This window comes from Streptomyces flavalbus (assembly GCF_042674625.1).
Classification (GTDB): domain Bacteria; phylum Actinomycetota; class Actinomycetes; order Streptomycetales; family Streptomycetaceae; genus Streptomyces; species Streptomyces flavalbus.
In genome coordinates this window covers 2,724,823-2,840,165 of the sequence record NZ_JBHTEB010000001.1, presented here as the reverse complement: position 1 = coordinate 2,840,165, position 115,343 = coordinate 2,724,823, and the positions used below count along the sequence as shown (strand labels likewise).

The 115,343-nt window shown below is 71.5% G+C and carries 88 protein-coding genes, 3 tRNA genes and 1 pseudogene (1 of these 92 running past the window's edge); 63 read left to right on the top strand and 29 right to left on the bottom strand.

Features of this window, described 5'->3' with window-relative positions:
- The first annotated feature begins 418 nt into the window (after positions 1-418).
- Positions 419-619 carry a helix-turn-helix transcriptional regulator gene (locus tag ACFQZ6_RS12615; protein ID WP_124442202.1) on the top strand — a complete coding sequence of 67 codons (201 nt, stop codon included), beginning with the start codon at positions 419-421 and terminating at the stop codon, positions 617-619.
- Positions 616-2,052: a tyrosine-type recombinase/integrase gene (locus tag ACFQZ6_RS12610; protein WP_381607724.1), complete on the top strand. Its 1,437-nt coding sequence runs from the start codon at positions 616-618 to the stop codon at positions 2,050-2,052. The genes ACFQZ6_RS12615 and ACFQZ6_RS12610 overlap by 4 nt, the downstream gene beginning before the upstream one ends.
- A gap of 45 nt (positions 2,053-2,097) precedes the next feature.
- Here ACFQZ6_RS12610 and ACFQZ6_RS12605 read toward each other — a convergent pair.
- Positions 2,098-4,009, bottom strand: a pseudogene (locus ACFQZ6_RS12605) (DEDDh family exonuclease).
- Positions 4,010-4,311: 302 nt separating this feature from the next.
- Positions 4,312-4,384, bottom strand: a tRNA-Arg gene (locus ACFQZ6_RS12600).
- A 321-nt stretch (positions 4,385-4,705) separates the two neighbouring features.
- On the opposite strand from ACFQZ6_RS12600, the gene ACFQZ6_RS12595 reads away from it, so the two are divergent.
- The 7 genes from ACFQZ6_RS12595 to ACFQZ6_RS12565 all read left to right on the top strand — a co-directional run bounded on the left by ACFQZ6_RS12595 (position 4,706) and on the right by ACFQZ6_RS12565 (position 14,348).
- Complete coding sequence (locus ACFQZ6_RS12595) at positions 4,706-6,313, top strand: dynamin family protein (RefSeq protein WP_381607721.1); 1,608 nt, start codon at positions 4,706-4,708, stop codon at positions 6,311-6,313.
- 3 nt (positions 6,314-6,316) lie between these two features.
- Positions 6,317-8,557 (top strand): GTPase, encoded by a 2,241-nt coding sequence (locus tag ACFQZ6_RS12590; RefSeq protein ID WP_381607719.1) that lies wholly within the window; start codon positions 6,317-6,319, stop codon positions 8,555-8,557.
- A gap of 251 nt (positions 8,558-8,808) precedes the next feature.
- Positions 8,809-9,318 carry a single-stranded DNA-binding protein gene (locus tag ACFQZ6_RS12585; RefSeq protein ID WP_381607717.1) on the top strand — a complete coding sequence of 170 codons (510 nt, stop codon included), beginning with the start codon at positions 8,809-8,811 and terminating at the stop codon, positions 9,316-9,318.
- A 347-nt stretch (positions 9,319-9,665) separates the two neighbouring features.
- Complete coding sequence (locus tag ACFQZ6_RS12580) at positions 9,666-11,054, top strand: Cys-Gln thioester bond-forming surface protein (RefSeq protein WP_381618247.1); 1,389 nt, start codon at positions 9,666-9,668, stop codon at positions 11,052-11,054.
- A 536-nt stretch (positions 11,055-11,590) separates the two neighbouring features.
- The gene (ettA, locus tag ACFQZ6_RS12575; protein WP_381607715.1) at positions 11,591-13,255 is read left to right on the top strand and encodes an energy-dependent translational throttle protein EttA; all 1,665 of its coding nucleotides are present in this window, start codon (positions 11,591-11,593) and stop codon (positions 13,253-13,255) included.
- Positions 13,256-13,257: 2 nt separating this feature from the next.
- The gene (locus ACFQZ6_RS12570; protein WP_381607713.1) at positions 13,258-13,668 is read left to right on the top strand and encodes an acyl-CoA thioesterase; all 411 of its coding nucleotides are present in this window, start codon (positions 13,258-13,260) and stop codon (positions 13,666-13,668) included.
- A complete protein-coding gene (locus tag ACFQZ6_RS12565; protein ID WP_381607711.1) occupies positions 13,665-14,348 on the top strand; it encodes a hypothetical protein in 684 nt (227 codons plus the stop codon). The genes ACFQZ6_RS12570 and ACFQZ6_RS12565 overlap by 4 nt, the downstream gene beginning before the upstream one ends.
- A 29-nt stretch (positions 14,349-14,377) precedes the next feature.
- On the opposite strand, the gene ACFQZ6_RS12560 is transcribed toward ACFQZ6_RS12565, so the two are convergent.
- Complete coding sequence (locus ACFQZ6_RS12560) at positions 14,378-14,791, bottom strand: globin (protein WP_381607709.1); 414 nt, start codon at positions 14,789-14,791, stop codon at positions 14,378-14,380.
- A 111-nt stretch (positions 14,792-14,902) separates the two neighbouring features.
- On the opposite strand from ACFQZ6_RS12560, the gene ACFQZ6_RS12555 reads away from it, so the two are divergent.
- Positions 14,903-15,928, top strand: a complete 1,026-nt coding sequence (locus ACFQZ6_RS12555) for a methyltransferase domain-containing protein (protein WP_381607707.1) — start codon at positions 14,903-14,905, stop codon at positions 15,926-15,928.
- Here the strand turns inward: ACFQZ6_RS12555 and ACFQZ6_RS12550 are convergent.
- The 8 genes from ACFQZ6_RS12550 to ACFQZ6_RS12515 all read right to left on the bottom strand — a co-directional run bounded on the left by ACFQZ6_RS12550 (position 15,909) and on the right by ACFQZ6_RS12515 (position 28,315).
- The gene (locus ACFQZ6_RS12550) at positions 15,909-17,318 is read right to left on the bottom strand and encodes an FHA domain-containing protein (RefSeq protein ID WP_381607706.1); all 1,410 of its coding nucleotides are present in this window, start codon (positions 17,316-17,318) and stop codon (positions 15,909-15,911) included. The genes ACFQZ6_RS12555 and ACFQZ6_RS12550 overlap by 20 nt on opposite strands.
- Positions 17,319-17,388: 70 nt before the next feature.
- Entirely contained in the window at positions 17,389-18,735 is a 1,347-nt protein-coding gene (locus tag ACFQZ6_RS12545; protein WP_381607703.1) for a vWA domain-containing protein, read from the bottom strand.
- Between the two features lie 155 nt (positions 18,736-18,890).
- Positions 18,891-20,198 (bottom strand): PP2C family serine/threonine-protein phosphatase, encoded by a 1,308-nt coding sequence (locus tag ACFQZ6_RS12540; RefSeq protein WP_381607701.1) that lies wholly within the window; start codon positions 20,196-20,198, stop codon positions 18,891-18,893.
- A 3-nt stretch (positions 20,199-20,201) separates the two neighbouring features.
- Positions 20,202-22,832: a serine/threonine-protein kinase gene (locus ACFQZ6_RS12535; protein ID WP_381607699.1), complete on the bottom strand. Its 2,631-nt coding sequence runs from the start codon at positions 22,830-22,832 to the stop codon at positions 20,202-20,204.
- A 22-nt stretch (positions 22,833-22,854) separates the two neighbouring features.
- Positions 22,855-24,162, bottom strand: coding sequence for a hypothetical protein (locus ACFQZ6_RS12530; RefSeq protein WP_381607697.1), 1,308 nt, complete (start codon positions 24,160-24,162; stop codon positions 22,855-22,857).
- Between the two features lie 57 nt (positions 24,163-24,219).
- Positions 24,220-25,245 (bottom strand): glutamate ABC transporter substrate-binding protein, encoded by a 1,026-nt coding sequence (locus ACFQZ6_RS12525; RefSeq protein ID WP_381607696.1) that lies wholly within the window; start codon positions 25,243-25,245, stop codon positions 24,220-24,222.
- 14 nt (positions 25,246-25,259) lie between these two features.
- Positions 25,260-26,654, bottom strand: a complete 1,395-nt coding sequence (locus tag ACFQZ6_RS12520; protein WP_381607695.1) for a hypothetical protein — start codon at positions 26,652-26,654, stop codon at positions 25,260-25,262.
- Between the two features lie 569 nt (positions 26,655-27,223).
- Positions 27,224-28,315 (bottom strand): mechanosensitive ion channel family protein, encoded by a 1,092-nt coding sequence (locus ACFQZ6_RS12515; protein WP_381607693.1) that lies wholly within the window; start codon positions 28,313-28,315, stop codon positions 27,224-27,226.
- A 316-nt stretch (positions 28,316-28,631) separates the two neighbouring features.
- On the opposite strand from ACFQZ6_RS12515, the gene ACFQZ6_RS12510 reads away from it, so the two are divergent.
- From ACFQZ6_RS12510 to ACFQZ6_RS12495, 4 genes are all read left to right on the top strand, one after another.
- Positions 28,632-29,168 (top strand): HNH endonuclease, encoded by a 537-nt coding sequence (locus ACFQZ6_RS12510; protein ID WP_360213324.1) that lies wholly within the window; start codon positions 28,632-28,634, stop codon positions 29,166-29,168.
- Positions 29,169-29,335: 167 nt separating this feature from the next.
- Positions 29,336-29,569: a hypothetical protein gene (locus tag ACFQZ6_RS12505; RefSeq protein WP_381607690.1), complete on the top strand. Its 234-nt coding sequence runs from the start codon at positions 29,336-29,338 to the stop codon at positions 29,567-29,569.
- Positions 29,570-31,681, top strand: a complete 2,112-nt coding sequence (gene malQ, locus ACFQZ6_RS12500) for a 4-alpha-glucanotransferase (protein WP_381607689.1) — start codon at positions 29,570-29,572, stop codon at positions 31,679-31,681.
- 77 nt (positions 31,682-31,758) lie between these two features.
- Positions 31,759-32,034: a hypothetical protein gene (locus ACFQZ6_RS12495; RefSeq protein ID WP_381607687.1), complete on the top strand. Its 276-nt coding sequence runs from the start codon at positions 31,759-31,761 to the stop codon at positions 32,032-32,034.
- 154 nt (positions 32,035-32,188) lie between these two features.
- Here the strand turns inward: ACFQZ6_RS12495 and ACFQZ6_RS12490 are convergent, their stop codons facing one another.
- On the bottom strand, positions 32,189-32,770 hold the full coding sequence (locus ACFQZ6_RS12490; protein WP_381607685.1) for a TetR/AcrR family transcriptional regulator: 582 nt from the start codon (positions 32,768-32,770) through the stop codon (positions 32,189-32,191).
- Between the two features lie 236 nt (positions 32,771-33,006).
- Here ACFQZ6_RS12490 and ACFQZ6_RS12485 point away from each other — a divergent pair, with 236 nt between their 5' ends.
- Positions 33,007-34,443 (top strand): FAD-dependent monooxygenase, encoded by a 1,437-nt coding sequence (locus tag ACFQZ6_RS12485; RefSeq protein ID WP_381607683.1) that lies wholly within the window; start codon positions 33,007-33,009, stop codon positions 34,441-34,443.
- A gap of 22 nt (positions 34,444-34,465) precedes the next feature.
- Here the strand turns inward: ACFQZ6_RS12485 and ACFQZ6_RS12480 are convergent, their stop codons facing one another.
- Positions 34,466-34,969, bottom strand: coding sequence for a MarR family winged helix-turn-helix transcriptional regulator (locus tag ACFQZ6_RS12480; protein ID WP_381607680.1), 504 nt, complete (start codon positions 34,967-34,969; stop codon positions 34,466-34,468).
- Positions 34,970-35,107: 138 nt separating this feature from the next.
- On the opposite strand from ACFQZ6_RS12480, the gene ACFQZ6_RS12475 reads away from it, so the two are divergent.
- Positions 35,108-36,085, top strand: a complete 978-nt coding sequence (locus ACFQZ6_RS12475) for an EamA family transporter (protein ID WP_381607678.1) — start codon at positions 35,108-35,110, stop codon at positions 36,083-36,085.
- A 39-nt stretch (positions 36,086-36,124) separates the two neighbouring features.
- Here the strand turns inward: ACFQZ6_RS12475 and pepN (ACFQZ6_RS12470) are convergent, their stop codons facing one another.
- Positions 36,125-38,707 carry an aminopeptidase N gene (gene pepN / locus ACFQZ6_RS12470; RefSeq protein ID WP_381607676.1) on the bottom strand — a complete coding sequence of 861 codons (2,583 nt, stop codon included), beginning with the start codon at positions 38,705-38,707 and terminating at the stop codon, positions 36,125-36,127.
- Between the two features lie 112 nt (positions 38,708-38,819).
- On the opposite strand from pepN (ACFQZ6_RS12470), the gene ACFQZ6_RS12465 reads away from it, so the two are divergent.
- A complete protein-coding gene (locus tag ACFQZ6_RS12465) occupies positions 38,820-39,290 on the top strand; it encodes a DUF1203 domain-containing protein (RefSeq protein ID WP_381607674.1) in 471 nt (156 codons plus the stop codon).
- 78 nt (positions 39,291-39,368) lie between these two features.
- On the opposite strand, the gene ACFQZ6_RS12460 is transcribed toward ACFQZ6_RS12465, so the two are convergent.
- Together ACFQZ6_RS12460 and ACFQZ6_RS12455 are read right to left on the bottom strand one after the other, a co-directional pair.
- The gene (locus ACFQZ6_RS12460) at positions 39,369-40,415 is read right to left on the bottom strand and encodes an aspartate-semialdehyde dehydrogenase (protein WP_381607673.1); all 1,047 of its coding nucleotides are present in this window, start codon (positions 40,413-40,415) and stop codon (positions 39,369-39,371) included.
- 130 nt (positions 40,416-40,545) lie between these two features.
- A complete protein-coding gene (locus ACFQZ6_RS12455; RefSeq protein WP_381607670.1) occupies positions 40,546-42,669 on the bottom strand; it encodes a TerD family protein in 2,124 nt (707 codons plus the stop codon).
- Between the two features lie 172 nt (positions 42,670-42,841).
- On the opposite strand from ACFQZ6_RS12455, the gene ACFQZ6_RS12450 reads away from it, so the two are divergent.
- Together ACFQZ6_RS12450 and ACFQZ6_RS12445 are read left to right on the top strand one after the other, a co-directional pair.
- A complete protein-coding gene (locus tag ACFQZ6_RS12450; RefSeq protein ID WP_381607668.1) occupies positions 42,842-43,378 on the top strand; it encodes a sigma-70 family RNA polymerase sigma factor in 537 nt (178 codons plus the stop codon).
- Positions 43,379-43,394: 16 nt separating this feature from the next.
- The gene (locus tag ACFQZ6_RS12445) at positions 43,395-44,177 is read left to right on the top strand and encodes a hypothetical protein (protein ID WP_381607666.1); all 783 of its coding nucleotides are present in this window, start codon (positions 43,395-43,397) and stop codon (positions 44,175-44,177) included.
- Between the two features lie 74 nt (positions 44,178-44,251).
- On the opposite strand, the gene ACFQZ6_RS12440 is transcribed toward ACFQZ6_RS12445, so the two are convergent.
- The gene (locus ACFQZ6_RS12440; protein WP_381607664.1) at positions 44,252-47,569 is read right to left on the bottom strand and encodes a S8 family serine peptidase; all 3,318 of its coding nucleotides are present in this window, start codon (positions 47,567-47,569) and stop codon (positions 44,252-44,254) included.
- Positions 47,570-47,814: 245 nt separating this feature from the next.
- Between ACFQZ6_RS12440 and ACFQZ6_RS12435 the strand changes: the two genes are divergently transcribed.
- The 3 genes from ACFQZ6_RS12435 to ACFQZ6_RS12425 all read left to right on the top strand — a co-directional run bounded on the left by ACFQZ6_RS12435 (position 47,815) and on the right by ACFQZ6_RS12425 (position 51,480).
- Positions 47,815-48,264, top strand: a complete 450-nt coding sequence (locus ACFQZ6_RS12435; protein WP_381607662.1) for an NUDIX hydrolase — start codon at positions 47,815-47,817, stop codon at positions 48,262-48,264.
- Between the two features lie 209 nt (positions 48,265-48,473).
- Positions 48,474-50,231 carry a TIGR03767 family metallophosphoesterase gene (locus ACFQZ6_RS12430; RefSeq protein WP_381607660.1) on the top strand — a complete coding sequence of 586 codons (1,758 nt, stop codon included), beginning with the start codon at positions 48,474-48,476 and terminating at the stop codon, positions 50,229-50,231.
- 61 nt (positions 50,232-50,292) lie between these two features.
- The gene (locus ACFQZ6_RS12425; RefSeq protein ID WP_381607658.1) at positions 50,293-51,480 is read left to right on the top strand and encodes a serine hydrolase domain-containing protein; all 1,188 of its coding nucleotides are present in this window, start codon (positions 50,293-50,295) and stop codon (positions 51,478-51,480) included.
- A gap of 95 nt (positions 51,481-51,575) precedes the next feature.
- Here the strand turns inward: ACFQZ6_RS12425 and ACFQZ6_RS12420 are convergent, their stop codons facing one another.
- Positions 51,576-52,631 carry a hypothetical protein gene (locus ACFQZ6_RS12420; protein ID WP_381607656.1) on the bottom strand — a complete coding sequence of 352 codons (1,056 nt, stop codon included), beginning with the start codon at positions 52,629-52,631 and terminating at the stop codon, positions 51,576-51,578.
- Between the two features lie 246 nt (positions 52,632-52,877).
- Positions 52,878-55,457, bottom strand: coding sequence for an aminopeptidase N (gene pepN, locus ACFQZ6_RS12415; protein ID WP_381607653.1), 2,580 nt, complete (start codon positions 55,455-55,457; stop codon positions 52,878-52,880).
- A gap of 159 nt (positions 55,458-55,616) precedes the next feature.
- On the opposite strand from pepN (ACFQZ6_RS12415), the gene ACFQZ6_RS12410 reads away from it, so the two are divergent.
- Entirely contained in the window at positions 55,617-56,255 is a 639-nt protein-coding gene (locus tag ACFQZ6_RS12410; RefSeq protein ID WP_381607651.1) for a mycothiol-dependent nitroreductase Rv2466c family protein, read from the top strand.
- A gap of 57 nt (positions 56,256-56,312) precedes the next feature.
- On the top strand, positions 56,313-56,921 hold the full coding sequence (locus tag ACFQZ6_RS12405) for a histidine phosphatase family protein (RefSeq protein ID WP_381607649.1): 609 nt from the start codon (positions 56,313-56,315) through the stop codon (positions 56,919-56,921).
- Between the two features lie 13 nt (positions 56,922-56,934).
- Here the strand turns inward: ACFQZ6_RS12405 and ACFQZ6_RS12400 are convergent, their stop codons facing one another.
- Positions 56,935-58,332 (bottom strand): amino acid permease, encoded by a 1,398-nt coding sequence (locus ACFQZ6_RS12400; protein ID WP_381607648.1) that lies wholly within the window; start codon positions 58,330-58,332, stop codon positions 56,935-56,937.
- A gap of 283 nt (positions 58,333-58,615) precedes the next feature.
- On the opposite strand from ACFQZ6_RS12400, the gene ACFQZ6_RS12395 reads away from it, so the two are divergent.
- The 3 genes from ACFQZ6_RS12395 to ACFQZ6_RS12385 all read left to right on the top strand — a co-directional run bounded on the left by ACFQZ6_RS12395 (position 58,616) and on the right by ACFQZ6_RS12385 (position 60,694).
- Entirely contained in the window at positions 58,616-59,197 is a 582-nt protein-coding gene (locus ACFQZ6_RS12395) for a biotin transporter BioY (protein ID WP_381607646.1), read from the top strand.
- Between the two features lie 140 nt (positions 59,198-59,337).
- Positions 59,338-59,823, top strand: a complete 486-nt coding sequence (locus tag ACFQZ6_RS12390) for a ribose-5-phosphate isomerase (RefSeq protein ID WP_381607644.1) — start codon at positions 59,338-59,340, stop codon at positions 59,821-59,823.
- A 43-nt stretch (positions 59,824-59,866) separates the two neighbouring features.
- Entirely contained in the window at positions 59,867-60,694 is an 828-nt protein-coding gene (locus ACFQZ6_RS12385) for an Fpg/Nei family DNA glycosylase (protein ID WP_381607642.1), read from the top strand.
- 7 nt (positions 60,695-60,701) lie between these two features.
- On the opposite strand, the gene ACFQZ6_RS12380 is transcribed toward ACFQZ6_RS12385, so the two are convergent.
- Positions 60,702-61,973 carry a GNAT family N-acetyltransferase gene (locus ACFQZ6_RS12380; RefSeq protein ID WP_381607640.1) on the bottom strand — a complete coding sequence of 424 codons (1,272 nt, stop codon included), beginning with the start codon at positions 61,971-61,973 and terminating at the stop codon, positions 60,702-60,704.
- 163 nt (positions 61,974-62,136) lie between these two features.
- On the opposite strand from ACFQZ6_RS12380, the gene ACFQZ6_RS12375 reads away from it, so the two are divergent.
- Together ACFQZ6_RS12375 and ACFQZ6_RS12370 are read left to right on the top strand one after the other, a co-directional pair.
- A complete protein-coding gene (locus ACFQZ6_RS12375) occupies positions 62,137-63,357 on the top strand; it encodes a PP2C family protein-serine/threonine phosphatase (protein ID WP_381607638.1) in 1,221 nt (406 codons plus the stop codon).
- Between the two features lie 93 nt (positions 63,358-63,450).
- Complete coding sequence (locus tag ACFQZ6_RS12370; RefSeq protein ID WP_381607636.1) at positions 63,451-63,924, top strand: HD domain-containing protein; 474 nt, start codon at positions 63,451-63,453, stop codon at positions 63,922-63,924.
- Positions 63,925-63,928: 4 nt separating this feature from the next.
- On the opposite strand, the gene ACFQZ6_RS12365 is transcribed toward ACFQZ6_RS12370, so the two are convergent.
- Complete coding sequence (locus ACFQZ6_RS12365; protein ID WP_381607634.1) at positions 63,929-65,050, bottom strand: acyltransferase family protein; 1,122 nt, start codon at positions 65,048-65,050, stop codon at positions 63,929-63,931.
- Positions 65,051-65,282: 232 nt separating this feature from the next.
- On the opposite strand from ACFQZ6_RS12365, the gene ACFQZ6_RS12360 reads away from it, so the two are divergent.
- Complete coding sequence (locus ACFQZ6_RS12360) at positions 65,283-65,477, top strand: hypothetical protein (protein ID WP_360216846.1); 195 nt, start codon at positions 65,283-65,285, stop codon at positions 65,475-65,477.
- Positions 65,478-65,576: 99 nt separating this feature from the next.
- Here the strand turns inward: ACFQZ6_RS12360 and ACFQZ6_RS12355 are convergent.
- A tRNA-Gly gene (locus ACFQZ6_RS12355) sits at positions 65,577-65,647 on the bottom strand.
- A 131-nt stretch (positions 65,648-65,778) separates the two neighbouring features.
- Between ACFQZ6_RS12355 and ACFQZ6_RS12350 the strand changes: the two genes are divergently transcribed.
- The 5 genes from ACFQZ6_RS12350 (at position 65,779) to clpX (ending at position 70,631) form a co-directional block, all read left to right on the top strand.
- Positions 65,779-65,855 (top strand) — tRNA-Pro (locus ACFQZ6_RS12350).
- Positions 65,856-66,056: 201 nt separating this feature from the next.
- The gene (tig, locus tag ACFQZ6_RS12345) at positions 66,057-67,466 is read left to right on the top strand and encodes a trigger factor (protein ID WP_381607632.1); all 1,410 of its coding nucleotides are present in this window, start codon (positions 66,057-66,059) and stop codon (positions 67,464-67,466) included.
- A 270-nt stretch (positions 67,467-67,736) separates the two neighbouring features.
- The gene (locus tag ACFQZ6_RS12340) at positions 67,737-68,348 is read left to right on the top strand and encodes an ATP-dependent Clp protease proteolytic subunit (protein WP_360216913.1); all 612 of its coding nucleotides are present in this window, start codon (positions 67,737-67,739) and stop codon (positions 68,346-68,348) included.
- Between the two features lie 109 nt (positions 68,349-68,457).
- The gene (locus ACFQZ6_RS12335; protein ID WP_381607630.1) at positions 68,458-69,165 is read left to right on the top strand and encodes an ATP-dependent Clp protease proteolytic subunit; all 708 of its coding nucleotides are present in this window, start codon (positions 68,458-68,460) and stop codon (positions 69,163-69,165) included.
- A 179-nt stretch (positions 69,166-69,344) separates the two neighbouring features.
- Positions 69,345-70,631, top strand: coding sequence for an ATP-dependent Clp protease ATP-binding subunit ClpX (gene clpX / locus ACFQZ6_RS12330; protein WP_381607628.1), 1,287 nt, complete (start codon positions 69,345-69,347; stop codon positions 70,629-70,631).
- A 63-nt stretch (positions 70,632-70,694) separates the two neighbouring features.
- Here the strand turns inward: clpX and ACFQZ6_RS12325 are convergent, their stop codons facing one another.
- Entirely contained in the window at positions 70,695-71,651 is a 957-nt protein-coding gene (locus tag ACFQZ6_RS12325) for a hypothetical protein (protein ID WP_381607626.1), read from the bottom strand.
- A gap of 136 nt (positions 71,652-71,787) precedes the next feature.
- Here ACFQZ6_RS12325 and ACFQZ6_RS12320 point away from each other — a divergent pair, with 136 nt between their 5' ends.
- The 16 genes from ACFQZ6_RS12320 (at position 71,788) to ACFQZ6_RS12245 (ending at position 89,829) form a co-directional block, all read left to right on the top strand.
- The gene (locus ACFQZ6_RS12320) at positions 71,788-74,412 is read left to right on the top strand and encodes a valine--tRNA ligase (RefSeq protein WP_381607624.1); all 2,625 of its coding nucleotides are present in this window, start codon (positions 71,788-71,790) and stop codon (positions 74,410-74,412) included.
- A gap of 187 nt (positions 74,413-74,599) precedes the next feature.
- Positions 74,600-76,102 carry a bifunctional tetrahydrofolate synthase/dihydrofolate synthase gene (gene folC / locus ACFQZ6_RS12315; protein ID WP_381607622.1) on the top strand — a complete coding sequence of 501 codons (1,503 nt, stop codon included), beginning with the start codon at positions 74,600-74,602 and terminating at the stop codon, positions 76,100-76,102.
- Positions 76,103-76,109: 7 nt separating this feature from the next.
- Entirely contained in the window at positions 76,110-76,466 is a 357-nt protein-coding gene (locus tag ACFQZ6_RS12310) for a DUF4233 domain-containing protein (RefSeq protein WP_381607619.1), read from the top strand.
- Positions 76,467-76,593: 127 nt separating this feature from the next.
- Positions 76,594-77,007 carry a nucleoside-diphosphate kinase gene (gene ndk, locus ACFQZ6_RS12305; protein WP_381607618.1) on the top strand — a complete coding sequence of 138 codons (414 nt, stop codon included), beginning with the start codon at positions 76,594-76,596 and terminating at the stop codon, positions 77,005-77,007.
- A 269-nt stretch (positions 77,008-77,276) separates the two neighbouring features.
- Entirely contained in the window at positions 77,277-78,296 is a 1,020-nt protein-coding gene (locus tag ACFQZ6_RS12300) for a rod shape-determining protein (protein WP_004001297.1), read from the top strand.
- A 187-nt stretch (positions 78,297-78,483) separates the two neighbouring features.
- Positions 78,484-79,464 (top strand): rod shape-determining protein MreC, encoded by a 981-nt coding sequence (gene mreC, locus ACFQZ6_RS12295; RefSeq protein WP_381607615.1) that lies wholly within the window; start codon positions 78,484-78,486, stop codon positions 79,462-79,464.
- Between the two features lie 15 nt (positions 79,465-79,479).
- Positions 79,480-80,157, top strand: a complete 678-nt coding sequence (gene mreD, locus ACFQZ6_RS12290) for a rod shape-determining protein MreD (protein WP_381607613.1) — start codon at positions 79,480-79,482, stop codon at positions 80,155-80,157.
- A 175-nt stretch (positions 80,158-80,332) separates the two neighbouring features.
- Positions 80,333-82,576 carry a penicillin-binding protein 2 gene (gene mrdA, locus ACFQZ6_RS12285; protein WP_381607611.1) on the top strand — a complete coding sequence of 748 codons (2,244 nt, stop codon included), beginning with the start codon at positions 80,333-80,335 and terminating at the stop codon, positions 82,574-82,576.
- Positions 82,573-83,772, top strand: coding sequence for a rod shape-determining protein RodA (gene rodA, locus ACFQZ6_RS12280; protein ID WP_381607609.1), 1,200 nt, complete (start codon positions 82,573-82,575; stop codon positions 83,770-83,772). The genes mrdA and rodA overlap by 4 nt, the downstream gene beginning before the upstream one ends.
- A 114-nt stretch (positions 83,773-83,886) precedes the next feature.
- Positions 83,887-85,407, top strand: coding sequence for a CYTH and CHAD domain-containing protein (locus tag ACFQZ6_RS12275; protein ID WP_381607607.1), 1,521 nt, complete (start codon positions 83,887-83,889; stop codon positions 85,405-85,407).
- A gap of 70 nt (positions 85,408-85,477) precedes the next feature.
- Positions 85,478-87,412, top strand: a complete 1,935-nt coding sequence (locus ACFQZ6_RS12270; RefSeq protein WP_381607606.1) for a TIGR03960 family B12-binding radical SAM protein — start codon at positions 85,478-85,480, stop codon at positions 87,410-87,412.
- Positions 87,413-87,771: 359 nt separating this feature from the next.
- Positions 87,772-87,978, top strand: coding sequence for a hypothetical protein (locus ACFQZ6_RS12265; RefSeq protein WP_381607604.1), 207 nt, complete (start codon positions 87,772-87,774; stop codon positions 87,976-87,978).
- Complete coding sequence (locus ACFQZ6_RS12260) at positions 87,962-88,486, top strand: DUF6879 family protein (RefSeq protein WP_381607602.1); 525 nt, start codon at positions 87,962-87,964, stop codon at positions 88,484-88,486. Before ACFQZ6_RS12265 ends, ACFQZ6_RS12260 begins: the two co-directional genes overlap by 17 nt.
- Entirely contained in the window at positions 88,483-89,316 is an 834-nt protein-coding gene (locus ACFQZ6_RS12255) for a helix-turn-helix domain-containing protein (protein ID WP_381607599.1), read from the top strand. Before ACFQZ6_RS12260 ends, ACFQZ6_RS12255 begins: the two co-directional genes overlap by 4 nt.
- An 88-nt stretch (positions 89,317-89,404) precedes the next feature.
- A complete protein-coding gene (locus ACFQZ6_RS12250; RefSeq protein ID WP_381607597.1) occupies positions 89,405-89,608 on the top strand; it encodes a hypothetical protein in 204 nt (67 codons plus the stop codon).
- Complete coding sequence (locus ACFQZ6_RS12245) at positions 89,608-89,829, top strand: DUF7848 domain-containing protein (protein WP_381607596.1); 222 nt, start codon at positions 89,608-89,610, stop codon at positions 89,827-89,829. Before ACFQZ6_RS12250 ends, ACFQZ6_RS12245 begins: the two co-directional genes overlap by 1 nt.
- A 77-nt stretch (positions 89,830-89,906) precedes the next feature.
- Here ACFQZ6_RS12245 and ACFQZ6_RS12240 read toward each other — a convergent pair whose 3' ends face one another.
- Complete coding sequence (locus ACFQZ6_RS12240; RefSeq protein WP_381607593.1) at positions 89,907-90,491, bottom strand: recombinase family protein; 585 nt, start codon at positions 90,489-90,491, stop codon at positions 89,907-89,909.
- Between the two features lie 236 nt (positions 90,492-90,727).
- Here ACFQZ6_RS12240 and ACFQZ6_RS12235 point away from each other — a divergent pair, with 236 nt between their 5' ends.
- Positions 90,728-91,189, top strand: a complete 462-nt coding sequence (locus tag ACFQZ6_RS12235; RefSeq protein ID WP_381618243.1) for a DUF2199 domain-containing protein — start codon at positions 90,728-90,730, stop codon at positions 91,187-91,189.
- Positions 91,190-91,738: 549 nt separating this feature from the next.
- Here the strand turns inward: ACFQZ6_RS12235 and ACFQZ6_RS12230 are convergent.
- Both ACFQZ6_RS12230 and ACFQZ6_RS12225 read right to left on the bottom strand, forming a co-directional pair.
- Complete coding sequence (locus ACFQZ6_RS12230; RefSeq protein WP_381607591.1) at positions 91,739-92,089, bottom strand: hypothetical protein; 351 nt, start codon at positions 92,087-92,089, stop codon at positions 91,739-91,741.
- Positions 92,090-92,498: 409 nt separating this feature from the next.
- Positions 92,499-94,073, bottom strand: a complete 1,575-nt coding sequence (locus ACFQZ6_RS12225) for a recombinase family protein (RefSeq protein ID WP_381607589.1) — start codon at positions 94,071-94,073, stop codon at positions 92,499-92,501.
- 179 nt (positions 94,074-94,252) lie between these two features.
- Here ACFQZ6_RS12225 and ACFQZ6_RS12220 point away from each other — a divergent pair.
- Positions 94,253-95,115 (top strand): IS5 family transposase gene (locus ACFQZ6_RS12220; protein ID WP_381607587.1). Its coding sequence is split into 2 segments (ribosomal slippage): positions 94,253-94,622 and positions 94,622-95,115, totalling 864 coding nucleotides; the frame shifts between segments, so codons are not numbered across the junction.
- Positions 95,116-95,124: 9 nt separating this feature from the next.
- Here ACFQZ6_RS12220 and ACFQZ6_RS12215 read toward each other — a convergent pair.
- Together ACFQZ6_RS12215 and ACFQZ6_RS12210 are read right to left on the bottom strand one after the other, a co-directional pair.
- A complete protein-coding gene (locus ACFQZ6_RS12215; RefSeq protein WP_381607585.1) occupies positions 95,125-98,127 on the bottom strand; it encodes a caspase, EACC1-associated type in 3,003 nt (1,000 codons plus the stop codon).
- A gap of 2 nt (positions 98,128-98,129) precedes the next feature.
- A complete protein-coding gene (locus tag ACFQZ6_RS12210) occupies positions 98,130-98,462 on the bottom strand; it encodes an effector-associated constant component EACC1 (RefSeq protein WP_381607583.1) in 333 nt (110 codons plus the stop codon).
- A 246-nt stretch (positions 98,463-98,708) separates the two neighbouring features.
- Here ACFQZ6_RS12210 and ACFQZ6_RS12205 point away from each other — a divergent pair, with 246 nt between their 5' ends.
- The 10 genes from ACFQZ6_RS12205 to ACFQZ6_RS12160 form a co-directional block, all read left to right on the top strand.
- Positions 98,709-99,515 (top strand): TIGR03936 family radical SAM-associated protein, encoded by an 807-nt coding sequence (locus ACFQZ6_RS12205; RefSeq protein WP_381607581.1) that lies wholly within the window; start codon positions 98,709-98,711, stop codon positions 99,513-99,515.
- A gap of 263 nt (positions 99,516-99,778) precedes the next feature.
- Positions 99,779-104,053, top strand: a complete 4,275-nt coding sequence (locus tag ACFQZ6_RS12200; RefSeq protein ID WP_381607579.1) for an Rne/Rng family ribonuclease — start codon at positions 99,779-99,781, stop codon at positions 104,051-104,053.
- 252 nt (positions 104,054-104,305) lie between these two features.
- Positions 104,306-104,626, top strand: a complete 321-nt coding sequence (gene rplU / locus ACFQZ6_RS12195) for a 50S ribosomal protein L21 (protein WP_004931419.1) — start codon at positions 104,306-104,308, stop codon at positions 104,624-104,626.
- Between the two features lie 14 nt (positions 104,627-104,640).
- On the top strand, positions 104,641-104,895 hold the full coding sequence (gene rpmA / locus ACFQZ6_RS12190) for a 50S ribosomal protein L27 (RefSeq protein ID WP_351064556.1): 255 nt from the start codon (positions 104,641-104,643) through the stop codon (positions 104,893-104,895).
- Between the two features lie 126 nt (positions 104,896-105,021).
- Positions 105,022-106,458: a GTPase ObgE gene (gene obgE, locus ACFQZ6_RS12185; protein ID WP_381607576.1), complete on the top strand. Its 1,437-nt coding sequence runs from the start codon at positions 105,022-105,024 to the stop codon at positions 106,456-106,458.
- 98 nt (positions 106,459-106,556) lie between these two features.
- Complete coding sequence (locus tag ACFQZ6_RS12180) at positions 106,557-107,834, top strand: hypothetical protein (RefSeq protein ID WP_381607574.1); 1,278 nt, start codon at positions 106,557-106,559, stop codon at positions 107,832-107,834.
- A 213-nt stretch (positions 107,835-108,047) separates the two neighbouring features.
- Positions 108,048-109,544, top strand: coding sequence for a D-ribitol-5-phosphate cytidylyltransferase (locus ACFQZ6_RS12175; RefSeq protein ID WP_381607572.1), 1,497 nt, complete (start codon positions 108,048-108,050; stop codon positions 109,542-109,544).
- A 173-nt stretch (positions 109,545-109,717) separates the two neighbouring features.
- Entirely contained in the window at positions 109,718-111,805 is a 2,088-nt protein-coding gene (locus ACFQZ6_RS12170; protein ID WP_381607570.1) for a hypothetical protein, read from the top strand.
- Between the two features lie 187 nt (positions 111,806-111,992).
- Positions 111,993-113,156 (top strand): glycosyltransferase family 2 protein, encoded by a 1,164-nt coding sequence (locus ACFQZ6_RS12165; protein WP_381607568.1) that lies wholly within the window; start codon positions 111,993-111,995, stop codon positions 113,154-113,156.
- Positions 113,157-113,351: 195 nt separating this feature from the next.
- A protein-coding gene (locus ACFQZ6_RS12160) for a CDP-glycerol glycerophosphotransferase family protein (protein ID WP_381607566.1) crosses the window boundary here: on the top strand, positions 113,352-115,343 show its 5' portion. Its footprint extends 132 nt past the window's final position; 1,992 of the gene's 2,124 nt are visible here — the first part of the coding sequence; the start codon lies at positions 113,352-113,354; its stop codon lies beyond the right edge, outside the window.

Genomic DNA, 115,343 nt, shown 5'->3' with positions numbered 1-115,343 from the left:
GCCGCTCGCGCTTTCCGGAGGTGCCGTCAACACATAGCCACACTCGGGCCGCGCAAGTCCAGCCCTATCTCGCGACATCTCTCACGGCAGAAAGGGTGCCCAAAAAAAGGCGGTAGAAGGCGTCCCAAGACTTTAGGGCACGATCGCCGGTTGACGAAATAGTCGATTGATGTGCCGGTTTTCGGTACTTCCCGCTCCCGGGAAGCCGCTTCGCGGCGAACCGCGCGAGCGCAACATAGACGACGATCGCCGGTTATCCAAACCGGCGATTCTACGGATAGTTGTCGTGCCGATCGAGGTGCTGACCCAGCCCACGGATCTACGCCGCTATCGACTGGCAACTCCGCAGTCTGCCTGCCTTTCGCGCCGACCCGGTGCAAAAGCAGGACAGCCCCGCCCCCTGCCCAAGGAGCACCGCTTGACGTCTCCGCCCCGCCGCCCCACCGACAAACTCACGGTCGACGAGTTCTGCGACGACCTCCGCATCTCGCGCTCCACCTTCTACGACTGGCGCAAGAAGGGCACAGCCCCGCGCTGCATACGCATACCCAACGGCGCTTTGCGTATCCGCCGCAGTGACTACGAGAACTGGCTGACCGACTGCGAGGACCACGCTTGAGCAACCGGTCCTTCAAGGTCCGCTTCTATGACACGGAGATATATAGGGGGAAGCGCAAGACCAGCTACACCGTGCGGTGGTCCGTCAACGGAAGGCGTCACGGGCAGAGTTATGCCACGAGTGCGCTCGCCGAATCCTTCCGTGCAACGCTGCGCGTAGCCGCGAACAACGGCGAACCGTTCGACATGGACACCGGCCTGCCGGTCTCACACGCCACCTCTGCCGCCGAGGTCACCACCTACGAATTCGCCCTCCAGTACGTCGACATGAAGTGGCCGCGCATCTCGGCCAACAACCGTAAGAACACCGCCAAGGCCCTCACCAAGGTCACTCTCGCGTTGCTGCGTACCGAACTCCCGGACCGGTTCGACCCGATCGACGTACGCCGAGCACTGCGCGAGTACGCCTTCAACAAGACCCGACGCGACGAGGCGCCACCCGAGGTCCGCACCGTCCTGTCGTGGATAGCCCGCAACTCCCTGCCCATGACGGCCTGGGAGGACACCAAACGCGTCGACGCCGTCCTGCACGCGCTCGACACGCTTCTGGACGGCAGCCCGGCCGCCGCCAGCTCCGTCAAGCGTGAGCAGCGAATCCTCAACGTGGCGATGAAGTACGCCGTCCGGCAGAAGATCCTCACCGCCAACCCGCTCCCCAAGGGCAAGGAGGAAGGCGCTGCCCCCAAGGTGGCCGAGGCCGTCGATAAGCGGTCGCTGCTCAACCCGGTTCAGGTCGCCCGCCTCCTGGCCTGGATCGCCGACCGCCCCCGCACCGGACACCGCCTCCACGCCTTCTTCGCCACCCTGTACTACGCCGGTCTGCGGCCGGAGGAGGCCGTAGCCCTCCGCGTCAGCGCCACCACACTGCCCGCCGAGGGCTGGGGCGAGCTGCTCGTCCACACCGCCGAGCCCGAGGTCGGCAGCCAGTGGACCGACGACGGCCGCGTCCACGAGACCCGAGACCTCAAGGGTCGCGCCGAGGGCGACACCCGCCCCGTCCCCGCCCACCCGGCACTCGTCGCTGTCCTCCGCGACCTGATCAAGAGGGACGGCCTCCAGCCGGGCGACCTCTTCTTCCCCGGCGAGAAGGGTGGGCTGCTGGCCGGATCGGTCTTTCGCCGAGCCTGGAACAAGGCCCGCGAGGCCGTCCTGCCGGAGCACGAATACGAGTCACCCGTGGGCAAGCGCGTCTACGACCTGCGCCACACCTGCCTGACCACCTGGCTCAACAACGGCATCCCACCCGCCCAGGTCGCCGAGTGGGCCGGCAACAGCGTCCCCGTCCTGCTCGCCACCTACGCCCGGTGCATCACGGGTCAGCTCGCCGAACTCCAGCAGCGCATCGAAGGCCCCCAGCGACTGCCGGTGGGGCCGTCCCCGAGCATGCCGGTTCCCCCACCTGGATCCACGTCCGCACCGCGTCGCCGGGCCTGACCCGGACCCAGGAGACGCACGGACCTCCGCTTCCGGCACCGGCGTTCACTCGGCGATGTTGACGCCGTATCCGCGTGCGAGGGTGTCGAGGCCGTGGTCGTAGCCCTGGCCGACGGCTCGAAGGCGCCACACCGGGCCACGGCGGTAGACCTCCGCGAGCAGCATGGTGCGTTCGGTGGTGGCGGCGTCCAGGGTTGCCCGGGCGAGCGGTGCGCCGCTGCTGCCGGGGGCGGCACCGATCTGGATCGCACCGACCGTCCCGAAGGTGGCGGTCCCGTCGATGGCGGCGGCGACGACGACCTTGCGCGTCGCGGGCGGCAGGGAGGCCAGGTTGAGGGCGATGGTCTGTTCGGCCGGGCCGCCGGTCAGCAGCCGCGCGGTTCCAGCCGGGTTCTCCGGGGCCCCGTAGAAGATGAAGTCCTCGTCGAAGGTGACCTGCTCGTCCTCGTCGAGGAGGAAGGCGACGACGTCGATCCCGTGGTCGGACTGCGGGGCCCAGCTGGCGGTGACGTACCACTCCGGCGCGGGTTTGCCCTGCGGCATGGGCAGGTCGATGACGCCGCCTCTCGGCATCACGTGCGGCTCCTGAGTCCGGAGCGTCGCCGAGGTCGAAGCGGTGGCGGTCGGAGCAGTGAGCCAGTGGAGGTCGTGTACGGGGAGTTCGAGGGCGGTGATGCGGCTCATGCGCCGGTCGCCCTCCCCTCCCTTCAGGAGTACGACGTCGGTGACGCTGGCGGACAGGTTGATGGCCGCGGACCCTCCCAGCTCGACGATGCGGGTACGGGCCGCCGCGGCATCGGCATGGACACCGCCGAGCACCAGTACGCGACGCCCGGCCAGAGGCTTGTCCGACGTGCCGACGGAGGGCACCGGTCGGCGCGGAGAGGGTACCCCCGTACCGGGTGCGGCCCTGGGGAGGGCTGCGGCTTGCGGGACGGCTACGGCACCGGTTGTGGTGCGCGCCGACTCCACGGGTCCGACGACTGGTTCTGGTTCCGGCTCGGCCACTGGGGGTGACAGCGGCGGCCGTCGCCTCATGTGCTGTTCCCGGCCGTACGTCGGCCAGCAGCCGCAGGAAGGTGTGCTCGTCGATGACCGGCACGCCTTCGGCGACTGCGCGTCGGGCCTTCGCCGAACCGGACGCCGGTTCATTGGTGACCAGCACGCTGGTGTGCCGGCTGACGGAGGTCATCATGTTCAGCCCGGCGGCGACCGCCCGCCCCACCAGCTCCGCACGGGCATGGGCGGTCTCACCGGTGATCGCGACCTTCATCCCCTGCTGGAGAGGCCCGCCGGGAGTCATGCGTCCCGGGTTGCGGTAGGCGCAGGGAGTCTTTGGCGGCTTCGGTGTGAACTGCGACTCCGCCCGGGGCGGGCAGGCCACCAGTGGCAAGGGCAGATCGAGCCGCGCCGCCTCACGCAGAGACGCCCGCAGGATCCCGGCCAGCACACGGGTGTCGTCCAGCGCATCGTGCGCACGCTGCTGGGGGACGCCGTAATGGGCGGCGAGGGTGCCGAGCTTCATGTCGTCCGTCGGCGGGTCCACCTGGCGGTTCAGCGCCAGGGTGCACAGCCGCTGCGACACCGGCAGCCACATCCGCGCGCGGGCGAACTCGTGAGCCAGGAAGTCGTAGTCGAACTGGGCGTTGTGGGCGACCAGGACCCGGTCCTGAAGCATCGCTCCGATCCGCCCGGCGACCTGGTCGAAGCTCGGCGCACCCTGCAACCGCTCGACGGTCAGCCCGTGCACCTCCACCGGTCCCGGGTCGCAGCCCGGATTGAGCAGGGTCGAGAACTCCCCGGTCTGCTCGCCGTCCGGGCCGATCGTGATCACCGCGACGGACAGCACGCGGTCTCGCCGGGCTATGAGGCCCGACGTCTCCACATCAACCAGGGCCCAGTCGTGTGCGTAGTCGCCCGTGTCGGGCACATCGAAGGAGGTGGAGACGAGACTCATGGCGGCAAGGATGATCTGACATTCAGCGCTCCTTCAACCTGTATGGCGATTTGCCCTCATCTGAGGAGTGTGGCCGGGTGGTCGTCGCACCTCGGCCGCCGACGGGTTGCAGAGAGATCGCTTCGGAACTTCGGGAAGTTTTCGGGAAGGGCGCCCGTCGAGGGCCGGACGAAATCGTCTCCAGCCGGACACCTGCCGACTCCGCCCGGGGGCCACCCGCATCCCTGAAGCTATTCTGTCGAGCCTGATTAAGCGCGCCTGACCAGCGAAAACGCCCTCCCGAGGGAGGGGTGGAGACTGGGCGCCCCCGGCAGGACTCGAACCTGCGGCCAAGCGCTTAGAAGGCGCCTGCTCTATCCACTGAGCTACGGGGGCCTGGTGTGGTGGCCTCTGTCGTGGTGCCCGGGTGTGGGCTGATCCTTGACGTTGCCGGGGACAAGGATAGGGCTCCCGGATCCGTGTCCCTGTCGCCTCGCCTCCGTGGCTCGATGTGGAGGTTCGGTGAAGCGGTCCCGATAATCGCAGGCAGGTACGAATCGTGCATCGCTTTTGGCGCCCCGCGTCCCGGGTGTTGTGTACTCGTTATGCCTCGGCTGTGTCCATGTCCCGCTCGTCCCTTCCGTCCCTTGTGTTCCATCGGCGCGCAGACATGTCTATATGCTTCAGAATTCCCCTAAAATTGGGCATTCTTCACATGTGGTGACCTTGGACGTACGGCCTCAGCTGCTCGACGCACTCTCCGCCCTGCGCGACCGTGTCGCCGCCGCACGCTTCCCGCTGCCCCTCGCGGGGGCCGCACGCGCGCGTGCCAACCGCGACGAACTCCTCGCGCAGCTCGACGACTACTTGGTGCCCCGGTTGAGAGAACCCGAAGCACCCCTGCTGGCCGTCGTGGGCGGCTCCACCGGCGCGGGCAAGTCGACCCTCGTCAACTCCCTCGTGGGCAGACGGGTCAGCGAGGCGGGCGTGCTGCGGCCCACGACCCGGACGCCGGTGCTCGTCTGCCATCCGGAGGACCATCACTGGTTCAGCGGGATGCGCGTACTGCCCGACCTCACGCGCGTGTGGGTGCCCCAGCGCGAGACAGGGGACGATCTCCTCCTCCCTGGGGAGGACCCCGCCCGCGTCCTGAGGATCGAGACCGCCGACACCCTCCCGCCCGGCCTCGCCCTCCTCGACGCCCCCGACGTCGACTCCCTGGTGGCCGACAACCGCGTCCTCGCCGCCGAGCTGATCTGCGCCGCCGACATCTGGATCATGGTCACGACGGCCGCCCGCTACGCCGACGCCGTCCCCTGGCACCTGCTGCGCACCGCCAAGGAGTACCAGGCCACCCTCGTGACCGTCCTGGACCGGGTGCCCCACCAGGTCGTCTCCGAGGTCTCCCGGCAGTACGGCGCGCTGCTCACCAAGGCCGGACTCGGCGACGTACCCCGCTTCACCGTGCCCGAGCTGCCCGAGTCCGCCTGGGGCGGCGGACTGCTGCCCGCCACCGCCGTGGCACCGCTGCGGACCTGGCTCGTCCACCAGGCCCAGGACCCCAGCGCCCGCCAGCACACCATGGCCCGCACGGCGTACGGCCTCCTCGACTCCCTCAAGGCCCGGCTGCCCGAACTCGCCGGTGCCGCCGCCGCGCAGTACGCCGCCGCCCTGCGGCTCACCAGCGCCGTCGACACCGCCTACGACAGCGAACACTCACGCGTGCGTGGCCGGTTGCAGATGGGCGCCGTACTCGCCGGGGACGCGCTGAAACGCTGGCGCGCCTTCCCCCTCGACTGCACCGCCGCCGAACTCCTCGACGCCCTCGTGGAGAGCCTCTGCGAGCTGCTGCTGTGCGCCGTCACCGCCGCCGACGAGCGCGTCGACGACGCCTGGCGGCGCGAACCCGCGTCGGGCGCGCCGGAACTCACCGCCCAGGAGCCGTCCACCGAGACCGTCGAGCACCGCATCGGGCTGGCCGTACGGCGGTGGCGGCGCGAGGTGGAGGAGTACGCCGAGGAGGAGGTGCGCGAACTGGACCGGAGCGTCGCGCCCGACCCCGAGGTGATCGCCGCGCTCGTCGCCACGGCGCTGCTGGGCGGCCGACGGGCGCGCAACGCGGGCGAGGGCCTCGCCGAGCGGATCGGCGCGCACGGCGCGCTGCGGCTGCGCGACCGCGGCGGGCGGCTGCTCATCGACTGTCTGGACCGGGTGATGAACACCGAGCGCGAACGCCGTCTCGCTCCGCTGGACGCGATGGAGGTCCACCCGGAGCCGCAGGCCGAACTCATCGCCGCGCTGTCCGTACTGCAGAAGGAGAGGTGACCGGTGACCGCCGTCACTGACCAGGACCACACGGAACAGGCCGAGCACATCGAGCACATCGAGCACATCGAGCGCACTGAGGATGCCCAGCACATCGATCGTGCTGATCAGGTGGGCCGTCGTGAGGACGCCGCGGAGGCCGACGACGCCGCGGCGGAGGGCGGTTCCGAAGGACGTGAGGAGGCCGACACGGACGAAGACGGTGACGAGCGGGAGGACCCTCGGGAGGAGCCTTCCGAGGCCGACCAGGTGGCGGAGCAGGCGGCGGAGCAGGTGGCCGAGCGGAAGCCCGACGGCGCCTCGGAGCAGCGCCCGTCCCCCCGGCCCTCCGACGCCGCTCCCAGCGAGCGGCCCGCTGACCGCCGTACGGACCCCCGTACGGACCCCCGTACGGACCGGCCTGCGGACCGGCCTGCGGACCGGCCTGCGGACCGTCGTACGGACCGGCCTGCGGACCGTCGTACGGAGGGTGTCGGCCGTCGTACGGGGGACGGCGACGCGGACTCGGCGGGCGGCTGGGACGACGGGCTGATCGCGCGGCGGGTGAGCGAGGAGGCCGCGGCCCAGCAGGCGGCCGCCGCCGCTCCCGCCGTCGTGGAGACGCGCACGCCCGGACCGCGGAGCGTGCCGCAACTGGCGTACGACGGGCCGCTGCGGTCGCGGCTGGACGCCATGCGGGAGCTGGTCGGGCTCTCGCGCGCGCGGCTCGACGGCCGGACGCTCAGCGAGGCGGGCCGGGTGCTGGACGAGGCCGCCGCGCGGCGCAGGCTCTCCGGGCAGCACACCGTCGTCGCCATCGCGGGCGCGACCGGCAGCGGCAAGTCCCAGCTCTTCAACGCGCTCGCCGGGGTGACCATCTCCGAGACGGGGGTACGGCGTCCCACCACCGCCTCGCCCATCGCGTGCAGTTGGAGCGACGGCGCCGCGAGCCTCATCGACCGGCTCGGCATCCCGGGACGGCTGCGCCGCCGCCCGGTGCAGAGCCCGGAGGCGGAGGAGCAACTGCGCGGACTGGTCCTGGTGGACCTGCCCGACCTCGACTCGGCGGCCGTGGAGCACCGGGAGCAGGCGGACCGCGTGCTGGCGCTCGTCGACGCGGTGATCTGGGTCGTCGACCCGGAGAAGTACGCGGACGCCGTCCTCCATGAGCGCTATCTGCGGCCCATGGCCGGTCACGCGGAGGTCATGTTCGTCGTCCTGAACCAGATCGACCGGCTGCCCGGGGAGGCCGCCGAGCAGGTCCTCGACGATCTGCGGCGCCTCCTGGACGAGGACGGCATCGCCCTGGGGGAGTACGGCGAACCGGGCGCGTCCGTGCTCGCCGTGTCGGCGCTCACCGGGGACGGCCTCGGGGAACTGCGCGAGGCGCTCGGGCAGTTCGTCGCGGAGCGCGGGGCGGCGGCACGGCGGATCTCCGCCGACCTGGACGCCGCCGCCGTACGGCTGTGGCCGGTGTACGCCACGGGGCGGCGCAGCGGGCTCAGTGAACGCGCGCGGGACGAGTTCTCCGCGCGGCTCGCCGACGCCGTCGGCGCCACCGCCGCCGGTGAGGCCGCCGAGCGGGCCTGGCTGCGCAACGCCAACCGCGCGTGCGGGACGCCGTGGCTGCGGCTGTGGCGGTGGTTCGAGGCGCGGCGCGAGCCGTCCACGGGACGGTTCCCGCTCCGCCCGCAGCCGGAGGAGGAGGCCACCGCGCGGCAGCGCGTCGAGCAGGCGGTGCGTACGGTGGCCGACCGGGCGTCGGCCGGGCTGCCCGCGCCCTGGGCACAGGCCGTGCGGGAGGCCGCCGTACGCGGGTCGCAGGGGTTGCCGGAGGCGCTGGACGAGCTGGCCGCGCGGGCGGGGCTGCCGCCGGGGCGTCCGCCGCGGCCGGGCTGGTGGCCCGCGGCCGTCCTCGTGCAGGCGTCGATGACGCTGCTCCAGGTGGTCGGCGGGCTGTGGCTGGTAGGGCAGATCGTGGGCGTGATGTCGCCGAACCTGGGGGTGCCGGTACTGCTGATGGTGGCCGGGATCGTCGGCGGGCCGCTCGTCGAGTGGAGCTGCAAGATGGCCGCCCGGGGACCGGCCCGGCGCTACGGCCTGGAGGCGGAACGCCGGTTGCGGGACGCGGCGGCGGGGTGCGGGCGGGCCCGGGTGCTCGATCCGGTGGCGGCGGAGCTGCTGCGGTACCGGGAGGTACGGGAGCAGTACGCGCGGGTGATGGGGGCGGGGGAGGCGGTGGGGGTGGTGGCTGGGGGGAGGTGACCGGTGGGTGACCGGCCGGGGGTGGGGCCACTCTGCCGAGGTGCTGGTCACTCACACGGGTGGCGGAGTTGTCCACAGGCGGGGGATGGTCCACAGCGCTCAGCGGGTCCGGCCCGGCGGAGGCAGTCTGGCGGTGCGGCGATCGCGACGGAGGCGGTCGCCCCGGCAGACACAGCCGTACGGGACGGACCCGTCGGCGTATCCGCCCGCCCCCGCCAGGACCGGCCGGGGCGGGCAGGGAGGGGACAGCGATGAACGAGACGGTGGTCTGTGTGGTGGGCAACGTGGCGACCCAGCCGGTGTACCGGGAGCTGGCGTCGGGTCCGTCGACGCGGTTCCGGCTGGCGGTGACCGCGCGGTACTGGGACCGGGAGAAGAGCGCGTGGACGGACGGGCACACCAACTTCTTCACGGTGTGGTCCAACCGGCAGCTCGCCAGCAACGCGATGGCCTGCCTGTCGGTGGGCGAACCGGTGATCGTGCAGGGCAGGTTGAAGGTGCGCACGGATGTGCGCGAGGGGCAGAACTGGACGTCGGCCGACATCGACGCGGTGGCGATCGGCCACGACCTGGCCCGCGGTACGACCGCCTTCCGCCGCCCGCCCGGCAAGGGCGAGCCCACGGGAGCGGCCACCGCGCCGCCCACCACGCAGACGACGGCGCGGCAGCCGGAGCCCAACTGGGAGACACCGGCGCGGAGTTCGGAGGGAGAGGAATCGGAGCAGGCCCAACAGGCCCAGCAGCCAGCATTGGTGTCATGAGCGACATAGCGGGCCGTACCGCGGCTTATCGGCGATCATGTGCCGCCCGGGCGGGTTGATTTGTCGATAAGCCCTGCTCATGACCGGTCTAGGCGATAACGATTCCGATTCGGATCGGTTGGCTGACGGGCTCTCCGGGAAACGCGGTGCGGGCGCGTACCTAGGATGCCGGAAACGGCTCTTGGGGTTACTTGGGGCTGCTGATTTCTGCTGGTGGGACTGTCCCCCACGCCAACGGGTCCCGCCTGAAGGGAAATTACGTGCGATCTTCGCTCTCCGTTCCGTCGGTGACGTCCGTGCTGACGGCGCTGTCGAGGCTGTCAACGCTTTCCGCGCCGCTCACCCCGCTGCGGCGGTCGGCGCCCAGACGGCGGGTGGCCCGTCGTGCCGCGGGCGCGGCGCTGGCCGCCGGGCTGGTCGCGACCAGCGTCGCGGTCGGAGCGGGGACGGCCGTCGCGGACAGCGGGACGGCGCCCAACCGGGGCGGGGCGACGGCGACCATCGGCGGCCTGAAGACGTACGGCGGCGCGGTGGTCCACGCCGAGACCGGGGACCTGGAGGTCTCGGCGGGCCTGTTCGAGATGTCCGTCGAGGGCGGCGGCACCCTCCAGACCTACTGCGTCGACCTGCACAACCCCACGCAGACGGACGCCAGGTACTACGAGACGCCGTGGAGCGGCACGTCCCTGGGCGCCAACGAGGACGCGGGCCGGATCCGCTGGATACTCCAGCACTCCTACCCGCAGGTGAACGACCTCGCGGCGCTCGCCCGCAAGGCGGGCATCCGCGGCGGCCTGACCGAGCAGGACGCGGCGGCCGGTACGCAGGTGGCCATCTGGCGCTACTCCGACGGCGCGGACGTCGACGCCGTGGACGCCGAGGCCGAGCAGCTCGCGGACTACCTGGAGGAGAACGCGCGGGGCGTGGCGGAGCCCAAGGCGTCCCTCACGCTCGACCCGCCCGCGGTCTCCGGCCGCCCCGGCGAGAGGCTCGGCCCGGTGACGGTACGCACCGACGCCGACACGGTGACGGTGATCCCGCCGACGAACGCCGTCACCAGCGGCGTGCGCATCGTCGACGCGGACGGCGAGCCGGTCACGTCGGCGGCCAACGGCGACCGCCTCTTCTTCGACGTCCCCGAGGACGCGGCGGACGGCACGGCGGAGCTGACGCTGAACGCCACGACCACCGTCCCGGTCGGCCGCGCCTTCGCCTCCGAGAGCCGCAGCCAGACCCAGATCCTGGCGGGCTCCAGCGAGTCCACGGTCTCGGTGACGGCGACGGCGACCTGGGCCTCGACGGGCGCCATACCCGCGGTGTCCGCCCGCAAGAACTGCGCCGAGGGCGGCCTGGACGTCACCGCCTCCAACGTCGGCGACGAGGACTTCACCTTCGAGCTGATGGGCATCGAGCACAGCATCGCCGCGGGCGACACCCGCACGGTGACGGTGCCCCTGCGCGAGGACCAGCCCTACGACCTCACCATCACCAGCCCCACCGGCTTCGAGAAGCGCTTCACCGGGGTCCTGGACTGCAAGACCCAGGGCATCGACACCGGCATCACCACCCAGACGGTCACCGAACCCACCCCCACGGTCAGCACCCCCTCGGACGACCTGAACCTGGCCGCGACGGGCTCCTCCAACGTGACCCCCCTGATCGCGGGCACGGCCATCGGCCTCGTGGTCATCGGCGGCGCGGCCCTCCTCCTCGTACGCCGCAGAAACACCCCGTAACCCCGGTCCACGCCCGCGGCTCCCTCAGAGACAGCCGCAGGCCAACCAGACGTAGGCGAGGGACACGGCGGCCCCAGCACACACCAGGGCCGCCACCCCCGCCAGCCGCCCACGCCGCCCCGCCCTGGCAGGACGCACCAGCTCCCACCCGCCGTAGACCAGAAGAGCCAGCACGGCACCCCCGACACCCCCGGCGACGACCGGGCTGCGCTCCCACCCCCAGACAAACGCCAGCGCCAGCCCCACCCCTAGCCCCAGCACCACACAACAGGCGACCACGGACAGCACCGCCTCACCGACGACGTCCTCCAGAACCCACCTAAAGAAGCCCCTCACCCCACGCCCCACCCGCCGCACACGCCCCCCGCGCCCCACGTCCGCCCTCATGCCGCTCCCCCCGCCCGCGACCGCCCCCACCTGATGAAGAGTGCCAGGTCAGAGGGGTCGGTGGAGACGAGTTTCCGCCCAGGGGTGGCGGTACGGCAAGATGGGGTGTATCTGCCCACTGCCAGATTCAAGTTGCCGGACGGTTTCTCTTGGCTGAGTTCATTTACACCATGCGCAAGGCGCGCAAAGCGCACGGCGACAAGGTGATCCTCGACGATGTCACCCTGAACTTCCTGCCGGGGGCGAAGATCGGCGTCGTCGGTCCGAACGGTGCCGGTAAGTCGACCGTGCTGAAGATCATGGCGGGGCTTGAGCAGCCGTCGAACGGGGACGCCTTCCTGTCGCCCGGGTACAGCGTCGGCATCCTGCTCCAGGAGCCCCCGCTGAACGAGGAGAAGACGGTCCTCGAGAACGTCCAGGAGGGCGTCGCCGAGATCAAGGGCAAGCTCGACCGGTTCAACGAGATCGCCGAGCTGATGGCGACCGACTACTCCGACGCGCTGCTCGACGAGATGGGCAAGCTGCAAGAAGAGCTGGACCACGCCAACGCCTGGGATCTCGACGCCCAGCTTGAGCAGGCCATGGACGCGCTCGGGTGCCCGCCCGGGGACTGGCCCGTCACCAACCTCTCCGGTGGTGAGAAGCGCCGCGTCGCGCTCTGCAAGCTGCTGCTTGAGGCCCCCGACCTGCTGCTCCTCGACGAGCCCACCAACCACCTCGACGCCGAGTCGGTGAACTGGCTGGAGCAGCACCTCGCCAAGTACGCGGGCACCGTCGTCGCCATCACCCACGACCGGTACTTCCTCGACAACGTCGCCGAGTGGATCCTCGAACTGGACCGCGGGCGCGCCTACCCGTACGAGGGCAACTACTCCACGTACCTGGAGACGAAGCAGACCCGTCTCAAGGTCGAGGGGCAGAAGGACGCCAAGCGGGCCAAGCGGCTGAAGGAAGAGCTGGAATGGGTCCGCTCCAACGCCAAGGGGCGGCAGGCCAAGTCCAAGGCCCGCCTCGCGCGGTACGAGGAGATGGCCGCCGAGGCCGAGAAGATGCGGAAGCTGGACTTCGAGGAGATCCAGATCCCGCCAGGGCCGCGGCTCGGCAACGTCGTCGTCGAGGTCAACAACCTCGGCAAGGCGTTCGGCGACAAGGTCCTGATCGATGACCTCTCCTTCACGCTGCCGCGGAACGGGATCGTGGGCGTCATCGGGCCCAACGGTGCCGGTAAGACCACGCTCTTCAAGATGATCCAGGGGCTGGAGACGCCCGACTCCGGCTCGATCAAGGTCGGCGAGACCGTCAAGATCTCGTACGTCGACCAGAGCCGCGAGAACATCGACCCGAAGAAGACGCTCTGGGCCGTGGTCTCCGACGAGCTGGACTACATCAACGTGGGGCAGGTGGAGATGCCCTCCCGGGCGTACGTCTCCGCCTTCGGCTTCAAGGGGCCCGACCAGCAGAAGCCCGCCGGGGTGCTCTCCGGCGGTGAGCGCAACCGGCTGAACCTCGCGCTCACCCTCAAGCAGGGCGGCAACCTGCTCCTCCTCGACGAGCCGACCAACGACCTGGACGTCGAGACGCTCAGCAGCCTGGAGAACGCGCTGCTGGACTTCCCCGGGTGCGCCGTGGTCGTGTCCCACGACCGGTGGTTCCTGGACCGCGTGGCCACCCACATCCTCGCCTACGAGGGTGACTCCAAGTGGTTCTGGTTCGAGGGCAACTTCGAGTCGTACGAGAAGAACAAGGTGGAGCGGCTGGGACCGGACGCCGCCCGTCCGCACCGCGCCACCTACAAGAAGCTGACCCGGGGCTGATCTTGCGGCACATCTATCGCTGCCCCCTGCGCTGGGCGGACATGGACGCGTACGGCCACGTGAACAACGTGGTCTTCCTCCGCTACCTGGAGGAGGCCCGTATCGACTTCCTGTTCCGCCCGGACAAGGACTTCCAGCAGGGGTCGGTGGTGGCGCGCCACGAGATCGACTACAAGCGGCAGCTCGTCCACCGGCACCACCCGGTCGACATCGAGCTGTGGGTCACGGAGATACGCGCCGCGTCCTTCACCCTCTCCTACGAGGTGAAGGACGGGGACGTCGTCTACGTCCGCGCCTCGACCGTCATCGTGCCGTTCGACTTCGCGGCGCAGCGACCGCGTCGGATCACCGACGAGGAACGCGAGTTCCTGCGCGAGTACATGGACGACGCGGAGGAGGCCGTCGCCGCATGACGGTGCTGCACCTCGTCGACGAGGGGGAGGCGGCGGACCTCGCCGCCTTCCTCTCCCGGCTGCTCCACTACGACCGTGGGGCCGCCGTCCGTCTCCAGGCGGCGGGCAAGGCGCTCGCCGTCTTCGGACGGCCGCCGTCCTTCGAGGTGCTGGCCATCCGCACCGCGCGGCTGGCGAAGCCCTACGAGGACGGGATCGATCTCGTCCTCGACGTCACCGTCTCCGCCGGACAGTTCCTGGAGGCCGTCGACGAGAAGGCCGCCACCGTCGTCGTGCCCGCCGCGGTGACCGGGCCGCCGTGGGCGGGCGTGCTGCCGCCGCGCGGCGGCTGGCGGGCGGAGCCGGGGCTGCCCGGCCCCGACGACCTGCGGGCGATGGTCGCGGCCGGGGTCGCGGAGTTCCGCGCCCGGACGGGTGAACTCCCCGAGGAGCGGCGCACCCGGGCCGAGCTGGACCGCGTCGGGCGGGAGATCTGGTCCCGGACGGTCGGGGAGACGGGGCTGCCCGTGCGGGCCGTGCACGCCGCGCAGTCGCTGGGCTTCCTGCGCGGGCCGGGCGGTGGCGCGGGCGCGGGGCTGTTCTCGTCCGGGGCGTGGCTGCGGCTGCGCACCCCGTACGGGTCCATAGCCGTACGGGGGCGGGCGGGCGCCGGGGCGCTGCCGCTCAGCGTCCGCCGCTGAGCGGTCCCCCGGGCCGGTGTGCCGCGGCGTCAGTCCGGCGCGTTCACCATCGACGCCGCCGCGTACGTCATGTACCGCCAGAGCTGTTCCTCGTGCTCCTCGGACAGGCCCAGCTCGTCGACCGCGACCCGCATGTGCTTCAGCCACGCGTCGTGCGCGGCCCGGTCCACGGTGAACGGGGCGTGCCGCATCCGCAGCCGCGGGTGGCCACGGTTGTCGCTGTACGTCGTCGGGCCGCCCCAGTACTGGATCAGGAACAGGGTCAGCCGCTCCTCGGCCGGACCCAGGTCCTCCTCGGGGTACATCGGCCGCAGGACCGGGTCCTCGGCGACTCCCTCGTAGAAACGGTGGACGAGCCGACGGAAGGTCTCCTCCCCGCCGACCTGCTCGTAGAAGGTCTGCTCCTGAAGCGTGCCACGCCGAATCTCTCTCACGCTCCCCATGGTCTCAGACCGGGTGGAGGAGGACTCAAGCCCTAGGACCACGGGAGACCGGCGGCGCGGTGTTCGGTCCGGGCACTCGCCTCCCGGGCCCGGGCGCCGCACAGTGGACACATGGGCGCGCACGCTCTCGGCAACGACCTGGACGATCTCGCCGCGTCGGCGCGGGCCGCGCTGGTGCGGGAGATCGCCGCCGACGGCACCTTCGACGCGGACCCCGTCTGGCGGTCGGCGTTCGAGGCCGTCCCGCGCCACCTGTTCGTGCCGTACTACTACGTCGGTGTCGTCGGCGGCTTCGAGCGGCGCTGGTGCGACAGCCCGGAGGCGGGCGCGCGGGAACGCTGGCTGCGCGGGGCGTACGCCGACACTCCGCTCGCCACCCGGCTGCGCGACGGCGAACTGCTCTCCTCCAGCAGCCAGCCGTCCCTGATGGCGACCATGCTCGTCGAGCTGGGGGTGGTGGACGGCGACCACGTCCTGGAGATCGGCACCGGCACCGGGTACAACGCCGCGCTGCTCGCCCACCGGCTCGGTGACGACGACCTCGTCACCACCGTCGACCTGGAACCGGAGATCACCGACTGCGCCCGACGGCACCTCGCCGCCGCCGGGTACCACCCGGCCGTCATCACCGGGGACGGGGCGCGCGGGGTCGCGGAACGCGCCCCCTACGACCGGATCATCGCCACCTGCGCTCTGCCGTCCGTGCCCGGCGCCTGGATCGCCCAGTGCCGACCCGGTGGGCGCGTGCTGACCCCGCTCGCCACCGGTCTGGTCGCGCTGACCGTGCACGACGCCGGGCACGCCGAGGGGCGCTTCCTGGACACCGCCGCCTACTTCGTGCCGCTGCGGGGCGGCGGTACGCACGGGCCGGGGCCGGACGCCGTGCCGCTGGGCGGGGTGCCGCGCCGGGGCCGGGACCACGAGCTGTTCCGCTTCCTGCTCGCCCTCACCCGGGGCCGCCTCGACCCGCAGGAGGCGTACGCCCTGTGGGAGCGGGAGGGCCAGCCGGGGCGCGGGCGGTACGGCATCACCGTGGTCGGCGACCGCGAGTGGGCGTGGCTGGACGACCCGGAGGGGCCGTACTCCTGGCCCCTCCCGGGTGGTCCGGCACCCGGCCTCAGCCCCGGCGGATCGTGATCGTCGTCCAGGCGCCCACGTGCACGCGGTCGCCGTCCTGGAGCGGTACCGGCACGAACGGCTGGATCGGCTCCTCCGAGCCGTTGACCGTCGTACCGTTCGTCGAGTTCTGGTCGACGATCGCCCAGGTGCCGTCCGGCTGCTGCACCAGCACCGCGTGCTGGTGCGAGACGCCCGGGTCCTCCGGCGGCACCGACAGGTCGATGTCGGGGGTCTCACCGGTGGAGTGGCGGCGGCGGCCGATGGTGACCTGGTTGCCGGAGAGCGTGCGCTGCTGCTCCGGGGAGTAGGCGGGCAGGTTCAGGCCCGCCGCCTCGGGGCCGGAGCGCTGCATCATCGACATGAAGTAGTCGCGGTCTGGGCCGATGGTCGCCAGCCAGGTCGCCGGGCGCTGCGGGGCGGCCGGGGCGGGGGGCCCGGGCGGGGCCTGGGTGGCGCCGGGCTGGGGGTAGCCGTAGCCGCCGCCCGGTCCGGCCGGTCCGCCCGGTCCGCTGGGGGCGCCGGGTCCGCCGGGGCCGGTCGAGGCGGGCGGGGAGAGGACCCAGTCGTCGTCGCCGCCGAAGGGGGAGGCGCTGGGTGCGCCGCCCGGCTGGGGGCGGTTCGGGTCCTGCGGGAAGCCGGGGGGCGGGGGCGGGCCCTGCGGGCCGGGCCCGGGGCCGCCCTGGCCGGGGGGCTGCTGGAACGCCTGCGGGGCGCCGCCGCCCGGACCGGGCGCGCCGGGGGCACCTGGGCCACCGGGGCCGTTGGGACCGCCGGGCCCACCGGGGCCGCCGAAGCCGCCCGGTCCCCCGTGCGGGGTCGGGCCGGGCGGGGGCGGAACCGGTCGGGAGGGGTCGCCGCCGAAGGCGGACGGGCCGGGCCCACCGGGTGCGCCGGGGTGGCCGGGAGGTCCCGACGGTCCCGGCCCGGGAGGCCCGGGGGGTCCGGGCGGACCCGACGGGCCCGGGTCGCCGCCGAACGGCGATCCGTGTGGGCCGCCCGGGGGGATCGGCTCGGCCGGGCGGTTCATCTGGGACGGGCGTGAGCCCTGGTACTCGTACGAGTCACCGCCCCCGAACGACGGCGGCGGACCGGTCGGCCGCTGGAAGTTCGGGCCACCGGCACCCGTCGACGAGGGGCGCGGCGCGGCCGGGGTGTACGAGGTCGCGGTGTTGGTGAGGAAGTTCCACCGGCACTCCTCGCAGAACGGCGCGCCGCCCTCGCGGGGCGTACGGCACTGCGGGCAGAGTTCCGGTTCGGGGTTCCCCCGGCCACCGCCGGGCGGCGGGAAGCCGTACCCACCGGGCGGCGGTGGCGGCGGGGGCGGAGGCACGGCACCGGCCATGCGGTGACCGCAGACCTCGCACCAGTCGTCGGAACCCGACTGGTGTCCGTTCGGGCAGGTCGGCATGTCGGCGCTTCCCCCTCTCCTTTCCGGCCGCTTTGACCGGATTTCTCCAACCCCGAGGGGTCAGGCTCAGTCACTTCTTTACACGAACAGTCTTTGTCGACCGAGTTTCGAGCGTCATCTCGTCGGCGTCCTCGACCTTCGCCTTCAGTCGCACAGTACCTGTCGGGGCATCGACCACGTCCACCACCTTCGCAAGCAGTTTCGCGGTATCGGCGTTGCCGGAGACGCTGGCGAGCTGAACCGCGCGGCCCAGTTTGGCCGTTGCTCCGTCGAAGTCTCCCGCTTTGCGTAGATCGAGCCCTTGTTGGATGGCCTGTGCCAGTTCGGCCTGCCCGGTGTAGTGGGCGACCTGGGGGTTGATCGAGGTGGAGGCGGCCATGTCGTCGGTCCACACGGCCCGTACGAGACCCTGGGCGCCCAGGTTCTGCACGGTGCCGTCGGGGTGCGGGATGACCAGCGAGACCCGCGCCGCCAGCATCTCCTGGCCGATCCCGGCGGCCGGGACCTCCACGCAGACGTGGTAGTCACGGGACTCGTCGCCCCAGGAACCGGTGGGGTAGTCCCCGGCCCGCGGGCCCGCCTCCGTGCGCCGGTCGGTCAGTTCCTCGACCGTGGGCGCCACTTGCTTGACGAACCTGATCGTCGTACCGACAGGGGTCCACAGCCGCAGGGCGACGTCCGCGACCTCCTTGCCCATCGCCGTCTCCATCATCTGCGTGAAGTCGGCGGCGAGTCCGGAGGGGTCGGCGACGATGTCGGCGGTGCCGAGCAGGGCGGAGGCGATCCCTGTGACTTCTTTCACTTCCCAGTCGGTGCCCACGCCCCGCGCGTCACAGGTGAACCGTCCGGCGCAGGCGTCCAGCGACGCCTTCAGGTCCTCCGCCGACTCGTGCTCGTTGCGGCCGTCGGTGAGCAGGATGCCGTGCCGGATCGCGACGTCCGCCGACGACAGCAGCCGGTCCGCCAGCCGCAGCCAGGTCCCGATCGCCGTGCCGCCGCCCGCGCTCAGCTTGCGCAGCGCCTGCTTGGCCTGCTCCCGGGTGGTGGCGTCCGCGACCGCGAGCCTGCCGTTGCCCGGGTACACCTCGCGGGCCACGTGGGTGCCGCCGATCACCGCGAAGTGCACCCCGTCGCGCAGGGTGTCGACGGCGGCGGCGGTCGCGTCCCGGGCGTTGCGCATCTTGGTCGGCGGGTAGTCCATCGAACCGGAGCAGTCGACCATGATCGCCACGGCCGCGGACGGGCCCTGGCCCGGCGAGTAGAGGTGGGGCGCCGCCGCGGCGCTCCCGATCGTGCCCCCGCCGGTGGCGGTCACCGTGACGATCGCGTTGACCTCGCGGCCACCCTCCGGGAGGTACTCGTTCTGGTACACATCCACCGAGAACTGCGGCACGTTCGACTTCGAGAAAATGGCCATGCCTACTCAAATCCCCCTTGTGGCCCTGGTCGACGCCACCGGGCGCGCACCAAGGCGACGACTGTGTGCGGACCGGTCCCCTCCGGTCCGTTGTGGTCCCTAGCGGTCCGTCGTGGTTGCTCGCGGTCCGTGTTGCCCACGTATGACCCGTGGCCTCAGGCCGATCCTGCCCCCTGCGGTGGGGTCGGGAACGGCACGAGGGCCACTGTTACGTTGTCGTGGCCCCCGCCGTCCAGGGCGTGGCCGACGAGGACCCGGGCGGCGTGCAGCGGCCGGGCGGCGGCGTCGGCGGGCAACACGCCCGCCATCTCCTCGGCCGCCTCGGCGTAGTTCCACAGCCCGTCCGTGCACACCACCACGACACCCGGCCGGTCCGGTTTGAAGGAAGCGGTGTGCGGTTCCAGTTCGTAGGCGTCGGCGCCGAGCCAGCCGGTGATCGCGTGGGCGCGCTCGTCGGCGTACGCCTCCGCCTCGTTCATCAGGCCCGCGGCGACCATCTGCGCGGCCCACGAGTCGTCCTCGGTGAGCCGGGCGGGCGGCGCGGCGCGGTCCACCGGCACCCAGTAGGCGCGGCTGTCACCGACCCAGCCGACCACCAGCAGCCCGGACGTCACCACCGCGCCGACCAGCGTGCAGGCCGGGGCGTTCTGGTGCGGGGCGTGCTCGCGGGCCGTCTGGGGCTCCTGTGCCAGCGAGTTGACCGCGCGGGACGCCGCGACGATCGCCTCGTGCATCGCCTGCTGGGGATGCGTGCCTAGCGGCAGCGCGGCGAGCAGCGACTCGCTCGCCGCCTTCGACGCGGCCAGCGAGGCGTCGTCCGGGCGGGTCGCCGAGGAGACGCCGTCGCAGACGATGGCCAGCGTCGCCGGTGAGCCGTCGGGCAGCGCGGTGCGGCCGATCGCGAACGCGTCCTCGTTGCGGTGGTGCCGCAGGCCGCGGTCGCTCACCGCGGCGACCGGGCCCGACTCCTGCTCCATGTGGTCGCGTTCGCGTGGCTGGGCGTGCCCGCAGGTCTCGCAGTAGCCGTCGTCGTCGACCCGGCCCGCGCGGCAGGCGACGCACACCTTGGCGGCGTCGGCCGCCAGGGGCGGGGCGCCGGGGTCCGCCTGTGCGGCCAGGTCCGCGGCGATCCGGGGGTCCGGGGCCTGGAGGGGGTAGTCCTCCGGCACCGGCTCCGGTGCGGGCTGAGGCGTGGGCTGGGGGTGCGGCTGGTGGCGGTGGTCGAAGCGGACCTCGGTGCCCGCCACCGGCGGGGGTACGGCGGTGACCGCGGCCGTGGGCAGTTGCCCGGGGGGCGGTGGCGCCGAGCCGTTGGTCATGGTGAGCGTCGGGTTGTCGTCCGGCGGCGGCGGTACGGCGGACAGGTCGTACCCGCACGCACCGCAGAAACGGTCACCCGACTCAAGCGGCTCGGCGCAGCTCGGACACCTCGACAGGGCGGCCTGCTGGGGCAACTGCGACATCAACTACACCCATGTCCGGGGGCGGTAACGATTGGCACGTTCCACCAGGTCGATCCTCTCCTCGCCGCCCCGGGCCAGCCGGGCCAGTGTGCGGTACGAACGCTCCAGGCCGAACCTGAGGCCCCGTTCGTCCAGGCCGCTGCCGAGCAGCGTCCGTCCCCCGGCGGCCTGGGGCGGGACGGAACCCTGGCTACCGGAGAGTATCCAGTCCAGCGCGCAACCGAGCACCTCCGTCGCCAACTGCTCGCGCCGCGTCGGGTCCAGACCGTACCCCTCCAGCGCCTCGACCTGCCGCGCGGCCGCGGTCAGATCGTCCAGGAAAGGTACGGCACTGGTGACTTCCGTGCGCTGCCGCAGTCGCGCCCGCACTGCCGCGACTCTAGCCGGGATGTAGTGGATGGAGCTCTCCGGCACCGACTCCAGCGTGGTGACGGCACCGCGCCGGTCACCGCTCGCCAACTGCACCCGCGCCAGCCCGAACGCGGCGCTCACCTGGCTCGGGTCCGTCGTCCACACCAGGCGGTAGTACTCGGCGGCGTTGTCCAACTGGCCCAGCACCTCCGCGCACACGCCGAGCGCCAGCTTGGGCGCGATCTCGCCGGGGAAGGCGTCGTAGATCGCGTCGAAGGCGAGCGCGGCGCTCTCCCGGTCGCCGGTCACCAGCGCGGTCACGCCCCGGTACCAGACCACCCGCCAGTCGTCCGGGCGTTCCGCCTCCAATTGGCCCAGGGCGGACAGCGCGGGGGCCGGGTCGCCGTTCTCCAGCCAGGCGCGGATCTGCCTGAGCCGGGTCTCCACCGACGCCGCCGGGGCCGCGGCGAGCGCGCTCAGCAGCTCCGCTGGTGCCGTCGCCAGCAGGCCCGCGAGGAAGCCCGCGTTGGGGTCGGCGGGGTCGACCCGGGGGACGGGGAGGGCCAGGGCGGCGGTGGGGGTGTGGATGGGCTTGACCAGGGGGGTGGGGGTGGCGGTGGGTGGGGGCGGGGGTGCTGCGATGGGTGATGGGGTGGGTGGTGTGGTGGGTGGTGTGGTCGGGTCCGTGCCCTGGGGGAGGGCTGCCCGGCGGGTGCGGGGGGCGCGGGCGCCCAGGCGGGAGACCTCGCCCTCCAGGCGCGGGAACAACTCCGTGTCCGGCACCTTCAGTTCCGGGCCGAACAGCGTCGACAGCGCCGGGCGCGCCCGGCCCGTCTGGAGGGACACCACCTCGCGCAGTACGCCGGTGAGCTGCTCGGCCATCTCCTGCGCCGAGGCGAACCTGCGCGCCGGGTCCGGGTCGGTCGCGCGGACCAGGAGGCGGTAGAACGACTCGTACCGGCGGAAGACCTCGATGCTGTCCGGGTCCGGGAGGGAGTCCGCGAAGACCGTGGTGTAGCCCTGGAAGTCGAAGGTGAGGACCGCCAGCGTGCGCGCCACCGTGTACAGGTCCGACGCCACCGACGGGCCGACCTCGGCGACCTCCGGCGCCTGGTAGCCGACCGTGCCGTAGATCGCCGACTCGTCGTCGTCCATGCGGCGCACCGCGCCCATGTCGATCAGCTTGAGCTGGTCCTCCGTCTGGATGGCGTTGTCGACCTTGAAGTCGCAGTACAGCAGGTTACGGCTGTGCAGGTGGTCCAGCGCCTCCAGCGCCTCGATGCCGTACGCGCACGCCTGTTCCACCGGCAGCGGGTCGCGGCGGCCCTGGGGACCGCGGCGGGCGTTGGCGATCTCCTTGAGCGACTTGCCGCCCACGTACTCCATGACGATGTAGCCGTCCAGGGAGCCGGTGCGCTGGTCGAGGTGCTCGACGAAGTTGTAGATCCGTACGATGTTCGCGTGCTCGATCTCCGCGAGGAACCGCCGCTCGGAGATCGCCGCGGCCATCGCGTCCTGGTCGCCGGTGTCCAGCAGGCCCTTGAGCACCACCCAGCGGTCGGACACCGCGCGGTCCACCGCGAGGTAGATCCAGCCGAGGCCGCCGTGCGCCAGACAGCCCGCGACCTCGTACTGGCCGCGGACGATGTCGCCCGCCTTCAGCTTCGGGATGAACGAGTACGGGTGGCCGCACTTCGTGCAGAAGCCCTCCGTACGGCCCGGCCGGTCACCCCGCGCGCGGCCCACCGGCGCCCCGCAGTCCGAGCGCGAGCAGAACCGCTTGCGCTCCGGGACCTCCGGGTTCTCCAGCACCATCGCCCTGGGGTCCGGCCGCGGCACCTGCGGGACCTGCACCAGGCCCGCGCCCAGGCGGCCCCGCGAGGACGAGGCCGCCGTCGAGCCCGAGCTGCGGACCGACACCGAGCGGCCCGTCGACCTGCCCGACAGGGAGCGGGAGAGCCTGCCCGACACCGAGCGGCGTGACTTCGACGACTGCGACGACGTACGCGAAGAGGTGCGGGAACTCGTGGAGCCCCGCGCGCTGGAGCTTCCGCTGCCCGACGAACCGCGCGAGCCCTTGCCGCCCGCCGTGATGCCCGTGGGCGGGGAGCCGACCTCGCCCGTCGGTGAGACCACCGGGGCCAGGCCGCAGGTGTCGCAGTACAGCTCGCCGCCGCCCATGTCCTCGTACGCGCCGTCGCAGCCGGGGCGCTGGCAGGGCTGCCGGGACTGGTCCGGGTGGGGCTGGCCCGTGTGGGGGCCGCCCGTGGGTGCCTGACTCATGACGCTGTGTCCCCCTTCTCGCTCATGCGCCCGGTCCCTGGCGGTCCTGCGGGCCGCTCAGGAGGTCCGCCGCCGCCTGTTGGAAGCGCAGCACCGCCTGCTCGGCCACCCGCAGGTCGCAGGGCGCGCTCCACAACATGCGGCGCGCCTTCTCGTACCGCTCCATCAGCAGCGGGTCCTCCGCCAGGCCGTGCCGGGCCACCTTCGCCTTGTACGCGTCCAGCCGCCCGCGCAGCTCGGCGCGGACCGCCAGCGGGGCGGTGACCGCGGTCAACGACTCCCGCGCGCGCAGCAGTTCGTCCTCCGCCTTCTGCTCCAGCGACTCCAGGAGCGGCGACAGGCGGTGCCACTGGCCCTGGCGGCGGTACTCCGCCGCCGTCGCCAACTGCTCCTGGAGCGCCGTGGGCGGGCCGCTGACCGGCGGGACCTCCGTCGCCGCGATCTTCGCCAGCACCTCGCCGCGCGCGGTACGGGCCTCCGCGAGCGTGCGGTCCGCCCGGGAGAGGATGTCCCGCAGTTTGATCAGCCGCTGTTCCGCGTCCTTGCGGACCTCCAGTACGGCGTCGATCTCCCGGCGGACCTCCTCCAGCGCCCGCGCCTCCCTGTCGTACACCGTCGTGTCCGGTCGGCCGCCGCCCGGCGCCGAACTGCCCTGCGCGGGCACCCAGTACGCCAGCGGGTCCGACACGACCTGCTCGCGCAGCGTCGTCAGCGTGCGCGTGATGCGCTCCAGGTCGTCGCCCGCCGGGTGCTCGCCCGGGCGGACGCCCACCGAGTGCGCCAGTTGCCGGGTGCGCTGGAGTTCCGCGGCGAGTAAATCGATCCTGGCGGGCAGGGCCGACCAGACCGCGTCGGCCGCGACGACCATGTCCAGCGACGTCGCGTACAGCTCGTTCATGCGGTCGACGAGGGTGGTGAGGGAGTAGCTGTGGCTGAGCTTGCCCGTGCCGTGCAGGGTGGGCGCGTTCGCCGTCGCCGCCGCCGTGGCGCTGCCCGCCACCGTGACCGACTCGCCGCGCAGCAGCTCCGTCAGCTCCGACAGGTCCTCGCGGCTCGACCAGCGGCGGCGGGAGCGGATGTCCCGGGCCGTGCGCAGGGCGTCCGTGTACGCGTCGAAGTACGTCCACAGCAGCGTGATCGCCGCCTCCGTGGCGGCCCAGCGCTCCTTGGTGATGCCGGTCAGGTCGGCGCCCTCCAGGAGTCTGCGGCCCGCGTGGTCCTGGAGGGCGAGGAGCGAGGTCTCGATCGCCTCGTGCTCCGCGCCGAGCCGCGCCAGCGCACGGTCCACCTCGTCCCGGTCCAGTACCGGCCCGGTGGGTCCCGCGCCCATCGATCACCTCTCGTTGCTGTTGTGGTGGCGGTGTGTGCCGGTTGGGGGTTGGGCTGGTCAGGTGTACTTCGGTATCGGTGGTGTTGCCGAGTCCGAGTTCGAACCCAGCGTCGCCGAGAGCCAGTTGTCGTACGACCTCTTCCAGCCGCCGTCCTTGCGGTAGTCCTCCAGTATTCGGTTGACCCGGCGTACCAGATCATCCGCGCCCTTCTTCATCGCCACGCCGTAGTACTCCGTGGTGAACGTGTCCCCCTTCAGCGTCACCGTCGGGTCCTGCGCCGCCTGGCTCGCAGCCAGCGCGCCGTCCGTCACCACCGCGTCCACCTCGCCCAGTTGGAGCCGGACCAGGCAGTCGAGCTGGTTCGGGACGGTCAGGGAGATGTCCGCGGAGGCGGGCAGCTCACCGGACTTCTTGTCCGCGTCCAGCTTCTCGTACGCCGTCGAACCGTCCGCCGAGCAGATCCGCTGGTCGGCGAGCGACTCGTCGTAGCCCTTGATCGGGGAGGACTTGGGGGCGAGGACCTGTTGGCCCGTCACGAAGTACGGGGCGGAGAAGTCCACCTGCTCCAGGCGGGAGCAGGTGATCGTCATCGTGCGGACCACCATGTCGACCTGGCCGCTCTGGATCGCCGGGACGCGCTGGTTGGTCGGGATCGCCTTGAACCTGATCTTGTCCGGGTCGCCCAGCAGCTCCTGCGCGATACGGCGGGCCAGGTCGATGTCGAAGCCCTCCAACTGGACGTCCGTGTCCGTGTTGTTCGGGTCGCGGTAGCCCCAGCGGTAGCTGTTCTGGTCCACGCCGACCGAGAGGTGGCCGCGCTTCTTGATGGCCTCGATCGCCGGGCCCTCGGCCAGCGAGGGGGAGAGGCTGAGGTCCTGCGGGTTGTCCTCGCACGCCTCGGCCCTGGCCTGGGTGCCCTCGGCCACGCCCTGGCCGCCGATGCCCGTGCTGCCGTCCCGCTGTGCGGGGGTCTGGGTGAGTGGCAGCAGCAGGACCAGGAGGGTCGCCAGGGCGCAGACGACCGCCATCGCGCCCACTCCGCCCCAGCCCCGGAGGCTGGTCCGCCAGCGTTGTGCGTGCATCCTCACGCCCCCTTTCACCGGTACTCCGAAAGCCTGCGGCCGATGCCGAGCACCGCGCCCGCCGCGCCCAGCACCGCGAGGACGGCCGCGCCGACGGACAGGCCCGTCATCGCGTCCAGGCCGTCGCCCGCGGACTCCTTGAACTCGTTCTCCTCGTGGGCGAGGGCCGTGCGCAGGTTGCTGTCGATGTTGTCGAAGCACTCGCGCGTGGGCTTGTCGTCCTTCGAGCCGATGATCTTGTCCAGGGCGGCCTGGTAGTCGCCCGCGTCGTCGGCGCCGCGGGCCTCCGCGTGGCGGGACCGCCACTCCTTCATGTTGCCCGTGGCCGCCTGGACCGGCTCCGCGCCGGTGGCGTCGTCCGCGAGGTCGCGCGCGTCGTCGAGGCGGTCCGCGAGGTCGTCCATCGAGGCTCTGAAGGCGACGTCGAACTTGTCCTCGAACTCGCCCGTCTTGACCTCGACCGTCTCCGCGCCTCGGCTGACCAGGGTCAGGTTCTCGTTGCCGCGGGCCTTCAGGGAGGCGATGCGGGCGTCGTGCAGGACGTTGAGGGAGCGGACGCCGTGGTCGTAGGAGTCGTTCAGGGCCTGGCGGGCGACCGTGTGGCCGATCACCAGCCAGAGCAGGACGACCGTGGTGGTGGCCGTCGCGGCGACCAGGCCGTGGTTCAGGACGCGGTTCGTGCGCTGGTAGTTGCGGTGCTGGGCCCAGGCGAGGGCGGCGAGGGCGAGGACGCCGAGGGCGATCGCGGCCCAGGGGTAGGGGGTGGCGTCGTCGTAGTCCCCGCGCAGGCGGTCGTTCTCGGAGGTGTAGAGGTCCTCCGCGGCCGGGAGCATGTCGTTCTGCATCTTGTCGTTCGCGTAGCGCAGGTAGGCGCCGCCGAGGGGGTAGCCCTGGCGGTTGTTGGCGCGGGCGCGCTCGATGAGACCCTTGTACTCCGGGAGGAGGCGGTTGAGCTTCGCGATCGTCCTGGCGGCGGGGGAGGCGGGGTCGCTGTTGTTGGCGGCCGTGATGAGTTTGGCGGCGGCCGTGCGGATGTCTTCCTCGTAGCGGTCCCTGGACGCCTTGGTCTCCTGGCCGCCCGCCAGGAAGCCGCTGGAGGCGGCGGTGTTGGCGTCGGCGAGGGAGCGGTAGATGTCGGCGGCGGCGGAGCTGAGGGGCTGGCTCTTGTGCAGGACGTCGTCGGCGGCGGCGCTGCGTTCGGTGGTCTGCCAGGCGGTGACGGTGCCGAAGGCGACGACGAGGAAGGCGAGGACGGCGCCGATGATGCGGAGGCGGCCGGGTTCGGTGGTGGCGGCTGCGCGGAGGCGGTCGGCGCCCTCGGCGAAGGCGGTGCGGCGGGTGGGGGCGGGGGTGGGTGTTGGCTGGGTCTGGCTTGGTGGTGCCGCGCTGCCTGTTGGCGTGTGTGTCACTGCTGACCTCCCCCGTGGTCATCCCCGTTGCCGCAAGTATCTCTGCCGGTACTGACAATCGCACCGGGCTTGACTGGATCTTGATCGGATCGCAGCGGAGTGCTTGCGTCGCACCACCCCTGCCCATGAATACGCCGGTGGAATCGGTTCGGTTCCCGGGGGGTGGGGGGATGCCTGCGGCGGCCCGTTGCGGTGGTTGCGTGGCGGGCGTAGCGCTGTCTGCCGGGGGGTGGGTCGGGGCCGCGCCGGGGGGTGTCCGTCCTCGGAACCGCGCGGGCTGTGGGTCGTGGGGTGGACGGGGTCTTGCGCGCGAACCACTGCGGGCGGACACCCCCCGACACGGCCCCTTCCGTCGTACGGCGACCATCCCTAGTCGCGGGCAGTCGTGCCGCTGTAGCCGCCGTCGTAGCTGCGGGCAGTCGTGCCGCTGGGGCGGCACGGGTGGGCGCAGCGGCACCCCGTTAGCGCCGGGCCGCGCGACCCACGCAGCGGTACGGGCATCCGCGGCACTCCGTTAACGCCGGGCCGCGCACACCCGCCCCCGCACCCGCGCTGGCTGCCGTGGGCGGTTACTTCGTTGTTGGTGGGGTCAAGGGGGACGCCGCGAGGGACTGGGGGGACGACGTGCTCGCGTAGGCGGAGGGGGCGGCCATGGTTGTCGTGGGGTCGGTGGGGGGCTCTTCCGTGGGCTGGGCGGGGAGGCCGCCCACGATGCGGATGCCCTCCGCGTCCAGGGACCGCTTGATGCGCCAGCGGAGTTCGCGTTCGACGGTGAGGGACTTGCCCGGCATCGTCTTGGCCGAGACGCGGACGACCATCGAGTCGAGCAGCACGCTGTCCAGGCCCAGGATCTCCACTGGGCCCCACAGCATCTCGTTCCAGGGCTCTTCCTTGCTGAACGTGGCGCCGACCTCGGCGAGGACGTCCTTCACCCGGTCGAGGTCCTCCGAGGGGCGGACGGTCACGTCGACGCCCGCCGTGGCCCAGCCCTGGGAGAGGTTGCCGACCCGCTTGACCTCGCCGTTGCGGACGTACCAGATGGCGCCGTTGTCGCCGCGCAGCTTGGTCACGCGCAGGCCGACCTCGATGACCTCGCCGGAGGCCACGCCCACGTCGATGGAGTCCCCGACGCCGTACTGGTCCTCAAGGATCATGAACACGCCGGACAGGAAGTCGGTGACGAGGTTGCGCGCGCCGAAGCCGATGGCGACGCCCGCGACACCGGCCGACGCGAGCAACGGGGCCAGGTTGATCTGGAAGGTGCCGAGGATCATCAGGGCGGCGGTGCCCATGATCAGGAAGCTGGCCACCGAGCGGAGGACCGAGCCGATCGCCTGGGAGCGCTGGCGGCGGCGCTCCACGTTGACCAGCAGGCCGCCTATCGCCGTGCCGTCGACCGCGTCCGCCGTTCGGCTCATGCGGTCGATGAGCTTGGTGATCGCGCGCCGGACCACCACGCGCAGGACCGCGGCTATGACGAGGATCAGCAGCACCCGCAGGCCGATCGCCAGCCACGTCGACCAGTTCTCCTCGACCCAGCTCGCCGCCTGGGTGGCGTGCTCCTGGGCGTCCTGGATCGAGGGGACCGCCGGAGTCGTCGTCTGCGAGGGGGACGGCGACGGGGTGGCGTCGGCCGTTGGGCCGGACAGGGGCGACGACACGGGGGTACCTCCAGGTGCGGGTCCGCGCCACCGGTAGGGCGGTCAAGGTCACGAAAAGGTCACCGGAGGGCGGGTCCACCACATTAGCGGGGTGTCGTGTGTGGATCGGTTCAGTGTTCGAGGGAGAAGGCGTGCGGATCCGGGGATGTTCAGGGGGGATGAACCGTTGTCCGTCCTGGGGATGAATTCCGGTGTGGTCGAAAACACTCCCAGCCCGTTACCGGGACATGGTGGCGCTTCGACCAGGCATGAGGGGAGACTGACGTCAGATCGTCCCGGCGCGAGCCACGCGCCGCCGGCGTACAAGGAGGCATCCGTGCCGCATGTCCTGGTCCTCAACGCGTCGTACGAGCCACTCGGCGTCGTACCGCTCCGCCGCGCGCTCGTCCTCGTCCTTGAGAACAAGGCCGTGTGCCTTGAGGAGTCCGGCGCCTTTCTGCACAGCGCGACCGTCACAGTCCCCGCACCCAGCGTGGTCCGGCTCAAGCGATTCGTCCGGGTTCCCTACCGGGGGCCCGTTCCCCTCACCCGCCGGGCGCTGTTCGCCCGCGACGGGGGCCGGTGCATGTACTGCGGTGGCGTCGCAACCAGCGTCGACCACGTCATCCCGCGCTCGCGCGGGGGCAAGCACGTCTGGGACAACGTGGTGGCGTCCTGCCGCCGCTGCAACCACGTCAAGGCCGACCGGCATCTCGGTGAGATCGGCTGGCGGCTCCGTCACAAACCCGCTCCGCCCACCGGCCTGGCCTGGCGCATCATCGGCACCGGGCACCGGGACCCGCGCTGGCTGCCCTACCTCCAGCCGTACGGCGCGGACGACGCCTTGGCCCGGATCGACGGCATCTCCGCCTGAGGGTCCGGGCCTTCGCACGCCCCGCCCGGGGCCGGGACGGCCCGGCTCCGCGGTGGGGGGCGCGGGCCGGAATGTGACGAGAAGTGCGTTCTCCGGTGTCAGGGCGTCTGGGGACGCGTCCGCTGGGTAGGGCTGCGAATACCCCATTCGCTCAACGAGGAGAACCCGTGGCCGCATCCGCACACCTGCTCCTGGACGCCCTCTCCAAACGCCCGGCGGATCCGTCCGCCGCGCTGCCCGCCCTGCCCAGCCAGCCCGAAGCACCCCACGTGTGCGTCTTCAGCGCCGAGGGCCCCTGTTCCCAGGCCCCGCTGACCAGCGAGCCCCCGCTGCCCGACGCCGAGCCCCTCACCAGCGAGCCGCCGCTCGCCGCCCCGGACGCCGACTCCACGAGGCCGTAGATGACTGCGCCCCGCTCGGTCGAACCCCTCGACGAGGCCCTCGACGGCGACCTGGTCCGGCTCGCCGAGTCGTACGGCGTGGCCACCTCCTACCGGCCCGCCCCCGACCGCACCGTCGCCGCCTCCGTCACCGCCGTCACCCGCGCCCTGCGCGCCCTCGGCGTCGACGCGAGCACCCCCGACGCCGTGCGCGCCGCCCTCGCCGCCCGGCACCGGGAGGACGCGGCGCGGCTGCTGCCGCCGACGGTCGTGTGCTGGGAGGGCGAGGACGAGTGCGCCGCCCTCGCCGGGCTGCCGGACGGGACCCGGCTGCTGATCGAGACCGAGCAGGGCGAGACCCGCGCCGACGCCGGGCACCTGCCGCCCGGCGTCCACCGGCTGACCGCCCAGGCGCCCGACGGACGCACCGCCCACGCCCACCTCATCGCCGCCCCGGCCCGGCTGCCCACGCCGACGGGACGCGCGTACGGACTGCTCGTCCAGGTGTACTCCCTGCTCTCCCAGCGCTCCTGGGGCATGGGCGACCTCGGCGACCTCGGGGAGCTGACCGGCTGGGCCGGGCGGGCGCTCGGCGCCGGGTTCGTGCAGGTCAACCCCCTGCACGCGGCGGTTCCCGGACCGCCCACCGACCCCTCGCCCTACCGGCCCTCCTCCCGCCGCTTCCCCGACCCGGTGCACCTGCGGATCGAGGACGTGCCCGAGTTCGCCTACCTGGCCGATGCCGAGCGGGAACAGGTGCGGGGACTTGTCGAGCGGGCCGGGCGACTGCGGGCCGCCGTGCTGGACAAGGGCGCGCTGATCGACCGGGACGCCGTGTGGGAGCTGAAGCGGGAGGCGCTGGAGCTGCTGCGCGCCGTCCCCCTCGGGCCCGGCCGCCGCGCCGCCTACTGCGACTTCCTCGCCCGCGAGGGCCAGGCCCTGGAGGACCACGCCACCTGGTACGCCCTCGCGGAGGTGTACGGCCCCCGGTGGCGGACCTGGCCGGTCGGGCTGCGCGACCCGCGCTCACCGGAGACGGCACGCGCGCGTGCCGACCTGATGGACCGCGTCGACTTCCACTGCCGACTCGCCTGGCTCACCGACAGCCAACTCGGCGCGGTCCAGCGCACCGCCCGTGAGGCGGACATGCCGGTCGGGATCGTGCACGACCTCGCCGTGGGCGTCCACCCCGAGGGCGCCGACGCGTGGGCGCAGCAGGACCACTTCGCCGCCGGGATGTCCGTGGGCGCCCCGCCGGACGCCTTCAACGCCCACGGCCAGGACTGGGGCCTGCCGCCCTGGCGCCCCGACCGGCTCGCCGCCAGCGGATACGCCCCCTTCCGCGCCCTGCTGCGCGCCCTCTTCCGGTACGCGGGCGCCCTGCGCATCGACCACGTCATGGGCCTGTTCCGGCTCTGGTGGGTCCCCGAGGGGCTGCCGCCCACCGAGGGCACCTACGTCCGTTACGACGCCGAGGCCATGCTCGCCGTACTCGTGCTGGAAGCCTCCCGCGCGGGCGCCATGGTCATCGGCGAGGACCTCGGCACCGTGGAGTCCGGTGTGCGGGAGGCGCTGCGGGAGCGCGGGGTGTTCGGCACGTCGGTGCTGTGGTTCGAGCGGGACTGGGAGGGGGACGGCCGACCCCTGGCCCCTGAGCGGTGGCGTGCCGACTGCCTGGCCACCGCGACCACCCATGACCTGCCGCCCACCGCCGCCCGCCTCACCGGCGAGCACGTCGAACTCCGGGACCGGCTCGGGCTCCTCGGCCGTCCGGTGGACGTCGAGCGTGCCGAGGCCGCCGCCGACACGGGGGAGTGGCTGGGCCTCCTCGCCCGGCTCGGGCTGCTGCGGGGCACCGGCGGGGGCACGGACGCCTCGTCGGAGGAGGCCGAGGTGCGCGCCGTCCACCGGTATCTGCTGCGCACCCCCGCCCGGCTCGTCGGCGTCTGGCTGCCCGACGGGGTGGGCGACCGGCGTCCGCAGAACCTGCCGGGGACCTGGGACGAGTACCCGAACTGGCGGCTGCCGATCGCCGACGCGGCGGGGCGGCCGGTGACGCTGGAGGAACTGGTGGGGTCGGCTCGGCTGCGGGGGCTGATGGAGGAGTTGCGGGGCGACGGGCGGGGGCGCTAGCGCTGCTGGGGCCGGGGCGGGGCCCCGTACGGCACCCCGGGCGCGCGGGCCGTTCCGGCGTTCGCTACTTTTGCACCGTGGACAAGAAGAACGCCCTGCGCGCCGGTGCCCTGGCTGCCGGTACGACGCTGATGATGCTGCTCATGTCGTCTCCCGCGCTCGCGCTCACCCGCGACGACGGTGACGACCCCGGCACGGGCCTGAGCGTCATCGAGACGCTGGGCCTCTACGTCGCCCTGCCGATCGCGATCTTCGCGGTCATCGCGGGTCTGGTGATGGTCCTGGACAAGTCCCAGGAGAAGCACCGGGTGACGTCCAAGAACATCAAGACGAAGAGCGCGGCCAAGGCCTGATCCACGGTCTGACCCGGTCGGATCTGGGCTGATCCGGGCTGATCCGGGCGCGCCGGGACTCGTTCTGCGCTGAGGGCGCCGTTTTCGCCGTCGTACGACGGTGAGGGCGGCGCCCTTGGTGTGTTTGGGGGTGGTGGTGGCGGGGCTGGTTTCGTCAGGGGTTCGGGGCCGTCAGGTAGCGCTGGATGGTGGGGGCCAGCCAGGCCACGATCTCCTCTCGGGTCAGTTGTTCGGCCGAGGGGATGCGCAGGACGTAGCGGGTGAGGGCCAGGCCCAGGAGTTGGGTCGAGACCAGTGCCGCCCGTGCGGGCACCTGCTCCGGGTCCGGGCACGTCACGCGCGCGACCGGCAGGACCTGCTCGCGGAAGATGGCCTGCATCCGCTCGGCCCCGGACGTGTTGGTGATGCCGACCCTGAGCAGGGCGGTGAGCACCTCGTTCTCCTCCCACTGGGTGAGGAAGTGGGTCACCAGGCCCCGTCCGGCCTCCTCGCGGGGGAGGGCGGAGAGGTCGGGCATGTGCAGGTCGACGGCGACGGCCGCCGCGAAGAGGCCCTCCTTGTTGCCGTAGTAGCGCATGACCATCGAGGGGTCGATCTTGGCGTCCTTGGCGATGGCGCGGATGGTGGCGCGCTCGTAGCCGTCGGCGGCGAAGCGTTCGCGGGCCGCGTCGAGGATCGCGGTGCGGGTGGCGTCCGAGCGGCGGGGGGCTGGGGGAGTCGTGCGGTTCGGTGTCATGTCAACGAGCGTAGGCCGACGAGTGTGGGCCTACAAGCGTGGGCCCACAAGTGTGGGCCTACAGATGTGGGCCGACAAGTGCTGGTCCGCGCTTCGGGCGGCTGCGGCGGAGTCGCTGCCAACGCTTGTTTGCCAACAGTTGTTGACGTACCCTCGCCCACCTCGCTACCTTCGTAGTCAACAGGCGTTGGCCAACAGGGGTTGACCAACGGTCGTTGTCCTCCAGGGAGGTCCTCATGAACGCCGTCATCGTCATCGGCTCCGGCCCCACCGGCCTCCTCCTCGCCGGAGACCTCGCCACCGCCGGAGTCCCCGTCACCCTCGTCGAGAAGCGGCCCCACAAGGCCAGCAACCTCTCCCGCGCCTTCGCCGTGCACGCCCGCACCCTGGAGCAGCTCGACGCCCGCGGACTCGCCGACGAGCTGGAGGGCACCGGGCAGGTCCTCCAGCGCCTGCGCCTGTTCGGCCGCCTCACCCTCGACCTCGACTCCCTCCCCTCCCGCTTCAACCACCTCCTCATCACCCCGCAGTACGAGGTGGAGGAGCTGCTGGAGCGGCGGGCCGTCGAGGCCGGGGTCGACTTCCGCTACGAGACGACGATGACCCGGCTCACCCAGGACGCCGACGGCGTCACCGTCGAGGTCCGCGGCCCCGGCGGCGCGGAGGAGACCCTGCGTGCCGCGTACGTCGTCGGCGCGGACGGGATGCGCAGTGCCGTGCGGGACGCGATCGGGCTGCCGTTCCCCGGGCAGTCGGTCATCCGGTCCGTCGTCCTCGCGGACGTGCGGCTCGCCGAGGAGCCGGAGACGCTGCTCACCGTCAACGCCGTGGGCGACGCCTTCGCGTTCCTCGCGCCCTTCGGGGACGGCTACTACCGCGTCGTCGGCTGGCACCGTGGCCGCAACGTCCCGGACAGCGAGCCCCTCGGCCTGGAGGAGGTCAAGGAGATCACCCGGCTCGCCCTCGGCACCGACTACGGGATGCACGACGCCCGCTGGCTGTCCCGCTTCCACAGCGACGAGCGGCAGGCGCCCGCCTACCGCGTCGGCCGGGTCTTCCTCGCCGGTGACGCCGCGCACGTGCACACCCCGGCCGGTGGGCAGGGCATGAACACCGGCCTCCAGGACGCCGCGAACCTCGGCTGGAAGCTCGCCCAGGTGGTCCACGGGCACGCCGCCCCCGGACTCCTCGACACCTACCAGTCGGAGCGCCACCCCGTCGGCAAGGCGGTGCTGCGCAGCAGTGGCGGCATCGTGCGGCTGGCCATGGCCAAGAGTCCGTGGACCCTCGCCCTGCGCGCCGCGGTCACCACGCTCCTCAACACCGTCGCCCCGGCCCGCCGCAGGATGCTCGGCCAGCTCACCGGCATCGGCTACCGCTACCCCGCCCCGCGCGGCTCCCACCGCCTGACCGGCGCCCGGGTCCCGGACGTCGCCCTCGCCGACGGCACCCGTCTCTACGAGGCGCTGCGCGGCGGCCGGTTCGTGCTGATCACGCCGGAGCCGTACGAGGACGGCGCCCCCACCGGCCGCGGGGACCGGCTCGCCGTGGCGCACTGGGCGAGCGACCGCCGTACGACCGTCCTGGTCCGCCCCGACGGGTACGCCGCCTGGGCCGCCGACTCCGCCGCCGCGACGGACATCGACACGGCGCTCGCGACCCACGTCGGCTGACCGCCGGGCCGAGGGGGGAGTCTCAGTCAGCGGCCGTGGAAGCCAGCAACTCCCGGAGCAGGTCGGCCAGTTGGTCGGCCTGCTCGGGTGTGAGGGCGGACAGTGCGGCCGTCTGGAGGGCGAGGCCCGCGCCCACTGCCTCGTCGACGACGGCGAGGCCCCGTTCGGTAAGCGTCACCTTCAGGCCGCGGCGGTCGTGCGGGTCGGGGGAGCGGCGCAGCAGGCCCGCGCGTTCGAGCTTGTCAAGGCGGCCGGTCATCCCGCCGGTGGTGAGCATCAGGGTGGCGGAGAGCTGGCGCGGGGAGAGGGCGTACGGCTCCCCGGAGCGGCGCAGGGTCGCCAGGACGTCGAACTCGCCGCGGGAGATCCCGAACCGGGCGTACGCCTTCTCCATCCGGTCGCCCATCGTGCGCGCCAGCCGGTAGACGCGGCCGAAGACCTCCATCGCGCGGGTGTCGAGGTCGGGGCGTACGACGGCCCACTGGTCGATGATCGCGTCGACGGGGTCCCGGTCCTGTTCGCTCATGGGCGGAGTATCCCGAGCGCGGGCGGTTCCTTGCAAGTAAGTAGCTTGGCGAGAAGTAGCTGTGTTGTAAGTGACTTGACTCTAATTAACTTAGAGCTAAGCTAATTACCGCTGACCTACCGCGAAGGGTGCCCGCCCATGACCGCCAACCGCCTCGCCACCACCCTCCTCACCGCCCTCGCCCCCATCTCCTGGGGCACCACCTACGCCGTGACCACCGAGTTCCTCCCGCCCGACCGGCCCCTGTTCACCGGGCTGCTGCGTGCCCTGCCCGCCGGGCTGCTGCTGCTCGCGCTCGCCCGGGTGCTGCCGCGCGGGGCGTGGTGGTGGCGGTCGGCGGTGCTCGGGGCGCTGAACATCGGCGCGTTCTTCCCGCTGCTGTTCCTGGCGGCGTACCGGCTGCCCGGCGGCATGGCGGCGGTCGTCGGCTCGGTCGGCCCGCTGCTGGTGGTCGGGCTGTCCGCCGTACTGCTCGGGCAACGGCCCACCGCCCGTGCCCTGCTCACCGGGGTCATCGCCGCGCTCGGCGTCAGTCTCGTCGTCCTGCGGGCGGCCGGGGCCCTGGACGCGCTCGGGGCGCTCGCGGCGCTGGCGTCCACCGCGTCGATGTCGGCCGGTACGGTCCTGACCAAGCGGTGGGGCCGCCCCGACGGCGTCGGCCCGCTCGCCCTCACCTCCTGGCAGCTCACGGCGGGCGGCCTGCTCATCGCGCCGGTCGCCTTCCTCGCCGAGGGCGCGCCGCCCGCGCTGGACGGGCGCGCGGTCGGCGGCTACCTCTACCTCGCGCTGGCCAACACCGCCGTCGCCTACTGGCTCTGGTTCCGCGGCATCGGCCGCCTCACCGCCACCCAGGTCACCTTCCTCGGCCCCCTCTCACCCCTGACCGCGACCGTCGTCGGCTGGGCGGCCCTCGGGCAGGCGCTCACGCCGGTGCAGGTGGCGGGGATGGTGGTGGCGTTCGGGGCCACGGTGGTGGGGCAGCTCCCGACGAGGGCGGCGACCACGGTGGCGACAGCGGCGGCGGCGACGACCGGACCCGCCGCCCCCCTCCCCGCCCCGCCCACCCACGTGCCCGCGGCGGCACAGGCACACGAAAGGCGCCCGGTGTCCCTCTGACGGGACACCGGGCGCCCGAAGGACAGCGGTCCGCGGACGCTACTCCGCGGTCTCCGGTGCCGCGTCCGCCGCCTGGGCCCGCAGCGCCCGCTCCACGCCCGCCCGGGACTCCGAGATCAGGCGGCGCAGGGCCGGGGTCGGCTCGGCGGAGGCCAGCCAGGCGTCCGTCTTCTCCAGGGTCTCCGGGGAGACCTGCACCGACGGGTACAGGCCCACGGCGATCTGCTGGGCCATCTCGTGGGAGCGCGAGTCCCAGACGTCCTTCACCACGTCGAAGAACTTCTCCGTGTACGGCGCCAGCAGCTCCCGCTGGTCGGTCTGCACGAAGCCGGAGATCACCGCCTCCTGCACGGCGTTCGGCAGCTTGTCGGACTCCACGACCGACGCCCACGCCTCCGCCTTCGCGCCCGGCGTCGGACGCGCGGCGCGGGCGGTGGCGGCGTGCCGCTCGCCCGCGGCGGTCTTGTCCCGCTCGTACTCGCCCGCGATCTCCGCCTCGTCGAACCGGCCGACCGCCGCGAGCCGCTGCACGAAGGCCCACCGCAGCTCGGTGTCGACCGCCAGGCCCTCCACCGTCTGGGAGCCGTCGAGCAGCGCCTCCAGGAGGTCGAGCTGTTCCGGCGTACGGGCCGTCGCCGCGAACGCGCGCGCCCACGCGAGCTGGTGGTCCCCGCCCGGCTCGGCCGCGCGCAGGTGGGCCAGCGTGGCGTCGGTCCAGCGGGTGAGGAGCGCCTCGCGGCCCACGGGGGCGGCGTACAGGTCGATCGCCAGCTTCACCTGCCGCTGGAGCGACTGCACGACACCGATGTCGGACTCCTTGCCGATGCCGGACAGCACCAGGGACAGGTAGTCGCGGGTGGGCAGTTCCGCGTCCCGCGTCATGTCCCACGCCGACGCCCAGCACAGGGCGCGGGGGAGCGAGGACTCGAAGTCGCCGAGGTGTTCCGTGACGTACGCCAGCGAGCCCTCGTCCAGGCGGACCTTCGCGTAGGACAGGTCGTCGTCGTTCAGCAGGACGACCGCGGGGCGGCGCTTGCCCGTCAGGGCCGGTACGGCGGTCAGCTCGCCGTCGACGTCCAGCTCGGCGCGCTCCACGCGGACCAGCTTGCCGGTCGCCTCGTCACGGTCGTAGAAGCCGACCGCGATGCGGTGCGGGCGCAGCGTCGGCTCGCCCTTGGCGCCGACCGGGAGCGCCGGGGCCTCCTGGCGGACGGCGAAGGAGGTGATGGTGCCCTCCGCGTCCGTCTCGATCTCGGGGCGCAGGACGTTGATCCCCGCCGTCTCCAGCCACTTCCGCGACCAGGTCTTCAGGTCGCGGCCCGAGGTCTCCTCCAGCGCCGAGAGCAGGTCGCTCAGGCGCGTGTTGGCGTACGCGTGGCGCTTGAAGTACGCCTGCACGCCCCGGAAGAACTCGTCCTCACCGACGTACGCCACGAGCTGCTTCAGGACGGAGGCGCCCTTGGCGTACGTGATGCCGTCGAAGTTGACGAGGACGTCGTCCAGGTCGCGGATCTCGGCCATGATCGGGTGCGTGGAGGGGAGCTGGTCCTGGCGGTAGGCCCAGGTCTTCATCGAGTTGGCGAACGTCGTCCACGCGTGCGGCCAGCGGGAGCCGGGTGCCGCGGCCTGGCAGGCGATGGAGGTGTACGTGGCGAACGACTCGTTCAGCCACAGGTCGTTCCACCACTCCATGGTGACCAGGTCGCCGAACCACATGTGGGCCAGCTCGTGCAGGATCGTCTCGGCGCGCATCTCGTACGCCGCGTCGGTCACCTTGGACCGGAAGACGTACTGGTCGCGGATGGTCACCGCGCCCGCGTTCTCCATCGCGCCCGCGTTGAACTCCGGCACGAAGAGCTGGTCGTACTTCTTGAACGGGTACGCGTAGTCGAACTTCGCCTCGAACCAGTCGAAGCCCTGCCGGGTGACCTCGAAGATGGCGTCCGAGTCGAGGTACTCCGCGAGGGAGGGGCGGCAGTAGATGCCCAGCGGGACCGTCCGGCCGTCCTTCTCGTAGACGCTGTGCACGCTGTGGTACGGGCCCACGATCAGCGCCGTGATGTACGACGAGATCCGCGGCGTCGGCTCGAACTCCCAGACGCTGTCCTGCGGCTCCGGAGTCGGCGAGTTGGAGATGACCGTCCAGCCCTCCGGCGCCCGCACGGTGAACTGGAACGTCGCCTTCAGGTCCGGCTGCTCGAAGGAGGCGAAGACCCGGCGCGCGTCCGGCACCTCGAACTGCGTGTAGAGGTACGCCTGCTGGTCGACCGGGTCGACGAACTTGTGCAGGCCCTCACCGGTGTTCGTGTACGCGCAGTCGGCCACCACGCGCAGGACGTTGCGGCCCTCCAGCAGACCCGGCAGCGCGATCCGCGAGTCCTGGAACAGCTCGGCGGGGTCGAGCGTGTCGCCGTTGAGGGTCACCTCGTGGACCGTCGGCGCCACCAGGTCGATGAAGGACTCCCCGCCGTTCTCGGCCACGTCGAAGCGGACCGTGGTCACGGAACGGAAGGTGTCGCCCTCCTGCGCGCCGGAGAGGTCGAGATCGATCTCGTACGAGTCAACGGTGAGCAGCTTCGCCCGCTGCTGCGCCTCTTCGCGAGTCAGGTTTGTGCCAGGCACGCGGTCATCTCCTCGTGATGTGTCGGTGGCGCCATCCTTCCACGGGACCCGGACCGAACGCGATGTCCTATTCCCGCCGGTGAACGCGGCGCTCGCGCGCCACGCTGGGCCCATGAGCACCCACACCGCACGACCCGTCGAGCCCACGGTCCTCAAGGAACTCCGCGTCACCGACGACGCCGGGCGGCGGACGGTCCCCGTCACCGACGACGAGGGCGGCGCCCCCCTGCGCTGCTGTCTGCGCCGGAGCGCGCCGGGGGAGCGGATCGCCCTCGTCTCCTACGCCCCGCTGCGCCGCTGGGCCGCCGCGACGGGCGCCACCCCCGGCGCCTACGACGAACAGGGCCCCGTCTTCATCCACGCCGACGACTGTCCCGGCCCGGACGGCGGCGCGCTGCCCTTCACCCACGCGCACCGCGTCCTGCGCCGCTACTCCGCCGACGGGCGCATCCTGGGCGGCACGCTCGTCGCGGACCGGTTCACCGACGCCCTCGACGAGGCGTTCACCGACCCGGAGGTGGCGCTGGTGCACGTCAGGGCCGTGGAGTACGGGTGCTTCCTGTACGAGGTGCGGCGGCCGTAGGGCCGTACCCGCGCAGGGCCATGGAGCGGGGGCGGCCACCGACCTCCGGTGACCGCCCCCAGTGACCGCTGGCCCGGACTACTCGGCGGCGGCGGTCGTCCCGGCCGCCTTCGTCGACAGCTCCGCCGCGACCAGCTCCGCGATCTGCACCGCGTTCAGGGCCGCGCCCTTGCGCAGGTTGTCGCTGGAGACGAACAGCGCGAGGCCGTTCTCCACCGTCTCGTCGACGCGGATGCGGCCCACGTAGGACGGGTCCTGACCGGCCGCCTGGAGCGGGGTCGGCACATCGGTCAGGGCCACACCGGGCGCACCGGCGAGCAGCTCCTTGGCCCGCTCCACGCTCAGCGGACGCGCGAAACGGGCGTTGACCTGGAGGGAGTGGCCGGTGAAGACCGGCACCCGGACGCAGGTGCCGGAGACCTTCAGACCGTCGATCTCCAGGATCTTGCGGGACTCGTGGCGGAGCTTCTGCTCCTCGTCGGTCTCGTGCAGCCCGTCGTCGACGATCGAGCCCGCCATCGGCAGCACGTTGTACGCGATCGGCGCGACGTACTTGTGCGGCTCGGGGAACTCCGCCGCCGAACCGTCGTGGGTCAGCTTCGGCGCGTCCTCACCGACCTTCCTGACCTGCTCGAACAGCTCGTCCACGCCCGCGAGACCCGACCCGGAGACCGCCTGGTAGGTGGCGACGACCAGCGCCTGGAGACCGGCCTCCGCGTGCAGCGGCTTCAGCACCGGCATCGCGGCCATCGTGGTGCAGTTCGGGTTGGCGATGATGCCCTTGGGGCGGCTCGCGATCGCGTGCGGGTTGACCTCGGCCACCACCAGCGGCACCTCGGGGTCCCGGCGCCACGCCGAGGAGTTGTCGATCACGACCGGGCCCTGCGCGGCGACCTTCTCGGCCAGCGCCCTGGAGGTGGCGCCGCCCGCCGAGAACAGCACGATGTCCAGGCCGGAGTAGTCGGCCGTCGACGCGTCCTCCACCGTCACGCCGTCCAGGACCGTGCCCGCCGAGCGGGCCGAGGCGAACAGCCGCAGCTCGTCGACCGGGAAGTCCCGCTCGGCCAGGATCCTGCGCATGACCGTGCCGACCTGCCCGGTGGCTCCGACGATTCCGACCCTCACGGCGACTCCTTCGACTTCTGTGCTTGACGTGCGTGTGCCCGTTCCATCATGCGGGGGACCCCGGCCGATGTGTCCAATCCTTAAGGCACCTCACAGCCGGACCTGCCCAGGATGCGAGACGCTACGCGCCTCACCCGCGCGGTGTGATCGACCACCGGCCCGCCGTCCTGATCTGGAGATATCCGCTCGGAACGCGCTGGAGACCGGAAGCCGTGCTGATCCGCCGTACCGGTTCCAGGCGTTCGTCCAGTTCCCAGAGCACCGGCAGGTCGATCGTGCCGCGCGGTTCGTGGGTGAGCATCACCTCGGTTTCGGGCCCGGTGTGACGTACGACTCCATAGCCCTGCCCCTCGGCCCGCGCCCCCAGCACCGGCACCCCGGACAGGTGCGCCGGTTCGATCCGCCAGCCCGTGTGGTCGGAGGTGGCGACCTGGACGTAGCAGTACCCGGCGTGCGACACCCACAGCGGGCCGGTCACCGGGCGCCGCCGTCCCGAGGTGTCGGCGGAGATCCGGCCCCGGCCGTCGGCCTGGACGGTGTGCGTGGTCAGCTCGTCGTCGTCGGTGCTGGTCCGGGCCAGTCCGAGCAGCGCGGGCGGGCCGTCGTAGCGGAACACCGCGCTGCCCCGGCCCTCCGCCGGGCCGGTGAGCGCGGGCGCCTGCTCGATGGGCAGCAGCCGCAGGCTCCAGTCGCCGACGTCCTCAAGGCGCAGCCTGACCTGCGCCTCGCCCTTGCGGAAGACGACGGTGCGGCCGTGGTCGCCGTGCCGGGTGCCCTTGAGGAACTCCTCCTCGTCGTCGTACTCGTCCAGCACGCTCACCCGGTGGCCGAAGAGCGCGCCGTCGTCCTGGATGGCGTACTCCAGGAGCGCGGGGCGGCCCGGCGCCGGGTTGACCAGGGTGACGGTCCTCGCGCCCCGGCCGGTGTACGCGCCGGACGCCTGCGCGGCGGCCTGGTCGAGGACCGGGAGCGGGCGGGCCACGAGCTGCCAGTGGCCGTCGGCCTCGATGTCGAGGAGCAGCGGGCCGTCCGGCAGCGGCACGGTCTGGCGGAACCGGTCGGTGTCGTTGACCAGCAGGTCGTACTCGTCCATGTCGCGCACGTGCGCCGCCTCCCGACAGCGGATGGCGAAGTAGCCGCCGCCGTCCTCGTCGCCCGCGACGTCCACGTCCAGGTCGGCGGCGGTGCCGTGGTAGGCGACGATCTCGGGGCCGTACCCCTGGAGCGGCGGTCCCGCCTCCAGCCCGCGCGCCACCGACAGCGGCTGCACCAGCACCGTCCAGTCGTTGTCGGCCTCGACGCGCAGCCGCAGCGGGCGGTCCGGCGCTGGCCAGGCGAGGGCCCGGCCGCGGAAGTCGCGCAGGGTGCTGTTGAAGAGCAGCTCGTCGTCCTTGTTGCGGCGGTTGAGGGTGTGCGCCGCGAAGTAGCCGGAGCCCTGGTGCCAGGCCTCCACGATCACCGGCCCGGGCGGCAGCGGTACGGCGACGGAGACCACGCCGTTGCCCCGGCCGCGCTGGGTGTAGGGCTGGAAGTCGGGGCCGAAGGGGGCGGTCACGGGGGCGGCCGGTGCCGGGGGCGGCGGCGGAGGCGCGGTGAACGCGGGGGCGGCGGGCGCGCCGGCGGGAGGGGCGGTGAACGCCGGTGCCGCGACGGGGGGCGGCGGCGCCGAGTCCACCTTCGCCACCCGCGGCAGGGGCGCGGGCACCGGGACCGGCGTGTCCACCGGCTCCTCCACCGCGATCCCGTAGTCCGTCGCCAGCCCCGCGAGCCCGGAGGCGTACCCCTGTCCCACCGCGCGGAACTTCCACAGCCCGTCGCGCCGGTAGAACTCCCCGAGCACGAACGCCGTCTCCGTCGTCGCGTCGGTCACGTCGTAGTGCGCCACCACCGCGCCGTCGGCGGCGCCCAGCGCCCGCACGTACAGCCCCGGCACCTGCCCGAACACGCCGCCGTCGCAGGAACCGGCGATCAGCACCCGCTGCACGGCCGGTTCGACGCCGGACAGGTCGACCTCCAGCCAGTCCAGGAGCTGACCGCCGTCCTCGCCGGTACCGGAGTGCCGTACGGCGCCGGACGGATGCGCGGGCTGGTTGTAGAAGACCAGGTCGGCGTCGCCGCGCACCTTGCCGGTGGCGTCGAGCAGCAGCGCCGAGGCATCCACGACCGGACCCCCCGGCACACTGCGCCGACCGACCACGACCCGCAGCTCAGCGGCGGGGACAGGGGTGTTGGCGCCTTTGGTGATGTGCGTCATGGGGCACATGGTGTCAGTGAAGCTGACGTGAAGTCGATGGTCGGAAAAAGTGGAGATCACCATTCAGCGGAGGTCACCCTTCGGCGCGGGCCCGGAAATTCCCCCCGCTCCGGCCGAACGTTCCCGGCCGCCCCGGCGTCATAGGGGAAACGCGGCGAGGAGAGGGGTGGCTGTGCTGCGCGGAAAGGCGCGACGCGGCCAGGGGGCGCAGCGCGGGCACGGGGCCGACCGTGCCGCGGACGACCCGCTGGACGCGGCTCAGGAGCGCCGGGTGCGGGCGGTGCTCGCACTGGGCGGGGTGCCGCAGGCGGACCTGCTGGACGGGGTACAGCAGGTCCGCCTACGGCTGCTGGAGCGGGCCGCGAGCGGCCGGGAGGCGCCGCGCGACGTCTCCGCGTGGGCGGCGGTGGTCGCCTCCAACCTCGCCGTCGACTGGCACCGCGCCAAGCGCCGCCAGGAACGGATCGGCGAACGCCTCGCCTCCCTGCGCCAACTCGCGCACCCCTCCGGCGAGGACACCAGCGTGCTCTCCGTCGCCGTGGCGCAGGGCCTGGACGAACTGCCCGACGCCCAGCGGCAGGTCGTCGTGCTGCGCTTCTACGCCGACCTGCCGGTGCGCTCCATCGCCGAGGAACTCGGCGTCCCGGAGGGCACGGTCAAGAGCAGGCTGCACACGGCGGTCCGGGCCCTGCGCGCCCGGCTGCACTAGGACGAGGTGGTGTGACGTGTCCGTCGAACACGACGGCTACGACGGCTACGACGGCGGCGACCGCGGTCAGGACGGCCGCGCGGACCACGCGGCCCCGGACCCCCTGCTCGCCGTCATCACCGACGAGCCCCTGCCCGCCGACGCCGACGCCACCGCACGCGCCGAGTACCGGGCGGCGACGGCCGACGTGACGGCGCTGCGGGAGCAACTGCGGCTCATCGGCACGGCGCTCAGCGAGCCGGAGCCGGAACCCGTGGCACCGCCGCGACCGGTGGTCGTACGCTCCCGTCCCCGCCGCCGCCCCCTCACCCTCGCCCTGCGCGCCGCCGCCGTCCTCTGCGCCGCTACCGCCGTGTCGGGCCTGGCGTGGCTGGTGACCCAGACGTCGCCGGGAGGCTCCGACGACAGCGAGGCCGGTGCCGCCGTCTCGGACTCGCGGTCCGGCGCGAAGTCCGGGGCCGGGGACGAGTCCCTGTCCGCCGCCGGTTACCTGGCCTGCGCCCGGCTGGTCGTCGAGGGCACGGTCACCGAGGTGGAACCGGTCCCCGGCACCGGCAAGGACCGCGTCACCCTGCGCGTGACCGACTACCTCAAACCGGACGACGGCCCCGCGGAGACCGTCTTCACCATGGACGAGGCCGTGGACCCCCGTCTCCGCGAGGGCCAGCACGCGCTCGTCGGCATCCCCAGGGACGCCGCCGAGCCCGACGTCTGGGCCGTGACGGAGGAGGACATCGCCCGCCACCGCGCCTGGATCGCGGACGCGCTCCCCGAGTCCCGCACGATCGAGTGCGGCTGAAGGACGCGCGGAAGAGCGGAAGAAGGGCGGGCGCCCGAACCGGACGCCCGCCCCTGGGCCGAAACCCGCACGCGTTACGGCGTGACCTTCTCGATCCTCACGTTGCCCACGCCCGCGACCGTGCCGCGCGCGGTGAGCAGCCGGACCTGCCCGAAGAACTCCCGCCCGGCGGGGGCCTCCGCGGCGGCCGTGACCGTGCCGGTGACCGTCGCCGTGGCGCCCGTGGCCAGCTTCACCGGCGTCGACTCGTCGACGGAGACGGTGCCGAGGGCGGCGGAGTAGAAGACGTCCCGGTAGTCGTAGGCGGTGGAGCCGGACGGTACGCCGTAGCCGTACACCTCGACGGTGTAGGTACCGGCGGCCGGGTTGGCGATGGACACCGACTCCTCGGAGTCACCGTCGGCGCTCTGGCCGACCTCGTCGCCGTTGCCGTCGTAGACCGTCAGGTCCAGGTCGGCGGCGGCGTCGGAGACGTTGCCGATGGCGACGTCCAGGGAGGTGGCGCCCTCGGGCACCTCGACCGTGGTGGTCACGGTCTCGCGCTGCCCGATGGTCGGGCGCTCGTTCTTCGCGGAGCCCAGCGGGCCGCCCGCCAGCTTGCCGTCGATCGGGGCGGCCTGGTTGGTCACCGTCCAGGAGGCGGTGGCCGGGGTGCCGACCTTGACCTCGGGCACCGTCACCGTCGCCGGGTCGAAGACCGCGCCGAGGATGGTGACGTCGAGGGTGTACGGGTTGTCGAGCAGCGGCGACGTACGGCGCGACTCGACCTCGATCTCCCAGACGCCGGGCTGCGGGTCGGCGTACGAACGCACGTCGGGCTTGCAGCCGTTGCCGTCGAGGTAGTTGTTGTAGCAGTACGGCGTGGACGTGGTGTCGGCCGGGACGCCGTACGGGTGGATGGCGATGAACCGGGTCTGGCTCTTGCCCTTCAGCCCGCCGATCGCGACCTCAAGGGTCTTGGCGCCCTCGGGGACGGTCACGAAGTACGACGTGGTGCTGTTGCGCTGCACCGAGCCGGACGTGGAGTAGCTGAAGTCCAGCGGCTTGGACACCACGACGGTGTTGAGCACCTGCTTGTCGACGCCCTCGGTGCGCGGGTCGTCGACCTCCAGGATCGCGCTCTTCAGCCCGGCCGACCTCGGCGCGGCCTGCACCTTCACGGTCACCGGCTTGTTCAGCGGCAGCGCGACCACGTCGGAGCCGACGATCCGGAACGTGCCGCCCGCGTTGTTCGCCAGGCTCAGCTCGTGCCAGACCGGGCGGTCGGCGCCGGAGGTGCGGGTGATCGTGACGTCGTACGTCTTCTTCTGCCCGGCCTTCAGGCCGCCCTCGCGGTCGTAGATCCCGGTGCCGTAGCCCGGGGTCTTCAGGAACCCGTCGATGGCGGTGTCCACCGGCGCCTTCACCGTGTAGGCGTGCGCGGTGGCGCCGTCGAGGATGGCGTCCCAGGCGTCCTCGATGTCGATGAGGCCCGCCCCCTCCTCGTACGCCTGCACACCGGGGATGTGGTCGGCGGTGGAGGTCAGCGCGGTGCGCAGGTCGGCCGGGGTCAGCTCGATGCCCTTGCGCTTGGCCGCGGACAGCAGCAGCGCGGAGGCGCCGGTGGCCTGCGGGGAGGCCATCGAGGTGCCCTGGAGCATGGAGTAGCCGGGCGGCAGGCTGTAGCCCGCCTCGGCGACCGGGCCGCCGGGCAGCCAGGTCTGGGTGGTGTTGATCGCGGCGCCGGGCGCGGAGAGCGTCGGCGTGAAGCCGCCGTCCTCACGCGGACCGCGCGAGGAGAACGGCATCATGGCGTACTTCTTCTCCACCGCGGAGCCGTAGTTGGCGGCCCAGGTCTCCTTGGAGACGGTCGCGCCGACGGAGATCACCTTGTCCGCGAGGCCGGGGTCACCGATGGTGTTGGCACCGGGCCCGGAGTTGCCCGCGGAGATGACGAGCTGGACGCCGTACTCGTCGATGAGCCGGGTGTACAGCTCGGCGCGCGCGTTGTTGCCGTCGTTCAGCGCGGGCAGGCCGCCGATCGACATGTTGACGATGTCGACGCCGCGGTTGACGACGAGGTCGATCATGCCCTCGGTGAGCGCGACGTTGGTGCAGCCGCCGCTCCAGGTGCAGGCGCGCGAGGAGACCAGCTTGGCGCCGGGCGCGGCACCGTTCATCTCGCCGCCGAACAGGCCGTTCGCGGCGGTGATACCGGCGACGTGGGTGCCGTGCTCGGACTCGATGACACCGATGCTGACGTAGTCGGCCTTGGCGCCCGCGGCGTTGTAGACGACGTCCTTGCGGATCTCGACGACGAACGGGATCCGCTCGGCGATCGCGGTCGAGGGGTCGTCGGTCCCGAAGTAGCCGACCTGGAAGCCGTCCTTGTACGGCTTCATCGCGTCCTCGTCCGTGAAGTCGAGGTCGTCGTCGAGGTCGACGCGGACGGTGCCCGCGGCGGCGTCGTAGAGCACGCCCCAGACGTCGCTGGTGTCCCCGTCGCGGTTGAGGTCGCCCGCCATGTCGCCGCCGGTGGTGGCGGACTCGGCGAAGTACTGGAACTTGTAGGCGCCCTCGGGCGCCTTGAAGGTCTCCGTGCCGAACGCGGTGGTGGTGATGGAGAACGTCGGCCCGGCGACCGAGGTGGTCATCCGGCGCCAGGTGCCGTCGCTGTCCGCGACCGGGTCGGTGGCGGTCACCCAGTCGACGATCTTCCGCTCACCGGTCGTCGTCTTCTGGAGCGCGGGGTGGCCCAGGTCGACGCCGGAGTCGAGGATGCCGATGGTGATGCCGCGGCCGTCCGCCTTCGGGTGGTCCTCGACGAAGTCGACGGCGCCGGTCTCGAAGGAGGGGTTGTACGGGTTCTTCGCCGGGGTCTTCGCGCCCGGCGCGGGGTAGCTGCCCGCGGTCGGCGCCTTGGGGGCGCCCTTGCCCCGGTCACCGGCCGGGGTCGGGTCGTCGAGCGGGATCTCCTGCCGCAGGTCGATGCCGTGCACCGAGCGCAGCTTGGCCGCCGCCGCGATGGCCGCGTTCGCCGCGCCGGTGGGGACGGTGGCCCGGACGTAGCCGAGCTTGTCGTAGGTGCGGCCCACGAGGCCGCCCTTGACCGCGTCGAGCTGCTCGGCGACCTGCTCGGTCTCGCCGGGCGCGGTCGCGATCATCATCGTGACCGTCTTGTCTCCGTCGGCCTTGGCCTCGGCGAGCAGGTCGGCGTCGTCGGAACCGAGCTTGACGTGGGCCGACTTGAGCGCCGGGTCGGCGGCGGCGGGCGGTGCGTCGTCGGCTCCGGCGGCCAGGGCCATCGGTATCGGACCGGCCGCGCTGAGCGCGGCGACCAGACCCGCGGCGACGGCGACGCGGGCCACGCGTCTGGCGCCCGGTATGGGTTCCCGCTGGGGGGTGAGGGTCATCGGCATCCCTTGGAGGTAAAGGAGCGAGCGTGGTCGTCCGGAATGCGACCCCGGACGACCGCTCACCCTTACGCAAGGGATCGGGTTATGGGAGGAGTTGACCGAACCGAAACAGATCTATGGGGAAAACCCCCGGTGCGCTTTGGGCGGAGAGACGGTGAATAGCGGGAATCGCCCGCTTGCCTCGCGGTCACCGCCCACCCGGCGCGGTGCCGGGCCGCCGGCCAGACGCTAACGTCCGGGGCGTGCGCAAGACGTTGCGGGTGGCGGCCTACGCCATATGCGTCCGCCAGGGCCACCTTCTCCTCGCCCGCTCCCCGGCCGACGGCGGCGGCCACGAGTGGGTCCTGCCGGGCGGCGGCATGGAACACGGCGAGGACCCCTACGACACCGTCCGCCGCGAGGTCGCCGAGGAGACCGGCTACGACATCGAGGTCACCGGCATCCTCGGCGTGCACTCCCTGCGCCGCACCCTCCCCCGCCGCCGCCTCCGGTCCCCTCGGGACCACCACGGCGTCCGCCTCCTCTACGAGGCCCACGTCACCGGCGGCGAACTCCGCCCGGAGGTCGGCGGCTCCACGGACCTGGCGGCCTGGCACGACCTGGCCGACGTCCCCTCGCTGCGGCGGGTGGGGCTGGTCGACGTAGGGCTCGGGCTGTGGCGGGGAAGAGGGGGTTCCTACCCCCGTACATGAACCCTGAGTGACCGTCTCCCGACCCGTACGGGAGCACCCGCGAACGCGCGGACCCCGCCGAGATCCACGTCCGGCGATCGGCGTCGCGCGTTGCCGCCCCGTTCACGCGCGGGTCACCGCTGGTGCGAAGCATCCCGTACGAGCGGTCGGTGCGCGCGAGCGAGCCGCCGTGACCACTGCCGACGCGTTCGCACTCGGGGAGACCGCGCATGTCGCGCCTACGCTCTGTCGCCAACGGACCTGCCGTCAACGGACCCGCGGTCAACCGCCGTACCGTCCTCGCCGTCGCCGGAGCCATGTCCGTGTCCGCCGGGGCCGGATACGCCCTGCGGCCCACCGAGAGCGAGGCCGCGCCCGTCCAGGAGGCGCCCGTCGCCAGCTCCCGCCGGGCACCCGGCGCGCCCCTCGCCCCCTACACCCGCGGCACCACCCTCGCCACCGTCGCCACCCCGCGCGGCGGCCCCGGCTACCGGCGCCTCGGGGACGGCCCCGGCTGGGCACGCGTCGTCCGCCGCGACCTCGCCACGCCACGGAACGGCCGCGAGGACCGCCGTACCGCCCTCGCCGCCTTCGTCCAGCTCACCGACCTGCACCTGACGGACGTCCAGCACCCGATGCGCCTGGAGTACCTGCGCTCCCACGACCCGAGGGCGTGGCGGCCCCAGGAGGCGCTCACCGTGCAGGGCGCCGTCGCCCTCGTCGAACGGGTCAACGCCCTGCGCGGCGCCCCCGCCACCGGCGCGCCCCTGCACTTCGCCATCACCACCGGCGACAACACCGACAACAACGCCAAAACCGAGCTGGAGTGGTACCTCACCGTCATGAGCGGCGGACGCGTCACCCCCAGCTCGGGCGACGTACGCCACTACGAAGGCGTCCAGGACAGCGGCGTCGCGCAGTACTGGCAGCCCGACTCGCCCGTCCGCGACGCCGACAAGCGGCGCGGCTTCCCGCACCTCGACGGCTACCTCGCCGCCGCCACCCGCGAGGTGCTCAGCCCCGGCCTCAACCTCCCCTGGTACTCCACCGTCGGCAACCACGACGCCATGCCCCTGGGCTGCTTCGGCCACGGCGACCCCTACCTCGCCGAGTTCGCCGTGGGTGGCCGCAAGCTGATGAGCCTGCCCGCCGCCGAGGCGAAGAGGCTCCAGGACGCCCTCAAGGCCGCCGCGGACCCCCTGGGCCACGCCTTCCGCGACCTCTTGAAGACCCACGCCCGCGCCATGCGCGCGATCACCCCGGACGACCGCCGCGCCCCCTTCACGCCGGCCGAGTACGTACGCGCCCACCTCGACCCGGCCCACACCGGCATGGGCCCCGTCGGCCACGGCTACTCCACCGCCAACGCCGAGGCGGGCACCCAGTACTACAGCTTCCGCGTCGCGGACGACGTCATCGGCGTCAGCCTCGACACCACCGACCCCGGCGGCCACTACCAGGGCTCGATCGGCACCGCCCAGCTCCGCTGGCTGGAGCGCACCCTGCGGGAGAACGCCGACTCCCACGCCGTCGTCTTCAGCCACCACACCAGCACGACCATGGACAACACCCGCCCCGACCCGGCCCGTCCCACCGAGCACCGCCACGACGGCGCCGCCGTCCTCGCCGCCCTCGGCCGCCACCGCAACGTCCTGGCCTGGGTCAACGGCCACGTCCACCGCAACGCCATCACCCCGCACACGACGCCGGACGGCAACGCCTTCTGGGAGATCTCCACCGCCTCCCACGTCGACTTCCCCCAACTGGCCCGCGTGATCGAGATAGCCGACAACCGCGACGGCACCCTCTCCCTCTTCACCACCCTCATCGAGTCCGCGGCCCCCCACCGCACCGACTTCACCGACCTCTCCCAGACCGGTCTGGCCGCCCTCTATCGTGAGCTGTCCCTCAACCGCGCGGGCGACCGGACCGGCCTGGCGGGCGACCGGACCGACCGCAACACCGAACTGCTCCTCAAAAGGGGCTAATACTCACCCAACTGGCGTACACCGTGGCAACCCTCACCATCCCCGCCGGGTCTGGCAGCACATGACACCACCCACCTCACCCCGGACACACCGCGGCGCTTCCCGGCGTACGACCGTGACGGTGGCGACGACGGTCACCGCCCTGGCCGTCGCCCTCACCGGTACGGCCCTCGCCGGTCACGACAGCCACCACGCCACCCGGGAGGCGGTCGAGGCGGCCGTCAAGGACGGCGTCCCCGGCATCACCCTCACCGCCCGGGACACCCACGGCCGCTGGTCCACCACCGCCGGGGTCGGCGACCTGCGCACCGGCCAGCCCCGCACCCCCGCCGACCGCTACCGCGTCGGCAGCGTCACCAAGACCTTCGTCGCGACGGTGCTGCTCCAACTGGAGTCGGAGGGTCGCCTCTCCCTCGACGACACGGTGGACCGCTGGCTACCGGGCGCGGTCCGGGGCAACGGCAACGACGGCGGCGCCATCACCGTCCGCCACCTCCTCAACCACACCAGCGGCCTCTACGACTACACCAGCGATCCCGGCTTCGCCCGCGCCCACTTCACCGCCGACGGCTTCCTGGCCCACCGCCACGACACCCACACCCCGGCCGACCTCCTCGCGGTCGCCCTCCGCCACAGGCCGCTGTTCACGCCGGGCGACGGCTGGAGCTACAGCAACACGAACTACGTCGTCGCCGGGTCGGTCATCGAGGCGGTGACGGGCCGCCCGTACGGCGACGAGATCCGCGCGCGCATCATCCGCCCCCTCCACCTCACCTCGACATCGGTGCCGGGCACGCGCCCGGACGTCCCGGCGCCGAGCAGCCGCGCGTACAGCAAACTGTCGCCCACGTCGACGACGGGCCCGACCTACGACGTCACCCGCTTCAACCCCTCCATCGCGGGGGCGGCGGGCGAGATGATCTCCAACTCGACCGACCTGAACCGCTTCTACTCGGCCCTCCTGCGCGGCGCCCTGCTCCCCCCTGAGCAACTCAAGGAAATGAAGACCACGGTCCCGGCCCCCGACGCCGCCCCACCCACCAAGGAGCGCTACGGCCTCGGCCTCGCGTCCCGCCAACTGACCTGCGGCACCGTCGTCTGGGGCCACGGCGGCGGCATCTACGGCTCCCTGTCAGAGGCGGTCACGACAGCGGACGGCGGCCACACGCTCGCCTTCAACCTCAACGGCGACTGGACGGGCGCCACCGACGCGATCCTGGAGGCGGAGTTCTGCCCGGAGGGGCGTTAGCCGTTCCCTTGCCAGGCCGGTGCGAAGAGGGGCCGCCGTCAGAGAGCGGGCGGCCCCTCCTCTCCCCTCCTTGTGGTGGTGGTCGGGGGGTGTGGTTACCGGGGGAGTACCACCACGTACGCCGCCGGGTCGCGGTCCGCCGCGGCCATCAGGGCGGTGCGGACGATCGCCGCCTGTTGTTCCATCGCGTCGCGCAGCTTGCGGGGGGTGATGTGGACGACCGTGATGCCGAGCCGTTCCAGGTGCTCGCGCTTGCGGGCGTACTCCGTCCACTGGGCGTCCTCGTCCTGGCGCGGGGCGCGGGTGTCCAGCTCGATCGCGATGGCCTGGTCGGGCCAGTAGGCGTCGAGGCCGCCGAGGTGGGGGCCGCCGGGGAGGCGGAGGTCGACGTTCCAGACGGGGTCGGGAAGGCCGTACGCGCCGACCATGGCGTAGAGGCGGTCCTCGGCGATGGAGCGGCCCTCGGCGATGAGGATGTCCACGGCGTCCACGATGTGCGGTCGGTTCAGCAGTTTCGCCTGGGTCAGTTCGCGGACCACCGACGCCGGGTCGCAGTGGCCCGCCCGTACGGCCTCCGTCAGCAGGCGGCGCACGGCGTTGGCGTCCGTGAGGTCGGCCACCGCGTCCGCGAGGGCGCGGGGGACCGGGGCGACGGGGAGGCCGGTGACCGTCTCCGGCGCGGGCAGGGTCGCCGCGCGGATGACGCGGGCGCAGCCGGTCGTGCGCAGTCGGCGCAGGCGGGGGACGAGGACGTCGATGTGGTCGAGGGAGGACAGCGGGGGCGTGGCGGCGAAGCCGTGCAGGGTGAGGGCCGCCAGGCCCGTGATCATGGCGTCGGTGTACACGTGCCGGGGGGCAGTGGGCGCACCCGGTTGGGCGGGACCCGGCTGGGACGGGACGACCCCCGGCGTCGTCTCGCGGGTCGCGTACAGCAGGACCGCGTGCAGGCGCTCCTCGCTGGTCGGCGGGCCGGGGTGGAGGAGGTGGACGCCGGGGAGGAGTTGCTGCCAGGGGCCGCCGGGGCGGCAGCGCGCGGTGATGTCGGCGGGGGACAGGCCCTGGGCGCGCAGTTGTGCCGTGCGCACCACGCGGCGGCGGACGTCGGCGAGGTCGTGCAGGGGGCGGGGCGAGAGCGGGGTGTTGTGGGTCATGGTCCGGGGGTTTCCGCGTCTGGTCCCACCCTTAACCGCTGTTACACGCCTGTCGGAGAACCCGGACAACCCCGTACTAAAGGACGGGTGTTCGGATGCCGAAAACCCCTGGTCCGTTCGGGAGTGGACCAGGGGTTACGGCTCTTACTGCCTGAATTTCGTAACGGTCACCGGGGGCCGAAGCTCAGGCCAACGGTCAATCTCCGTCCGGCCGTTCACCCCGCCGCCGTCGCCTTCACGACGCCGTCACCGCGCCGTCGCGTCGCACTCCTGGCCCCGCAGACCGCGCGCCAGGTCGTCCCGCGCCTCAAGGACCAGTCGGCGCAGCGCCGGTGCCGCGTTCTCGTGGGCCGTCAGCCAGGCGTCCGTCGCGGCCAGGATCGCCTGACCGTCCTGCGGGTACGCCGGGAACAGGCCGCTGACGATGTGCATCGCGATCTGGATCGAGCGGTCCTCCCACACACGCTCCAGGATCTCGAAGTACCGGTCCGCGTAAGGCGCCAGCAGTTCCCGCTGCGTCGGCTGGGCGAAGCCCGCGATCGTCGCCTCCACCAGGGCGTTGGACAGCGCGTCGGACTCCACCACCTGCGCCCACGCCTGCGCCTTCACCGCGGCCGAGGGGCGCGCGGCCAGGCAGCGGACCTGGTGGCGCTTGCCGGAGGCGGTGTCGTCGCGGGCCAGTTCGGCGGCCAGCGTCGACTCGTCGGCGGCGCCGTGCGCGGTCAGGGGTTCCAGGAACGACCAGCGCAGCTCCTGGTCCACCTCCAGGCCGTCGATCTTCTCCGTGCCGTCCAGCAGCGCCCCCAGGAGCCGGAGGTCCGCCTCCGTCGACGCCGTCGTGGCGAAGAAGCGGGCCCACGCCAGTTGGTGCTCGCTGCCCGGCTCGGCCGCCCGCAGCTCGCGCAGGGCGCCCTCGGCGAGCAGCGGGGCGCCGACCGGACGCCACTCGGGGGCCGCGTAGTGCGTCAGCGCCGAGCTGGCCCAGGCGTGCAGCATCTGCAGGACGCCGATGTCGGACTCGCGGCCCGCGTAGCGCAGCACCAGGTCGATGAAGTCACGGGCCGGGAGCAGCGCGTCCCGCGTCATGTTCCACAGCGCCGACCAGCACAGCGCGCGGGCGAGCGGGTCGGTCACCGAGCCGAGGTGGCCCCGCAGCGTGGCGAGGGAGGTCTCGTCGAAGCGGATCTTGCAGTAGGTGAGGTCGTCGTCGTTGACCAGCACCAGGTCGGGGGCGTCGGCGCCCGTCAGTGCCGGTACGAGGGTGCGCGGGCCGTCGACGTCCACCTCCGTGCGCGCGTACCGCTGAAGCGTCCCGTCCTCCGACGCCCGGTACAGGCCCACCGCCACCCGGTGCGGGCGCAGCTCCGGATGGGACTCGGCCGCCTCCTGGATGACGGCGAGTTCGTCGACGCGGCCGTCCGCGGCCAGCAGGACCTGCGGGGTGAGGGAGTTGACGCCCGCCGTCTGGAGCCAGGAGCGGGCCCAGGCCGACATGTCCCGCCCACTGGTCTCCTCCAGCACCGACAGCAGGTCACCGAGGCGCGTGTTGCCGTACGCGTGCCGCTTGAAGTAGCGGCGGGCGCCCTCCAGGAACGCGTCCTGACCGACGTACGCCACGAGCTGCTTGAGCACGGAGGCGCCCTTGGCGTACGTGATGCCGTCGAAGTTGAGCTTGGCGTCCTGGAGGTCGCGGATGTCGGCGGTGATGGGGTGGGTGGAGGGGAGCTGGTCGGCGCGGTACGCCCAGGCCTTGCGGCGGTTGGCGAAGGTGATCCAGGCGTCCTTGAAGCGGGTGGCGCCGACGTTGGCGAAGGCGCCCATGAAGTCGGCGAAGGACTCCTTGAGCCACAGGTCGTCCCACCACTCCATGGTGACGAGGTCGCCGAACCACATGTGCGCCATCTCGTGGAGGAGGGTGTTGGCGCGGCCCTGGTAGGAGGCCTGGGTCACCTTGCCGCGGAAGATGTACTCCTCGCGGAAGGTGACCATGCCCGGGTTCTCCATCGCGCCGAGGTTGTACTCGGGCACGAACGCCTGGTCGTACTTCCCGAAGGGGTACGGGTAGTCGAAGTGGTCGTGGAAGAAGTCCAGGCCCTGCTTGGTGACGAGGAACACGTCGTCGGCGTCGAAGTGGGGGGCCAGGCCCTTGCGGCACATCGCGCCGAGCGGGATGTCGAGGCGGGTGCCGTCCTCGAACTCGCGCGTGTAGGTGTCCGTGACGTAGTGGTACGGGCCCGCGACCACGCAGGTGATGTACGTCGAGATCGGCTTCGTCTCCGCGAAGCGCCAGACGCCGTCCGCGCGCTGGCCCGCGCCGTTGCTCCACACCGTCCACTCCTGGGGCGCCCGCACCTCGAAGCGGAACGGCGCCTTCAGGTCGGGCTGCTCGAAGTTGGCGAAGACGCGGCGGGAGTCGGCCGGTTCGTACTGGGTGTAGAGGTAGACCTCGCCGTCCTCGGGGTCGACGAAGCGGTGCAGGCCCTCACCGGTGCGGGAGTAGGCGCACTGGGCGTTGACGGTGAGTTCGTTGTCGGCGGCCAGGTCCTCCAGGAGCACGCGGGAGCCGTCGAAGACCTCGGCGGGGTCCAGGTCACGGCCGTTGAGGGAGACGGCGGTGACGCTCGGCGCGATCAGGTCCGCGAAGCTGGACGCGCCCGGTTCGGCGCAGCGGAAGCGGATCGTCGTGACGGAGCGGAAGGTGCGCGGACCGTCGCCGTCGTGGTCACCGACCGCCGAGCGCACGTCGAGGGACACCTCGTACCCGTCGACGGACAGCAGTGCGGCCCGCTCCCGGGCCTCGTCGCGGGACAGATTCTCACCGGGCACGGACGGTACTCCCTCAGGTGGTGTTCAACATGCGGACAGCGTTGATCCTGCCATGCGCCACGGACACCGGTCAGTCGGGAATGGCGACGGCGACGTGCGGCGTTCCCCGCAAGGACCTTTCCGTACCCAGTCAGTACTGCTTCCCCTCCGAGGAGAGACATGTCGGACAAGACCCCCGTCGACTTCTGGTTTGACCCGTCGTGCCCGTGGGCGTGGATGACGTCCCGCTGGGTGCTGGAGGTGGAGAAGGTCCGTGACATCGAGGTGCGCTGGCACCTGATGAGCCTCGGCGTCCTCAACGAGGACAAGCTCGACGAACTGCCCGAGGACTACCGCGAGTGGCTCGTCAACAAGGCGTGGGGGCCCGTACGGGTCGTCATCGCGGCCCAGCAGGAGCACGGCGACGAGGTCCTCGGTGACCTCTACACCGCCCTCGGCACCCGCATCCACAACCAGGGCGAGGGCCCGGAGAAGGAGACGGTCGCCGCCGCCCTCAAGGACGTCGGCCTGCCGGACTCCCTGATGGACCACTGGGACGCCACCCCCTACGAGGCCGAACTGCGCGCCTCCCACAAGGAGGGCATCGAGAAGGTCGGCCAGGACGTCGGCACTCCCGTCATCGCCGTCCCCGGCGCCGACGGCCAGCAGATCGCCTTCTTCGGGCCCGTCGTCACCCCCGCCCCGAAGGGCGAGGAGGCGGCCAAGCTGTGGGACGGCACCCTGATGGTCGCCTCGATCCCCGGCTTCTACGAGATCAAGCGGACGCGGACCAAGGGGCCGGACTTCAGCAACCTCTGAGACACGGCCGCCGTCGTGTCGCCGCCCGTGCCGTCGTAGCCGCGATACTGCGGAGCCATGAGTACGACCCTCCTGCTGGCCCGGCACGGGCAGTCCGTCTGGCACGCCGAGAACCGCTACGCCGGGGTCAGCGACATCCCGCTCACCGACACCGGGCGCGCCCAGGCGGAGGCGCTCGGGCGGTGGGCGGCGGCGCACGCGGTGGACGCCGTGTGGACGTCGCCGCTGTCCCGGGCGGTGGCGACGGCCGAGCCCGCCTGCCGGGCGCTCGGTGTCGCCGCGCACCGGGACGCCGGGCTGCGGGAGTGCGACTTCGGGGTGGCGGAGGGCCGTACGCTCGCGGAGTTCGCGGCGGAGGAGCCGGAGCGGGCGGCGGCCTACCGGGTCGATCCGGTGGCGCACCCCTTCCCCGCCGCCGAGGACCCGCGGGCCGCCGCCAACCGGGGCGTGGAGGCGTTGCAGCGCATCACCGGCGCGCACCCCGGGGCGCGCGTCCTGGTCGTCGCGCACAACAGCCTGCTGCGGCTGGCGCTCTGCTCACTGCTCTCCGTCCCGCTGCGCGAGTACCGCCGGGTCTTCCCGGCGTTGCGGGGCGGGGCGGTGAGCGAGCTGGCCATGGACGGCGGCACGGCCGGGCTGCTCAGCCTGAACGTGCCGTGCGGCTGAGCGGCCCGGGGCGTCAGCCCTCCGTGGCCGTCCGGCTCCGCTGCCAGGCGTAGCCGACCGCCGCCAGCACCAGCGTCATCGCGCCCGTCGAGTAGAGCTGCACGCGGGTGTCGGGCTCGCGGGCCATCAGGACGAAGATGGCGGCCATCCCCGCCAGCGACACCCACGTCAGCGCCGGGAACGCCCACATCCGCACCGTCAGCCGCTCGGGCGTCTCGCGCTCCAGGCGGCGGCGGAGCCGCAGTTGGGAGACGGCGATGAAGATCCAGACGACCAGGATCACCGCGCCGATCATGTTCAGCAGCCAGGCGAAGACGTCGTCCGGCCGCCAGTAGCTGAGGACGACGCAGAGGAAGCCGAAGACGCAGGAGGCGAGGACGGCGATCCTCGGGACGCCGCCGGAGACCCGGCCCAGCGCCTTCGGGCCCTGCTCGCGCCGCACCAGCGAGTAGGCGATGCGGGAGGCGCCGTAGATGTTGGCGTTCATCGCGCTCAGCAGGGCGACCAGCACGACCACGTTCATGAGCTGACCGGCGCCGGGGATGCCGATGTGGTCGAGGGCGGCCACGTACGGGCCCTTCTCCGCGACGTCCGGGGAGTCCCAGGGGACGAGGGTGACGACGACCGCCATCGAGCCGATGTAGAACAGCGCGATGCGCCACATCGCCGTGCGGACGGCGCTGGCGACGCCCTTGACCGGGTCCTCCGACTCGGCCGCCGCGATGGTGACCGTCTCCAGGCCGCCGTAGGCGAAGACGGAGGCGAGCAGGCCGATGACGAGGCCCTCGCTGCCGTGGGGCAGGAAGTCGGTGAGGTTGCTCGCGCCGGGGGAGTCGGTGCCGGGCAGGACGCCCGCGATGGCGAGGCCGCCGAGGACCAGGAAGAGGCTGATCGCGCCGACCTTCAGCGCCGCGAACCAGAACTCGAACTCGCCGAAGTTCTTCACGGCGGCGAGGTTCGTGCCGCAGAACACCAGCATGAACAGCGCCACCCACGCCCACTCGGGCGTGCCCGGCAGCCAGCCGCTGACGATCTTCGCGGCGCCGATGCCCTCCAGGCCGACCGCCGTGCACAGCAGCACCCAGAACGACCAGCCCGCGGTGAAGCCCGCCCAGGGCCCGATCGCCCGCTCGGCGTGCGCGGAGAACGAACCCGACGACGGATACGCCGCCGACATCTCGCCCAGCATCCGCATCACCAGCATCACCAGCAGGCCGGAGACGGCGTAGGCGACGACGATCGACGGACCGGCGGCGGCGATACCGGCGCCGGAGCCGACGAACAGACCGGCGCCGATGACACCGCCGAGGGCGATCATCGACAGGTGGCGCTGCTTCAGGCCGTGGGAGAGGGAGGGTTCCGCGAGGGGAGGAGACTCGTCGTGAGCCTCGGTGGGGGTGGTGCGGGACATGCGCGGCTCGTCCAGTACGTGAGTCGGTGCGATAGCAAAAACGTCCACAGTGTCAGCGGATAAAGGCCACGTAGACAGTTGGCGACCACCATACGGACGTTTGCACGACGGAGGGTAGGACGCCCGTCACGTCGGTCACGCCGGGGCCCTGTCACCGGCGTTCTTTGTGTGAAGCGCACCAAGCCGCCGTTCCAGCCTTTGTCGAGCGGTGATGGTGATCGCCGCGAGGGCGCCGTTATAGCGTCACGGTGTCCCGAGTGTCCCTCACCTCCGCGGAGTCCCCATGAGCACCGCCGCCGTCCCCGTCCGCGCTGGACAGGTCCTCGCCGACCTGATCCCCGCCTCCCGCGTCCGTGACGTCGCGCTCGTCGTCGGCGGCGCCGCGCTCACCGGCGTCGCCGCGCAGCTCGCCGTCCCGGTGCCCGGCTCCCCGGTGCCGGTGACCGGCCAGACCTTCGCCGCGCTGCTCGTCGGCACCGCCCTCGGCGCCGGGCGCGGCTTCCTCTCCCTCGCGCTGTACGCGCTGGTGGGCATGGCGGGCGTGCCGTGGTTCGCGGAGGGCGGCTCCGGTGCCGCCGCGCCGTCCTTCGGCTACGTCCTCGGCATGGTCCTGGCGTCCACCGTCGTCGGCGCCCTCGCCCGGCGCGGCGCCGACCGCTCCATGCCGCGGATGGCCGGGGCGATGCTCCTCGGCGAGGCGATCATCTACGCCGTCGGCGTGCCCTACCTCGCCCTCGCCACCGGCATGAGCGCCTCCGCCGCCATCGCCGCGGGCCTCACGCCCTTCCTGCTCGGGGACGCCCTGAAGGCGGCCCTGGCGATGGGCGCCCTGCCGACGGCCTGGAAGCTCGCCGACAAGCGCTGACGCGGGCGGCCGGGGTGCGTGCGAGCGCCCCGGCCCCTCCCCGCCGTCCCGGCCCCTCCCCGCCGTCCCGGCCCCACCGTGCCGTGGCCCCGCGAGCCCCGGCGCTGCCGACCGGAAACCCGCGTGTCACACTCGTTGCCATGCGCGTGTATCTCGGCTCCGACCATGCGGGCTACGAACTCAAGAACCACCTCGTCGACTGGCTGAAGGCGGCGGGGCACGAGCCCGTCGACTGCGGGCCGCACATCTACGACGCCCAGGACGACTACCCGCCGTTCTGCCTGCGGGCCGCCGAGCGCACCGCGGCCGACGGCGACGCCCTCGGCATCGTCATCGGCGGCTCCGGCAACGGCGAGCAGATCGCCGCCAACAAGGTCAAGGGCGTCCGCGCGGCCCTGGCCTGGAGCGAGGAGACGGCGGCGCTGGGCCGCCAGCACAACAACGCCAACGTCGTCGCGGTCGGCGCCCGGATGCACACCCAGGACGAGGCGACGAAGTTCGTCGAGACGTTCCTGAACACCCCGTTCTCCGGCGACGAGCGGCACCAGCGCCGCATCGACATGCTCGCCGCCTACGAGACCACCGGCGACCTCCCGCCGATCCCGCCCCACCACCCCCAGCAGTAAGCGGGGGAGGCAAGGGCGGGACGGACGAGGGAGGGAACGACCCGTGCCAGAGGGGCACACGATCCACCGGCTGGCCCAGGACTACGCCGCCCGCTTCGCCACGGGCGGCCCGGTCCGGGTCAGCAGCCCCCAGGGCAAGTTCTCCGACGCCGCCGCCCTGCTCGACGGCGCGCCGCTGACCGGCACCGAAGCCCACGGCAAGCACCTCTTCCTGGGCTTCGCCGGGTCCCCGGGCTCCGCGGAGTCCTGGGTCCACATCCACCTCGGCCTGTTCGGCAAGGTCACCTTCGGCCCCGCCCCGGCGCCGCCGCCCACGGACACCGTCCGGCTGCGGCTCGCCGACACCGCCTCGTACGTCGACCTGCGCGGGCCGACGACGTGCGCCCTGATCACCGACGCCGAGAAGGACGCGATCCACGCCCGCCTCGGCCCCGACCCGCTGCGCCCGGACGCCGACCCGGCGCTCGCATACGCCCGGGTCCGCCGCAGCCGTACGACGATCGCCGCGCTGCTGATGGACCAGAAGGTCATCGCGGGCGTCGGGAACGTCTACCGCGCCGAGGTCCTCTTCCGGCACGGCATCGACCCGTACCGCGCGGGGCGGGACATCACGCCCGGCCAGTGGGACGCGATCTGGGCGGACCTGGTCGCGCTGATGCGGGAGGGCGTGCGCGACAACCGCATCGACACCGTCCGCCCGGAGCACACCCCGGAGGCGATGGGCCGACCGCCGCGCGTCGACGACCACGGCGGCGAGGTCTACGTCTACCGCCGGGCCACCCAGCCCTGCCACGTCTGCGGCGCCGAGATCCGCACCGCCGACCTCGCCGCCCGCAACCTCTTCTGGTGCCCGGGGTGCCAGGGCGGCTGACGGCCGGTCAGAAGCCGTGCGGCAGCCACGGCGCCACCGCCGACCCGAACGCCACCGCCGCCTCCGCCAGCGCCCCCTGCCGCAGCTCCCGCACCCGCCCGGCCGCCGCCAGCGAGGCCAGGCCCACCCCGCCGAGGTAGGCCGCGCCCAGCTCCCGCTCCGTCAGCGCGAGGTCGGCGGGGTCGGTGGTGCGGGCGCAGGTCGCGCCCTTGGCGTCGCCGGACAGCCGCCAACGGCCCGTGTTCCACGGGCAGAAGGCGTCCTCCACGTCGAACACCACGTCCACCGGCGCCTGGTACGTCCGCGCCTCCAGCGCCGCGCCGACGTCCACCACCCGCACGTACAGGGAGTCCCTCAGCCGCGGCTGGCACCGCCGGATGTCGGTCACCTGGTGCTGCCAGGCGTCGTCCACCGGACGGGACCGCACCACCACCGTCGCCGTCAGGTCCAGGCCGAACAGGAACCGCCACAGCGCCGCCTCCGTCGCCTGGTCGGCACCGGCCAGCTCGGACAGCAGCACCGTGCCGTTGTGCCCGGACGGCTCCCAGCCCGGCCGCACCCGGTAGCGCGCGTACCCGGTGACCTCACCGCCGCGCTCCGCCACCACGCACTGCAACGGCGACGCCCCGCCGCGCTCGCTCTCCGGGTCCAGCACCCCGAGCCGCTCCCAGTGCGGCTCCCTGGCCAGCATCCCCGGACGCTCCGGCACCAGCCGCGCGTACACCGCCTCACACGCGTCGAGTACGTCGGCGTGGTCGGCGTACCGCAGACTCACGTCATCCGTGCCGGGCGGCACGGACAGCCCCACCCGGGCGGTGTCGATCTCGGCGCCGAGGGAGAACGTGCCCGCGGCGTAGCCGAACCGGCCGTAGATGGCGGGCTCGGAGGCGGTGAGCACCGCCAGCGGCTCGCCCCAGGCGCGCACGTCGTCCAACTGCCGCCGCATCATCGACGTCAGCAGGCCGCGGCGCCGGTGCGTCCCGGCGACGCTCACCATCGTCACGCCCGCCACCGGCACCGACGCGCCGCCCGGCACCGTCAGCCGGAACCGGAAGGCGCTCGTCGTACCGACGCACGAGGCCCCGTCCCAGACGCCGATCGACCGGTCGAACTGGGTGATGTCCCGCCACAGCGCCCGCTCCTCCGGCGCCTCCGGGACCCCGCCGAAGGCCCGGATCAGGTTGTCGTACCAGTTGTCCCATTCGTCCTGTTCAAGGGTGCGCAGGACCGTCCGTCCGGTCCGATCGGGGCCGGAGGGCGTCGCGAAGTTGGCTGCCATGCACCCATGCCTACCAGCGTGTTGCGGACCGGGCGAGGGGATTTCTGCCGGGTGGCGGCGCGATGGCTTTCCGTGAAGTTCACTGTGAAGTCGAGCCCCGGACGGGGGACAAGTGGGGCCTCCCGTGCCAACGGGCTGGTCGGATGGATAGGGTCCCGAACTAATGGCAGCAGGACGAGAGCGGCGCGCGGCGGCCGAGACGTTCCCGGCCCGGTTGAGGATGAGGTGGCACCGGGCCCGCGTCGGCGTGCGCAGAAGCGCCGTCGACTACTTCCGCGGCGACGGCTCCGACTGGATCGCGTTGGCCGGACTGCTGATCACCATCCCGCTCATCGCCGTCGGCACGATGGCCAACCCGGTGTGGTGCTCACCGGCCGCGCTGGTCCTGCCGATCGTCGCGGGCGGGCTGCTGCTGCGCCCGGCCAGCCTGCTCGGGCTGTACGCGGCGGCGGCCACCGCGCTGATCGTGGAGTCGATCCAGCTCGGCCCGTACACCGAGGGCCCGTCGCGGGTGACACCGGGCGTGGTGCTGGTGGTGGCGGCCTGCGGGTTCACGGGGCTGCTGATCGCGCAGTTCCGCAGCCGGGTCGGCGTGCCCTGGCGGCGCGGCGGCACCATGCTGTTCGACCTGCGCGAGCGCATCCGGGTGCAGAGCAAGCTGCCGGGGCTGCCGCAGGGATGGCACCGGGAGATGGCGCTGCGGCCCGCGGGGGGCCAGTCGTTCTCCGGTGACTTCGTTGTCGCGGCCCGCACGAACGGCGGGCGCACCCTGGAGGTCGTCCTCACGGACGTCTCCGGCAAGGGCATGGACGCGGGCTCGCGGGCGCTGCTGCTGTCCGGCGCGTTCGGCGGCCTCCTCGGCAGCCTGCCCCCGCACGCCTTCCTGCCCGCCGCCAACGGCTATCTGCTCCGCCAGGACTGGGAGGAGGGCTTCGCGACCTCCATCCACCTGGTCCTCGACCTGGACTCCGGCGACTACGAGCTGTACTCCGCGGGCCATCCGCCGGGGCTCCAGCTCAGCGCGGGCACCGGCCGCTGGGAGGAGAAGGCGGCGGAGGGGCCGCTGCTGGGTGTGTACGAGGGCGCCCAGTTCGACCCCGTGAAGGGCTCACTGCGCCCGGGGGACGTGTTGATGCTGTTCACGGACGGTCTGGTGGAGACCTCCGACCGTGACATCGTCGAGGGCATCGACCGCCTCACCGGCGAGGCCGACCGCTATGTCACCGGCGGCTTCCACGGCGCCGCCTGGCACCTCATCGAGGCCGTCGCCAAGGACGTCAACGACGACCGCGCCCTGCTCCTGATCTGCCGCGAGGGCCCTACGGCGACGGCGGCGGCCTCGGCAGCGGCGGAGGCGGCGGCCGAGGCGGAGGCGGCACGGTGACGGCGGGAGGCGGCGGCCGAGGCGGCGGAGGTTCGGTGACGGCGGGAGGCGCGGTAACGGCGGGGGAGGTTCGGTGACGGCGGGGGAGGCGCGGTGACGGCGGGGGAGGCGCACGGGGCGCCGCTCGGCCTGGCCGACGTGGAGGCCCTCGCCCGCGCCGCCCACGAGGGGCAGACCGACAAGGCGGGCAGGCCCTACGCCGAGCACCTGCGGGCCGTCGCCGAAGGCGTCCGCGCGCGGGGCGGCGACGACGACCAGATCGCCGCCGCCTGGCTGCACGACGCCGTGGAGGACGACGCCCTGTCGGCGCGGTGGCTCGACGAGGCGCCCCTGAGCCGCCGTACGAAGGACATCGTGCGCGCGGTCACCAAACGCCCCGGCGAGCCCCCAGAGGCGTACGCGGGGCGCATCCTCGCCACCCCGGGCGCCCTCCTGGTCAAACAGGCCGACCTGGCCCACAACGCCGACCCCGCACGCCTCGCCCGCCTCGACGCCGCCACCCGCACACGACTGACCGAGAAGTACGCGCGAATGCGCGCACTCCTCGGCCTGGACCAGAAGGCGTGAGGCGTCAGGCCCCGACGCTCTCGCGTACGGTCGCCTGTCCGCCGTCCTCGCTCCGCTTACCGGCCTCGCCGGTGGCCGTCGCGGGGGGCTTGCGCCACGCCCACTCCATCCGGGGCTCCATGGAGAACCGGAACACGCGCCGTACGGGCGCGGTGCACAGCAGGGTGATGACGACGACCGCGACCACGGTCACGAAGACCTCGCCGTACGGGCGGCGCAGCCAGGCGGCGTCGTACCAGCCCGCGTACTCCGAACCCCACAGCACGAAGCCGTGCAGCAGGAAGCCGTACAGGGTGCCCGCGCCGAGCGAGGTGAACCAGGTGTCGTGGCCCGGCACCCAGGCGAAGAAGCAGGCGGTCAGCACCAGCGCGGCGCCGAACATGACGAGCGTCATCAGCGGCCCGGTCCACCACTGGTGGTCCATGGCCTGGGCGGCGTCACGGTGGTACACCCAGTTGGTGTCGAACCGGGGCGTGGCCCACCAGACCACCGCCGCCGCGCCCAGGAACACCGGAACGGCGGCGATCCGCATCGACCGCCGACGGACCCACTGGAAGTGCTCGGGCCTCATCAGGAGGCCGAGGACGAAGAACGGCAGGAACTGGAGCACCCGCTGCATGTCCAGGTCCTCGCCGATCTTCGGGCTGACGGACGCCAGCATCGCGATGACCAGGGCCAGGGGCAGGGGGTAGCGCACCAGCTTCCACAGCGGCGTCGTCAGCCGCCACACGAACAGCGCGGCGAGGAACCAGACCAGGAACAGCGGGTCGAGGAGGCTGATCGCCAGGTCCGGCTGGTCGTTGAAGTGCCGCCGGAACAGGGTGTAGGCGACCTCGTAGATGACGTACGGCACGACGAGCCCCGTGACCAGGCGCTTGAGCCGGTCGGGGCGCATGTCGAAGCTGCGCGAGAAGAAGCCGGAGATGATGATGAACGCCGGCATGTGGAAGGCGTACACAAGGACGTACGCGGCATCCAGGGTTCGGCTCTCGTTCCGCAGAGGCGCCCAGGAGTGGGCGACCGCGACCAGGACGATCGCGAGGTACTTTGCGTTGTCGAAGAAAGCGTCGCGCTGCTGGCCGGAAGTCGTCTTTGCGGGCCGGGAAGACGATGCAGCCTGAAACATTTGAGGCACCCTAGCGGCGGCTGTGAGGATTCGCAAAACCTCTCGGTTCACCGGCTGTACACCGGTTGGACATTTCCAACTTCAGCCGAATCCTGACCTTTGCGGCTTTTGTCATGGCCAACGAACCGTCACGCGCCGCATAGGCAGGGGCCGTTGGTGGCACGATGGTCTGACGGGGGTGCTGGGCTGCATCCCCGGCGGGAGTGCGGACCGACCGAGGGTGTGATCAGTTGTGGCCATTTCGCTGTCAGTGGTGCTGCTGTTGGCGATCATCATGGTGGTGTTGATCCGAGGCGGTTCGCTCAAGGCGGGACCCGCGATCGTCGCCGTCCTCTTCGGCTTCTTCCTCGCCTCGACGGGCATGGCCGACGACATCCAGCGGTTCCTCGACTCGATAGCGACGACCATCAACTCGATCCAGTTCTAGCGATCACTGGTTCCAGCGATCCGACCACTGGACGCCGTCCGCCGGGCCCGCGAACACCGAGGGCCCGGTTCCACGGAACCGGGCCCTCGTGCGTGACAGAGCGGGCGACGGGAATCGAACCCGCGTAGCCAGTTTGGAAGACTGGGGCTCTACCATTGAGCTACGCCCGCACACAGACGCGCCGCAGGTCAGCCGACCGCGGCACCACAGGCATCGTAGCGGGTCGCACCCCCTCGCCGCACACCCCCTAAATGCGGCGGCCGTACGGCCTGCGGCCATGTACCCTACGTGTCGCACCAGACGGGGTGTGGCGCAGCTTGGTAGCGCGTCCGCTTTGGGAGCGGAAGGCCGTGGGTTCAAATCCCGCCACCCCGACCAACCACCCACTCTCCCGATCACCTCGGTGATCGCCTTTTGGGCGGGTCCGTCGCTGCGGCTACTATGCAAGCTGCGCGCCCGTGTCTCCGTGTGTCTCCGCAGTGAAAGTGAAGTCGCACAGTAGTCCTCCGGGCGACCACATCCGCCGGGCCGGTCTGGCTCCGGCAGAACCCGAGAAGTCAGCCACAAGGAGACCGAACCGTGAAGAGCGCCGTGGAGAACCTGAACCCGACCCGGGTTCGGCTCACTGTCGAGGTGCCCTTCGAGGAGCTCAAGGACAGCCTCGACGCGGCGTACAAGAAGATCAACCAGCAGGTCACGGTGAAGGGCTTCCGCAAGGGCAAGATCCCCGCCCGGGTCATCGACCAGCGGTTCGGCCGTGGCGCCGTGCTGGAGGAGGCCGTCAACGACGCGCTGCCGAAGTTCTACGAGCGCGCCGTGAACGAGGCCGAGGTCAGCGTGCTGGGCCAGCCCGAGGTCGACATCACCGAGCTGAAGGACGGCGACACGCTGAACTTCACCGCCGAGGTCGACATCCGCCCGACCATCGAGATCCCGGACTACTCCGGCATCGAGGTCGAGGTCGACGCCGTCGAGGTCACCGACGAGGACGTCGACAAGTCCGTCGAGCAGCTCCGCGAGCGCTTCGCCTCGACCACCCCGGTCGAGCGCGCCGCCGAGGACGGCGACGTGATCACCATCGACCTGGAGGCCAAGGTCGACGGCGAGGTCCTGGAGGACGGCATCGCGAACGGCGTCTCCTACACCATCGGCTCCGGCGAGCTGCTGGACGGCATCGACGACGCCGTGAAGGGCCTGGAGGCCGGTGGCGAGGCCACCTTCACCTCCGAGCTGAAGGGCGGCTCCGCGGCGGGCCGCGAGGCCGAGGTCACCGTCAAGGTCACCCAGGTCGCCAAGCGCGAACTGCCCGAGCTGGACGACGACTTCGCGCAGCTCGCCTCCGAGTTCGACACCCTGGAGGAGCTGAAGGCGGACAGCCGCGGGCGCCTGGAGAACATGAAGAAGTACGACCAGGCCACGCAGGCCCAGGAGCGCGTCCTGGAGAAGCTGCTGGAGCTGGTCGAGGTGCCCGTCCCCGAGAAGCTGCTCGAGGACGAGATCAACACCCGCAAGCACAACCTGGAGCACCACCAGCTCGGCCAGATGGGCCTCACCCTCGACAAGTACCTGGAGCTCCAGGGCAAGACCGCCGAGGAGTTCGACGAGGAGACCCGCGAGGCCGCGGTCAAGGGCATCAAGACCCAGTTCGTCCTCGACGAGCTGGTCAAGGTGGAGAAGCTCAACGTCAACCAGGAGGAGCTGACCGAGCACCTCATGCGGCGCGCGGCCTCCTCCGGCATGTCCCCCGACCAGTTCGCGCAGGCCGTCGTCGAGCAGGGCCAGGTCCCGCTGCTCGTCGGTGAGGTCGCCCGCGGCAAGGCGCTCGCCGTCGTCGTCGAGGCCGCCACGGTCAAGGACACCAACGGCGAGGTCGTCGACCTCGACGACGAGGAGGACGAGGTCGAGAAGACCGAGTCCGCCACCGAGACGGTCGAGGCCGCCGAGGGCACCGCCGACCAGACCGAGGCCGAGGACAAGCCCGAGGCCTGAGCCGCACGGCACGACCGGTGATCCGCGAGTGAGCCACGACGGGCCCTGGGTACGCAAGTGACCCGGGGCCCGTCGCCGTACCCGGCCGACACCACGGCGAGGACGGCCCCCGCCAACCCGGCGGAGCGACTACGCCCCCGGCGAACACCCCCCTTACCGGGATTCGCCGGGCGGGCCACGGCGTTAGGGTCCATGAATACGGCAGAAAGCAAGACGGCCCGACGGCCCGGCGCCGTCGCAAGACGAGCAGGTGGATACGTGACGAATCTGATGCCCTCCGCCGCCGGCGAGCCTTCCATCGGTGGTGGCCTCGGTGACCAGGTCTACAACCGGCTGCTCAACGAGCGGATCATCTTCCTCGGCCAGCAGGTCGACGACGATATCGCGAACAAGATCACCGCACAGCTACTGCTCCTTGCCGCCGACCCCGACAAGGACATCTACCTCTACATCAACAGCCCCGGCGGCTCGATCACGGCCGGTATGGCGATCTACGACACCATGCAGTTCATCAAGAACGACGTGGTCACCATCGCCATGGGCCTCGCGGCCTCCATGGGCCAGTTCCTGCTCAGCGCGGGCACCCGCGGCAAGCGCTTCGCGCTGCCCAACGCCGAGATCCTGATCCACCAGCCCTCCGCGGGCCTGGCCGGTTCCGCCTCGGACATCAAGATCCACGCCGAGCGGCTGCTGCACACCAAGAAGCGCATGGCCGAACTGACCTCGCTGCACACCGGTCAGTCCGTCGAGCAGATCACCCGTGACTCCGACCGCGACCGCTGGTTCGACGCGTACGAGGCCAAGGAGTACGGGCTCATCGACGACGTGATCCCGACGGCCGCCGGTATGCCGGGCGGCGGCGGTACCGGGGCGGCCTCCTGAGGGCCGTAGCGGCCCCTTCCAGGCCCCGGCAGACACCGCGCTCCCGTCGGGGCGCGCCAGCCCCGGCCAAGCCCCCAGCCACCGCCCCAGCCCTTTTCCAGGAGACACCGTGAACCACTTCCCCGGCAGCGGCCTCTACGACCGTATGGACGCCGTGCAGGACATGAGCGGCGCCCAGGGCCGCTACACCGGCCCGACCGCCGAGTCCCGCTATGTCATCCCGCGCTTCGTCGAGCGCACCTCCCAGGGCATCCGCGAGTACGACCCGTACGCGAAGCTCTTCGAGGAGCGGGTGATCTTCCTCGGCGTCCAGATCGACGACGCCTCCGCCAACGACGTCATGGCGCAGCTCCTGTGCCTGGAGTCGATGGACCCCGACCGGGACATCTCGGTCTACATCAACAGCCCCGGTGGCTCCTTCACCGCGCTGACGGCGATCTACGACACGATGCAGTTCGTCAAGCCGGACATCCAGACGGTCTGCATGGGCCAGGCGGCCTCCGCCGCGGCCGTGCTGCTGGCCGCCGGTACGCCCGGCAAGCGGATGGCGCTGCCCAACGCGCGCGTGCTGATCCACCAGCCCTACAGCGAGACCGGCCGCGGCCAGGTCTCGGACCTGGAGATCGCCGCCAACGAGATCCTGCGGATGCGCTCGCAGCTGGAGGAGATGCTGGCCAAGCACTCCACCCAGTCGATCGAGAAGATCCGTGAGGACATCGAGCGCGACAAGATCCTCACCGCGGAGGACGCCCTCCAGTACGGTCTGATCGACCAGATCATCTCCACCCGCAAGATGAACAACGCTGACGTCCGCTGACGCGGATCCTGTAGCGTCTGCCGCCCCTTGGCACGGCTCTGGCCCGGTCCACGTCAAAGCGAACCGTGCCAAGGGGGGCCCGAACGGGGGGCTCGGCAAGGTACCGTCGGACATAAGGCAGCACCAGGAGCCGCCGGACGCAGGCGTCCAGGCGCTCCCAGGCGAAGGGGAAGCACACCGTGGCACGCATCGGTGACGGCGGCGATCTGCTCAAGTGCTCGTTCTGCGGCAAGAGCCAGAAGCAGGTCAAGAAGCTCATCGCAGGTCCCGGTGTGTACATCTGCGACGAGTGCATCGATCTCTGCAACGAGATCATCGAGGAAGAACTGGCGGAGTCCAGCGAGGTCCGCTGGGAGGAACTGCCGAAGCCCCGGGAGATCTACGAGTTCCTCGAGGGGTACGTCGTCGGCCAGGAGGCCGCGAAGAAGGCCCTGTCGGTGGCGGTCTACAACCACTACAAGCGGGTCCAGGCGGGCGAGAACGGCGGCGCGCAGGGCCGTGACGACGCCATCGAGCTGGCGAAGTCCAACATCCTGCTGCTCGGCCCCACGGGTTCCGGCAAGACCCTCCTCGCGCAGACCCTGGCCCGCATGTTGAACGTCCCGTTCGCCATCGCCGACGCCACCGCGCTCACCGAGGCGGGGTACGTGGGCGAGGACGTCGAGAACATCCTGCTCAAGCTGATCCAGGCCGCTGACTACGACGTCAAGAAGGCCGAGACCGGGATCATCTACATCGACGAGATCGACAAGGTCGCGCGCAAGAGCGAGAACCCGTCCATCACGCGTGACGTCTCCGGTGAGGGCGTCCAGCAGGCCCTGCTGAAGATCCTGGAGGGCACCACGGCGTCGGTGCCGCCGCAGGGCGGGCGCAAGCACCCGCACCAGGAGTTCATCCAGATCGACACCACGAACGTGCTGTTCATCGTGGGCGGCGCCTTCGCGGGCCTGGAGAAGATCATCGAGTCCCGGGCGGGCGCGAAGGGCATCGGCTTCGGCGCCACCATCCGCTCCAAGCGGGAGCTGGAGTCCAAGGACCAGTTCGAGAACATCATGCCGGAGGACCTGGTCAAGTTCGGGATGATCCCCGAGTTCATCGGCCGTCTGCCGGTCATCACCTCCGTGCACAACCTCGACCGCGAGGCGCTGCTGCAGATCCTCGTCGAGCCGCGTAACGCGCTGGTGAAGCAGTACCAGCGGCTGTTCGAACTCGACGGTGTGGAGCTGGACTTCGAGCGGGAGGCGCTGGAGGCCATCGCCGACCAGGCCATCCTCCGCCAGACCGGCGCCCGCGGCCTGCGCGCCATCATGGAGGAGGTGCTGATGTCGGTGATGTACGAGGTGCCGTCCCGCAAGGACGTCGCCCGCGTCGTCATCACCGCCGACGTCGTCCACTCCAACGTCAACCCGACCCTGATCCCGCGGGACGCGCGGGGGCGGGGCAACGGCGAGCAGAAGTCGGCGTAGCCGTCGTACACATGGGGAGGGGCCCCGGCCAACCGGCCGGGGCCCCCTCGCCGTTACGGGCCGTCAGGACTTGACGCGGACTTCCTCACGGAGCTTGGCGGTGATCTCCGCGGCGGCGGCCTGGTCCGACTTCTTCTCCGCGGCGATGTTCGCGTAGTCCATCGGCATCACCAGACCGAGCGTGCTGTAGTCACCCCACGCGCAGTAGGTCACGTACATCTTGCTCGGGCCCCCGCTGGACGACGAGTCGTCGGTCGGCTCCATCTTGGCGTCCTGGCACTTCAGCACGGCGCCGTCGGCGTTGTCGTACGAGGTGGGCTCACCCTCGAAGGTGACCTTCATGTCCTCGTCGTCCTCCTCCCCGGCCTTCTTCTCCATATGGGCCAGGAAGGCGTCGACGACCGCCTCGGGGTCCTCGATCTCGCCGTACACGCCGCCGAAATTGAGCGCCTTCTGCGACAGCGGGTTGTCCTCGTTGCCGGAGGTGTACTCGGCCTCGACGTCGGTGGGGTTCTTCACCCCCCACTTCTCGGCGTCCTTGATGTCCTCGTCCGTCATGCCGTCTTCCTCGCCGTCGCCCTTCTTGTACTCGCCGTCGAGGACGGTCGCGGGCGTCGTCAGCTTGTGCGGGCCGTCGTCGGCGATGTCCGAGCCGCTGCCGCTGCCGCCGAGCACGAAGTACGCGCCGACCGCGATCGCCGCGACGACCGCCACCGCGCCGATGATCAGGCCGGTCTTCTTCTTGCCGCCGCCGGGCGCCGGGGGCTGCGGAACGCCGTACGGCTGCTGCCCGTAGGGCTGCTGGGGCGGCTGGCCGTACGGGGGCTGCTGCGGGGGCACGCCGGGCTGGCCGGGCTGCTGCGGGTAGCCGTACCCCGGCTGCGGCTGGGCGGGCGGCTGCTGGGGGTAGCCGTAGCCGGGCTGGGGAGCCTGCGGCTGCTGACCGTAGGGACCCGGCTGACCGTACGGTCCGGGCTGCTGGGGCTGCCCGCCGTACGGGCCCGGCTGGTTGTAGCTCATTACTGGGTTCCCCTCCAGATGCTTATGCGTTCCTGACATCCTGGCCCAGGCCAGGTGCCGCGACCGCACCGGGGTGCCAGCCGTTACAAAGGAATCGCGTTTCGGGACGGCGTGGTGACACCCCTAAACTGGGCCCGTGACCGAGAACACTCAGCAGCAGCAACCAGCGCCCATCACCGAACTGCCGACCCAGTACGCGCCGGCCGAGGTAGAGGGGACGCTGTACGAGCGCTGGGTAGAACGCGGTTACTTCGAGGCGGACGAGAAGAGCGACAAGCCGCCGTACACCATCGTCATCCCGCCGCCGAACGTCACCGGCAGCCTGCACCTCGGGCACGCCTTCGAGCACACCCTCATCGACGCCCTGACCCGCCGCAAGCGGATGCAGGGCCACGAGACGCTGTGGCAGCCCGGCATGGACCACGCGGGCATCGCCACGCAGAACGTCGTCGAGCGGGAGCTGGGCAAGGAGGGCAAGTCCCGGCACGACCTCGGCCGGGAGGCGTTCGTCGAGCGGGTCTGGCGGTGGAAGGCCGAGTCCGGCGGGCAGATCTCCGGGCAGATGCGCCGCCTCGGCGACGGCGTCGCCTGGACGCGTGAGCGCTTCACGATGGACGAGGGCCTGTCCCAGGCCGTCCAGACCATCTTCAAGCGGCTCTACGACGACGAGCTGATCTACCGCGCCGAGCGCATCATCAACTGGTGCCCCCGCTGTCTGACCGCGATCTCCGACATCGAGGTCGAGTACCAGGACGACGACGGCGAGCTGGTCTCCATGAAGTACGGCGAGGGCGAGGACACCATCGTCGTCGCCACCACCCGCGCGGAGACGATGCTCGGTGACACCGCCGTCGCCGTCCACCCCGACGACGAGCGCTACCAGCACCTCATCGGCAAGCGGATCAAGCTGCCGCTCACCGACCGCTCCATCCCGGTCGTCGCGGACACCCACGTCGACCCCGAGTTCGGCACGGGCGCCGTCAAGGTCACCCCGGCCCATGACCCGAACGACTTCGAGATCGGCCAGCGCCACGGCCTGCCCGCCATCACCGTGATGGACGAGCACGCCGTCATCACCGTCCACGGCCCCTTCCAGGGCCTGGACCGCTTCGAGGCCCGCTCCGCGATCGTCGCCGCGCTGCGCGCCGAGGGCCGGATCGTCGCCGAGAAGCGGCCCTACGTCCACTCCGTCGGCCACTGCTCGCGCTGCAAGACCACCGTCGAGCCGCGCCTGTCCATGCAGTGGTGGGTCAAGGTCGGCCCGCTGGCGAAGGCCGCCGGTGACGCCGTCCGCGACGGCAAGGTCAAGATCCACCCGCAGGAGATGGAGAAGCGGTACTTCGACTGGGTCGACAACCTCCACGACTGGTGCATCTCGCGCCAGCTCTGGTGGGGCCACCGCATCCCCGTCTGGTACGGCCCGAACGGCGAGGTCGTCTGCGTCGGCCCCGACGAGCAGCCGCCGAGCGGCGAGGGCTGGCACCAGGACTCCGACGTCCTCGACACCTGGTTCTCCTCCGGCCTGTGGCCGTTCTCCACGCTCGGCTGGCCCGAGCAGACCGAGTCGCTCGCGAAGTTCTACCCGAACTCGGTCCTGGTCACCGGCTACGACATCCTCTTCTTCTGGGTCGCCCGGATGATGATGTTCGGCCTCTACGCGATGGACGGCACCCCGCCGTTCCACACCATCGCCCTGCACGGCATGGTCCGTGACCAGAACGGCAAGAAGATGTCGAAGTCCTTCGGGAACGTCGTCAACCCGCTGGACTGGATGGACAAGTACGGCTCCGACGCCCTGCGCTTCACCCTGGCGCGCGGCGCCAACCCCGGCGTCGACGTCCCGATCGGCGAGGACTGGGTCCAGGGCTCCCGGAACTTCGCCAACAAGATCTGGAACGCCACCCGGTTCGCCCTGATGAACGGCGCCACGGTGGAGGGCCCGCTGCCCGACGCCGCCGCGATGTCCTCGACCGACCGCTGGATCCTCTCCCGGCTGAACTCGGTCGTCGCCGAGGTCGACGCGTTCTACGAGGACTACCAGTTCGCGAAGCTCTCCGACGCCCTGTTCCACTTCGCGTGGGACGAGGTCTTCGACTGGTACGTCGAGCTGTCCAAGACCACCTTCCAGGCGGGCGGCGCGGCGGCCGAGGTCAGCAAGCGCGTCCTCGGCGAGGTCCTCGACGTCACGCTGCGGCTGCTGCACCCGGTCGTCCCCTTCGTCACCGAGACGCTGTGGACGACGCTGACCGGCGGTGAGTCCCTGGTCATCGCGGACTGGCCCGCCGACTCCGGCTTCCGGGACGCCGACGCCGAGCGGGAGATCTCCGACCTCCAGTCGGTGATCACCGAGGTCCGCCGCTTCCGCGCCGACCAGGGCCTCCAGCCCGGCCAGCGGGTCCCGGCCCGCCTCACCCTGGACGGCACGCCGTTCGCCGCCCACGAGGCCGCCATCCGGCAGCTCCTGCGCCTCCAGCCGGAGGGCGACGCCTTCGCGGCGACGGCCACCCTGCCGGTCGCCGGGGCGACGGTCGCGCTGGACCTGTCCGGCACGATCGACGTGGCGGCGGAGCGCAAGCGGCTGACGAAGGACCTCGCCGCCGCCGAGAAGGAGAAGTCCCAGGCCACGGCCAAGCTCGGCAACGAGGCGTTCCTGGCCAAGGCACCGGACAATGTCGTGGACAAGATCCGGGGCCGCCTGTCGAAGGCGGAGGAGGACATCGCCCGCATCTCCGCGCAGCTGGAGAAGCTGCCGGAGGCGTAGCGGTCTGCACGGCTGGGAGGGCCTCGGTGCTGGAAGGCGCCGGGGCCCTCACGTACTCCAGGGGCGCGGGGCTGTGTCAATGTGCGGCTCCGCCGCGTGGGCGCGACAAGCCACCACGACGCCGCACTCACCCGACGACACAAGCCACCCCCCACCCGATGTCACCCCCGCTCCGTAGACTGGCCCCGTGACCGACCAGAACGAGCCCGACCCCCTCGACTCCTTCGAAGACATCATCGAGGCCGAAACCCAGCGCGACCCCGACCTCGCCGTGATCGAGGCAGGCAGCCGCACCCTCCGCACCCAGGGCGGCCCGCCCCAGGCAGACGTGCCCACCCGCCCCGAGGACCCGGAGGTCGACAAGGCGCTGCGCGAGGTCGAGGCCGAGCTGGCGACCCGCTGGGGCGAGACCAAGCTGGAGCCGTCGGTCCGCAGGATCTCCGCGCTGATGGACGTCCTGGGCGAGCCCCAGCGCACGTACCCGTCGATCCACATCACCGGCACCAACGGCAAGACGTCCACCGCCCGCATGATCGAGGCGCTGCTCGGCGCCTTCGAGCTGCGCACCGGCCGGTACACGTCCCCGCACGTGCAGTCGATCACCGAGCGGATCAGCCTGGACGGCGCGCCGATCTCCGCCGAGCGGTTCGTGGAGACGTACCGGGACGTCAAGCCGTACGTCGAGATGGTCGACGCCCAGCAGGACTACCGGCTGTCGTTCTTCGAGGTGCTGACGGGGATGGCGTACGCCGCCTTCGCGGACGCGCCGGTCGACGTGGCCGTGGTCGAGGTCGGCATGGGCGGTAGCTGGGACGCCACCAACGTGATCGACGGTGACGTCGCCGTGGTGACGCCGATCGACCTGGACCACACCGACCGGCTCGGGTCCACGCCCGGCGAGATCGCCGCGGAGAAGGCGGGCATCGTCAAGCAGGGCGCGACGGTGATCCTGGCGCAGCAGCCGGTGGACGCGGCGCAGGTGCTGCTGAAGCGGGCCGTCGAGGTGGACGCCACGGTGGCCCGGGAGGGCCTGGAGTTCGGGGTCATGGACCGGCAGGTCGCGGTCGGCGGGCAGTTGCTGACGCTGCGCGGGCTCGGCGGTGAGTACACCGAGGTGTACCTGCCGCTGCACGGCGCGCACCAGGCGCACAACGCGGCCGTCGCGCTGGCCGCCGTGGAGGCGTTCTTCGGGGTGGGCGCGCAGCGCGCCGAGCCGCTGGACGTGGACACGGTGCGCAAGGCGTTCGCGGCGGTGGCGTCGCCGGGCCGCCTTGAGGTCGTACGGCGGTCGCCCACGGTCGTGCTGGACGCGGCGCACAATCCGGCGGGCGCGCGGGCGGTGGCCGAGGCGATCGGGGAGGCGTTCCAGTTCAGCCGTCTGATCGGGGTGGTCGGCGCGAGCGGGGACAAGGACGTGCGGGGGCTGCTTGAGGCGTTCGAGCCGGTGTTCGCGGAGATCGTGGTGACGCAGAACTCCAGTCACCGCGCGATGGACGCGGACGAGCTGGCGGCGGTCGCGGTGGAGGTGTTCGGCGACGAGCGGGTGCAGGTCGAGCCGCGGTTGCCGGACGCGTTGGAGGAGGCGATCACGCTCGCGGAGGAAGAGGGCGAGTTCGCGGGCGGCGGTGTGCTGGTGACCGGTTCCGTCATCACGGTCGGCGAGGCCCGGCTGCTTCTGGGGAGGGGCTGACTTTCTGATGCGTACGCTCTGTTCCGGTACGTTGATCGCGGAGTTCCTGATCATCGGGTTCGCCGGTCTGGTGGCGATGAAGGGCGACGACCTGTCCACGGGGACGGTGTGGGCGGTGTGCGGCGCCGGGATGCTGCTGAGCCTGCTGCTGTGCGGTCTTGTCACCCGGCCGGGCGGGGTCGCCCTGGGCTGGGCGCTCCAGCTCGGCCTGGTCGCCTCCGGGTTCTTCGTGCCGATGATGTTCGTGGTGGGCGCGCTGTTCGCGGGCCTGTGGTGGTCCTCGGTGCACTTCGGACGGAAGGTGGACGAGGCGAAGGCCCGCTTCGCGGCGGCCACCGAGGCGGACCAGCCCGACGCGGTGTGAGGCCCGTCAGGCCGGTGCCGACGCCGACGCGCGGTGTGGGGCGTCAGCCTGACGCTGCGTAACGGGTGGGGGGACACGCCCGGTAATCTTCGTCTCCCGCACATCCTTTGATTCCAAGGAGCACCTCGTGACCCAGCGCACCCTCGTGCTGCTCAAGCCCGACGCCGTCCGGCGGGGCCTGACCGGTGAGATCATCAGCCGTATCGAGCGCAAGGCGGGCTGGCAGATCACCGCGCTGGAACTGCGCACCCTCGACCAGGACACGCTGGAGCAGCACTACGGCGAGCACAAGGGCAAGCCCTTCTACGAGCCCCTCGTCGAGTTCATGGCCTCCGGTCCCGTCGTCGCGCTGATCGTCGAGGGTGAGCGGGTCATCGAGGGGCTGCGGCAGCTCGCCGGTCCGACCGACCCGATCGCCGCGCAGCCGGGCTCCATCCGCGGTGACTACGGTGTGATCGTCCGCGAGAACCTGATCCACGCCTCCGACTCCGAGGAGTCCGCCGAGCGCGAGGTGAAGATCTTCTTCCCTGGCCGGGCGTAGCCCGGTAGCGTGACCGGAAGTCCGGGAGCGGTTCCACTCGTCCCGGGCTTCCCGGCATATGCGCGGCGATCGAGGGAACGAGTGTCCCCGAACGCTCGTCTCCAGAAGCGGACGCGCAGCGCATCTGCTGACAATGACGAAGACCCTCCCGCAGTGTTCGGGAAGGCGCGTCTACGATGGAAGCCTTCACGTCACCGCACCCACCTCGCCAACCTGAAAAGCCCTCAAAAGCTCGTGGGAAGGCCAGACGAATCCTGATGGGGAACTCAATGTCGTTCATCGGCCGTGACATGGCTGTCGACCTCGGGACCGCCAACACGCTGGTGTACGTCAGGGGTCGCGGGATCGTACTCAACGAGCCGTCCGTCGTCGCGATCAACACCAACACCGGTGGCATCCTCGCGGTCGGCGCCGAAGCGAAGAAGATGATCGGGCGCACCCCGGGCAACATCGTCGCCGTGCGTCCCCTGAAGGACGGTGTGATCGCCGACTTCGAGATCACCGAGCGGATGCTCCGCTACTTCATCCTGAAGATCCACAAGCGGCGGTATCTGGCTCGTCCGCGGGTCGTCGTCTGTGTGCCGTCGGGCATCACGGGTGTCGAGCGCCGCGCCGTCATCGAGGCGTCGTCCCAGGCTGGCGCCCGCCAGGTGCACATCATCGAGGAGCCCATGGCCGCGGCCATCGGCTCCGGCCTGCCGGTCCACGAGGCCACGGGCAACATGGTGGTGGACATCGGCGGCGGCACCACGGAGGTCGCGGTCATCTCCCTCGGCGGCATCGTCACCGCCCAGTCCATCCGGGTCGCGGGCGACGAGCTGGACAACGCGATCATCCAGCACATCAAGAAGGAGTACTCGCTCCTGCTGGGTGAGCGCACGGCCGAGCAGATCAAGATCACGATCGGTTCGGCGTACGACCTCGACTCCGACGAGCACACCGAAATCCGGGGCCGGGACCTCGTCTCCGGGCTGCCCAAGACCGTCGTCATCTCCGCCGCCGAAGTGCGCAAGGCCATCGAGGAGCCGGTCAACGCCATCGTCGACGCGGTCAAGACGACCCTCGACAAGTGTCCGCCGGAGCTGTCCGGCGACATCATGGACCGCGGGATCGTCCTGACCGGTGGCGGGGCGCTGCTGCGCGGGCTCGACGAGCGGCTGCGCCGGGAGACCGGTATGCCGATCCACATCGCCGAGGACCCGCTGGACAGCGTGGCGCTCGGCTCCGGCAAGTGTGTCGAGGAGTTCGAGGCGCTCCAGCAGGTGCTGGACGCCCAGCCGCGCAGATGACACGAGGTGTCGATTCCGCCGTACGAGATGATCTCCTCTCGTACGGCGGATCGTTGGTTCAGAGGCATAAGCTGCGACAGATCGATCTCTGGTTACCGCTTTACCTTTGTTCATCTCGTTCGACTCGTTCATCTCGTACATCTCGTTTGACTTCTGAATTCGATGAGGAAGGGCACGGCCGCCGCACGTGAGGGACACACGAGAGAGCCGGCTGCTTCTTGTGCTGCTGGTCGCCACCGCGTTCGCGCTGATCACGGTGGACATCCGCGGCGGGGAGGACTCACCGGTCGACGGTGCCCGGCAGGCCGCCGCCACCGTCTTCGGCCCGATCCAGGACGGGGTGTCGTCCGCGGTCGACCCGGTCGGCAACGCGATCTCCGCGGTCCGCGACTCCGGTGACCGGCACGACCGGCTCGCCGAGCTGGAGCGGGAGAACGCCGCGCTGAAGGCGAAGCTCGGCAGCGACGACCGCAACCGCAGCAGGGCCCGCCAGCTCGACAAGATGCTGAAGACGGCGGGCGCGGGCCAGTACGGCATCAAGGGCGCCGAGGTCATCGCCATAGGGGCGGCCCAGGGCTTCTCCTGGACGATCACCATCGACGTCGGCGCCGACGACGGCATCCAGCGCGACATGACCGTCCTCAACGGGGACGGGCTGGTCGGCCGGGTCACCACCGTCGGGCCGAGCACCGCGACCGTGCTGCTGGCCAGCGACCCCGACTTCACCGTCGGCACCCGGATGGAGAACAGCGACGAGCTGGGCTTCGCCTCCGGGCAGGGCGACCGCCCGCTGCGCGTCGAACTCCTCAACGGCAAGGCCGAGGTGAAGAAGGGCGACCGGCTGGTCACCTTCGGTTCGCAGGCCGACAGGCCGTTCGTGCCGGGCGTGCCGGTCGGCGTGGTGTCCCGCGTCGACCCGTCCGGCGGTGACCTGACGCGGACGCTGTACGTGACGCCGTACGTCAGTTTCAGCAAGCTCGACATCGTCGGTGTCGTCGTGCAGGCCCCCGCGAAGGACCCGCGCGACACGGTGCTGCCGCCCCGGCCGAAGCCCACTCCGACGCCGACCGTGACGGTGACGGTGACGCCGGGCGCCGAGGACGCCGAGGGCACGGTGGGCACCGGGGACACCGCGGACGGCGGAGTCCAGCAAGAGCAAGAGCAGTAAGGGGAGCTGTCACTCATGCGCGTCAACCGGATCCTGCTCGCCTCCGCGCTGGTCGTCGTCGCCCTGGTGCTCCAGGTGAGCGTCCTGGCCCGGCTCCACCTGCCGGGCGCCGTACCCGACCTGCTGCTGCTGACCGTGCTGGGCCTCGCCCTGGTGTACGGCCATGTGGGCGGCGCCCTCGTCGGCTTCGGCGCCGGGCTGCTGATCGACCTGGCCCCGCCCGCCGACCACGCCGCCGGGCGGTACGCGCTGGTGCTGTGCGTCGTCGGGTACCTCGCCGGGCTGGTGAGACCGGAGAACGGCCGCCTGAAGTCGGCGACCGGGCCGATGGCCGTGGTCGTCGCCGCCGCCCTCGGCACGACCCTGCTGTACGCGGGCGTCGGCGCCCTCGTCGGGGACACCGCCGCCCGCCATGTCGGGCTCGGCAGCCTGCTGTTCACCGCCGCGGTGTACGACCTGCTGCTGGCGCCGTTCGTCGTCCCCGGCGTGATGGCGCTCGCCCGGCGCGCCGAGAACGACCCGCTGGAGGCGGGCTCCGCGTCCAGCGCCTCCGACATCTCCTCCGGCTGGCTGTCCTCCGGGACCGGCCTGCGGATCGGCGCGCAGCGCGGCGGGCTCGGCGGGCTGAAGGTGAGGGCGGCGCGGGCGCGGGTGGCGCGGGCCGGGCGCATCAAGGGGGTCAAGCGGCTGTGAGCGCGGGGGAGTTCACCCGGACGGGTGAGGTCGGGCGGAACCCGGGCCCGCGGACCGGTCGTTCCTCACTCGTACACACGCACACATCACTCGCATCGCTCGCACGGCTTTCGGTCGCACACGTGCCCACGGGTCACGGCCGCTCGTCCACGCGCTGAGAGGGGGAGACACCGCAGTGACCAACATCCCCGAGACCGGCCGGACCCCACGGGTCCAGACCCGGCTCGTCATCGTCCAGATCCTCGTCCTCTCCCTGCTCGCCACCCTCGGCGGTCGGCTCTGGTACCTCCAGATCCGTGAGGGCTCCGCGTACGCCAAGGAGGCGTCGGGCAACCACGTCCAGCAGGTCGTCCAGCCCGCCGTCCGCGGCTCCATCCTGGACGCCCGCGGGGTGGCCCTCGCCGACAACGAGACCCGTCTGGTGGTCTCCGCCTCCCGCACCGAGCTGCTGAAGATGAAGGACGACGGCGACGCCGTCCTCACCAAGCTCGCGGGCGTCCTCGGCATGGAGCCGAAGGAGGTCATGGAGAAGGTCCGGCTGTGCGACGCCGACACCCCGCAGCCGTGTTGGAACGGCTCGCCGTACCAGCCCATCCCCATCACCGACGAGGCCACCCCCAAGCAGGCCCTGCAGATCCGTGAGCGCGCCGAGGACTTCCCCGGCATCACCGCCGAACCGCAGGCCGTCCGCCGCTACGCGAGCCCCGGCCAGGCCAACACCGCGCAGGTCCTCGGCTACCTCTCCCCGGTCACCGACGAGGAGATCCAGCAGGCGCAGGACACCGACTCGCCGTACCTGCGCTCCGACATGGTCGGCCGCAACGGCCTGGAGCGGCAGTACGACAAGGAGCTGCGCGGCAAGGCGGGCGTCACCCGCTACGAGGTCGACAACCTCGGCCGGGTCATCGGCCAGGCCGAGTCGGACGACGCGGAGCCCGGCTCCAACCTGGTCACCAGCATCGACGCCCGCGTCCAGCGGGTCGCCGAGTACGAGCTGAACGAGGCGATGAAGACCGCCCGCAAGGAGTGGGACCGCAACACCAACGAGCGGTACAAGGCGGACGCGGGCGCCGTCGTCGTGATGGAGGCCAGGACCGGCCGGGTCGTCGCCATGGCGTCCAACCCGACCTACGACCCGAACGCGTGGGTGGGCGGCATCTCCGCCAAGGACTACAAGAAGCTCACCGGCAAGTCGTCCAACTACCCGCTGCTGAACCGCGCCATACAGGGTCAGGCGGCGCCCGGCTCCATCTTCAAGGTGGTCTCCACGGCCGCCGCGGTGCGGGCCGGGTACGACTTCAACGGCAACTACGAGTGCTCCAGCTCGTACTCCGTCGGCGGGCAGGTCTTCAAGAACTTCGAGTCGCAGAACCACGGCGCGATCGACCTGGGCCGAGCCCTGGAGGTCTCCTGCGACACCGTCTACTACCGGCTCGCGCACAGCGAGTGGCAGAAGGACGGCGGGATCGACCCCAAGAAGAAGCCCGCCGACTGGTTCTACAAGACCGCCCATGACTTCGGCCTCGGCGAGGAGACCGGCATCGACCTGCCCAACGAGGTCACCGGCCGCGTCCCCGACCGCCAGTGGAAGCAGAACTACTGGAAGGCCAACAAGGACGCCTGGTGCAAGACGGGCAAGAAGAACGGCGACTACGTCGAGCGGATCGCCTACGAGAACTGCCTCGAAGGCAACAAGATGCGCGCCGGTGACGAGATCAACTACTCCATCGGCCAGGGCGACACCCTGGTGACGCCGATCCAGATGGCCACCATCTACTCGGCGATCTCCAACGGCGGCACCCTGTACGACCCGACCGTGGGCAAGGCGGTCGTCAGCCCCGACGGCAAGCAGGTCACCGAGATCAAGCCCCAGGCGCACGGCAAGCTGCCCGTCGACAAGGCGACCCTCGCCAAGATGGACGACGCGCTCGCGGGCGTGGCCACCCGGGGCACCGCCGCCTGGCGGTTCGGCGGCTGGCCGCAGGACGAGATCGAGATGCACGCCAAGACTGGTACGGCAGAGGTCTACGGCAAGCAGACGACGTCGTGGTTCGCCACCTACACCAAGGACTACGCGATCGTCATGACGATCTCCCAGGGCGGCACCGGCTCCGGCGCCTCCGGCCCGGCCGTCCGCAACATCTACGACGCGCTGTACGGCGTCTCCGACGACGGCACCATCAACAAGAAGAACGCCCTGCTGCCCACCCCGCAGAAGAACCTGCCGAAGATCAAGGCGGACGGTTCCATCACCGCCCCGAAGGTCTCCAAGGACCCGGCGAAGGACCAGCAGGCGTACCAGAAGGCCCCCGAGGCCCCGGCGCAGGAGCAGGTGGCGGCCACCGTCGAGCAGCCCGGCACGGGCAACCGGCTCACCCGCAGGCGGCAGCGGCGCGGCAAGCGGAGGACAGCGGCATGACCGGCGCCAACAGCTTCCACGTCTCCGGCTACGGCCCCGAACGCGCGGGCTGGACGCGGCTGTTCGCCCGGGACTCCCTCGCCCGTCGCCTCGACTGGCCGATACTGTTCGCGGCCATCGCCCTGTCCCTGATGGGCTCGGTCCTCGTCTACTCGGCGACCCGGGGCCGTACCGAACTCAACCAGGGCGACCCGTACTACTTCCTCGTGCGGCACCTGCTCAACACCGGCATCGGGTTCGCCCTGATGATCGGCACGGTCTGGCTCGGCCACCGCACCCTGCGCACGGCGGTGCCGATCCTGTACGGCATCTCGGTCTTCCTGATCCTGCTGGTGCTCACCCCGCTGGGCTCCACCGTCAACGGCGCGCACTCCTGGATCCAGCTCGCCGGTGGCTTCTCGCTCCAGCCCTCGGAGTTCGTGAAGGTCACGATCATCCTGGGGATGGCGATGCTGCTGGCGGCCCGGGTCGACGCGGGCGACAGACCGTACCCGGACCACCGGACGGTCTTGCAGGCCCTGGGCCTGGCCGCGGTGCCCATGCTGATCGTGATGCTGATGCCCGACCTCGGCTCGGTCATGGTCATGGTGATCATCGTGCTGGGGGTACTGCTGGCCTCCGGCGCCTCCAACCGGTGGGTCTTCGGGCTGATCGGCAGCGGCGCGCTCGGCGCGATCGCCGTCTGGCAGCTCGGCATCCTCGACGACTACCAGATCAACCGCTTCGCCGCGTTCGCCAACCCCGAGCTGGACCCGGCGGGCGTCGGCTACAACACCAACCAGGCCCGGATCGCCATCGGCTCCGGTGGGCTGACCGGCTCCGGGCTCTTCCAGGGCTCGCAGACCACGGGGCAGTTCGTGCCCGAGCAGCAGACCGACTTCGTCTTCACCGTCGCCGGTGAGGAACTCGGCTTCGTCGGCGGCGGGCTGATCATCCTGCTGCTCGGCGTGGTGCTGTGGCGGGCCTGCCGGATCGCCCGGGAGACCACCGAGCTGTACGGCACGATCGTCGCCGCGGGGATCGTCGCCTGGTTCGCCTTCCAGGCGTTCGAGAACATCGGCATGACCCTCGGCATCATGCCGGTCACCGGTCTGCCGCTGCCGTTCGTGTCCTACGGCGGCTCGTCGATGTTCGCGACCTGGGTGGCGGTGGGGCTGCTGCAGTCGATCCGGGTGCAACGGCCCATGTCGGCGTAGGGCGGCCAAGGACGTAAGGCGAAGGCGAGAGGCGGGGCGGAAAGTGGCCGTTGGTCCATGATTCAGCGGAAGTTGGCCCTGCCGTAGCGCTCCGTGAGCCACTAGATTCAGGTCATGGCGGAGACGAAACGCGAGATCGAACGCAAGTACGAATCCGACGACAGTGGCCTGCCCGACCTGACGTCCGTCGCCGGGGTCGCGGCCGTCCTCGACAAGGGCGTCGTGGAACTCGACGCCCTGTACTACGACACCGCCGACGAGCGCCTCGCCGCCCACGCGATGACCCTGCGCCGCCGCACCGGCGGCTCCGACGCGGGCTGGCACCTGAAGTTCCCGGTCGGCCCCGGCGTGCGCGACGAGATCCAGGCCCCGCTCTCCGACACCCTGCCGCGCGCCCTCGCCGGGCTGGTCCGCTCCCGGGTGCGCGGCGCCGAGCTGTTGCCCGTGGTCCGGCTGCGCTCCGCCCGCGACCTCCGGCACCTCGTCGACGCCGACGGCACGCTGCTGGCCGAGATCAGCGTGGACGCCGTCCACGCCGAGCGGCTCGCCGGGGGAGCGGGCGCGGCGCAGTGGACCGAGATCGAGGTGGAGCTGGCCGACGGCGGCGACCCGGCCCTGCTGGACAAGGTGGAGAAACGTCTTCGCAAGGCGGGCGTGCGGCCGTCGAAGTCCTCGTCCAAACTGGCCCGCGCCCTGAAGGAGACGGCGCCGGGCAAGAGGGGCGGACGCGGGAGGAAGAAGGACCGCCCCACCCAGGCGCCGCCCGGCACCAGCGGCGAGCACGTGCTCGCCTACCTACGGGCCCAGCGGGACGCGATCGTCGGGCTCGACCCGGCCGTACGCCGGGACGTGGACGACTCGGTGCACGCCATGCGGGTCGCCACCCGGCGGGCGCGCAGCGCCTTCCGCAGCTACGGCAAGATCCTGGACCGCACGGTCACCGACCCGGTCGGGGGGGAGCTGAAGTGGCTCGCGGGCGAGCTGGGCGCGGGCCGCGACCAGGAGGTCCTCACCGAACGCCTGACGACCCTCCTCGGCGAACTGCCCCGCCCGCTCGTCGTCGGCCCGGTCCGCACCCGGCTGCGCACCTGGTCCCACGCCCGCCGCTCCGGCTCACGGCGCCGCATGATCGCCGTACTCGACGGCAGGCGCTACCTCACCCTCCTCGACACCCTCGACGCGCTGCTCACCGACCCGCCGCTGCTCAAGGCGGCGGGGGCCGCGCCGGAGAAGGCGGTCGCCAAGGCCGTGGACAAGGACGTCGCGGCTGTCTCCGCCCTCGTCGACGAGGCCCTCACCCTCCCACCCGGACCGGACCGCGACCTGGCCCTGCACGAGGCCCGCAAGAAGGCCAAGCGCGCCCGGTACGCGGCGGAGGCGGCGACGCCCGCGCTCGGTGACCCGATGGCGGCCCTGACGAAGTCGATGAAGGCGCTCCAGGGCCTGCTGGGCGACCACCAGGACAGCGTGATGTCCCGCGAGGCCCTGCGCGACCTGGCCGTCCAGGCGCACGCGGCGGGCGAGAACGCCTTCACCTACGGACTGCTCTACGGCAGGGAGGAGCAGCGGGCGGCGACCGCGGAGGCCGAGCTGCCACGGCTGTGGGCGCAGACCGGACGGCGCCGGAAGAGCTGACGTGCCGGGGCACTCGTGGCCCGCGTTAGGCTTGAGGGTCACCCCTGTCAGCTCACGCGAAAGTCCCACGATGTCTGTCGAGCCAGCTGAGTCGGTGTTCCCGCAGCTTGAAGCTCTGCTCCCGCATGTGCAGAAGCCGATCCAGTACGTCGGTGGAGAACTGAACTCCACCGTCAAGCCCTGGGACGAGTGCGACGTGCGCTGGGCGCTCATGTACCCGGACGCGTACGAGGTCGGACTGCCCAACCAGGGCGTCATGATCCTCTACGAGGTACTCAACGAGCGCGCGGGCGTCCTCGCCGAGCGCACCTACAGCGTGTGGCCGGACCTGGAGGCCCTGATGCGCGAGCACCGGGTCCCCCAGTTCACGGTCGACTCGCACCGCCCGGTGAAGGCGTTCGACGTGTTCGGCGTGAGCTTCTCCACCGAGCTGGGCTACACCAACCTGCTCACCGCGCTCGACCTGGCGGGCATCCCGCTGGAGGCCAGGGACCGCGACCTGGACGACCCGATCGTGCTGGCGGGCGGCCACGCCGCGTTCAACCCCGAGCCGATCGCGGACTTCATCGACTGCGCGGTGATCGGTGACGGCGAGCAGGCCGTGCTGGAGATCACCGACATCATCCGCGCCTGGAAGGCGGAGGGCCGCCCCGGCGGCCGGGAGGAGGTCCTCTTCCGCCTGGCGAGGACCGGCGGCGTGTACGTCCCCGGCTTCTACGACGTCGAGTACCTCCCGGACGGCCGGATCGCCCGCGTCGTCCCCAACCGCTCCGGCGTCCCGTGGCGCGTCTCCAAGCACACGGTGATGGACCTCGACGAGTGGCCGTACCCCAAGCAGCCCCTGGTCCCCCTGGCCGAGACGGTCCACGAGCGCATGTCGGTGGAGATCTTCCGCGGCTGCACCCGCGGCTGCCGCTTCTGCCAGGCGGGCATGATCACCCGCCCGGTGCGCGAGCGCTCCATCACCGGCATCGGCGACATGGTGGAGAAGGGCCTGAAGGCGACGGGCTTCGAGGAGGTCGGCCTGCTGTCGTTGTCGTCGGCTGACCACTCCGAGATCGGCGACATCGCCAAGGGCCTGGCGGACCGCTACGAGGAGGACAAGATCGGCCTGTCCCTCCCCTCCACCCGCGTCGACGCCTTCAACATCGACCTGGCGAACGAGCTGACCCGCAACGGCCGCCGCTCCGGCCTCACCTTCGCCCCCGAGGGCGGCTCGGAACGCATCCGCAAGGTCATCAACAAGATGGTCTCCGAGGACGACCTGATCAGGACCGTCGCGACGGCCTACGGCAACGGCTGGCGCCAGGTGAAGCTGTACTTCATGTGCGGCCTGCCCACCGAGACCGACGACGACGTCCTCCAGATCGCGGACATGGCGACGAGGGTCATCGCCAAGGGCCGCGAGGTCTCCGGCTCCAACGACATCCGCTGCACGGTGTCGATCGGCGGCTTCGTCCCCAAGCCGCACACCCCCTTCCAGTGGGCGCCGCAGCTCTCCGCCGAGGAGACCGACGCCCGCCTGGCCAAGCTCCGCGACAAGATCCGCGGCGACAAGAAGTACGGCCGCTCCATCGGCTTCCGCTACCACGACGGCAAGCCCGGCATCGTCGAGGGCCTCCTCTCCCGCGGCGACCGCCGCATCGGCGCCGTCATCCGCGCGGTCTACGAGGACGGCGGCCGGTTCGACGGCTGGCGCGAGCACTTCTCCTACGACCGCTGGATGGCCTGCGCCGACAAGGCCCTCGCCCCCCTCGGCGTCGACGTCGCCTGGTACACCACCCGCGAGCGCTCCTACGAGGAGGTCCTCCCCTGGGACCACCTCGACTCCGGCCTCGACAAGGACTGGCTCTGGGAGGACTGGCAGGACGCCCTCGACGAGACCGAGGTCGAGGACTGCCGCTGGACCCCGTGCTTCGACTGCGGGGTGTGCCCGCAGATGGATACGGCTATACAAATCGGCCCCACCGGCAAGAAGCTGCTCCCGCTCACGGTCAAGAAGTAGCCGTGACCAGCGGCGATGCCATCCAACGGATGGCTGAGGCGCTTGCCGACGTACCCGAGGCGGACCGCGCCGAAGCCCTCCGAGGGCTCGGCGCAAAGGAGCGCGAGCAGGCTCCCCGCCCCACGCGGCGCACGCCGCTTCCCGCCCCTCGGCAGGACTCGGGCATCGTCTCGGCGGTCGAGTGGGGGTAGGGCGTAGAGAGGCGTTCGGACGATCCTGTCCGGGCGCCTCTCGGCGTTCCTGGACCCTGTTTATGCGACAACGTGCATGAGTCACGTCCGTGCATGGACGGCCGCGAGCGGCCCCCGTACGGTCGTCTCAGGCGGCCTGGCCGGGCCGACAAGTCCAGGGGGTTCCGCATGGCACGCGAAGAACTGACCCGGCTCACGGGCAACGGCAACGGCACGTGTGGAGAGGACGACTGCCCGAACGTCTACCGCACCGCTTCCGGCTCCATCGTGGTTCGGGGCGACGTGTCCGACGCCTTCACGCCCCCGCAGGGGGAAGGGCTCGTGGAGATTCCCGAGAGCGTTCTTCGGGAGGCCGTTCGTGCTCTTGGATGGTGACGAGTGGCGGGCGATGCTCCGGGGCTTCCAGTCGGAGGCGTGGCGGCTGGAGACCCTGCCCCAGTACCTCGTACCGCAGGAGACGAAAGAACTCGAAGCCTTCCGGGCAGGCAAGCGCGTCGACCCGCACGCCTACTCGTCCGCGTACACGGAAGACCTGAGGCGGTTGCGCGGCGAGGGGAGGTGCAAGGGGCGAGTGCACGTCCTGACTCGACCGCTCTCCGAGTACCTGCGCTTCGAGTTCTCGCGTTACTACGCCCCGCACGTGCTTGCCGGGGAGGACATCCGCATCCTGGACGTGACCGAGCGAGAGAGCCCGTTGCCGGATGTCGAGGACTTCTGGATGTTCGACCGCTCGACGGTCGTCCTGATGCACTACGAGGGCGACGGCACGCAGATCAGCCGGGAGCTGTACGAAGGTGACCCTGCGCCGTTCGTCGAGTGGCAGCGCATTGCCGTTGCCGAGTCGGTTCCCTTCCTGGAGTACGCGGAGCGCGTGACGGAGTGACGTTCGAAGCTGAGCAGCTTGGCGAGTCTGGTACCGAACTCGCCTCTTTGCTTCGGGACTTGCGCAAGCGAGCCGGCCTCTCTGGGGACCGGCTTGCGGCGCGCTGCAACATGTCCCAGTCGAAGGTGTCTCGCATCGAGAACGGCAGGACACGACCGTCCCTGGTCGATGTCGAACAGATCTTGCGAGCGCTGGACGCTCCGCCGGAACTGGTCGCCGAGGTCTCCGCCCTCGCCAGGATGGCGAACACCGAGTGGCGGAACGTCCGAGAGCTTCGGCGCAAGGGGCTCGGCACGAGACAGGCCGAGCTGAAGTCGCTCGAAGCGTCTTCCACGCAGATGCGGTACTTCCTGCTCTCGATGGTCACCGGCCTGCTCGCGACACCGGAGTACGTACGGGCGAGCCTGGCCCACTCGACGGCCGACACGAGCAGGGCTGTAGCGGGGAAGATGGGACGGCAAGCCGTCCTCTACGACGCTTCGAAGCGGTTCACGTTCGTGCTGACCGAACAGGCGGTTCGCTGGCCGGTCGTCTCCCCACTGGCACTGGCCGAGCAGATGGACCGACTGGCGTCCCTGTCCTACCTCCCGAACGTTCAGATCGGGGTGATCCCCGTAGGGGTACCGACGCCACGAACCCCTCTGAGCACGTTCACCATCTACGACACCGCGTTGGTCACCATCGAGACGACAGCGGGAAGTCTCGTATTCCGCGACGGCCGAGATGTTCAGGCGTATCTGAAGGAGTTCGCCGGGTACGAGGAGCACGCCCTCTTCGGAGAAGACCTTCGGGCACGCCTTGCCGAGTGGTCCGCTGCTTGCCGTGCATGACTTCAGTCGACTACGCGACTGAAACGCCATTCCGTGCGCACCCCGGGGGATCATCCTTCGGCAGGCGAACAGTCGGGAGGTCGTACGGATGAGCACACCCAGGACGACGATGGCATGGCCGGTGAACCTGACCCTTCCGGAGGGAGACCCGGACCCCGTCGCGGGCTGTCGGCAGTGCCTCGGCGTCGCCGTGACCCGAGCCAACGCCCGATCGGTCGGCGACTACTCGAAGGCGACGGACGCGAACGTCGTGCTCCGCAGGCACCTCCGGGAAACCCACGGGGCCGAGTGATGGCTCGCACGGTCCTGCGGTTCGTGCCGCACCGGATCACGCGGCATCCGGACACGGACGTGACCTATGAGGCGGAGTGCCTGCACTGCAAGTGGAAGGCGGAGCCGTCGACGGACAGCGCGGCGGTCGACGTCGAGTGCATGAGCCATACCGGCCTGAGCAACCATCGCGGCTTTCGGCGGGTCTGTACGTCGTTCGCCATGGTGGTGCGGGCTGAGTAAGGCAGCGTTGTACGTCCACGTACGAGAACGGCCCCCGACGTAGCCGGGGGCCTGTCTGAAACTGCTGTGCGCCTGTCTCAGGCGCTCTCTCCTAGGTGTCGGTACAGCGTGGCGCGGGAGACGCCGAGGGCCTTAGCGATGGCGCTGACGCTCTCGCCCTTGGCCTTCCTGGCTCGGGCCACGGTGAGTACGTCCTCGTCCACTACGGACGGCCTGCCGCCGGTACGGCCCTGCGCCTTGGCCGCTTCCAGTCCGGCCCGTGTGCGGTCCTTGATGAGCGAACGCTCGAACTCCGCCATGGCCGCGATGATCTGGAAGAACAGGCGGCCATCGGCCGACGTGGTGTCGACTGACGAGAGCGCGCCATCGAGCACGCGGAAACCGATGCCGTGCTCACGCAGGCCGTCGACGATGGACACGAGGTCGATGAGCGACCGGCCGAGTCGGTCAAGCTTCCACACGCACAGCACGTCGCCCGGTCGGGCGTAGTCCAGTACGGCTGCCAGCTCTGGCCGGTCCGTGTTCTTCCCGCTGGCCTTGTCCTCGAAGATGCGGGCGCACCCTGCGGCCGTCAGGGCGTCGCGCTGAAGCTGCGCTTCCTGGTCGTCGGTGGAGACGCGGGCGTAACCGATGAGCTGACCAGTGATCGTGTTCGTCGCCATGGCGAGGACTGTCTCAGAACTCGTCTCAAAAGGTCAAGTTCGAGGTAGAGGTTTCGAGACGGGTTTCGAACAGGGTGCGCGCCCCGTGAGGGGCGCGCTGCCAGTCGTCTCACAAACCTTGGTTTTTGAGACCCTGTCTCGTCGTTACGCTTCGCAGCGAAGCTACGCTCCCGCGCATGACCAACGATCTCGGTTACACCTGTTCATGCTGCGGCGAGTACCACGCGGAACTTCCGATGGGCTACAGCGCCACGGCCCCCGATGTCTGGGATGCGAGCTTCGAAGGCCGATCTGACAGCCTGCTCTCCTCAGACCAGTGCGTCATCAAGGCCCAGCACTACTTCATCAAGGGCCTGATCGAGATACCCGTCATCGGCAGTGACGAGGTGTTCTCGTGGGGAGTCTGGGTGTCCCTGAGCCGAGACAACTTCTCCCGGGCCGCCGACATGTGGAACACGCCCGGCCGCGAGAACGAAAAGCCGTACTTCGGCTGGCTGACGACCGAGCTGCCGATCTACTCGCCCGGCACCACCAACCTGAAGACGAACGCTCACACCCGCCCGGTCGGCCAGCGCCCCTTCATCGAGCTCGAACCCACCGATCATCCCCTCGCGGTTGAGCAGCGCACAGGCATCAGTCTCGACCGCGTCCGTGAGATCGCCGAAACCGTCCTCCACGGCAACGGCGAGGACCGCTGACCGAGACGGCTGAGCACGTCGACCGCGAAGGGGTGGGGGATGACCCCTTGAGGACAACGAGGCGGACCGCCGTGTCTTAGCAGCCAAGATTCCGCCACGGTTTCAGGGTCCGTCTGTCCTGTCCTCCGACTGCCATGGCGGGGCGTATAACCTGGTCACAGCCTTGCCCTGACTCGCTCACGACGGCGGAAGCCTGCAAGGAACAGGGCCTTACGGCTGAGACAGTGGGGTGCGGTAGCGCCCCACGGGTCTTGCTGGCTCGCTCCTGTCGGCCCCTTCCGGGGCCGCACTGTTGTTGAGCGCTGCGACTGTGGCGGCCGGTAGGCGGCCCCTTGCCGCTTCTCTCTTCGCCGTTGCCCTGCCCCTGTGGGGCGCAGCCGCGCCCCCTGTTTCCCTTGCCGCTGGTCTTCGTGGCCTTCCTGAGTCGGCCCCGACAGGGGCCGCGCTGCACTGGAGCCAAATAGATAAGAGAGCACGCGAACGTTTCCGCAGGTCGGGTGCCGTGTCGGTATACGCCAGACGTGCTCTGACTACACGTACCGCGTGTGCTCAGCGGTCCTGATGGAGTCGGCAGGGGACCGGTGCACCCTTGCCCTTCTGGAACAGGTGGGGAGGAAGGACGAGGCAGGCGGCCCCGGAGCGGGGAGACACAAGGTCCAGTTCCTTGGCGCGGGCCACCGCGTTGCGGGTGCTCTGGTCGGACAGTGGCTTGCCGTTCCTGCCCAGCAGGGTGGCCAGCCGGCCGGGCTCGAAGCCTGCGTGTCCCTGCCTGTCCGCCCATCCGATGGCGGCGAAGTGCACGCGGTAAGCGAGAGGGTGTCCTGGGTTCTGCGCCATGCGTCGGTACTCGTGCTGGGAGACCGCGCCCCACGAGCGGTCATGGCCGAAGCTGATAGCCACCGCTCGCACCCCCTTCCTGCGGGGCGTGGCCGCAGTCGTGCGTCTCTCCCTCGACGAGGGGTGAGGTGCAGACCTCACAAGTCCAGACGACTTCGATCGTGATGTTCAAGGGCTGGCGACTCCTGGCGGTGGCCGAGGGCAGCACGGAGCCGCGCCTCAGCGTTGGGTGGAAGTCGCGCAGTACCGTCCTGCGCTTCGGGATGTCCTCGACGTCCCTGCGAGCCCCTCGGGATCGCGGCCCCTCACGGAGTGGCCAGCTCTACCGCCGCTGAACGGTGGGAGCTACGGTCTCCGCTCGCAGAAAGAGCGGGAGGGTCTTCCTATCCGGAGCCCGGGCCGGCCGTCAAGCCGGAACACCTCCGGGTCTGGCTGACCGGGCCGCCCGGAGATGTCTGTCCCTGCTCCCTCGTCAGAGCCTTGCGGCGAAGTCGTCACCCTTGATGACCAGGCGTTCGCGGACGTCGCGCGGGATCTTGAGCCGCAGGTGTACGGACGGCGCGCGCACCCCCTTCACCTTCGTGCGGGTCACCTCGCACGTGACGCCCACGCGGCGCAGGTCCTCCGCCATGGCCTCCATGCCGCCCGCTTCCCATGTCTCCCGGAAGGTCTTGCCGTTGTGGACAAGGACCCACCGGTCCTGCGTGGTCTCGGGATCGATGGCGTTCAGTTCTTCCGTGAGCTTGTCGAGGGTCTTCTCCGCTCGCGCGCGAGTGAACCGCGTCTTTGAGAAGCGGCCCTCTGGTTCGAGCTCCGCCATGTAGTAGGAGATGGCGTCTTCGAGCCGCTTCACTTCGGCGCGTGCCTCGGCTCCCTTCGCGTACTCGCGGACCTGGACGGGGAAGTCGCCGAGGACGCGCAGCACGTCGCCCACGAGGACGTCGTACACGTCCTGCGGGTTGGGTGCGCCGAGCCCGCCGCCCTTGCACTTGCCGCAGCGCAGGTAGGTGTAGCTCCGGCCGTTGCTCATGTTCTTCTGCACGGTCATGTTGGTCGAGCAGTCGACACAGATCAGGACTCCCAGGAACTGCGTCGCCCCGCCCGCCTGCCGGGTCGGCTGGTTCTTGCCCCGGCGATCGAGTGCCGCTTGAAGGGTCTCGAACTCTTCCTCGGTGAAGATCGGAGGGCCGACCCGTATCGGCTTCCCGTCGTTGCCGAGGACGAGCCTGCTTCGTCGCTTCCCGCCCTGCTTGTTCTCCTCGACCCGGTAGCCCATGAGCGCGGGGTTACGTAGGCGTCGGAGGAGAGTCGACGTGGTGAGTCCTGTCGACATGAGTCCGGAGCGGACGAGACAGAGGGCCATGCGGCGGGCGGAGATGCCTCGGAGCGCCATACGCCGGGCCCAGTGCAGTGCCTTGTGTGCGTTCGGCTCGATGGCGAGTGCCGGCTTGCCGTCCACCTTCGTTGTGACGTAGCCGTACGTCGGCTTGCCGACGAGCCACGAGTCCTGCGTGCGGGCGTAGTCCCACAACGACGTCACGCGGGTCGACGTGTTCGCTGCCTCGATCTCCGCGATGCCGCCGATGAGTGTGACCATGATCCGGCCCACGGTCGTGCTGAGGTCGATCGCGTCGTTCTTCGACACGAGGTTCTTCCCGTATCGCTCGCACCACTCGATCATCGTGGACAGGTCCGTCATGCGACGGATGAAGCGGTCGAGCTTCCAGAAGAGCAGGGCGTCGAACTCCGGAGCCCGGTTGTTGAGCCACTCCCCGAGTTCCTTCCGCTTCCACGGCGGAACCTTCGTCGCCGACACGTTGAGATCAGAGGCGACGCCGACGACGCGGTACCCCTTCTCTCTTGCGAGGAGCCGTAGGTCGAGCTCCTGCCGCACCGGCGATGTCGTGTCTTCCGTAAGTACGGACAGGCGGACGGAGAGGAGCGCGCGCGGAGCGTCCTCGGGGAGCAGAGCCTCCGCCCGCTTCAGGTCCTCCAGGAGAGCCAGGTCCGAGGCGGTCCACTCGCTCTCGATGTCGTACGTCTTCATGGTTGCGGAGCGTACAGACTAGATGTTGGGCTGTCTCGTTATGCCCCCCAGATGGACACCCACATCCAAATCGGCCCCACCGGCAGGAAGCTGCTGCCTCTGACCGTGAAGAACGCGGGATAGGGCGGGAGTTCTAGGGGCTGTCTTCAAAGATCATCTGGGTGGTAGATCATGGTGTTGTGGTACGTCGTCATGAACTCACCGACCGGGAGTGGGAGTTGCTCGTTCCGCTGATACCCCGGGCCGCGACGGGGCGGCCTCGAGTGGAGGACCGGCAGGTCATCAACGGGATGGTCTACAAGATCCGCACCGGGATCTCCTGGCGTGACCTGCCGGAACGCTACGGGCCGTGGAAGACCGTCTACACCCGCTTCCGCCGCTACGCCCTGGACGGGGTGTTCACCCGGGCTCTGCAGCAGATCCAGGCCCAGGCGGACGCGGCCGGCGACATCGACTGGCTGGTCCAGATCGACTCCACCATCGTCCGCGCTCACCAGCACGCCGCCGCCACGGGCCGAAAAGGGGGCGGCACCAGCAGGACGAACCGGACGATCACGCCCTCGGCCGATCCCGCGGCGGACTGACCACCAAAGTCCACCTCGCCTGCGACGGCAAGGGCCGCCCGCTCGCGATCCTGGTGACGCCCGGCCAACGCCACGACAGTGTCTGTGCACGCCCTCTGCTGGAACGGATCCGTGTTCCCCGCACCGGCCTGGGCCGGCCTCGGTGCAGGCCCGACCAGGTCATCGCAGACAAGGCTTACAGCTCCCGCAGCTTCCGCGCCTACCTGCGAAAACGCGGCATTGCGCACACCATTCCGGAGAAAACCGACCAGCGACGGCACCGGCTGAGGCGCGGTTGCCAAGGCGGCCGACCGCCAGGGTTCGACCGGGAGACCTACCGGCGGCGCAACGTGATCGAGCGCTGCTTCAACCGGCTCAAGGGCTTCCGCGGCATCGCCACCCGATACGACAAGACCGCCACCTCCTACGAAGCGGCGGTCACCCTCGCATCGCTCCTACTCTGGGCAAGATCCGTTTGAAGACGGACCCTAGTCGTCCTGTGGGCCCTCGGGTTCCTCGCTGGCCCCGGTGAGGAAGTCGAGGGCCTGCTTGCACAGGGCCGCGCCCGCGGGGAGGTTGGCCTCTGTGTAGAGGCGTTGGGCGGTGCGGAACTCGTCGGCGGAGCGGTCCAGGCGGTTCTCGGCCTGGTGGACGCCCGCCAGGCCGACGTGGGCGGTGGCCTGGCCGATCAGGGAGCGTACGGTCTCGTAGACGGCCAGGGCCTTGTCGTACGCGGCGATGCCCTCGGCGTAGCGGCCCTGGGACTGGTGCAGGAAGCCGAGGCTGACGTAGGTGTCGGCCTGGCCGCGGCGGTCCCCGATCGCCTCGTACGTCGTCAGGGCGGTGTCGTAGGCCGCCGCCGCCTCCTCCGGGCGGCCCTGGACCTCGTGCAGGTCGCCCAGACCGGCGTGGGCGTCGGCCTGGCCGCGCCGGTCGCCCAGGGTGCGGAAGGTCGCCAGGGCCTCGTGGTAGGACTGCGCGGCCTCGTCGTAGCGGCCCTCGAAGCGGTGGATGTCCGCGAGGTTCTTGGTGGTGTTGGCCTGGCCGAGCAGGGCGCCGTTGTCGCGGTAGATGGCCAGGGCGTCCTGGTAGGCGGCGACCGCCTCGTCGTAGCGGCCCTGCGCGTAGTGGACGTCGCCGAGGCCCTTGGTGGTGTTGGCCTGGCCGAGCGAGTCACCGATCTCGCGGTAGATCGCCAGCGCCTGCTCATGGGCGGCCCTGGCCTCCTCGAAGCGGCCCTCGACCCGGTGGATGTCACCGAGGTCGTCGATGACGTTGGCCTGGCCGAGCCGGTCGTCGAGCGCCTCGTACAGGCCCAGCGCCTTCTCGTAGGACTCGGCGGCCTCCTTGTAGTTGCCCTGCACGCGGTGGATGTCCCCGATGCCCTTGGTGGCCTCCGCGTGCCGGGCGGAGTCCGGGACCGTCGTGCCCAGCACGGTCTGGAGGAGTTCCCACGACTCGATGTATCGGTCGTCGAAGTAGAGGGAACGGGCGAGGTCGGTGAGGAAGTCCGGGCTCTGCGGCCAGACGTCCGCGTCGGCCGACCGGGCCGCGGCCTGGAGTTCCTGGGCGTGCGTGTCGAGCCAGCGGCGTGCCTCGCGCACCTCGCCGTCGTCGCTCGTGCGGGTGGTGCGCAGGACGTCCCTGGCCCGCTTGAGCCCGCTGTGCAGATGGGTGTAGAGCCGGTCCCGGGCGGCGGTGGCCTCCTCCCCGGTGGTGTGGTGGGCGGCCGTCTCCCGGGCGTAGCTGAGGCTGAGGTCGTGCAGGCTGTGGCGGCCGTTCTTGCGGATCAGGAGCTGCTCGATCTCGGCGAGCCGGACCTCCACCTCGTGCTCCGGGCGGTCGGCCATCGCGGCCAGCGAGTCGGGCCCGAAGTCGGGGCCCGGGTGCCAGGCGCAGTGGTGGATCAGATGGCGCAGATCGGCGTCGAGGGAGGCGTACGCCGTGGTGAACGCGGCGCGTTCGGCGGTGTCGACGCTGGGGAACGTGGCATAGCGGTGCGGCCCGGTCAGGGAGGCGAGGACGGCGGTGGGGGAGGCGCCGTGCATCAGCCGGGTGCCGATGGGGCCCAGCGCGAGCGGGCTGCCGTTGATGCGGTCGGCGATCTCGTCGAGGTGTCCGGTGTCCTGCGGGATGCCCATCTTGTGCCAGACGGCGACGCAGTCCGCGGGCTGGAGCGGCGGCAGCTCGATCCGCTGGTGCGCGTTGACCTCGGGCAGCTCGGAGCGGCTGGAGATGATCACCGCGCTGGGGGAGCCCGCGGAGGGCAGCAGCGGGGCGAGCTGACGGGCGTCGCGGGCGTTGTCCAGCAGGAGCAGCACCGGGTTCTGCTTGAGGAACAGCCGCCAGGTCTCGGCGCGCGCGGTGAGGTCGGCGGGGACGTCCTCGGGGGCGTGGCCCATGTGGTGCAACTGCTCGGCGATCACCATGTAGGGGTCGCGGGGCTGCTCGCCGGGGGTCCAGCCGCGCAGGTCGATCTCCAGGCAGCCGCCGGGGAAGAGGTGGGTGGTGCGGGCCGCGAGCGCCCGCAGCAGCTCCGTCTTGCCCTGCCCGCCGCGCCCGTGCACGACGCACACCGCCGCGGTCTGCTCCACGGCCGTCCGCTCCAGCGCGGTCAGCTCCGCCGCCCGGCCGGTGAAGTACGGGGTGGTGGCGTACGCCGTGGACAGCGGGGCCGTGGTGGGCTCGGCGGCGGTGGGGGTGCCCGGGGTCGGCGGGGTGTAGGCGCGGTTCGCGGCCAGCGGGATGCGGTGGCCGCCGTCCCGGGTGCTCATCCTCGGCAGGGGTACGGCGAACCCCTCGACGGTGCGACCGGCGAGCCGCTCCCGCAGCACCTCGTACACGTCGGCCACGGTCAGCACCGTGAGCTGCTCGCCGCGCCGCCCGTCGGACAGCTCCCCGGTCAGCCCGTCCCGCAGCAGCCGCACCAGCTCACGCGTGAACACGCTCCCGTCGGGCAGGCACAGCGACCGCTCCGTCTCCGCCGCCGACGTCAGCACGCACGCGCCCTCGATGTCGAACACCGGCGCCTTCGCCGCGGGCGTCTCGTCGGGCCGCCCGTCCATGTGCAGGGCGGCGCCGCTGAAGCAGCAGTCGACGACCACGACCCGGTGCCGGGCGCGCGAGCCCGCGACGATCGCGCGGATCTCGTCGTACGCCACCGAGTGGTGCGGCCGGTCCGGGCGCGACGCCTCCGTGCCGAGCAGCAGCCCGCGCCCGTCCCGCCCGAAGTGCCCGTGCCCGGCGTAGTACACCAGCAGCAGGTCCTCGGCGTGGTCGGCGGCGTCCTGCACCGCGTCCAGCAGCACCTGCGGGGTGCTGTTGGCGGGTACGGCGACACAGTGCTCCCCGGCGAACAGGCCGACGTCCCGCGCGACCAGCAGGTCCCGTAACGCGGGCACGTTGTGCCGGACGCCGTCCAGGTTGGGCAGGTGCTGGTAGGCGTGGACGCCGAAGAGGACCGCGCGCGATCCGCTCTGCTCCAGCTCCATGGTCAGTCCTGGAGGCGGCGCAGCAGGTCGGCCAGCTCCTCGGGGGTGAGGTCCCCGATGTCGACCGTGGTGTCCCCGTGGACGAGGGTGCGCGCGCCGGGCGGGGCCAGGGCGGCGGGCCGGGTGGAGCGCCAGGTGGCGTAGGCGACGGCGAAGTTCGCGAGGTTCGTCGCGTTGCCGAGGATCACGTCGAGCGCCTCAAGGACGTTCATGGTCGGGCCGTCGCCGGTGACCGTCTCGACCGGCACCCCCGCCGTGCCGGGATCGCGGCCCAGCCACGCCCGCAGCTCCGTCAACGCCCGCTCGTCGCCCTCGGCCAGCAGTCGGATCCGCATCGCCCCCACCATTCCCCCCGATAGTGCCAGGGTCGCTCAGGGTAGTGGGTCGGGGGCGCCCGGGAATCGGTCTTGCGGGAAAGCGGGCGGACCGGCGGGAAACCTCCCGGCGAACCTCCCGGGGAACAGACCGGCGGGAACCTCCCGGGGACGGGACACGTACTCTTGGTAGGAGTACGACCGCTCTCACGAAGGACAAGGACACTGGGCAAGCGACAGCCCGAAGGCCCGCCGCCCGCACCAGCGGTGCAGCGCATCCGACTGCGCTACACCAAGCGCGGCCGCCTCCGGTTCACCAGCCACCGTGACTTCCAGCGCGCCTTCGAGCGTGCGCTGCGCCGCGCCGAGGTGCCCATGGCGTACTCGGCGGGGTTCACCCCGCACCCGAAGGTGTCGTACGCCAATGCCGCACCCACCGGCACGGGCAGTGAGGCGGAGTACCTGGAGATCGCCCTCACCGAAGCGCGCGACCCCGAGCGGCTGCGCGCCCTCCTCGACGAGTCGCTGCCCCCCGGGCTCGACGTGATCGAGGCGGTCGAGGCCCGCACCTCGGGGCTGGCGGACCGGCTGACGGCTTCCGTGTGGGAGCTGCGGCTGACCGGGGTCCCGGCCGAGGACGCCCGCCGCGCGGTGGACGCCTTCAACGCGGCCGGGACGGTCGAGGTCCAGCGCCTCACCAAGAACGGCGTCCGCACCTTCGACGCCCGCCCGGCCGTCGTCAGCCTGGAGAGCCACTCCGCTCCGGGCGCACCCGGCGCGGACAGCACGGAAACGCACAGTTCGCGGGCTGATAGGCCGAGCGACCAGCCCTGTGCGATACTGCGGCTGGTTGTTCGGCACGTGACGCCTGCCGTACGACCCGACGACGTCCTGTCCGGTCTCCGCGCCGTGGCCGACCTGGCGCCGCCGGTCCCCGCAGCGGTGACCAGGCTGGCGCAGGGGCTGTTCGATGAAGAGACCGGCACGGTGACCGACCCGCTCGCGCCCGACCGCGACGCAGCGGCGGCCCTCTCGACGGCCGCACCCGCTGCCGCCGCGAAGGCGCCCGGGTAAGGAAGGTCCCGCGTAAGGACGGACGTCGAAGCGCCGCCCTCGGATCCGGGAGCCACCTGGGTCGGGCAGCGCACCGACCACAAGACTTTCGCCAGGCCGTACGCAACACGGCGTACGGAACCGGCGAGACAGGACACAGAAAGCTCCCGAGCGGCGCCCGCGCCCCGGACGGCGGCACACGCGCAGCGCGCGAGCCGCGGACGTCACCGGCACCACGCCGGACCAGGTGCGGCGCCCGGGAGCCTGACGGGAGAAACGCCCGGATGCTTGAGCCGACCGAGCCCACCGAGGGTTCCGAACTGAACACCCCCAGCGACACCCTGCCGCCGCGCCGCCGACGCCGTGCCGCGTCCCGCCCGGCGGGCCCGCCCGTCGCCGCCACCGACACCCCGGTGGAGACCGTCGCCCCGGCCATACCGGCCGCGGAGGCCGCCGCGATCGCGGCGGACGAACCGGAGGCCGACGTGACGGACGTGGCCGAGGAGACCGAAGAGACCGAGGTCGCCGCCGCCGCGGAACCCGAGCCCGCGCCCGCCGCGCGTCCCCGTCGCCGGGCGACGCGGAAGGTGTCCGCGCCCGCCGGGGCCGTGGCACCGGCGGAGGCCGCCGAGACCGTACTCCCCGCGACCGCCCCGGCCGACGAGGCCCCCGCCGCGACGGGGACCGCCGCCGAACCGGTGGCCGCGCAGGCGCCCGCCGAGGAGCCCGCGCCCCCGCGCACCCGCCGCCGCGCCACCCGCAAGGTGTCCGCGCCCGCCGGGGCACCGGAGGCCGCGGAGGTCGTAGCGACCGCTGAGACCGCTGAGACGGTCCCGGCTGAGGCCGCCGCCGCTCCGGAGGCGGAGGCCGCGCCCGCCCCGCGTACGCGGCGCCGGGCGACGCGGAAGGTGTCCGCGCCAGCCGAGACGACGCCTGAGGCCACGGAGGCCGCTGAGGCGGCTGTTGCCGCCGAGAAGGCCGAGGAAGCCAAGCGGGCCGAGGCCGCCGAGAAGCCGGAGGCTGCGGCTGAGGCCCCCGCCCCTGCCCCCGCCCCCGCCGAAGAGCCCGCCCCGCGCCGCACGCGGCGTCGCGCCACCCGGCGCGCGACCGCCCCGGTGACCGGCACGGACGACGCCGAGGCCGCCGCCGACGCGGGCGCCGAGACCGCCGCCGAGGCCGCCGCCGAGCCCGCGGCCACCGGCGCGACGGCCGAGCAGGCCGCCGTCGAGCCGAGCACCAGCGAGGAGAAGACCGTCACCGAGCCCAGCAGCACCGCCGAGCGGGCCGCCGCCCCGAAGGCCGAGAGCGAGGAGGTCGCCGTCTCCGAGGCGGCCGCGCCGCGCCGGGCCCGCCGCCGCAGCGTGCGCAAGGCCGCGACCGGTTTCGCCGAGCCCGCGCAGCCCGCGGCGCAGGCCCCCGAGGAGCCCGCCGCCGAGCCCGAGTCGCCGCGCCGCCCCGCGCGGCCCGCCGTCGCCGTGTTCCAGCCGCCGGTCTTCACCGAGCCGCAGTTCCAGTTCCAGACGCCGCAGCGGGCCGCCGCCGAAGCCGCCGCCGAGGCCGCGGAGCAGGGCGAGGCGGAGCCGGAGCCCGAGGTCGCGGAGCCCACCGCGACGACCGAGACCACCGAGCCCGCCGAGGCCGTGGAGGAGCAGACCCCCTCGCGCCGTCGTCGCCGTCGCCGGGGCGCCGCGGACGAGGCCGAGGCGCAGCCCGCCGAGGCCGCCGCGCCCGCCGTGGAGGAGGAGCCCGAGGAGGCCGAGGACTCCGCCGAGCACGAGGGCGAGGACGACGGCGAGGAGACCGGCTCGCGCCGCCGCCGTCGCCGGGGTGGCCGTCGCCGCCGCCGGGGCGAGGCCGGTGACGGTGCCGACGGCGAGGGCGAGGGCTCCGCCGCCGAGCAGGCCGCGCAGGACGCCGAGGACACCGCCGAGCAGGTCGAGGAGGACGAGGACGAGGCGGACGCCGAGGGCCGGGGCGAGGACGCCGGGGGTTCCACCTCCAGCACCCGCCGTCGTCGCCGTCGTCGCCGTCGCGCCGGGGACAGCTCCTCCGACGCCGAGCCGTCCGCCGACGACCCCGAGCGCACCGTCGTCAAGGTCCGCGAGCCGCGCAAGCAGGCCGAGCCGTCCGACGAGGTGCAGTCCATCAAGGGCTCCACGCGTCTGGAGGCGAAGAAGCAGCGCCGCCGCGAGGGCCGTGAGCAGGGCCGCCGTCGCGTCCCGATCATCACCGAGGCGGAGTTCCTGGCCCGCCGCGAGGCCGTCGAGCGCGTGATGGTCGTCCGCCAGTACGGCGACCGTACGCAGATCGGCGTCCTGGAGGACGGCGTGCTCGTCGAGCACTACGTCAACAAGGAGCAGTCGACGTCGTACGTCGGCAACGTGTACCTGGGCAAGGTGCAGAACGTGCTGCCGTCGATGGAGGCCGCCTTCATCGACATCGGCAAGGGCCGCAACGCCGTGCTCTACGCCGGTGAGGTGAACTTCGAGGCGCTGGGCATGGCCAACGGGCCGCGCCGCATCGAGTCCGCCCTGAAGTCCGGCCAGTCGGTCCTGGTGCAGGTCACCAAGGACCCGATCGGGCACAAGGGCGCGCGTCTGACCAGCCAGGTCTCCCTCCCGGGCCGCTACCTCGTGTACGTGCCCGAGGGCTCGATGACCGGCATCAGCCGCAAGCTGCCCGACACCGAGCGGGCCCGGCTGAAGACCATCCTCAAGAAGATCGTCCCCGAGGACGCGGGCGTCATCGTGCGCACCGCCGCCGAGGGCGCCAGCGAGGACGAGTTGCGCCGCGATGTCGAGCGGCTCCAGGCGCAGTGGGCGGAGATCCAGAAGAAGGCCAAGAGCGGCAACGCCCCGAGCCTGCTGTACGGCGAGCCGGACATGACCGTCCGCGTCGTGCGCGACATCTTCAACGAGGACTTCACCAAGGTCATCGTCAGCGGTGACGACGCCTGGTCGACCATCCACGGGTACGTCTCCCACGTGGCGCCCGACCTGGCCGAGCGGCTGACGCGCTGGACGAGCGAGGTCGACGTCTTCGCCACGTACCGGATCGACGAGCAGCTCGCCAAGGCGCTGGACCGCAAGGTCTGGCTGCCCAGCGGCGGTTCGCTGGTGATCGACCGGACCGAGGCGATGGTCGTCATCGACGTCAACACCGGCAAGTTCACCGGCCAGGGCGGCAACCTGGAGGAGACCGTCACCCGGAACAACCTGGAGGCGGCCGAGGAGATCGTCCGCCAGCTCCGGCTGCGCGACCTCGGCGGCATCATCGTCATCGACTTCATCGACATGGTGCTGGAGTCCAACCGGGACCTGGTGCTGCGGCGCCTGCTGGAGTGCCTGGGCCGGGACCGCACGAAGCACCAGGTGGCCGAGGTGACCTCGCTGGGGCTGGTGCAGATGACCCGCAAGCGGGTCGGGCAGGGGCTGCTGGAGTCGTTCTCCGAGACCTGTGTGCACTGCAACGGCCGGGGTGTGATCGTGCACCTGGACCACGTCGCCGGTACGGGCGGCGGCGGTGGCGGCAAGCGCAAGAAGCGGGCGCGGGCCGGTGCGGCCGAGCAGGAGCCCGCGGTCGCCGCGGAGACGGTGACGGCCGAGGAGGAGGCGGAGGCCGAGTCGCAGGCCGAGGTCGCCGCCGAGGTCGCCGAGCCGGTGGCGCTGCCCGCCCCCGAGTTCGCGCCGGACGAGGAGCTGTACAGCAGCGTCGCCGAGGCGGAGGCCGCGGTATCGCGCGGGCGTTCGCGGCGCCGGGCGAGCCGTCGGGCGTCCGCCCCGGCGGGCGCTCCCAAGGCGGAGACCCGGGCCGAGGAGGCCGTCGTCGAGGCGGCGGCGCCGACCGCGCAGGACGTCACCGTCGCGGAGGAGGTCGCGCGTCCGGTCACCCCGGAGGGCGCCGCCGAGATCAAGGCCGAGCCGGTCGCCGTGGAGGACCCGGTCTTCGAGGGCCGTACGGTCGAGGAGGCCGCGCCCAAGGGCCGTACCCGGCGCCGGGCGACCCGCAGGGCGTCCGCCCCTGCTGGTTCGCCGACGGCGGCGGAGGCGGCCGTGGTGACGGTGACCGAGCCCGCGCCGTCGGCCGAGGACACGCCGGTCGCCCCGGAGCCCGAGGCCCCGGCCGAGCCCGCCGCGGAGACCCCGGCGCCGCCCGCCCGCCCGCGCCGCCGCGCCGTGCGCAAGGCCACCGCGCCCACCGCCTCGGAGGAGGCGGCCGTCATGGTCGTCCCCACGGAGACGGCGGAACCGGTCACCGAGGCACCCGAGGCCCCGGCAGCCCCCGAGGCCGCCGAGACCTCCGAGACCGAGGCCCCCGAAGCCGAGGCCGCCGCCAAGAAGACGGCCCGCAAGACGGCGAAGAAGGCCACGGCGAAGAAGGCCGCCACGAAGAAGACCACGGCCAAGAAGACCGCCGCCAAGAAGACGGCGGCGAAGAAGACGACGGCCAAGAAGGCGGCGAAGACGGCGGCCAAGAAGACCGCCACGAAGAAGACCGCGGCGGCGGAGCAGGCCGTGTCCTCTGTGTCTTCCGTCTCGGCCACCACCGACGAGGGCTGACCCCCTGGTCACCTCGGGTGTGCGGGCGGCGTGACCGGCCGCACACCCGGGGAGCCGGGCCCGGTTTGACCCGTTCGGCCGCGGCCCCGTAACCTTGACCGTCGGCATGTCCGTCCACAGAGACACGCCACATCCCCGTAAACCTCTTCCTCCCGGGCGCCCGGTGTTCCGGTGGGCCGGGAGAGGCCGTCCGCTTCGGTCGGGTGGCTGGACTGCGGGGGTGCCGTTCCCGAGCGAGAGAGTGAGATCCGCGTGTACGCCATCGTGCGCAGCGGTGGCCGCCAGCACAAGGTTGCTGTCGGTGACATCGTTGAGGTTGACAAGATTTCCACCGCCAAGGTGGGCGACACGGTCGAGCTCTCGACCCTGCTCGTCGTCGACGGCGACGCCGTGACCAGCGACCCGTGGGTGCTGGCCGGTATCAAGGTCCAGGCCGAGGTCGTGGACCACCACAAGGGCCAGAAGATCGACATTCTGCGCTACAAGAACAAGACCGGCTACCGCCGTCGTCAGGGCCACCGCCAGCAGTACACGGCGATCAAGGTCACTGAGATCCCCGCGGCTGCGAAGTAAGGGACTGAGGAGAGATGGCACACAAGAAGGGCGCATCGTCCACCCGCAACGGTCGTGACTCCAACGCTCAGCGCCTCGGCGTGAAGCGCTTCGGCGGTCAGGTCGTCAACGCGGGCGAGATCCTGGTCCGCCAGCGTGGCACCCACTTCCACCCGGGCTCCGGCGTCGGTCGCGGTGGCGACGACACGCTGTTCGCCCTCCAGGCCGGTGCGGTGGAGTTCGGCACCAGCCGGGGCCGCAAGGTCGTCAACATCGTCCCGGTCGCCTGAGCAGTCTGACCGGACACCAGCGCGAGGCGGACCTCACTTCCCTCCGGGGAAGCGGGTCCGCCTTTCGCGTGTTACACCCAAGGCACTCACGCCAAGACATTGCGTACGTAACTGGAGGCACATCCCATGACCACCTTCGTGGACCGCGTCGAGCTGCACGTCGCCGCGGGTAACGGAGGCCACGGCTGTGCCTCCGTCCACCGTGAGAAGTTCAAGCCGCTCGGCGGCCCGGACGGCGGCAACGGCGGCCGGGGCGGCGACGTCATCCTCACCGTCGACCAGTCCGTGACGACGCTTCTGGACTACCACCACTCCCCGCACCGCAAGGCCACCAACGGCAAGCCCGGCGAGGGCGGCCACCGCTCCGGCAAGGACGGCCAGGACCTGGTGCTGCCGGTGCCGGACGGCACGGTCGTGCTGGACAAGGCGGGCAACGTGCTGGCCGACCTGGTCGGCCACGGCACGTCGTTCGTCGCCGCGCAGGGCGGCCGGGGCGGCCTCGGCAACGCGGCGCTGGCCTCCGCCCGCCGCAAGGCGCCCGGGTTCGCGCTGCTCGGTGAGCCGGGGGACCTGCGGGACGTCGTACTGGAGCTGAAGACCGTCGCCGACGTGGCGCTGGTCGGCTACCCGAGCGCGGGCAAGTCGTCGCTGATCTCGGTGCTGAGCGCGGCCAAGCCGAAGATCGCCGACTATCCGTTCACCACGCTGGTGCCGAACCTCGGTGTGGTGACCGCGGGCTCGACCGTCTACACCATCGCGGACGTGCCCGGACTGATCCCCGGGGCCAGCCAGGGCAAGGGGCTGGGCCTGGAGTTCCTGCGCCACGTGGAGCGGTGCAGCGTGCTGGTGCACGTGCTGGACACGGCGACGCTGGAGTCCGACCGCGACCCGGTCTCCGACCTCGACGTCATCGAGGAGGAGCTGCGGCAGTACGGCGGTCTGGACAACCGGCCGCGGCTGGTCGTGCTGAACAAGACCGACGTACCGGACGGCCGGGAACTCGCCGAGATGGTCCGCCCCGACCTGGAGGCGCGCGGCTACCGCGTCTTCGAGGTGTCGGCGGTGGCGCACATGGGGCTGAAGGAACTGTCGTTCGCCCTCGCGGAGCTGGTCGGGGCGGCGCGTGCCGCGCGGCCGAAGGAGGAGGCGACGCGGATCGTCATCCGGCCCAAGGCCGTGGACGACGCGGGCTTCACCGTCGTACGCGAGGAGGACGGGCTGTTCCGGGTGCGCGGTGAGAAGCCGGAGCGCTGGGTGCGGCAGACCGACTTCAACAACGACGAGGCCGTGGGATATCTCGCCGACCGGCTCAACCGCCTCGGGGTGGAGGAGCAGTTGGTGAAGGCGGGCGCGCGGGCCGGGGACGGCGTCGCGATCGGTCCCGAGGACAACGCGGTCGTCTTCGACTGGGAGCCGACGGTGATGGCCGGGGCGGAGATGCTGGGCCGCCGCGGTGAGGACCACCGTCTGGAGGAGCAGCGTCCGGCGGCGCAGCGCCGCCGCGACCGGCAGGCCGAACGCGACGACGCGCAGCGCGAGTTCGACGACTTCGAGCCGTTCTGACCGGATCGCCGGGCTCACGTGGTGCGGGCCCGGCGGACTCACCCGCCCCTGGTACTTCTCAGTCAGGACTCAGAGTCGTCTCCTACCATCCGGTGCCCATGGACACAGACTGGACGGAAGACGAAGTACGAGTGAACGGCGGGGCCGCCCCGCTGCCCGCCGTTCCTGCCCAGCCGAACCGCTCGGCGGCAGCGTCGCCTGCCCGGGTGACCCCGCTGCCTCCAGGAACCCGGCTGTTGCACATAGGTCCGCACAAAACGGGCACCACCGCTGTTCAGGGAGCCCTGTTCGCGGCCAGGGACCGGCTTCCGGAGCACGGCGTGGTCTTCCCCGCCGACAGTCGGCACCCGATGGGCGCCGTCCTGGCCGCCTGCGCCAGGCCCGGGATGATGGGTGACGCCAGGCCCCGGGCGGAGCAGTGGACGCGGCTGCTTGACCAGGTGCGGGCGAGTGGTGCGCGCACGTCGGTGGTCAGCAGCGAGTTCTTCGCCGACGCCGAGGACGACGGGACCGTCGCGCGCGTCATCGAGGAACTGGGCGGGCGGGAGCGGGTGCACGTGCTGGTCACCCTGCGCCCGCTGGCGAAGATCATGCCCTCGCAGTGGCAGCAGTACGTGCAGAACGGGCTGCGGATGGGCTACGAGGACTGGCTGGAGCACATGCTGCGCAAGCCGCCCTACGACAAGCCCAACCCGAGCTTCTGGCGTCGGCACCGGCATGACCGGCTGGTCGAGCGGTGGGTGCGGGCGCTGGGCGCGGAGCGGGTGACGGTCGTGGTGGTCGACGACCGCGACCGGGACGGTCTGATGCGCACGTTCGAGGGACTCCTCGGACTTCCGGAGCATGTCCTGCGACCGGCGGTCGATACGGCGAATCGTTCCCTCAGTCTGGCCGAGACCGAAATGCTCCGGCACCTCAATGTGGAATTCCGCGCACATGGACTCCCTGAGCAGCTGTATTCGCGCCTTATCCGGTATGGCGCCGTCATGCACATGAAAAACGTGTACGCCCCCACACCGGAAGACGTGAAGATCTTCACACCGCGCTGGGCCGTCGAGGCCGCCGCGGGCATCGGCGCGGAAATGGCCGAGCGGATCAAGGGGACGGGCGTGCGGGTCGTCGGCGATGTCGCGCTGCTGTCCGAGGTGCCGGAACAGCGCGCCGAACGGCGGCCGGAGGGGGCGGCCAGGCTCGCGCCGGAGGCCGCCGCCCACGCGCTGTACGGGGCGCTGGCCGCGGTGGTGGCGACGCCCCCGCCGAAGCCGGTGGCCCCGCCCAGGCAGGCGCCCCGGCCGCGCACCGTGCACCAGACGCCGACGAAGGAGCTGGTCAGGGTGGTCGGGCACCGCTGCCTCAAGCGGCTGCGACTGCGCTGAGCGCGGGCCGCGCCACCGCCTCCGGCGCCGGAGCCCTGTGCGGTCACTCACAGCGTCCGCGGCGGCGTCCGCGGAAGCCGGCGTCAATCACCGTAGGTGCAAGGTGAATGACAGGTTGCGCGCACATATGCGCTGGGGGGCACTCACCTTGCATCTCGGTAACCCGAAGTGGGACCATTTCCCCGTTCCCTGACGCCCCAAGGTAGGTCACCTGTGTCCCAGCACATAGCCAAGCCCCGTACCACCGCAGTGATCCTGGCCGGTGGCACCGGCCAGCGGGTGGGTCTGTCGATCCCCAAGCAACTGCTGAAGATCGCCGGCAAGGCAGTCATCGAGCACACCCTGACCACCTTCGAGAAGGCCGACTCCATCGACGACGTCATCGTCCTGATGGCGCCGGGCTACGTGCCGGACATCGAGAAGATCGTCGCCAAGGCCGGGTTCCAGAAGGTCAGCAGGATCATCGAGGGCGGCGCCACGCGGAACGAGACCACCGAGCGCGCCATCACCGCCCTGGGCGAGGGCCTGGCCGAGGGCGAGGACCTCAACGTCCTCTTCCACGACGCCGTACGGCCGCTGCTGTCGCAGCGCGTCATCGACGACTGCGTGGCGGCGCTGGAGCGCTACCAGGCCGTCGACGTGGCGATCCCGTCCGCGGACACGATCATCGTGACCCGCACCCACGGCGAGGACGGCGAGTTCATCACCGAGATCCCGGACCGCTCCCGGCTGCGCCGCGGCCAGACGCCGCAGGCGTTCAAGCTGTCCACGATCCGCCGCGCCTACGAGGTCGCCTCCGGTGACCCCAACTTCCAGGCCACGGACGACTGTTCCGTCGTACTGAAGTACCTGCCGGACGTGCCGATCCACGTCGTCGCGGGTGACGAGTACAACATGAAGGTCACCCAGCCCGTCGACGTCTTCATCGCCGACAAGCTGTTCCAGCTCGCCTCGACCGCCACGCCCGAGCAGAACGGCGAGGAGGTCTACCGCGAACTCCTCACCGGCAAGACGCTCGTCGTCTTCGGCGGCTCCTACGGCATCGGCAAGGACATCGCCGAACTCGCCGAGTCCTACGGCGCCAAGGTCTACGCCCTCGGGCGCTCCACCACCGGCACCCACGTGGAGAACCCCGAGGAGGTCGACGACGCGCTGTCCAAGGCGTACGCGGAGACCGGCCGGATCGACTACGTCGTCAACACCGCGGGCGTGCTGCGCATCGGCAAGCTCGCGGAGACCGACAACGCCACCATCGAGGAGGCGCTGAAGGTCAACTACCTGGCCCCGGTGCAGATCGCTCGTTCGGCGTACAAGTACCTGGCGGAGACCAAGGGCCAGCTCCTGCTCTACACCTCCAGCAGCTACACTCGCGGGCGCGCCGAGTACAGCCTGTACTCCTCCACCAAGGCCGCCATGGTCAATCTCACCCAGGCGCTCTCCGACGAGTGGGCGGGCGACTCCATCCGCGTCAACTGCGTCAACCCCGAGCGCACCGCCACCCCGATGCGCACCAAGGCGTTCGGCCAGGAGCCCGCGGGCAGCCTGCTGTCGTCCGAGGCGGTGGCCCGTACCTCGCTGGACGTGCTGCTCTCCGAGCTGACCGGACACGTGATCGACGTCCGCCAGCAGGACCCGACGGCCAGCGCCAACAAGGCGTCCGGTTTCGAGCAGGCGTTGGCGCTGGTGCTCGACCGTCACGACGACGTGTAATAATCGCCGCAATAGAGCCTCGTCTTTCAGGCCTCTGTGGGTTCCTCGCCGCCGCTCGGCGCTGAGGGCCCGCAGGGGCCTGAATCCGTCCTAAGCCACATTTCTCATATTATTCACATCCTGAGCTGGCACCGTCACAAAAGACCGGCATCCCCTCCAAGAGCAGGTTCTCCGTGATATCCACCGCTATTCGCGTCGCCCGGGTGGGCAGCGCGGCCGAGTTGGCCGCGGCGGTCCTCATGATGTTGGGCTACTGCTGCCTCATGCTGGCCGCGCTCATTCCGAGCGTCCCCCTCTTCGCGGTCGCGGCTGTCGCGACCTACCTCTCTGACCACTACCTGCACCGCAAGGGCAGCTACCTGATCAGCTGCCTGAGCAGAGTGCGTGCCGGTCTGTCGATCCGCTTCCTGATCCGGCAACTGCTCCTGGTCCTGCTCCTGGCGCGGCTCTCCCTCGCGGACGACCTGATCTACTACGGCGCCATCGCCTGCTTCATCGCCTTCTACGCCCTCCAGGCACCGCACGGCGCCCTGGTCACGCTCATCCGCAACCGCCGCAAGATGCCGGTCGCCACCCGGAACATCGACCTGACCACCCGGGTCAGCATCCCCGACGCGCCGCCGAGACGACTGCTGCACCGCTCCGCCGAGAAGATGCTCCACCTCGACGTCGCGGCGGTGGCGGGCATACTGCTCTCCGCCGAACTGGACTCCGCGGCGGTCGGTTTCCTCGGCATCGGCGTGACCCTGCTGGCGGGCTGCGGGTACGTGGCCGCGCTGGCGCCCTATGTGCGCGGGGCGAAGATCCCGCCGAGCCCCAGCGTGATCCTCGGCGCCGTCGACGACTGGCTGGGGGAGTACCGGCCGGAGACGGTGCTGTACTTCTCGGGCTCCAAGGACGCGGTGTACCAGGTCAACATGTGGCTGGAGACCATGGAGCGGCTGGAGACCCGGCCGCTGGTCATCCTGCGCGAGCGCGCCGTCCTGGAGCGGCTCGCGCCCACCACCGTCCCGGTCGTCTGCGTGCCCGGCGGCGTCCACCTGATGAACCTGGACCTGTCCACGGTGCGGGTCGCGCTGTACGCCGCGAACGTCGGCAAGAACATCCACCTGCTGCGCGTACCGACCATGAAGCACGTCTTCATCGGCCACGGCGACAGCGACAAGGTGGCCAGCGTCAACCCGTACAGCAAGGTGTACGACGAGGTGTGGACCGCCGGGCGCGCGGGCCGCGACCGGTACGCCATCGCCGACGTCGGGGTCCGCGACGACGCCATCGTGGAGGTCGGCCGCCCGCAACTGGCGCCGATCCAGGGCTGGCAGGGCGTGCCCGAGGGCCGGATGCCGACCGTGCTGTACGCGCCCACCTGGGAGGGCTGGGACGACAACCCCGGCAACACCTCCCTGCTGCGCGCCGGGGAGAACATCGTCCGCCAACTGCTCAGGGCCGACCCCCCGGTGCGGGTCCTGTACAAGCCGCACCCCTTCACCGGCACCCGCAGCTCCGCCGCCAGGACCGCGCACCGCCGGATCACGGCGCTGATCGAGAAGGCCGCCGCCAAGCGCCTGGCCGACGAGCGCTTCCAGGCCGACGCCGCCGAGCTGGCCGCCGCCCAGGCCGAGCTGGCCCGCGTCGAGGCGCGGCTCGCGGAGCTGACCGGGAACGGCACCGAGAAGGGCGACGAGGCGGTGGCGACCCGGGACGGTCTGACCGACGTGGCGCAGCACGCGGAGATCGCCCGGCTGCGCGCCGAGTGGAACGACGCCTACTGGCGCTCCTTCCCCGACTTCGAGCACCGGGTCATCACGGGCCCCGAGCCGCGGCTGTACGACTGCTTCAACGTCTCCGACGCGATGGTCTCCGACATCTCCTCCGTGGTCTCCGACTTCATCGCCAGCGGCAAGCCGTACGCGGTGACGGACTCCGCGGAGCTGGGCGCCGAGGAGTTCAAGCGGCGCAACACCGCGGTCCGCGCGGCGGTGATCCTCACCAACAAGGCGACCGAACTGGACGAACTGCTGGCCGCGGTGCGCGACCCCGCCGCCGACCCGCTCGCGGAGGACCGCAAGGAGCTGAAGCGGTACCTGCTCGGCCCGGACGAGCCGACCTCGATCGAGCAGTTCAACACGGCGGTGGCGCAACTCGCCCTCAAGGCGCGCACCCGCAACCTCGGCCAGGAGTCCCGGGCGGCGGCGCAGGCCACCGAGGCGCCCGAGGAGGCCGACACCGCCGAACCCGCGGACGGCGTGGCGGCGGGCTGACCAGTCGCTCCAGCCCCCGGGGACCAGTCCTCGGGGGCTGAAACATGTGCGGCCGCGGAGCCTGTTGTGATCTCAGTCACCGTTGTGGGGGCGGTGCAACGCGGCGTCCGATCCGTCCGTCTAGGAGGTATCCGGGAGGTATCCAGAAGGGATCGCAGGAGGGAACTCCTGTTGACGAGGGGGACACGTGAGCGGCACGCAGCCGGATGTGACGGTGGTCATCGGGGCGTACGAGGCCATGCCGTACCTCATCGACTGCCTGGCCTCCGTCGAGGCGCAGAGCATCGGCCCGGAGCGCTTCGAGGTCATCGCCGTGGACGACGGGTCGACGGACGGCACCGGGGAGTACCTGGAGGAGTTCGCCGCCCGCGCGGCCATGCCGGTGCGGGTGCTCCGGCAGCGGAACTCCGGTGGCCCCAGCGGCCCGCGCAACGTCGGCCTCGGCCTCGCCACCGGACGCTACGTCTTCTTCCTCGACGCCGACGACCGGCTGGGCGTCGAGGCGCTGGAGCGGCTGGTGGCCATGGGCGACCGGGCGGGCACCGACGTCGTGCTCGGCCGGGTCGAGGGCGTCAACCGCAACGCGCCCCAGTCCATGTGGCGCCGGACGGAGGAGCGCGTCGACGTCTTCTCCTCCAACATCAAGTACACGCTCAGCGCGCAGAAGCTGTTCCGCCGCTCCCTGCTGGAGCGGCACGGTATGCGGTTCGACGAGTCGCTGTGGACCGGCGAGGACGCCCTGTTCACCATGGAGGCGTACCTCAGGGCGGACGGCGTCTCCGTGGTCGCCGACTACACCTGCTACTACCTGGTGGGCCGCAGCGACGGCAAGCACGTCACGAAGACCGGCGGCTACCTCCCGCGCTTCGACTCCGCCCGCGCCCTGATGCGGCTGATCGCCGAGCACGTCCCCGAGGGCGAGCGGCGCGACCTGCTCATGGTGCGGCCGTTCCGCGTCACCCTGCTGCCGCAGTTCGGGCCCCGGTACCTGGAGGACAGCAAGGAGGTCAGGCGGCACAAGCTCGAACTCGCCGGTCCGCTGCTGGACGCCTACTGGACCGAGGGCGTCGCCCGCCGCCTCAAGGTCCACGAGCGGCTACGGCTGCACCTGGTCGCCGAGCGACGGCACCGCCTGCTCCCGGCGGTCGTGGAGTTCGTCGCGGCGGAGAAGGAGCCCGAGGCCCACCTGGAGGACGGCGGCACCCGGGTCTACCTCGCCTACCCGTACTTCCGCAAGTGGTGGGCGCGGGTACCGGACGCCGTGTACCTCGCCGAGCCGTCCGAGGCGCGCTCCGTGCCCGGTTACCGCGGCAAGCGGAAGCCCGCGGCGAAGCCCGTACGGCCCTCCTGACGGGGCGGCGGCGGGGCCGGGCGAGGGTAGCGGTTCCCCTAACTGAAGGTAGATTTGGTCTGTCGCGGTGATGTACAACCTTTGGCCTCCCTCGCACGTCGAAACAGGAGTACCGCGGCACCCGCGCTGCCGCACGTATACCTTGAAGAGGAATCCTTGCCCATGATGATCCGCTGGTTGTGCACTGTCCTGCGCGTGCGCGGGAAGGCCGACCTTCTGCTGGTGTTCCTGTTCGGTGCCAGCTTCGCGGCCCTGCCCGTGTTCGCGCTGCTGCCGTCGCTGTGGGGTTTCGTCGCCGCGGCTGCCGTGAGCTACGTCACGGACGAGATGCTGCACTCCCGCGCTCCCGGGTTCATCCGCCGACTGGCGTCGCTGCAACTCACCCGCACCATGCGGTTCGCCGCCCGCATGGTCATGCTCCTCGCCCTCGCCCAGCGCATGGGCGCGTCGGCCACGGTGCTGGTGGTCGGGCTGGCCGCGTTCAGCGTCCACTTCGCGATCGTGATGATGTACTCGGCCGTGCACCGTGCCATCCGCGTGCGCAGGACGCTGCCGGTGATGGTCCGCAACCTCGACATGAGCGGCGCGGGCATACCGAAGCAGCCGCCCGCCACGCTCTACCGACGCTTCCTGCGCAAGCTCCTCCACCTCGACGTGCCAGCGCAGGCCGGGCTGCTGACGGCGCTGGTGGTGGACAGCGTGTACCCCGCCTACGCCGGGTTCGCGGCGATGACCGCGCTGGCGGCGCTGGCGCTGGTGGCCCTGCTGTGGCAGCTCCGCCGGGCGACCCGGACGCCGGGACCGGACGAGATGATCGCCGCCCTCAACGAGCAGCTCGCCGGGTACCGGCCCGAGGTGGCGCTCTACTTCAGCTTCGCCGCGGTGTCCCGGGACTTCATGTACCAGGTCAACATGTGGATCGAGACGCTGGAGCAGCTCGACATGCGCCCGCTGATCATCCTGCGGGAGCGCGCGTCGTTCCGTTATCTGAGCCGCACCTGGATTCCCGTCGTCTGTGTGCCGAAGGCGGACGACGTGGCCAAGCTGGAGCTGCCCGAGGTCCGGGTCGTCCTCTACCCGGGCAACGCGGGCAAGAACGTGCACATGCTGCGCGTCGCCGAGGCCAAGCACGTCTTCATCGGGCACGGCGACAGCGACAAGCTCGCCAGCAGCAACCGCGTCAGCAAGGTGTACGACGAGATCTGGGTGGCCGGCCGCGCGGGCCGCGACCGCTACCAGCGCGTCCGGCACGCCATCAGCGACAGCGCCATCGTCGAGGTGGGCCGTCCGCAGCTAGCCCCCATCAAGCTGCACGCCGACCACACCCCGGGCCCCGAGCCCGTCGTCCTGTACGCGCCCACCTGGGAGGGCTGGAGCGACGACGACTGCCACACCTCGCTCATACCGATGGGCGTGACGCTGGTCGAGAAGCTCCTCCAGGAGAACGTGCGGGTCATCTACAAGCCGCACCCCCTCACCGGCAAGCGCTCGCGTGAGGCCGCCGCCGCGGACCAGGCCATCAAGGAGATGCTCCAGGCGGACAACGCCCGGCACGGCGGCGCGAAGGCGGAGGCCGCCATCGCCGCCGCGCGGACCCGGCTCCAGCAGATCGAGGACCGGCTCGACGAACTCGCCGGGCAGGCTGAGGGCGACGACGCCGAGCAGACCCGTCTGGCCCGCGTTCCGGACCGGGACGGCGGCACCGAGTGGCAGGACCTCAACGACGAGTGGCACCGCGTCTTCTGGGAGAGCCACGCCGCCGCCCGCCACCACGTCATCCTCAAGCGGCTGCCGACGCTGTACGAGTGCTTCAACCAGGCCGACATCCTCATCAGCGACGTCTCCTCCGTGGTCGCCGACTTCGTCGCCAGCCTCAAGCCGTACGTGCTGACCAACGCGCACGACCTCCCCGACGACGAGTTCCGGGCCGCGTACACCACCGCGGGCGGCGCGTACCTGCTGGACAGCGCCTGTGAGCGGCTGCCGGAGATCCTGCGGTCGGTGCGCGAGCCGCGCCACGACCCGATGGCGGACAGCCGCCGCACGCTCAAGGAGTACGTGCTGGGCCCCGACCGGCCGACCTCCATGGCCCGGTTCAACGCCGCCGCGCTCGCGCTGGCCGAGAAGGGCCGGGCGGAGCTGGCCGAGGGGCCGGGTGAGGGTCACCGGCCGGTGGTGATCCCCTCG

Coding starts and splice junctions, on each gene's coding strand:
- ACFQZ6_RS12585 (WP_381607717.1), top strand. CDS start 8,809: ATGAACGAGACGGTGGTCTGTGTGGTGGGCAACGTGGCGACCCAGCCG.
- ACFQZ6_RS12565 (WP_381607711.1), top strand. CDS start 13,665: ATGACGGTGCTGCACCTCGTCGACGAGGGGGAGGCGGCGGACCTCGCC.
- ACFQZ6_RS12560 (WP_381607709.1), bottom strand. CDS start 14,791: ATGGGGAGCGTGAGAGAGATTCGGCGTGGCACGCTTCAGGAGCAGACC.
- ACFQZ6_RS12555 (WP_381607707.1), top strand. CDS start 14,903: ATGGGCGCGCACGCTCTCGGCAACGACCTGGACGATCTCGCCGCGTCG.
- ACFQZ6_RS12550 (WP_381607706.1), bottom strand. CDS start 17,318: ATGCCGACCTGCCCGAACGGACACCAGTCGGGTTCCGACGACTGGTGC.
- ACFQZ6_RS12545 (WP_381607703.1), bottom strand. CDS start 18,735: ATGGCCATTTTCTCGAAGTCGAACGTGCCGCAGTTCTCGGTGGATGTG.
- ACFQZ6_RS12540 (WP_381607701.1), bottom strand. CDS start 20,198: ATGTCGCAGTTGCCCCAGCAGGCCGCCCTGTCGAGGTGTCCGAGCTGC.
- ACFQZ6_RS12535 (WP_381607699.1), bottom strand. CDS start 22,832: ATGAGTCAGGCACCCACGGGCGGCCCCCACACGGGCCAGCCCCACCCG.
- ACFQZ6_RS12530 (WP_381607697.1), bottom strand. CDS start 24,162: ATGGGCGCGGGACCCACCGGGCCGGTACTGGACCGGGACGAGGTGGAC.
- ACFQZ6_RS12525 (WP_381607696.1), bottom strand. CDS start 25,245: ATGCACGCACAACGCTGGCGGACCAGCCTCCGGGGCTGGGGCGGAGTG.
- malQ (WP_381607689.1), top strand. CDS start 29,570: ATGACTGCGCCCCGCTCGGTCGAACCCCTCGACGAGGCCCTCGACGGC.
- ACFQZ6_RS12490 (WP_381607685.1), bottom strand. CDS start 32,770: ATGACACCGAACCGCACGACTCCCCCAGCCCCCCGCCGCTCGGACGCC.
- ACFQZ6_RS12485 (WP_381607683.1), top strand. CDS start 33,007: ATGAACGCCGTCATCGTCATCGGCTCCGGCCCCACCGGCCTCCTCCTC.
- ACFQZ6_RS12480 (WP_381607680.1), bottom strand. CDS start 34,969: ATGAGCGAACAGGACCGGGACCCCGTCGACGCGATCATCGACCAGTGG.
- ACFQZ6_RS12475 (WP_381607678.1), top strand. CDS start 35,108: ATGACCGCCAACCGCCTCGCCACCACCCTCCTCACCGCCCTCGCCCCC.
- ACFQZ6_RS12465 (WP_381607674.1), top strand. CDS start 38,820: ATGAGCACCCACACCGCACGACCCGTCGAGCCCACGGTCCTCAAGGAA.
- ACFQZ6_RS12455 (WP_381607670.1), bottom strand. CDS start 42,669: ATGACGCACATCACCAAAGGCGCCAACACCCCTGTCCCCGCCGCTGAG.
- ACFQZ6_RS12440 (WP_381607664.1), bottom strand. CDS start 47,569: ATGACCCTCACCCCCCAGCGGGAACCCATACCGGGCGCCAGACGCGTG.
- ACFQZ6_RS12430 (WP_381607660.1), top strand. CDS start 48,474: ATGTCGCGCCTACGCTCTGTCGCCAACGGACCTGCCGTCAACGGACCC.
- ACFQZ6_RS12425 (WP_381607658.1), top strand. CDS start 50,293: ATGACACCACCCACCTCACCCCGGACACACCGCGGCGCTTCCCGGCGT.
- ACFQZ6_RS12420 (WP_381607656.1), bottom strand. CDS start 52,631: ATGACCCACAACACCCCGCTCTCGCCCCGCCCCCTGCACGACCTCGCC.
- ACFQZ6_RS12410 (WP_381607651.1), top strand. CDS start 55,617: ATGTCGGACAAGACCCCCGTCGACTTCTGGTTTGACCCGTCGTGCCCG.
- ACFQZ6_RS12405 (WP_381607649.1), top strand. CDS start 56,313: ATGAGTACGACCCTCCTGCTGGCCCGGCACGGGCAGTCCGTCTGGCAC.
- ACFQZ6_RS12400 (WP_381607648.1), bottom strand. CDS start 58,332: ATGTCCCGCACCACCCCCACCGAGGCTCACGACGAGTCTCCTCCCCTC.
- ACFQZ6_RS12395 (WP_381607646.1), top strand. CDS start 58,616: ATGAGCACCGCCGCCGTCCCCGTCCGCGCTGGACAGGTCCTCGCCGAC.
- ACFQZ6_RS12390 (WP_381607644.1), top strand. CDS start 59,338: ATGCGCGTGTATCTCGGCTCCGACCATGCGGGCTACGAACTCAAGAAC.
- ACFQZ6_RS12380 (WP_381607640.1), bottom strand. CDS start 61,973: ATGGCAGCCAACTTCGCGACGCCCTCCGGCCCCGATCGGACCGGACGG.
- ACFQZ6_RS12375 (WP_381607638.1), top strand. CDS start 62,137: ATGGCAGCAGGACGAGAGCGGCGCGCGGCGGCCGAGACGTTCCCGGCC.
- ACFQZ6_RS12365 (WP_381607634.1), bottom strand. CDS start 65,050: ATGTTTCAGGCTGCATCGTCTTCCCGGCCCGCAAAGACGACTTCCGGC.
- ACFQZ6_RS12340 (WP_360216913.1), top strand. CDS start 67,737: ATGCCCTCCGCCGCCGGCGAGCCTTCCATCGGTGGTGGCCTCGGTGAC.
- ACFQZ6_RS12325 (WP_381607626.1), bottom strand. CDS start 71,651: ATGAGCTACAACCAGCCGGGCCCGTACGGCGGGCAGCCCCAGCAGCCC.
- ACFQZ6_RS12310 (WP_381607619.1), top strand. CDS start 76,110: ATGCGTACGCTCTGTTCCGGTACGTTGATCGCGGAGTTCCTGATCATC.
- ACFQZ6_RS12300 (WP_004001297.1), top strand. CDS start 77,277: ATGTCGTTCATCGGCCGTGACATGGCTGTCGACCTCGGGACCGCCAAC.
- mreD (WP_381607613.1), top strand. CDS start 79,480: ATGCGCGTCAACCGGATCCTGCTCGCCTCCGCGCTGGTCGTCGTCGCC.
- rodA (WP_381607609.1), top strand. CDS start 82,573: ATGACCGGCGCCAACAGCTTCCACGTCTCCGGCTACGGCCCCGAACGC.
- ACFQZ6_RS12275 (WP_381607607.1), top strand. CDS start 83,887: ATGGCGGAGACGAAACGCGAGATCGAACGCAAGTACGAATCCGACGAC.
- ACFQZ6_RS12270 (WP_381607606.1), top strand. CDS start 85,478: ATGTCTGTCGAGCCAGCTGAGTCGGTGTTCCCGCAGCTTGAAGCTCTG.
- ACFQZ6_RS12265 (WP_381607604.1), top strand. CDS start 87,772: ATGGCACGCGAAGAACTGACCCGGCTCACGGGCAACGGCAACGGCACG.
- ACFQZ6_RS12250 (WP_381607597.1), top strand. CDS start 89,405: ATGAGCACACCCAGGACGACGATGGCATGGCCGGTGAACCTGACCCTT.
- ACFQZ6_RS12245 (WP_381607596.1), top strand. CDS start 89,608: ATGGCTCGCACGGTCCTGCGGTTCGTGCCGCACCGGATCACGCGGCAT.
- ACFQZ6_RS12240 (WP_381607593.1), bottom strand. CDS start 90,491: ATGGCGACGAACACGATCACTGGTCAGCTCATCGGTTACGCCCGCGTC.
- ACFQZ6_RS12235 (WP_381618243.1), top strand. CDS start 90,728: ATGGGCTACAGCGCCACGGCCCCCGATGTCTGGGATGCGAGCTTCGAA.
- ACFQZ6_RS12225 (WP_381607589.1), bottom strand. CDS start 94,073: ATGAAGACGTACGACATCGAGAGCGAGTGGACCGCCTCGGACCTGGCT.
- ACFQZ6_RS12215 (WP_381607585.1), bottom strand. CDS start 98,127: ATGGAGCTGGAGCAGAGCGGATCGCGCGCGGTCCTCTTCGGCGTCCAC.
- ACFQZ6_RS12210 (WP_381607583.1), bottom strand. CDS start 98,462: ATGCGGATCCGACTGCTGGCCGAGGGCGACGAGCGGGCGTTGACGGAG.
- ACFQZ6_RS12200 (WP_381607579.1), top strand. CDS start 99,779: ATGCTTGAGCCGACCGAGCCCACCGAGGGTTCCGAACTGAACACCCCC.
- rpmA (WP_351064556.1), top strand. CDS start 104,641: ATGGCACACAAGAAGGGCGCATCGTCCACCCGCAACGGTCGTGACTCC.
- obgE (WP_381607576.1), top strand. CDS start 105,022: ATGACCACCTTCGTGGACCGCGTCGAGCTGCACGTCGCCGCGGGTAAC.
- ACFQZ6_RS12180 (WP_381607574.1), top strand. CDS start 106,557: ATGGACACAGACTGGACGGAAGACGAAGTACGAGTGAACGGCGGGGCC.